The sequence below is a fragment of the Pandoraea sp. NPDC087047 genome (genome assembly GCF_044745225.1).
Classification (GTDB): domain Bacteria; phylum Pseudomonadota; class Gammaproteobacteria; order Burkholderiales; family Burkholderiaceae; genus Pandoraea.
Map to the genome: position 1 here is coordinate 57,672 of NZ_JBIUZU010000002.1, position 114,658 is coordinate 172,329.

Below are 114,658 nucleotides of genomic sequence, written 5' to 3' on the forward strand. Positions count from 1 at the left end.
CACCGCCACGCTGGAGATCGGTCTGCGCATCGCCGGCGTGCAGGGCGGCGACGAAGTCATCACCACGCCGCTGTCGTGGGTCGCAACGTCCAACGTCATTCTGGAAGTTGGCGCCACGCCCGTGTTCGTGGACGTCGATCCGGCCACGCGCAACATCGACCTCGATCTGCTCGAAAAGGCCATCACGCCGAAGACCCGCGCGATCATCCCGGTCTACCTCGCGGGGCTGCCGGTCGACATGGACCGCCTGTACGACATCGCGCGCCGTCACAAGCTGCGCGTGATCGAAGACGCCGCGCAGGCGATGGGCTCGGGCTGGGGCGGCAAGCGCATCGGCTCGTTCGGCGATCTCGTCTCGTTCAGCTTCCACCCGAACAAGAACCTGACCTCCATCGAGGGCGGCGCACTGGTCTTCAACACCGAGGACGAAGCGCGTCTGGCCGAGAAGTACCGCCTGCAAGGCGTGACCCGCACCGGCTTCGACGGCATGGACGTCGACGTGCTCGGCGGCAAGTACAACCTCACGGACGTGGCCGCCCGCGTGGGCCTGGGTCAGATGCCGCACCTGGCGGAGTTCAATCGACGCCGCACGGAACTGGCGCGTCTGTATTTCGACACGCTCGCGGGCGGCACCGCCGTCGCGCTGGGCACGGGCCTGCCGCACGCCGATTTCACAAACTCGAACTGGCATATGTTCCAGATCGAGTTGCCGCTCGCGCGTCTGACGATCGATCGTGCGGGTTTCATGGAAGAGCTCAAGGCCCGCGGCATCGGCAGCGGTGTCCACTACCCTGCCATCCACCTGTTTACAATGTATCGTGCACTGGGCTTCAAGGAAGGCCAGTTTCCGCATACGGAACGCCTTGGCCGCGCCATCCTGACGCTGCCGCTATTCCCCGCCATGACGGATGCCGACGTTGCGCGCGTCTGCGAAGCCGTGAACGCTATTTGCGCTGATCACCAAAAATGAATCGACCACAACTCTCTGTCGTCATCCCGGTTTATAACGAAGAGGCAGGCCTCGCCGCCCTCTTCACCCGGCTATACCCGGCGCTCGACAAGCTGGGCGTGACCTACGAAGTGGTGTTCGTCAACGATGGCAGCCGCGACCGCTCGGCCGCCCTGCTAGCCGAGCAGTACCGGGCACGCCCGGATGTGACGCGCGTGGTGCTGTTCAACGGCAACTACGGGCAGCACATGGCCATTCTCGCGGGCTTCGAGCATACGCGCGGCGAATGGGTCGTCACGCTCGATGCCGATTTGCAGAATCCGCCGGAAGAAATCGGCAAGCTCGTCGCGCAACTGGCCGCCGGTCACGACTACGTGGGCACGGTGCGCATGAACCGTCAGGACACGTGGTTCCGCCGCCACGCCTCGCGTGCCATGAACCGTCTGCGCGAGCGCATCACGCGTATTCGCATGACCGATCAGGGCTGCATGCTGCGCGGCTATAGCCGTCACATCGTCGATACCGTCAATCAGTGCCGCGAGATCAATACGTTCATCCCGGCGCTGGCGTTCACGTTCGCGCAAAACCCCACGGAAGTGGATGTCTTGCACGAAGAACGCTTCGCAGGTGAGTCGAAGTATTCGCTCTACAGCCTGATTCGCCTGAACTTCGACCTCGTTACCGGCTTCTCGGTCGTGCCGCTGCAATGGCTCTCGGGCGTGGGCATTACGCTGTCGGCCGCCTCCGGCTTGCTGTTCATCGTGCTGATCGCCCGCCGCTTCCTGTTCGGCTCGGAAGTTCAGGGCGTGTTCACGCTGTTCGCCGTCACGTTCTGCCTGCTCGGGGTGATCCTGTTCGGCATGGGCCTGCTCGGTGAATACATCGGCCGCATCTATCAGCAAGTGCGCCAGCGTCCGCGCTATCTGGTGCAGGCCGTGCTCGAAGCGCAGCCGTCGGGTCATACCGAGAATGCCGTCGGCGGTGCCGCCAGCGCCAGCCTGAGCACCGGCGCGACGGAACTGGGATCGCACACTTCATGAGCATCACGTCCGCCAAAGCCATCGTCTTCGCGTATCACAACGTTGGCGTTCGCTGCCTGCAAGTGCTGCTCGCACGCGGCGTCGACGTCGCCCTTGTCGTCACGCATCAGGACAATCCGAACGAGAACATCTGGTTCGGCAGCGTTGCCGGTGTGGCCGCCGAGCATGGCATTCCGGTCGTCACGCCTGACGACCCGGCCGATCCCGCACTCGCCGAGCGCATCCGCGCCGCGGCGCCGGACTTCATCTTCTCGTTCTATTACCGTCACATGATTCCAGTGGCGGTGCTGGATATCGCCCCGCGAGGCGCATTCAACATGCATGGCTCGCTGCTGCCGAAGTATCGCGGTCGCGTGCCGGTGAACTGGGCGGTTTTGCGAGGCGAAACGGAAACGGGCGCCACGCTGCACGAAATGGCCCTCAAGCCGGACGCCGGCGCGATCATCGATCAGACGTCTGTACCGATCCTGCCGGACGACACGGCAGGCGAAGTGTTCGAGAAGGTGACCGTCGCCGCCGAACAGACGCTCTGGCGCTGTCTGCCGGGCCTGATCGCAGGCACGGCGACGCGCCACACCAACGACCTCGCCGCAGGCAGCTATTTCGGCGGACGCAAGCCCGAAGACGGTCGCATAGACTGGAACCAGCCGGCACAGGACGTCTACAACCTGATTCGCGCCGTCGCACCGCCCTATCCGGGCGCATTTACCGACGTTGCACAGCGCCGCTGGGTCGTCACGCGAGCCCGTCTGTCACGCTCGCCCGCCCCTGCCGGTTTGCTCTGCGGACTGCAAGTAGTGGATAATGCGCTCCTCGGCGTTTGCGGCGACGGAAATGCCATTGTCATTCATGAACTAACGCTGGACGGCAAGTCTGTCACGCCGGAACAGTTTTCCCAGCTCAATCACTGACCGTAATATGAAAAAAGTCCTGATTCTCGGTGTCAACGGGTTCATCGGCCACCACCTGTCGAAGCGCATCCTGGAGACGACCGACTGGGAAGTTTATGGCATGGACATGCTCACCGATCGCCTCGGCGATCTGGTCAACCATGAGCGCATGCACTTCTTCGAAGGCGACATCACGATCAACAAGGAATGGGTCGAGTACCACATTCGCAAGTGTGACGTGATCCTGCCGCTGGTCGCCATCGCCACGCCGGCCACCTACGTCAAGGCCCCGCTGCGCGTGTTCGAACTCGACTTCGAAGCAAACCTGCCGATCGTGCGCTCGGCCGTGAAGTACGGCAAGCATCTGGTGTTCCCGTCGACCTCCGAGGTCTACGGCATGTGCACCGACGGCGAATTCGATCCGGAAAACTCGCCGCTGGTCTACGGCCCGATCAACAAGCCGCGCTGGATTTACGCCTGCTCGAAGCAGCTCATGGATCGCGTGATCTGGGGCTACGGCATGCAGGAAGGCCTGAACTTCTCGCTGTTCCGTCCGTTCAACTGGATCGGCGCCGGTCTCGACTCGATCCACACGCCGAAGGAAGGTTCGTCGCGCGTGGTCACGCAATTCCTCGGCCACATCGCTCGCGGTGAGAACATCAGCCTGGTCGACGGCGGTGCCCAGAAGCGCGCCTTTACCGACATCGACGACGGTATCGACGCCCTGGTGCGCATCATCGACAACAAGGACAACGTTGCCAGCGGCAAGATCTACAACATCGGCAACCCGACGAACAATTTCTCGGTGCGCGAGTTGGCTCACATGATGCTCAAGCTCGCCGCCGAATACCCCGAGTACGCCGAGACGGCCAAGAAGGTTCAGCTCGTCGAAACGTCGTCGGGCGCCTACTACGGCAATGGCTATCAGGACGTGCAGAACCGTGTGCCGAAGATCGAGAACACCATGCAGGAACTCGGCTGGGCACCGACCACGTCGATGGACGACGCGCTGCGCAAGATTTTCGAAGCGTATCGCGGCCACGTCGCCGAAGCTCGTCGTCTGGTCGAGGGCGAATAACGCCAGTGCTTCCGTCCGGCCTGCCGCAGCGACCATGCTGCGGCGCAGCCCGGACATCGCACGACACGCCCGGTGCGCCCTCGGCGCATCGGGCGTTTTTGACTCGGTAAATGGATTCGACATTCGAGGCATCGCGCGCAGTTCAGGCGATGGCTTCGGTGTATCACTCAAGGGCGGCTATGGCCAAGATTGTCCTGAAGATCGACGTCGACACCCTGCGCGGCACCCGTGAAGGCGTGCCCAACCTGCTCGCCGCACTGGCCGGGCACGACGCCCAGGCGACATTTCTGTTCAGCCTCGGGCCGGACCATACCGGCTGGGCGCTCAAGCGCGTCTTTCGTCCGGGCTTCCTGAAGAAAGTCTCGCGTACGTCGGTCGTCGAACATTACGGCTTTAAGACGCTCATGTACGGCACGCTGCTGCCCGGCCCGGACATCGGCAAGCGCGCCGCCAACGTCATGCGCACCGTGCAGAGCGCGGGTCACGAGACCGGCATCCACACCTGGGACCACACGTATTGGCAAGACAACGTGCGCACGCGCGACGGCGCATGGACCCAGCGCCAGATGTCACAAGCCTATGCACGCTTTGCGCAGATCTTCGGCGCACCGCCGCTCACGCATGGCGCCGCCGGCTGGCAGATGAACAACCACGCCTTCCGTCAGATCGATGCGTGGGGCATGAAATATGCGTCCGACGGACGCGGCACGGCGCCGCATTACCCGATCGTCGACGGCGTGCGGCTCAAGCATGTGCAGATGCCGACGACGCTGCCCACGGTCGACGAATTGCTCGGTATCGACGGTCGCGACATCAACGGTGTGGCCGAGCATCTGCTTGCCCTGACCCGCGATCCGGCGCAAGATCACGTGTTCACGCTGCATGCAGAACTCGAAGGCCAGAAGCTGGCGCCGTTGTTCCGTCAGTTGCTGGCCGGCTGGCGTCGCCAGGGCCATGATCTGGTCACGATGGGTCAGTATTACGAGACGCTCGATCTCGCCACCCTGCCGGCGCATCCGGTCGTGTGGGGCGAGATTCCGGGCCGCTCGGGCGATCTGATCCTCGAAGGCCAGGCAGCCGCCTGACCCAAAGCCGGTCGCCGGAGTTAATCACGCATCCATCCGGCATAAATCCGGCACCGATCCTGCCTCAACCCGCATTCGATACACTTCCCGAACCGGCCTCGCAAGGCCACCCAAGGAGACCATAGTGACGGTAGCCATCGACACTCCCGTGCCCGATTTCACCGCACCGGCCACCGGCGGCGATTTTTCGCTCAAGGCGCATCGCGGCAAGAAAGTAGTGATCTACTTTTACCCGAAGGACAACACGCCCGGCTGCACCACGGAAGGCATGAACTTCCGCGACAGCTACGACCAGTTCCAGGCCGCGGGCGCCCAGATCATCGGCGTGTCGCGCGACAGCCTGCGCTCGCACGAGAACTTCAAGAACAAGCTCGAACTGCCCTTCCCGCTGATCTCGGACGGCGACGAAGCCGTGTGCAAACTGTTCGGTGTCATCAAGCTGAAAAAACTGTATGGCAAAGAACATCTGGGGATCGAACGCAGCACCTTTCTGATCGACGAAAAGGGGGTTCTGCGCAAGGAATGGCGCGGGGTGCGCGTACCCGATCACGTGGCGGAAGTGTTAAGCGCCGTGCAGGCGATCTGACGCTGCCCACGGTGCCCGATGCCCGCCCGTGCGGGGCGTCGGGCATCGGCGCGAGCGCTATTCGGCCGGGTGTTGCTCAGCCGCCGATGCGACCGCCAGTGAGGACATTCGACGCTATACAAGCACGGCAAGAGACGTTATAGTCGGCCGTAATGATCAAGCGCATTGAACGAGACTATTGCAGGCGTCGCCACGGCGGCGCCTTCAGCCAAGCCGCCTCTCCGGTGCGTCCGGGCAGGCGGCTTTTTTGTTGCCGGGACCTGTTGTATTGCCGTCTGTCCCGGCCGAGTAGTGTTGTGTTTTCTTGAACGGGAAATCTATGCCATTGCCATCGGCGCCGACCAAACCGGGCACGCTGCTTGCCCCGGAACAATTCCCCACTCGCCTCAAACCTTCGCGCACGGAGGCCAAGAAACCGATTCCCTCGTCTGAACAACATGCACTGGGCGAGACGTCCGGTGCTGCGGGTGCCTCCAGCACGACCGAGTTGAAGGTCGTCCCCAAACACGCCCCGGCGACGCAGACTGCACCACAGCCGTCGCCCGCTGCACGTTCGCCTCAGTCGCCGCCGCCGGCCGACTCCACCGGCGCGACCCCGTCCCTGAAGGCCGTGAAGTCGACGGCGCCGGGCTCGGGTTCGAAACGCACACGCGGCAAGGACCCGGAACCCGCCAAGCTCTTCGTGCTCGACACGAATGTGCTCATGCACGACCCGAGCAGCCTGTTCCGCTTCGAAGAGCACGACGTCTATCTGCCGATGATGACGTTGGAAGAGCTCGACAATCACAAGAAGGGCATGTCAGAAGTGGCGCGCAACGCGCGTCAGGTGAGCCGCACGCTCGACGGACTGGTCGCGGAAAGTGGCACCAAGTCGATGGCAGAGGGCATTCCGCTCTCGCGACTCGGTAATAAAGATGCCACCGGCCGTCTGTACTTCCAGACCGACCTGCCCGAAGTCCCGCCGCTCGAAGGTCTGCCGCAAGGCAAGGCCGACAACCAGATTCTGGGCGTCGTACGCGCGCTGCAGGACAAGTTCCGCGACCGTCAGGTGGTGCTGGTGTCGAAGGACATCAACATGCGCGTCAAGGCGCATGCGCTCGGCCTGCCCGCGGAAGACTACTTCAACGACAAGGTGCTTGAGGACAGCGATCTGCTGTACTCGGGTGTGATGGCTCTGCCGCCGGACTTCTGGACCAAGCACGGCAAAGGCATGGAGAGCTGGCAGGACAACCGCACCGGCACCACGTTCTATCGCATTACCGGCCCGCTGTGCTTGAGCTTCCTCATCAACCAGTTCGTCTATCTGGAGACGAACAACGGCGAGGCGCCCTTCTACGCGCAGGTTCGGGAGATCAACGGCAAGACGGCGTTGCTGCAAACGCTGCGTGACTATGGCCATCACAAGAACAACGTGTGGGGCATTACGGCGCGCAACCGCGAGCAGAACTTCGCGCTGAATTTGCTGATGAACCCGGAGGTGGACTTCATCACGCTGCTCGGTCAGGCAGGCACCGGCAAGACGCTTCTGGCACTGGCCGCCGGTCTGGCGCAAACGCTCGACGAGAAGCGCTACAACGAGATCATCATCACGCGCGCGACCGTGCCCGTCGGTGAAGATATCGGCTTCCTGCCGGGCACCGAGGAAGAAAAGATGCAACCGTGGATGGGGGCATTCGACGACAACCTCGAAGTGCTGCAAAAGACCGACGACTCCGCCGGCGAATGGGGCCGTGCGGCCACGCAGGAACTGATCCGCTCGCGACTCAAGGTCAAGAGCATGAACTTCATGCGCGGCCGTACGTTCGTGAACAAGTTCGTCATCATCGACGAGGCGCAGAACCTCACGCCGAAGCAGATGAAGACGCTTGTGACGCGCGCAGGCCCCGGCACCAAGCTGATCTGCCTGGGTAACATCGCGCAGATCGATACGCCGTATCTGACCGAAGGCAGCTCGGGCCTTACCTACGTGGTGGATCGCTTCAAGGGCTGGGGACACAGCGGACACGTCACGCTCGCGCGCGGCGAACGTTCGCGCCTGGCGGACTACGCAGCGGAAATTCTCTGACGCCTGCGGCGCTATCCAGCGCTTCGATGCTCCACACGACGGCGCCTTCGGGCGCCGTTTTTTATTGACCTGGCATCCGGGCTGCACATCAACGGACATGCGGCTCAGACGACAATATCGCCCTGCGAGCGGCGAATTTGTGACGTCAACGCCACAAAACGTCGAGATTTCGGTACTTTTGCGATGCATTCGCGCGGTAAGCGTCGTAAACTCTGCGCATGCGAATCCAGCGCCCTCACCGCATGAATCATCCTCTGACTCGCCTGATCGCCCGAAGCACATCGTCCCCGGTAACGCCGGTGTCCGTGTCGTGGCGATGCGCTGGCGCACTGGCACTCACGCTATTGGTGGCCGCGTGCTCGTCCGGCCCGCCGGTGCGACAAGGTGGCAGTGCCAACTATGGCAATCGCGCCGTGGGCCCCGAGCGCAGCGCCGGGCAGGAGGAAATCACGCTCGAAGCGATGAGCCTCGTTGGCATTCCTTACCGCTACGGCGGCAACACCCCCGATTCCGGTTTTGATTGCAGCGGTCTGGTGCGTTACGTCGTGGCGCGCGCCGCAGGCGTCAATCTGCCGCGTACGACCGCCGATATGAGCGGCGTGGGCACTGTGCTGGAGCGCGACGACCTCGCCTCGGGCGACCTCATTTTCTTCAATACGACGGGACGCGCCCACTCGCACGTGGGTATCTATGTCGGTCAGGGGAAATTCGTGCACGCACCGAATACGGGGGGCACGGTGCGTCTGGAAAGCATCTACATCCCGTACTGGGCGAGACGCATCGACGGCGTACGACGGGTAGCGGCCAACAAGGCGCCGGCAGGCAACACGACTTACGTCAATCGGGCCGCGCCCGCGACGGTCGCCGAGGCGTCGGCCGCAACGCCCCTACCCAATGTGGCGAGTGTGCCGATGAACACTGCGCCGAATCGTCCACTGACGGCCGCCACGCCGTCACCGCTGGAAACGCCGCAGATCGCAGCGCCCAGAAGCACCGCCAACGCCACCTCGCCTCACGCACAGGACGACGATCCGATCGCACGCTTCGCCAACAGCGCGATGTAATGACTTCCGGCCAACGAGATACTGCACGCCGCCGGGCCGTAGCGCTCGGCATGGGCTTCGTTGGCTTCCAGATGGAAGACGTCGCCCTCGCGATACAGACGCTCGTCGTCGCCCACGCGGATGGCGATCTCGCCGAACAGGATCAGCGCCTTCGCCTCGAAGGGATGCGCATGCGTGTCGAGATCGCCCGCCTCCCTCGTCACTGTCACCAACGCCGTAAAGCCTTCGCGGGCCAGTTCCTGCTCGAATGCGTCGCGTTGCATACGCTCTGCGCCTTCCGTTCGGCGATGTCTTGTGAGATCAGCGCAGATGCGCAAGCAGTGTCGCCGCGCCACCGATATTGATTGCCGCCCCCATGAACATGCTCAACGGACGGCCACGCAGGGAATGAATCAATGCAGTCATCTTAGCCTCCAACGTTGCTCGATAAAACACTATGAATAAATGATAATCAATCGTAATTAACTATTAAAATTGATTGTCTCGATGAAGGCGATTTGCGCGCTTAATCACTGCTGCACTCCCCCTCGCAGGCATCACACCGCCAAAAAGCAGGCACAAAAAAAGCGGCCGAAGCCGCTTTTGAGCATTCCTGCGTTGCCGCCGGACGCACCGCCATGAGACGGCACGCCACGGCCACATGCATCACAGGAATTGTTTGCCGATCCACCAGGCGATCGCGGCGATGAACGCCGATGCCGGGATCGTCAGTACCCATGCCCACACGATGTTGCCCGCCACGCCCCAGCGCACGGCGGAGAGCTTGCGCGTAGCCCCCACGCCGACGATGGCGCCAGTGATGGTGTGCGTGGTCGAGACCGGCACGCCGAGCCACGACGCGAAGAACAGCGTGAACGCCCCGCCCGTCTCGGCGCAGAAACCGCCAACCGGCTTGAGCTTCGTGATCTTCTGGCCCATCGTGCGCACGATCCGCCAGCCACCGAACATGGTGCCCAGACCGATCGCCAGATAGCAGCCGATGATCACCCACAACGGCGGCTCGGCAGCTTCCTGCGGCCACATGCCCGCGGCGATCAGCAGCATCCAGATGATACCGATGGTCTTCTGAGCGTCGTTACCGCCGTGCCCCAGACTGTACATACCGGCCGAAACCAGTTGCAGGCGCCGGAACCAGCGGTCCACGCGTGCCGGTGGCGTGCGGAAGAACAACCACGACACGAGCAGCATGAAGAACGAACCGAGCACGAAACCGAGCAGCGGCGAGACGAAAATAAATGCCACGGTTTGCAGCAGACCGCTCGCCACGAGCGAGCCCGTGCCCGCCTTGGCCACCGCCGCACCGACCAGACCACCGATCAGTGCGTGCGACGAACTCGACGGAATACCGTAGTACCAGGTGATGATGTTCCAGGCGATCGCCCCGACGAGTGCGCCGAAGATCACATAGTGATCGACGATCTCGGGGTGAACCGTGCCCTTGCCCACCGTCGCCGCGACTTTCAGGTGAAAGACGAATAGCGCGATGACGTTGAACATGGCGGCGAAAGCCACCGCCTGATGCGGCTTGAGCACGCCCGTCGAGACCACCGTAGCGATCGAGTTGGCGGCGTCGTGAAAGCCATTCATGAAGTCGAACAGAAGCGCCAGTGCGACCAATAGTCCGACCAGCCAAAGGCTGATGTGCAGCGTTGCCATCGAAAGTCTCCGCTCAGGCGTTTTCCAGCACAATGCCTTCGATGATGTTGGCAACGTCCTCGCACTTATCGGTCACCGATTCGAGCAGCTCGGACACGGCCTTCTGCTTGATCAGCTCTTTCACATCGGATTCTTCGCGGAACAGCTTCGACAGCGATGCACGCAACAGACGGTCGGCTTCCGACTCGAGTCCGTCGATTTCTTCGCAGAGCTTCAGGATCTCTCGCGCGCGATCCATGTCGCCGAGCAGCGCCACGGTGCTTTGCACGCGCTCGCAGCACTTCACGCAGATCTCGCCAAGCGTGCGTGCCTCGCTCGGCACGCTCTTGATGTCGTACATCCACACGGCCGTCGCCACGTCTTCCATCAGATCCAGGATGTCATCCATGGTGCTGATCAGCTTATGGATCTCATCGCGGTCGAAAGGCGTAATGAACGTCTTGTGCATCAGGTCGATGGTCTCGTGCGTGATGCGATCCGCTTTCTTCTCGTTGTTCTGCACGGCAACGGTACGTGCCTCGGCATTGGGCAAATCGTTGAGCATGGCGGACAGCTCGCGGCTGCCAGCGACCATGCACGCCGCGTGCTGGTTGAACAGGTCAAAGAACTTGCCCTCGGTGGGCATGAAGCGACCGAACATTATGGGGAAACTCCGGGTATTAATAGGGGACGGGTCGACACAAAAACGTCACATTCTACCTCGTCGGAGGCGTGCGCTACCGCTCACGCCTCCGAACAGATGGAAATCGGTGCGTTAGTATTGCGGACCGGCCAGATTGTCGAACTTCGTATACGCACCGATAAACGCGAGACGCACGTGGCCAATAGGACCGTTACGCTGCTTCGCGATGATGATCTCGGCGGTGCCCTTGTCAGGCGTATCGGGGTTGTAGACTTCGTCGCGATAGATGAACAGGATAATGTCGGCATCCTGTTCGATAGCGCCCGATTCACGCAAATCCGACATGACCGGACGCTTGTTCGGGCGTTGTTCAAGACTACGGTTGAGCTGCGAGAGCGCAATCACCGGCACGTTCAACTCTTTGGCAAGCCCCTTGAGCGAACGCGAAATCTCGGAAATTTCAGTCGCACGGTTCTCACCACCGCCCGAACCGCTCATCAGTTGCAAGTAATCGATGATGATCAAGCCGAGCTTGCCGCATTGACGCGCCAGACGTCGCGCACGCGCACGCAACTCCATCGGATTGAGTGCCGGCGTTTCGTCGACGAACAGTTGCGTCTCGTTCATCTTCTGCATGGCATGCGTGAGCTTCGGCCAGTCTTCGTCGACCAGCTTGCCGGTACGCAGACGATGCTGATCGAGACGCCCCACCGAGCCCAGCATACGCATGGCCAACTGCGTGCCCGGCATTTCCATCGAGAACACGGCGACAGGCAGTCCTTCTTCCACGGCAATATGCTCGCCGATGTTCATCGAGAAGGTCGTTTTACCCATCGACGGACGCCCGGCCACGATGATCAGATCGCCGCCGTTGAAACCGGACGTCATGCGATCCAGATCGACGAAGCCCGTCGGAATGCCTGTGATGTCGCTGCCGCCTTCACGGTGGTACAGCTCATCGATACGCTCGACCACTTGCGTGAGCAGCGGTTGCAGTTCGAGGAAGCCGTTGGTGCTGCGCGAGCCTTCTTCGGCAATGGCGAAGACCTTCGCCTCCGCCTCGTCGAGCATCTGGCGCACTTCCTTGCCTTGCGGATTGAACGCATCCGACGCGATCTCGTCGGCCACGGTCACGAGCTTGCGCAGGACAGCACGGTCGCGCACGATTTCGGCGTAACGCCGAATGTTCGCCGCACTCGGCGTGTTCTGCGCCAATGCGTTCAGATACGCGAGCCCGCCCACATCCTCGGCTTTGCCCGCGGAGGTTAGCGATTCGAAAACGGTGATGACGTCTGCCGGGCGGTCGCTGGAAATCAGGCGACCGATGTGCTGATAGATCTGCCGGTGGTCGTAACGATAGAAATCGGACTCGGCCAGAAAGTCGCCAATGCGATCCCAGGCGCTGTTATCGAGCAGCAAGCCGCCAAGCACGGATTGCTCCGCCTCGATGGAGTGCGGCGGCACTTTGAGCGAATCGAGCTGGGGATCGGGAGCGTTCATGCCGGGCATTATACCGTCCCCGCGCTCTCGGTCCGAGCCGGCAAAATCCCGCTTGCGCGGCGATTTATCCGAACGTGATTTGTTCAGCAGTTTCCCTGGAGGCAGCATAAGGCGGAGCTATCGGACGGTGACTTACGTGGAGGGGGGCGCGGAACAGACAGACATAAAAAAACGGAAGCCGGTGACCCGACTTCCGTTTTTTATTCGCGTCGGGAAGCTGACGCGGAGACGACTTAGGCGTGTTCGCCCAGCACCGACACGGTGACGTCGATCACGACATCGGTGTGCAGCGCCACTTGGACCGGGAAGTCACCCACGGTCTTGAGCGGGCCGTTCGGCAGACGCACTTGCATCTTCTCGACCTTGAAACCTTGGGTGCCCAGGGCTTCGGCGATGTCGGCGTTGGTGACCGAGCCGAACAGACGGCCGTCAACGCCAGCCTTCTGCGAAATTTGCACGGTCAGGCCAGCCAGCTTTTCGCCTTCGGCTTGAGCGGACGCCAGCTTGTCGGCGGCAGCCTTTTCCAGTTCGGCGCGGCGAACTTCGAATTCGGCGATCGCGTCCTTCGTGGCACGGCGGGCCTTCTTGGTCGGGATCAGGAAGTTACGTGCGAAACCGTCCTTGACCTTCACGATGTCGCCCAGGTTACCCAGGTTGACGACCTTTTCCAGCAGAATCACTTGCATTATCTATTCTCCTTCGTCGACTGGCGATTAAGCACCGTGCAGATCGGTGTACGGCAGCAGCGCCAGGAAACGCGCGCGCTTGATAGCCGTATCGAGTTGGCGCTGGTAGTGCGCCTTGGTGCCCGTCAGGCGAGCCGGGGTGATCTTGCCGTTGTCGCCGATGAAGTCCTTCAGCGTTTCGACATCCTTGTAATCGATCTGCTCGACACCAGCGACGGTGAAGCGGCAGAACTTCTTGCGCTTGAACAGCGGGTTTTGCTGTTGGCGGCGGCGATCAAACTTCTTGTTTTTACCGTTAGGACGCGGCATGTTCAACAATCCTTTTCAAATGCTTGCAATGCTGTGATGTGAAACACCAGGGTGCGACTGTTGCGATGCTTCTTGGCCAGAAACCCAACCCACTGGGCCGGTTTCTCGAGTCCCAACGCCATGACTTTGGCACTGATGGGACCGATCGCAACTGCCGGTATCGAGAACTCGATCTGACGGGCTACGCCCGCCTCTTCGGCAGTTCCCGCATGGGCCAGTGTCACATCGATCACGGGAAGCCCGGCCGGGGTATAGCGCAGCGTGCCGATTTCGACGATGCTGGCCTCGAGCCGCAGGCGATTCACGCGGTCAATGTTTTCATTGGCACCCTGATGCGTTCCGGTGCGCTAATTACGAAGCGGCAGCTTCGGTCGCGGGCGGCGTAGCAGCCTTCTTGGCTTCTTCGCGGGCCACTTCCTTCATCATCGGCGACGGTGCGGTCTCAGCCTTCTTCGTCTTGACGACGAGGTGGCGCAGAACGGCGTCGTTGAACTTGAATGCGTGTTCCAGCTCGTCCAGGGTTTCCTGGTCGCATTCGATGTTCATGCAAACGTAGTGGGCCTTGGCCAGCTTCTCGATCATGTAGGCCAGTTGACGGCGGCCCCAGTCTTCGACGCGGTGGATCGTGCCCTTGCGGGACTCGACCGTGCCACGATAGCGCTCGATCATTGCAGGCACTTGCTCGCTCTGATCGGGGTGAACGATAAATACGATTTCATAATGACGCATATAAGCTCCTTATGGACAAAGCCGCCTGGGCGTCAGAACCAGTGCAGCAAGGTTGCAGAACCCGCGATTCTAGCGGAATTCATGTCGATCATCAACTCCCGCCCTATCGGTGCCCTGCGCGACGCCAAACACCACGCCGGGTGCCTTGCCCGCCCAGGCCGCACCGGACGGCCTCAGCCGTTTTCCAGCCAATAGTTCGGACGCGCGTAAATCTGCCGCAATTGCTCGATGAAAAGCCGCACCCGCGCAGGCTGGAAGCGCTGTTGCGGGTAGACGGCCAGGATGTCGTAATCGGGCAGCGCGTATTCGTCGAGCACGGTCTCCAGCTCCCCGGAGAGCAGTTCGCGCTGGATTTCCCACGTCGAGCGCCAGCCCAGCCCCAACCCTTCGAGCGCCCAGCGGTGCAGCAGCTCGCCGTCGTTGCAGTCCAGATTGCCCGCCACGCGAATCGTCACCAGTTTGCCCTGCCGCTTGAAGTACCACCCGCGCTGCTGACCGCCCTGCAGGTTGAACGCCAGACAATTGTGCTTTGCCAGATCCTCCAGCGTCTTGGGGCGGCCATGCCGGGCAAAGTACGCCGGGGTGCCGCACACCACGCGCCGGTTCTGGGCGAGTTTGACGGCCACGAAGTTCGGGTCGACGGAGCCGCCGATACGAATCCCCATGTCATAGCCCTCGCGCACGATATCCACCACGCGATCGGTCAGATTGAACGAAATCTGCACCTCGGGATGCAAGCGCAGGAACGCCGGGGCATGGGGCGCCACGTGCTTGCGCCCGAACGCCGCCGGTGCCGACACGATCAGGTGACCGGAGACGGCGTGCCGCCCCGCGCTGATCTCGTTCTCGGCCATCTCCCAATCGCCGAGCAACTGCTTGCAACGCTCCAGAAAAGCGCCGCCCTCCTCAGAGAGCGCGAGTCGTCGCGTGGAGCGGTACATGAGCTTGATACCGAGTCGTTTTTCGAGCGCGTCGATACGCCGCCCGAGAATCACTGGCGAGACCCCTTCCTTTAGCGCCGCGGCCGCCAGACTGCCCGCTTCGGCCACCTGCACGAAGGTTTCGATCTGTTTGTATCGGTCCATCTCGTCTCCATTCGATACTTTTTGTTCTTAAAAAAACGATCTTTTGTGATCTTATCAAACAAATCGTACCGGCTTAAAGTGACCTCCAACAACATTCACATTACCCATTGGAGGAGTCACATGGCCAAGATGACCGCCGTAGAGGCCGCCGTCCGCGTGCTGGAGAAGGAAGGCATCACTACCGCATTCGGCGTGCCGGGCGCCGCCATCAACCCGTTCTATTCGGCATTGCGCAAGGCCGGCAGCGTCGAGCACGTGCTCGCCCGCCACGTCGAAGGCGCGTCGCACATGGCCGAAGGCTATACCCGTGCGGAAGCCGGCAATATCGGCGTTTGCATCGGCACCTCGGGCCCGGCAGGCACGGATATGATTACCGGCCTGTACTCGGCATGGGCCGATTCCATCCCCATTCTGTGCATTACGGGTCAGGCCCCGCGGGCCCGTCTGTACAAGGAAGACTTCCAGGCCGTCGACATCGAGTCGATCGCCAAGCCGGTGACGAAATGGGCCGTGACGGTGCGTGAGCCCGCACTCGTGCCGCGCGTGTTCCAGCAGGCCTTCCATCTGATGCGCTCGGGCCGTCCGGGTCCGGTGCTCATCGATCTGCCGTTCGACGTGCAGGTCGCGGAGATCGACTTCGATCCGGAAACGTACGAGCCGCTGCCGGTGTACAAGCCTGCGGCCACGCGTGCGCAAATCGAGAAGGCCATTCAGATGCTGGTCGCCTCCGAGCGTCCGCTCATCGTGTCGGGCGGCGGCGTGATCAATGCCGACGCCGCCGATCTGCTGGTCGAATTCGCCGAGACGGTGAACGTGCCGGTCGTGCCCACGCTCATGGGCTGGGGCACCATCGCCGACGACCATCCGCTCATGGCGGGCATGGTCGGCCTGCAAACCTCGCACCGCTTCGGCAACGCCACGATGCTCGCCTCCGACTTCGTGATGGGGATCGGCAACCGCTGGGCGAACCGCCACACGGGTAGCGTCGAGGTCTTCACCAAGGGCCGCAAGTTCGTGCACGTCGATATCGAGCCGACGCAAATCGGCCGCGTGTTCGGCCCGGACTACGGCATCGTCTCCGACGCCAAGGCCGCCCTCAAGCTGTTCGTGGAAGTCGCCAAAGAACTGAAGGCCGCGGGCCGTCTGCCGGACCGCTCGCAATGGGTGGCCGACTGCCAGAAGCGCAAGCGCACCATGCTGCGCCGCACGGACTTCGATCAGGTGCCGATCAAGCCGCAGCGCGTGTATCAGGAAATGAACGCGTTCTTCGGCCGCGACGTGCGCTACGTCTCGACCATCGGTCTGTCGCAGATCGCCGCCGCGCAGTTCCTGCACGTGAACAAGCCGCGTCACTGGATCAACTGCGGCCAGGCAGGCCCGCTGGGCTGGACCGTGCCGGCAGCCATCGGTGCGAAGGTGGCGTCGCCCTCGTCGGACGTGGTGGCGATCTCGGGTGATTACGACTTCCAGTTCATGATCGAAGAACTGGCCGTGGCCGCGCAGTTCAAGGTGCCTTACATCCATCTGGTCGTGAACAACTCGTATCTGGGTCTGATCCGTCAGGCACAGCGCAACTTCGACATGGACTACTGCGTGCAGCTCGCGTTCGAGAACGTGAACTCGCCGGAAGTGAACGGCTACGGCGTGGATCACGTGAAGGTCGCAGAAGGCCTCGGCGTGAAGGCGATCCGCGTGTTCCAGCCGAACGACATCCAGCCCGCGTTCGCACAGGCACGCAAGCTGATGGCCGAGTTCTCCGTGCCAGTGATCGTGGAAGTGATTCTCGAGCGCGTGACCAACATCGCGATGGGCACCGAGATCAACAACGTCAATGAGTTCGAGGAAATCATCGACGTCGTGGAGGAAGACAACGCAGTGACGGCCTGAGCCTCGTAAGGCTCGCAGAGAGCTCACAGGGCTCACTCGGCCAGAACTGCCATCGGTTTGCGGGGCGTGTGCGTCCCCTGCGCTTTCGGCTAGACCCCGTCAACGCCCAAAGCATGCGCTCCGCAACCTTGCAGGCCCCTTGCATCACCCTTGCATCGAATCGTCGAAACCACCCCCTAAAAAAGAGAGAGGAGTCAGCGCAATGCCGAAATTTGCCGCCAATCTGACCATGCTGTTCAACGAGGTGCCGTTCCTCGACCGCTTCAAGGCGGCCGCCGCAGCGGGCTTTCGCGGCGTGGAGTTCCTGTTCCCGTATGCGTTTCACCGCGACCAGATCGCCGACAAGCTCAACCAATACCAGCTCGACCTCGTGCTGCACAACCTGCCCGCCGGCAACTGGGACGCGGGCGAGCGCGGCATCGCGATCTTCCCCGAGCGTGTGGCCGAGTTCCGCGACGGCGTGGGCGAAGCGATCACCTACGCCAAGGCGCTGGGCGTGAAGCAACTGAACTGCCTCGTGGGCAAGCAAGGCGCGGATCTGTCGACGCAAGCCGCCACGCAAACGCTCGTGGGCAACCTGCGTTTCGCCGCCGACGCCCTGAAGGCCGAAGGCATCCGTTTGCTGGTCGAGCCGATCAACACGTACGACATTCCGGGCTTCTTCGTGAACCGGACGAAACAGGCACTGGAGATCTTCGACGCCGTCGGCTCGGACAACCTGTTCCTGCAGTACGACATCTATCACATGCAGCGCATGGAGGGCGAGCTCGCCAAGACCATCGAGACGAATCTGGCGCGCATCGCCCACGTGCAGCTCGCGGACAATCCGGGCCGCAACGAACCCGGCACGGGCGAAATCAACTACGCGTACCTGTTCGCGTTCCTCGAGCGCATTGGCTACACCGGCTGGATCGGCTGCGAGTACAAGCCCGCGAGCACCACGACCGAGGGCCTCGGCTGGTTCAAGACAGCGGGTCTGCGCGAGGCCGCATAAGTCGCATAAGTCGCACGAGCCTGGCAAGGCTGTTTACCCCCGGTTCACCCGCACACCGCCTCCCCCGGCGCTGTGCAGACGACACGACGGCATGGCCGCACGTCACAGGCGGCACGCCGGCTGACCGGGTTTCGACGAGGAAGGGCCCCGCCGGCCGCATGCAGGGGGCATGCGGCCGGGGTACGGGGGATCACGGGCGACCACCGCCCCGCTCGTCCGACGCCCGGCGACAACACTTCAAACTTTGGCAACAAGGAGTCTCGAAATGGCACAACTCGGTTTTATTGGTCTGGGCATCATGGGCGCGCCGATGGCGAAGCATCTGCAAAACGCCGGTCACAAGCTGTTCCTGTACGAGCGCCGCACGCCCCCGCAAGACCTGATCGACGCTCAGGCCACCGTCTGCACGTCGGCCAAGGAAGTCGCCAAGCGCGCCGATATCGTGTTCGTGATGGTGCCGGACACCCCCGACGTGGGCGCTGTCCTGTTCGGTCAGGACGGTCTGGCCGAAGGCCTCTCGGCCGGCAAGATCGTTGTCGACATGAGCTCGATCTCGCCGATCGAAACCAAGGAATACGCCAAGAAGATCAAGGCCCTGGGCTGCGAATACCTCGACGCCCCGGTCTCGGGCGGCGAAGTCGGCGCGAAGGCCGCGTCGCTCTCGATCATGGTCGGTGGCTCGCAAGCCGCATTCGACGACGTGAAGCCGTTCTTCGAGCTGATGGGCAAGAACATCACGCTCGTGGGCGATAGCGGCGCCGGGCAGACGTGCAAGGTCGCCAACCAGATCGTGGTCGCGCTGACGATCGAAGCCGTGGGCGAAGCCCTGCTGTTCGCCTCCAAGGCCGGCGCCGATCCCGCCAAGGTGCGCGCGGCACTGATGGGTGGCTTCGCATCGTCGCGCATTCTGGAAGTGCACGGCGAGCGCATGGTCAAGCGCAACTTCGAGCCGGGCTTCCGTATCGCCCTGCATCAGAAGGATCTGAACCTGGCGCTCCAGACGGCGAAGACGCTTGGGGTGTCGCTGCCGAACACGGCCACGGCGCAGGAACTGTTCAACGCGTGCGCTGCCAACGGCGGCGCCGCGTGGGATCACTCGGGCATGGTGCGCGCGCTGGAAATGCTCGCCAACCATACCGTGGCGTAATCGGGTCGACCAGCAGGTTGGTCGGCAAATTGCCAAGTCAGAACGACAGGCCCTCGCCGTGACGACACGTCGCATCACGTCACGGCGACGCGGCCGCACCGCGTAGTTCGCGAGAAGACGAAGAAAACGGCTGGCAAAAGCCGTAAGCAGCGGCTAATAGCGGCAAGTCGCCGTAAATGGCGACAAGCAGGCAATAGCAGGGAGAGGTGAGAGGTACCGGAAGGTACTGGCAGCGGCGTCAGACGACACCCTGCCGAGCGTCACGGCGCGAGTCGAGCGAAAGTGCGACTGGCGCCGTATTTTTTTGCGCGGACGAACGAATCGCCGGATGGCGGATGGCGGATGGCGGCCCCGACGGCGGACGGACAGGCTAAGCGCCCTATCCCGATCCGCTGGCCACGCGATCGATCAATACTCGTCGAACAGACTCTGCATGCGCTCGTGCGGCACGCCGGCCTGCAATGCCAGCATCAGCAGCACGCGTGCTTTGTAGGGATTCAGGTTGCCGGTGCTCACGAAGCCGTACTGATCGTCGGGCGCCGCGCCGTTGTGCATCACGTGGCCACTGCCCACGCGCGACGCACGCACGACCGTCACCCCGCGTTGCACGGCCTCGGCCAGCGCCTGCTGCAACAGCGCATGCAACGAGCCGTTACCGGTGCCGGCGACCACAATACCCTGCACGCCAGCGTCCACGAGCGCGTCCACGGCGATGCGCGACACGCCCGCATAGCTCGACACCACTTCCACCGCCGGCAACTCGCCGGACAGCCCGACGAACTCGCTCTCGACCGTGTGGTATTGCAGCGGTTCGCGCTGGAACGCCACGCGCTCGTCCTGCACCCAGCCGAGCACGCCGATTTCCGGCGAATGGAAGGCGTCGACCTTGTAGGTGCTCGTCTTGACGACGTCGCGGGCGCAATGAATCTGGTTGTTGATGGCGACCATCACGCCGCGTCCGGCCGAAATCGGATCGGTCGCCACGCGCACCGCATTGAGCAGGTTGAGCGGGCCGTCGGCCGAGAGGGCCGTGGCCGGCCGCATCGCCGCTGTCAGCACGACCGGCTTGCGGCTGTTAATCGTCAGATGCAGGTAATACGCCGTTTCTTCGAGCGTATCGGTGCCGTGCGTGATGACCGCACCGGCCACATCCGGTTGCGAGAGCAAGGCGTTCACGCGCGCAGACAGTTTCTGCCACAGCGACACGCTCATGTCCTTGCTATCGATCTGCGCGACCTGTTCCGCGTGGATATGTGCCACGTTGCCCAGCGCGGGCACGGCGGCGAGCAGGTCCTGAACACCGAGCGCCCCGGCCTGATAACCGGCGGTGCGCGTGGCGTCGGCCGCGCTGCCCGCAATCGTGCCGCCCGTGGCGAGCAGCGCAATGCGCGGCAGCTCGCCGGAGGACACGGTGTAATGAGGAATCGGGTTGAATGAGGTCAATGTCATGCCAGCGATTGTATCCAATACTGCCCCGCTTCCCAATCGCTGAAAATAGGGATCCCGCCACGCGGGCGGGAGCGGGATCAGGCCGCAAATTCCAGCGCTTCGCGCAGTTGCGTCGAGATTTCCTGCTCTTTGAGTGCGGGGGCGAGCATCTCAATGAAGCGGTAAGCGTACGAGCGCAGGAACGCGCCGCGGCGCAAGCCGATCCGGGTGGTGCTCGGCTCGAACGCGTTGTCGAGCTCCAGCACCGCCAGATCCTGGTCCTTGCGCGGATCGACGGCCATCGCCGCCACGATACCCACGCCCAGCCCCAGTTCGACGTACGTCTTGATGACATCCGTATCGAGCGCGGTCAGCACGATGTCCGGCACCAGCCCCTGATCGGTGAACGCCTTGTCCACGTGCGAGCGGCCCGTGAAATCGCCGTCATAGGTGATGATCGGGTACTCGGCGATATCGGCGAGCGTCACGTTCTCACGCCCGACCAGCGGGTGATCCTTCGGCACGACCGCCACGTGATGCCACGAGTAGCACGGGAACGTAACGATATCGGGAAAACGGTCGAGCGCCTCGGTCGTGATGCCGATATCGGCCTCGCCGTCGATGACCATCTGCGCGATCTGGCGCGGACTGCCCTGACGCAGCGCCAGGTGCACCTTCGGATAAACGCTCGTGAACTGCTTGATCACCTGCGGCAGCGCATAGCGCGCCTGCGTGTGGGTGGTCGCGACCACGAGATGCCCGCTGTCCTGATCCGCGAACTGACGCGCCACGCGGCGCAGGTTCTCGGCGTCGAGCAGCATGCGCTCGATCAGTTGCAGCACTGCCTTGCCCGGCTCGGTCAGGCCCGTGAGCCGCTTGCCGCGGCGCACAAAAACGTCAACGCCGAGTTCGTCTTCCAGATCCTTGATCTGCTTGCTCACCCCCGACTGCGACGTGTACAGCGCACTCGCCGCTTCCGTCAGATTGAGGTTTTGTCGAACCGCTTCGCGCACATAGCGCAATTGCTGGAAATTCATGATGAGACTCCGCCCTGTTACTTGTCTGTCCGTGACGTCTGTTAAGTTGATTCAGCTCGCTGGCTTGTGATTGTGTGGGTTCGATGCAGCGTGTTTAGTGCGCTTCGTGGCTTCGCGGCGTCATTCCCCGATCACGCCTGCGCCGAAAACACCCGCAACTGGCGCGGTACGGCGCGCAGTGTCGTTCCCGCGTTCGCGCCGAGCGCCTTCCAGCCCGAGCGCGTGAGTTCCGCTTCCCACACCGCATCGCCGGGGGCGGCGAGTTCCACGCGCACGGTGCCGCCCAGCGGAATCGCGCGGCGCACGGCCACATCGATCCCCGGTCCGCCGTCGTTCGCGGGCACCAGCGCGAGATCGTGCGGACGCACATACGCAATCGCCCGTCCGTCCTGCGGCAGCGCGGGCAGATCGTCCCTGTGCACCGTCACGCGATACTTGCCCGCGTCGGCAATGAAATCGTGCGTCTGCAACTCGCCCGAGAGGCGGTTGGCGGCGCCGAGAAACTCGTACACGAAGGCGCTTTGCGGCGTGTCGTAGACGTCCTGCGGCGCACCGATCTGTTCGACCTTGCCGCGATTCATCAACACGATACGATCGGCCACTTCGAGCGCTTCTTCCTGATCGTGCGTGACGAAGATCGTCGTGATGTGCAATTCGTCGTGCAGACGGCGCAGCCAGCTACGCAACTCCTTGCGCACCTTGGCATCGAGCGCACCGAACGGCTCGTCGAGCAACAGCACCTTCGGCTCCACGGCCAGCGCACGCGCCAGGGCAATACGCTGACGCTGGCCACCCGAGAGTTCGGCAGGATAGTGATCGGCCAGCCAGTCCAGTTGTACCAGACCCAGCAGTTCGTGGACCTTGCTGCGAATCTGCGCGTCCGGCAAACGGTCGCGGCGCGACTTCACTCGCAGACCGAACGCCACGTTCTCGAACACCGTCATGTGACGGAACAGCGCGTAATGCTGGAACACGAAGCCGACCTCGCGCTCGCGCGTGCCGACGGCGGCGACATCCGTGCCATTGAGGACCACGCGCCCGGCATCGGCAAACTCCAGCCCCGCGACAATGCGCAGCAGCGTGGTCTTGCCACAGCCGGACGGCCCGAGCAGCGCGACCAGCTCGCCCGTGGGGAATTCGAGACTGACGTCGTCGAGTGCTGCGAAATCGCCGAAACGCTTCGAAACCTGTTGTACCTGGATGCTCATTTGTCTTGCTCCTCGAGGCGCCATCTACCGATGGCCGCCGATATCCGCTCAGGCCTGTACTGCGTCTGCACGACGCGCGGCCTTGTCCTGTGCCAGCTTGCGTTCCGCCCAGAGTTTGAGCCCAAGCGTGGCGAGTGCGAGCAACGCGAGAATCGACGCCGCCGCGAATGCCCCTACCGTGTGATAGTCGTTGTACTCAATTTCCACGTGCAGCGGCAGCGTGTTCGTCTCGCCGCGAATATGACCGGAGACGACCGACACCGCGCCGAACTCGCCCATGGCGCGCGCGTTACACAGAATCACGCCGTACAGCAGGCCCCATTTGATCTTCGGCAACGTCACGCGCGTGAATACCTGCCAGCCACTCGCCCCCAGCACGCGGGCGGCTTCCTCTTCTTCGCTGCCCTGCGCCTGCATGAGCGGAATGAGCTCGCGCGCGACGAACGGGAACGTGACGAATACCGTCGCGAGCACCAGTCCGGGCAACGCGAAAACGATCTTCAGGTTGTGTGCGTCGAGGAAATCCCACAGCGGGCCCTGACGGCCGAAGATCAGCAGGAACGTGAGCCCCGCGATCACCGGCGACACGGAAAACGGCAGGTCGATGAGCGTGGTCAGCACGCTCTTGCCCTTGAAATCGAACCGCGCGATGGCCCACGACGCCGCCACACCGAACACCAGGTTCAGCGGCACGGCAATGACGGCGATCAGCACGGTGAGGCGAACGGCCGAGAGCGCGTCGTCGTTCGTCAGGCCCTCCCAGTAAGCGGCGAAGCCCTTGCCCAGCGCGGTGACGAATACCGACGCGAGCGGCAACACCAGAAACAATGCGAAGAACAGCAGCGCCACCCCAATGAGCACGGCCTTGACGAGCGCAGGCTCGTCGGTCGGATCGGCTTTACGGGCCTGGGTCGCTTGCGGCAAGCTACGCGACAGTGCGAGGGAATCTGACATGGTCGAAACGTTCTCTTCGTTTTCCTGCGTTTTCCGGGTTGTGCGGGTTTTGCGATGTCACACGCCACTGGTGCGCCGGCCCGAATGACGGCGTTGCAGCCACCATTGCAGGATGTTGATAAGCAGCAACAGCACGAACGAGATCACCAGCATCACCACAGCGAGTGCCGCCGCGCCCGCATAGTCGAACTGTTCGAGCTTGGTGACGATCAGCAGCGAGGTGATTTCCGAGACCATCGGAATGTTGCCTGCGATGAAGATGACCGACCCGTACTCGCCGACGGCACGCGCAAAGGCCAGCGCAAAGCCGGTCAGCAACGCGGGCAGCACGGCCGGGAGAATCACGTGACGCAGTGTCTGCCAACGGGTCGCGCCCAGGCACGCAGCCGCCTCTTCCTGCTCGCGCTCGAACTCTTCGAGCACCGGTTGCAGCGTGCGCACGACGAACGGCAGCCCGATAAACGTGAGCGCCACGAAAATGCCCAGCGGCGTGAAGGCGATCTTGATGCCGAGCGGTTCGAACCAGCGTCCGATCCAGCCGTTCGGCGCGTAGATCGCGGCCAGCACAATGCCGGCAACCGACGTCGGCAAGGCGAACGGCAGGTCGATCAGCGCGTCGACGAAACGCTTGCCGGGGAACGTGTAGCGCACCAGCACCCACGCCAGAATGAAGCCGAAAAACGCGTTGAGAAGCGCCGCCGCGAGCGAGATGCCGAATGTGAGGCGGTACGACGCCAGCACGCGCGGCGAACTCACCGCGGCGACAAAGCTCGCCCAGTCGAGCGAGCTTGCCTTGATGAAGACCATCAGCAACGGCACCAGCACCACGAGGCTCAGGTACGCGACGGTGTAGCCCATCGTCAGGCCAAAGCCCGGTAAGGCACTTGGCTTGCGCCACAGAGGAAAGAGTGCGGTACTCATGCGATGGTCCCTGCCCTTACTTCTTGGTGTAGATCTGATCGAAGATGCCGCCGTCAGCGAAATGCTTGGCTTGCGTCTTCGTCCAGCCGCCCAGATCGGCGTCGACCGTGTAGAGCTTGAGCTTCGGATACTGCGACTCGTACTTCTTCGCGATTTCCGGGGAACGCGGACGATAGAAGTGCTTCGCGGCGATCTCCTGACCTTGCGGCGAGTACAGCCACTGCAGGTAAGCTTCGGCGGCCTTGCGGGTACCGTGCTTGTCGACGTTCTTGTCGACCACGGCCACCGGCGGCTCCGTCAGGATCGACGACGACGGCACGACGATATCGAACTTGTCCGGACCGAGATCCTTCACCGACAGCAGCGCTTCGTTTTCCCACGCGATCAGCACGTCGCCGATGCCGCGTTCCACGAAGGTCGTGGTGGCGCCACGCGCGCCCGAGTCGAGCACGCCAACGTTCTTATAGAGTGCCTTGACGAACTCCTGCGCCTTTTGCTCGTTGCCGCCCGGTTGCTTGAGCGCGTAGAGCCATGCGGCGAGGTAGTTCCAGCGGGCGCCGGCCGAGGTCTTCGGGTTCGGCGTCACCACGCTGATGCCCGGCTTGACGAGATCGCCCCAGTCCTTGATGCCCTTCGGATTGCCCTTGCGCACCAGCAACACGATGGTCGACGTGTACGGTGTGGCGTTGTCCGGCAGACGCTTCTGCCAATCCTTGTTCACGAGACCGGCCGCGGCCAGTTCGTCGATGTCGGCGGAAATACCGAGCGTCACGACGTCGGCGGGCGCGCCATCGAGCACCGTGCGGGCTTGCTTGCCCGAACCGCCGTGCGAGGCCTTGACCGTCACCGTGTCACCGGACACTTGTTTGTAGTGGGCTTCGAAAGCCTTGTTGTAATCGGCGTACAGCTCACGCGTCGGGTCATACGACACGTTGAGCAGCGACAGGCTTGCGGCCTGCGCCTGAATCGTCATGCCGGCGGCCAATGCCAGACCGCCCAGCGCGACTGCCAGCTTCTTAGCTTTCCATCCCCGTGCTGCTTTGCTCATGACTTGCACTCCTTGTTTGCTTCTTGTGTGTAGGAGGCCAGTCTAGGGAATCGTCTAAATAATTAAAAATAATATTTTCGCTTTTGTTTATGCCGGAATAAGGATTAGAGAATTTGTGCTGATGACGGGTGCAGCGCCCGCCACCGGGCGTCCAATCAGACGTAAGGCGTGTCCGCCACGGCAGCGGCGATCCCCGCTGCGCCTTGATCCACAAGGCTCAGGAAGCTTTTTTGCGCCACGAGGGTGTCCTGCGTCTGCCGGAACGTCCGGTGCGCGTGCAGGTAGGCCACGGTCCAGGCGGCGAGCAGCAAGCTGGCGGCGAGTTGGGCATCGACGTCCGCCGTCTCCCGATTGGCACTCTCGGCGAGCGCGCCGGCCACCAGATCCGCCAGTTCGTCCCGAATCGCCCGGGCACGGGCCTTGAGGGTCTCGCTGCCTTCGATGGTTCGCACGAATGCCTGGCTCTGCGCGGAAAACTCGACGAACGGACTGCCCTGCGCCACCAGCCGGTGCGCCAGCAGACGCAAGGCCTCAAGCGGCGACACGCCGCCGGCGCGCTGCCGGATCGCCTCGCGCAGGGCCTCGCGCCCTTCCTCGTCGCGGTCGAAGAACATGTCTTCCTTGCGTGGGAAGTGATTGAACACGGTCATACGTCCGACGTCGGCGGCGGCCGCAATCTGGTCGACCGTCACATGATCGAAACCGTGTTCGTGGAACAGCCGTGTCGCCGCATTGGAAATGCTCTGCCGCGTGGCAAGGCGTTTGCGCGACCGCAAATCGGAGGGCTTGGACATAGTTGACATATCGTTTTTGATGACTCAGCTTACATATACTCAGTACATATTAATGTGAAGTATACGACGAATGACATCAATATTGTGATTGTAGGAGCCCGTCATCCCGTGGGCCTTCCGAGCGCCGCCATTGCCGCCATTGCCGACGGGCGGCATCGCCGGTTTGCTGCACAGGCACCGAAAGTCCCGCGACGACAGGGCCATTCCGGTCATCGCAACGATGTATTCAAACTTCGAACATTGGCGCTACACTCCGCGGCGTGAAATGGCTCCGTCTCGTCTTCGTTCTGTTGTTGTGCGCCGCGCTTCCCCTGAGTGGGCTGGCGGCCAGCGGCATGGCGGGCGATTGTCCGATGCAGATGACGTCGATGTCCGGCGAGCAGACGGACATGATGGCGACTGGCGCGCCCATGACCATGGGCCACTGCGACGGCATGTCGATGCCCGCCAGCGGCAAGGTCAAGGGTGCCTTGTGCAAGGTCGCCGCGCAATGCAACCTTGGCAGCCTGTATCACCCGTCGGTCACGCCCGAAGTGGTGCGCACCCCGAGCGTCGCCCGCAAGACCGGCTTTCACTACACCGATTCCCTGCGCCTGCGCGCACCCGATGGCCTCTGGCGGCCGCCCACCTCGCTGTAACCCACTGCACCAGTTCTAGGTTCACCGCTTAAGCGTCGAGATTGAGCGACGCAATGCAGCGGCGAGTTCGTCCTTTTCAGGACGCGAATGCCTCGTGGCATTCGTACGCGTGGGGTTTCACATGCATCCGATTTTCAGCGCTCCGGGCTACCGGCGCGCCAGTGCACGCGCGTGCGTGCGCAGTATTCACTTTGCTATGCGCCGGCAGTGCCGCAGCGCAGGCACAAGACGCAGCAACACCGCCAGGGCCGACGTCCGCGTTGACCCTGGAGGCGTCGCTCCAATCGGCGATGGACCATTCCGCCGCCGTGCAAGCGGCACAAGCGTCGGTACGGGCGAGCACACAGGCCGCCGTGCGGGCCGGCCAGCTCCCCGACCCCGAACTCAAGGCCGGGATCGACAACCTGCCCGTCAACGGCGATCAGCGCTTCACCGTCGGCCAGGACTTCATGACGATGCGCCGGATCGGCATCGAGCAGGAATGGGTGTCCTCCGACAAACGCATCGCTGACCCTGTTGACCCGCCGCGGGCTTCCGAAGCCTGGAAGCCCGCGGCATGGGGGTGCCCCGGGTTTGAGACGGGCCTCACACGGACGTGGCGCGAAACATCGCGCTACCCATCGACGGCCCCATGGCGGGCACGTTCGGCGCGAACTTCATGCACGACTTGAAGTTTTCCCTTGCGTTTTTGCAAACACTGTACAAAAATACAGCCACCTGTGCTTCCATACAGTGATGCCATGATCAAACTTACCGCCCGTCAACAGCAGGTCTACGAACTGGTTCAGCAAGCGATCGAGCGCACCGGCTTTCCGCCAACGCGCGCGGAAATTGCCGCCGAGCTTGGCTTCTCTTCCGCCAACGCCGCGGAGGAGCACCTGCGGGCGCTGGCGCGCAAGGGGGTAATCGAACTGGCCCCCGGGCAATCGCGCGGCATCCGCCTCAAACGCCTGGACGAAGCCGGAGGCAACCACCAGTTCACGCTGCCGCATATGGGCCTGATGCAACTGTCGCTGCCGCTCGTCGGTCGTGTTGCGGCGGGGAGCCCCATCCTGGCGCAGGAACATATCGAACGTAACTTCCAGTGCGACCCGAACATGTTCGCACGCCAGCCCGATTACCTGCTGAAGGTGCGCGGGATGTCGATGCGCGACGCGGGCATTCTCGACGGCGATCTGCTCGCTGTACAGAAGGCTGCCGACGCACGCGAAGGCCAGATCGTCGTGGCGCGTATCGGCGACGACGTGACCGTCAAACGTTTTCACCGCGTAAAGGGGGGCGTCGAGCTGATTGCCGAGAACCCCGACTTCGAAAACATCAATGTCGACGAAGGCAGCGGTGACTTCGCGCTGGAAGGGATTGCGGTCGGTCTGATCCGCAACAACGATCTCTGACGATCACCCAGCGCGAACCCGGGGGCTGCGCCGACTAACGCAACGCCCCGCTCCCTGAAGATTTGCATTTCCGACTGCGCCGGGCTGGGTCCGGCGCCCGTGCCCTGCTGCGCCCGCGATTTGTGATGTTTTTTGCGAAACACGCAGCAAGACACGTCCCTCTGACCCGCATTGGAAGAAGGATCGCATCATGGCTCGACTCTTTGGTTTGCTGCGCACGTCTTTTGGTCAACCGCACGTGCGGGTGTCCTCACAGGCGCGTCTCTCGGCGGTGTATGGCCTGTCGGCGCTGTCCGGCCCGTTTGCCAGCGCACCCGTCATCGCTCGCTCCTATACCGTGCCCGCGCGCACGCGCGCCGTCACCCTGCCGCGTACGCTCGCTGCCGCGATGGTTTCGGCGACGCGTCGTACATGCCCGGCAGGAAAAGCGATGAAGGCTTCGCGGAATGTGCGCGAACAGCAAGCGCGTCGCGATGCCCATGAGGGACGTGAAGAACATGAGGGAAACGAGGGGCATGAGGCGCATGAAGGACACGATGTGCGCGTGTATCGCGACATGTCGCACATCGTGATGGTCGGCACGTTTGCCGATATCTGCCGCAAACTCGATCAGGCCGTCGGCGAGCAGTTCTGCCAGGCGGCGGTGTAGCGCTTCAGGCGAGGCCGCCGTCGCATAGTCCGACGTTGGCCCCCGGTCTCATCTGCCCAGATCCCGCAGCGGATGGTCGGCGCCGCACCGTTCGCCGTCAAAGAAACGTTCGACGTCGGCGGGCTTCACCGCTTCAATGTTCGGGTGCTGCCAGCGCGGCGCGTGATCCTTGTCGACGACCAGCGCCCGAATTCCTTCGACCCCTTCTGCGCCCGTGCGGCCGTCAAGATTGAAGACGCTGCGCATCATCAGCCATTCCTCGCGCAATTCGTCCGCCAACGACAGCTTGCGGGCGCGACGCACCTGTTCCAACGCCACGCACACCATCAGCGGCGAGCGCGTGGCCCGCAACAGATCTTCCGTCTCCTCCGCCCAGCCGGAGTACTCGCAACGCGCTTCGCGTTTGAGTGAGTTCAGAATCGCCGGCATATCCGCCAGACCGAAGTGCGTATCGATGACATCACGCAACGGTGCGAGCTTGCCCGGCGCCAGCCCGGCAGGTGGCAAACGCTCGCGAGCGAATGTCCGTGCCGCATCGAGCACCGCGTCGCTGCTCTGCCAGTCGCCATTGGCGAGTCGCTCGCACAACGCAGGCAACGACGCACGCGGGACGACAGCATCCGCCAGCCCGATCTCGCAGGCATCGACAGCGCCGAACACAATGCCCGTGGTACCGAGATACTCACCGAGATGTCCGGCGAGGTTGGCAAGGAAAAAGCCACCGCCGACATCCGGGAACAGACCGATGGCCGTCTCGGGCATCGCCATGCGCGTGGCTTCGGTCACGATACGCAGCGCCGCCCCTTGCGAGATTCCCATGCCGCCGCCCATTACCACACCCTCCATCAGCGCAATGTAAGGCTTCGGATACGACGCAATCGTGTAATTCAGCGCGTACTCGTCGGTGAAGAAATCCATAATGTCCGTGCGCCCGGCACCGATGGCCTCATGGAAATAGCGAATATCGCCACCCGCACACAACCCCTTCTCCCCTTCGCCTTGCAGCACGACGCCGAGCACCTGCGGATCGTCCCGCCACTTGGCGAGTGCCGCAGCCATTGCGCGAATCATCTCGTGCGAGAGGGCATTGAGCGCCTTCGGGCGAGTCAGGGTGATGAAGCCAATACGGCCGCGGATTTCGGTTCGAACAAAATCGGTCATGTCTGGCGAATGTTTCAGAAGCGTCAACGGAACGGATGCCGCAGCGTCCTTGCACGGTCATCTGACCATCCGGCAAGAACGTAACGTCATCCTCGGGGGCTATCGACATATCGATAACAAGTCAGCCACAGGCGCAGCCCCTGGCATTGGCAGAACGCAAAAAACAAAAAAGCCGGCGCAAGGCACCGGCTTTTCTTCCAACAGACGGGCATCGCGACGTGACGGACCGTGATCCGCGACGCCGCCATTCCATCGCCGGCTTTACTTCTCGTCGCGCGAGGCGCGCTTGCGCTCGTGTTCCTTCAGGAAACGCTTGCGCAGGCGAATCGTCTGCGGCGTGACTTCGACCAGTTCGTCGTCGTCGATGAATTCCACGGCGTACTCGAGGCTCATCGCGATCGGCGGCACCAGACGCACGGCTTCGTCGGTACCCGACGCCCGCACGTTCGTGAGCTGCTTGCCCTTGATCGGGTTGACCACGAGGTCGTTGTCACGGCTGTGGATACCGATGATCATGCCTTCGTACAGCGCATCGCCCGGCGACACGAACATGCGGCCGCGATCCTGCAGCTTCCACAGTGCGTAGGCCACCGCTGCGCCATCGTCTTGCGAGATCAGCACGCCATTACGACGCTCACCCAGCGAACCATCCTTGACCGGTGCGTAGGCGTCGAAAATGTGGCTGATCAGGCCGGTACCCCGAGTCATCGACAGGAAGTCGCCCTGGAAGCCGATCAGGCCACGCGCCGGAATGCGGTACTCGAGGCGCGTACGACCTTTGCCGTCCGACACCATGTTCAGCATTTCACCCTTGCGGCGGCCGATTTCTTCCATGACCGCGCCCTGGTGTTCATCTTCCAGGTCGATGGTCAGCATTTCGTACGGCTCGTGCTTCACGCCGTCGATTTCCTTGAGCACCACGCGCGGACGCGACACGGCCAGTTCATAGCCTTCGCGACGCATGTTCTCGATGAGAATCGTCAGGTGCAGTTCGCCACGGCCCGACACTTCGAAGACGGAGTCTTCTGCCGTGTCCTTTACACGCAGCGCCACGTTGTGATTCAGTTCCTTGTGCAGACGATCACGGATCTGACGGCTCGTCACGAACTTGCCTTCACGGCCCGCCAGCGGCGAGGTGTTCACGCAGAAGTTCATCGTGAGCGTCGGCTCGTCCACGGTCAGCAGCGGCAACGCTTCCGGGGTGTCGATGTCGCAAATCGTGGCGCCGATACCGACGTCTTCGATACCGTTGATCAGCACGATGTCACCGGCTTCGGCGCCTTCCGACATCACGCGCTCCAGGCCGTGGAACGTCAGCACCTGGTTGATCTTGCGCTTGAGAATTTCGCCGTCAGGCCCCGAACGCATGACCACTTGCTGGCCCGGCTTGATACGGCCGCGCGTGATACGGCCGATACCGATACGACCGACGAACGTCGAGTAGTCCAGCGAGCTGATCTGCAATTGCAGCGGCCCCTCCGGATCGGCATCGCGAACCGGAACGTGTTCGAGAATCGCGTCGAACAGCGGCTTCATCGTGCCTTCGCGCACGCTCGAATCGAGGCTCGCGAAACCGTTCAGGGCCGAAGCGTATACGACCGGGAAGTCGAGCTGCTCGTCGCTGGCACCGAGCTTGTCCATCAGGTCGAACGTCTCGTTGATCACCCAGTTCGGACGCGCGCCCGGACGGTCGATCTTGTTGACCACCACGATCGGCTTCAGGCCGAGGCCGAGCGCCTTGCGCGTCACGAAGCGCGTTTGCGGCATCGGGCCTTCAACAGCGTCGACCACCAGCAGCACGCTGTCGACCATCGACAGCACACGCTCCACTTCACCGCCGAAGTCCGCGTGTCCCGGGGTATCGACGATGTTGATGTGCGTGCCTTCGTATTTGACGGCGCAGTTTTTGGCGAGGATCGTGATGCCGCGCTCTTTTTCGATGTCGTTCGAGTCCATCACGCGTTCAGCGACTTGCTGGTTTTCGCGGAAAGTGCCCGACTGGCGCAGCAACTGGTCGACGAGCGTGGTTTTGCCGTGGTCGACGTGCGCGATGATGGCGATATTACGGAGAGCGCGGGTCATGAAAGAGGTGCTCGAAAAGCCTTTGGAGAATCCGCGATTCTAGCACTTGCGTATGTCTCGCGTCATGGTCTTTCTGCAATGCAACAACGGCGTGGGCCGCTGACTCACTCCTGTCACGAGATTCCCTCATCCCATTCGCCCGCCTCCCGATCCTCCGGTTTTGCCGTCACGCACCAATTTAGAGCTACCTGTCTAATCTTTATTGCAATATTTGCCTAGTCAACTATTGCATCGACTTGAAATTAATTAAGCACTCGCTATAATCATGACAAGTCAACTATTGCAGTAACACGAAAATGTCTGAGCTTCCTGTCACTCCGTCCAAGATTGCGCCGACATCGCAGCCGGACGCCCCGCAAGCCGATCCCCCACGTAACGGTTACGACATCGACGATTCCCTCGGGTATCTCGTGGCGCGCGTGCGTCAGTTGATCCTCGCGGAATTGACGAAAGAGACGTCGGAGTACGGCCTGACCAGCACGCAGGCGACCATGCTCTACAAGGTGGCAACGGGCAAAAGCAAGACGGCGGCCGATCTGGCCCGTGATTACTGCATCGATGCGAGCGCGGTCACGCGTCTGCTCGACCGGCTCGAAGCACACGGATTGCTCGTGCGCGAGCGCAGCACGATGGATCGCCGCACCGTCAATCTAAGCGCGACCGAAGCCGGCTATGCCATGGCCGACCGGATGCCGGCAATCTTCACGCGCGCCGCCGATCACCTCATGCGAGGTTTCAGCGCGGAGGAAGTGGGCTTTCTCAAGAGCCTGTTGCGACGGGTGATCGCCAACGGCGAGGGGGGATGACGGCGCCAGCGCCCCCGAATTGCCTCGATTTCCGTTCGGAAAAGCCTGTCGAGTCCACTATTGCAAGTCCTCGCCAGTGCCCGTTTCCCGATTATTGTCAGTACAAGACTTCACTCGTAAAGGTTTTGCGATGAAAGCGGCCTCCCAGTTCCTCCCGCGTATGCGGGCCCGCTCAGCGATTTCCGCCCTCTGCCTGGCGGCTGTGACGCTGGGCTTTGCCGGATGTGCGAATTTCGCCGGCATCCACAGCGACAAGCAGATCAGCACGCCCGATCAGTATCAGACCCAGCGCAGCCTGCCCTCGGAGGGCGGTCAGTGGCCGGGCACCGATTGGGCCCAGCGCTTCGGCGATCCGCAACTCGTCTCCCTGATCGACGAAGCCCTCGCCGGCAACCCCGATCTGGCCATGGCCGCTGCCCGTCTGAAGGCCGCCCAGGCGCAGACCGAAGGCGCCGCCGCGGCCCTGCTGCCGTCGGCCAGCTTCTCGGGCGACGTCTACCGCGAGAAATTCACCGAAAACACCATCTACCCGCCGGGCTACGGTGGCACGTGGTTCACGCAGGGCGACCTGACCGCCTCGCTGTCGTGGGAGCTCGATCTGTGGGGCAAAAATCGTTCGGCACGGGCACAGGCCACATCGGCCGAGCGCGCTGAAGAAGCCGAAGACCAGGAAGTGCGCCTCGCGCTCGCGAGTGCTGTCGCGCGTTCGTACAATCAGCTCGCGCAGCAATACGCATTGCACGACGTGCTCGATCGCATCAGCCAGCAACGCCAGAACCTCGGCAAGCTGACGGCCGACCGTGTGCGCGCCGGACTCGACACGCAGGTCGAACAAAAGCAAGCCGACAGCAACAGCGCCGACATTCAGACGCAAATCGCGCAACTCGACGGCCAGATTCTGCTCACGCGCCATCAACTCGGCGTACTGCTCGGCAAGGGTCCGGATCGCGGTCTGGAGATTGCACGACCCAAGCTCGCGCAACTGCCCACGCCCGCCCTGCCCGACAACCTGCCGCTCGCCCTGCTCGGCCGTCGCCCCGACATCGTCTCGGCGCGCTGGGGCGTGGAAGCGCAGCTCAAGGGAGTGGATGTCGCCAAAGCGCGTTTCTATCCGGACGTGAACCTGAACGCCGCGCTCGGTTTCTCCACCTTCGGACTGGGCAAGCTGTTCGATCCGAGCAGCCAGAACATTCAGGCCGGCCCGGTGATTTCGCTGCCGATCTTTGACGGTGGACGCCTTCGCGCCAACCTGAAAGGTCAATACGCCGCCTATGAAAGCGCCGTCGCGAACTACGATTCGACCCTGAACAAGGCGCTCGGCGATATCGCGGACCGCATGTCGTCGATCCGTTCGGCCGACAAGCAGATGGTGTCGCAACGCGTCGCGCAGGAAGCCGCACAACGCGCCTACGACCTCGCCATCGACCGCTACAAGGCAGGCCTCACGCCGCAACTGACCGTGCTCACCGCCGAGTCGTCGCTGCTCGCGCAGGAACAGGCGCGCGTGAATATCGACAGCGCCCGGCGCGACCAGCAGATCGGCCTGATCAAGGCGCTCGGCGGCGGTTTCGACGCCCAGAGCGCCGGTCTGGTCATCGGCCAGGAGCGCACAGCGAAGGCCGAAGGCGACACCGGCAACGGACAAACGCACTGAAGCACGGCCCAGAACACACCAGACAACGTCAAAGCACATTAAGAGATTAGTACGGAGCAAATGATGAGCGAGAACCAACAACAAGCGCCCGCCCAGCCGGCGCAGCCGACCCCGAACAACGGCAAACGCCGTCGCATGATGCTGACGCTGACCGCCGTGATCGCAATTGCGGCCATCGGCTACGGCGCCTACTACGCGCTGTATGCGCGTTATTACGAAGACACCGACGACGCCTATGTCGCCGGCAACGTCGTGCAGATCACCCCGCAAGTGGCGGGCACCGTCACCGGCGTGAAGGCCGACGATACGCAGATGGTCAAGGCTGGCCAGCCGCTCGTCACGCTCGACCAGACGGACGCGCGCGTCTCGCTGCTGCAAGCCGAAGCGAATCTGGCGCAGACCGTGCGTCAGGTGCGTACGTACTTCGTGAACAACGACGCCTATGCCGCCACCGTCGCCATGCGTGAGTCGGATCTCTCGAAGGCGCAAGCCGACGTGAAGCGCCGCGAGATGGCCATCGCCTCGGGCGCCGTGTCGCGCGAAGAACTGGCCCACGCCCAGGACGCCGTGAAGTCCGCCCAGGCCGCGCTCGAAGAGGCGCGCGCCCAGTTGGTGTCGAACAAGGCGCTCACCGACAAGACCTCGGTGACCACGCATCCGAACGTGCAGCAAGCCGCAGCGAAGGTGCGCGCCGCGTATCTCGACTACGCTCGCACGTCGATTCCGGCACCGGTCGATGGCTATGTGGCCAAGCGCTCGGTGCAAGTCGGTCAGCGCGTCGCCACGGGTGCCCCGCTCATGGCGCTGGTGCCACTCAACGAAGTCTGGGTCGACGCCAACTTCAAGGAAGTGCAGATCGCACACATGCGTGTCGGTCAGCCGGTGACGCTCACGGCCGATGTATATGGCTCGGCGGTGGAATACAAGGGCACGGTCGCGGGCTTCTCTGCAGGCACGGGCAGCGCGTTCTCGCTGCTGCCGGCGCAGAACGCCACGGGTAACTGGATCAAGGTCGTGCAACGTCTGCCGGTGCGCATCGCGCTCGACGCGAAGCAGTTGCAAGAGCATCCGCTGCGCGTCGGCCTGTCGATGCAGGTCAAGGTCAATGTGCGCAATACCGACGGCAAGGCGCTGAGTGAAGCCCCCGCCCTGCCGGTGTACTCGACCGACGTGTACGACAAGGTCGGTCATGACGCCGACGACATCGTCGCCAGGATCATCACCGAAAACGCCGGTGGCGCTGCCTCGAATGCAGCCGGTGCCAGCGACACGCGCAATCAGCCGGCGCGCGCACGCCCCCTGTAAATCGGAGGGGGGTGCCCCCCACCCCCTTTGACATCTCATGGCAAATCAAAATGCTCCTGCCCCCCTGTCGGGAGGGCAGTTGGTACTCGGCACCATCGCGTTGTCGCTCGCCACGTTCATGAACGTGCTCGACACCTCGATTGCCAACGTATCGATTCCCGCCATCTCCGGCGACCTCGGTGTCTCGTCGAGCCAGGGGACGTGGGTGATTACGTCGTTCGCCGTCGCCAACGCCATTTCGGTGCCGCTTACCGGCTGGTTGACGGAGCGCTTCGGCGCGGTACGACTATTCATCTCGTCGATCCTGCTGTTCGTGCTGGCGTCGTGGCTGTGCGGCATGGCGCCCACGCTCGAAATCCTGCTCGCCGCCCGCGTGTTGCAAGGCGCGGTGGCCGGGCCGATGATCCCGCTGTCACAGTCGCTGCTGCTCTCGAGCTATCCCCCCGCGAAGAGTTCGATGGCGCTCGCCTTATGGGGGATGACGACGCTCGTTGCCCCGGTGATGGGCCCGATTCTCGGGGGCTGGATTTCCGACAACTACCATTGGCCGTGGATCTTCTACATCAACATCCCCGTGGGCATTGGCGCGGCCTATGTCACGTGGCTGATCTACGCCAAGCGCGAAACGCCGACACAGCGCAAACCGATCGACACCGTCGGGCTGGCCTTGCTCGTGTTGTGGGTGGGATCACTGCAAGTGATGCTCGACAAGGGTAAGGAACTCGACTGGTTCAATTCGTCGACCATTGTCGTGCTCGCACTCGTGGCGCTGGTGTCCTTCTGCTTCTTCGTCATATGGGAGATTACCGAGAAGCACCCGGTGGTCGACCTGACGCTATTCAAGCGGATCAACTTCACCGGCGGCGTGATTGCGATTTCGGTAGGTTACGGGTTGTTCTTCGGCAACCTCGTGATCCTGCCGCAGTGGTTGCAGATCTATCTCGGCTACACGGCAACGGAAGCCGGTCTGGTGATGGCGCCGGTGGGGCTGTTCGCGATCATCCTGTCGCCGCTGATCGGCAAGTTCCTGCCCAAGCTCGACGCGCGCTGGGTCGTGACCGTCTCGTTCCTGCTGTTCGCGCTGGTGTTCCTGATGCGCTCGCACTTCAACACGCTGGTCGACACACGCACGCTGATGATCCCGACGTTCCTGCAAGGCGTGCCGATGTCGATGTTCTTCATCCCGCTCACGGCCATCATTCTGTCGGGCCTGCCGGCGAATCGCATTCCGGCGGCGGCGGGTTTGTCGAACTTCGTGCGGATTACGTGCGGTGCGGTGGGCACATCGATTGCGACGACCGTGTGGGACAACCGGATTTCGCTGCACCACGCGCAGTTGACGGAAAACCTGACGCCCTACGATCAGACGTTCAACAGCTCCGTGCAGTCGCTGGGCCAACTCGGCATGTCGACGCCGCAGGCCCATGGGTATATCGACCGGCTCGTCACGCAGCAATCGGCGATGCTCGGCGCGAACGACATCTTCTGGATCTCGGCAGTCCTGTTCGTGCTGATGATCGCAATGGTATGGATCACACGGCCTATCCGGGGCGGCGGTGGCGGCGACGCCGCAGCAGGCGCCCACTGAAGCCAGGTCTTCCCCCCGAGTGCCCGGCCCTGCTCTGTACTACCGGGCACTTCTTGAACCCCGCTGAAGTTAGCGGGGTTTTTTTATGGGAGGACGATGTGACGTCAACCGACGACATATCGCAACGCCGCCGTTGCGACAATGCTGATGATCACCGTGGACAGCAGCGAGCAGCGCATCGCGACGAGCAGCGTTACGGCCAACGCGATCAGATCGGCAGGCCGGTCGGCGACGAACGACGGCGCGATCACGGAGATCAGCACACAGCCGGGCAAGGTTTCCATCACCGAACGCATGCGTGGACTCAGCACGCGATCGCGCAGCAGCAGAAAGCCAACGACGCGCGTGGCATAGGTGGTCGCTGCCATGAGTGCGACCGTTGCAAGGGGCAGGAGCGTGGTGGCGTCAAGCATCGCGCGGCTCCATCACGATAGCTGCCAGCAGTCCGGCAACCGCGCCAGCGGCGACGAACCACGAGCCCGGCACGTAGAGATAGGTCAGCGCCGCCGCCACGAGACTGACGAGCCACGGCAGGCTCTTGCGCACGCCGCGCCACATGCCTCTGAGCAATACGAGGAAGACGGCGGTGAACGCCATGTCGAAGCCATACTGTTCGATATCGCCGAGCACCGGCCCCAACACGGCGCCGAGCGCGGTGAAGGCGACCCATGTGAGCCAGAGATTGATCGCCACCCCGAGGTAATACGGCAGGCTGACGCGGCTCGCCTGACGCGCCTGCGTATCGGCGAGCGCCATCGCCCAGGCTTCGTCGCACATGAGGAATAGCGACGGCAGTGCGCGACGCAACGGCACATGCCGCATGAGCGGCGCCAAAGCAGCGCCCATGAGAATGTGACGCGAATTGACGAGGCACGACATGGCCACGATCAGGGCGAGGTGCGGCGGTGAGGTCCACAGATGGACGGCCGTGAATTCCGATCCGCCGGCGAAATTCATGCCGGTCATGAGCGGCACCAGCCATGCGGGCATGCCCTTTTGCGTGGCTTGCGCGCCGAGCACCATCGCGAACGGCACGAAGCCGAGCATCACCGGCAATGAGGCGCGCATGCCGCGCGCGACTTCAAGTTTGACGTGCGACTGCGCTGACGATGCAGTCGAAGATGACATTCCAGACACAAATACTCCTGCAAAAACCAAAAACTACTGGCTTGGCAGAATAACGGACGTCAGCAAACGCGGTCTTGTATGTTCTTGCGCTTTTGGAACGGCTCAATGGATCGAGCGCCGGCAAGCGTCATGTAATCGCAGTATCATTGCGCATCCCCCCGCCCCCCGACGGTTGACCGCCGTTTGACGGGCTGAAACGCATCATCCGTCAGTAAAAAAGCCAACATCATGAACGCCCCCCAAACCCCGATCGAACGCTCCGAAGTCACTTTCCGTTTTCTGGCCGAGCCAGCCGCCGTCAATTTCGGCGGCAAAGTGCACGGGGGATCGTTGATGAAATGGATCGACGAAGTGGCCTACGCTTGCGCCGCGACGTGGTCGGGCCGCTACTGCGTGACGGTCAGCGTCGGTAACATCCGCTTCCGTCGTCCGATCCTGGTGGGCAATCTGGTGGAACTGCGCGCGCGCATTGTGACCACGGGCCGCACCAGCATGCATATCCACGTGTCGGTCCACGCCGGCGATCCCAAGTGGGGCGAACTGCGCCAGACGACCGACTGCCTGATGGTTTTCGTCGCCGTAGACGAAAGCAATCACCCGGTCGGCGTGCCCTCTTTCGAGCCGAAAACCGACGAGCAGAAGGCATTGGCCAAGTACGCCATGGATGTGAAGGCTGCGCTGGACGCCATCGTCGAGCTCAAGCCGGAGAACGTTGCAAACTGACGGGATCGTGTGGCGGACGGTCCGACCGTCCTCGTGTGCTGTTGGCGTCGGCCGTCCAGCCACTCGGATCCGGCATGTCGTTTCAAGGGAGAGCATGTCATGCCACGCGGAACCGTCAAAACCTACTACCCGGAAAAGGGGTACGGTTTCATCACGCCCCACGAGGGTGGCGAGGTGGTTTTCGTGCACGATACCGAGATTCGCGTGCCGGGCGCTTCGGTGCTTTACCCGGGCCAAATCGTCGAATACGAGACGAGACCTTCGGAAGCCTACGTCCTGGCGATCAATGTTCGCGTGGTGCCTGACTGACGTCCCCGTGGGCGTCGCGCCATGTGCTTCATGCGCTTCATGCGCGGCGTAGCACCCAAGGTGCCATGCCCCTTCGCATTTATTGCGTCTTCAACAGCCGTTGCGGGGTAAGCAATCCCTCTCCATCGAGACGTGCAACGCCCAACAACCGGGCGGCAGTGTCCGAGGTTGCTTCGGCGTAGACCTTCACTTCGATACCGTCATGCCCGGACGCGCATTCGCGCAGCGCTTGCGGGCAACGCACGTCGTCCAGACGCAATCGCTGTCCGTGGCTGAATCGCTTGGTCAGCGTGTCGTCGAGCCACACGGCCGGGAGCGTCTTGAGCAACGCATCGACCGGCGCGAGTTTCTCCACGCGTTGCGCATGATCGAGCGCATTCAGGTCTTCCAGCGTCACCGCACCGTCAAGCGTCAGCGGCCCCACGGCCGTGCGGCGCAATGCGCGCAAATGCGCGCCGCAACCCAGGGCTTCGCCAATATCCTCTGCCAGCGTGCGCACGTAAGTGCCCTTGCTGCACGTCACGCGGAAGGTGAATTCGTTTGCGTCCGGCAAATCGCACGCCGTCATCTCCAGCAAGTGGATGGTGACCGCACGCGCTTCGCGCTCGATGGTTTGCCCCGCACGGGCGTACTCGTACAGCGGCTTGCCGTCGCGCTTGAGCGCGGAGTACATCGGGGGTACCTGTGAAATCGGTCCGGTGAAGCGCGGCAGCACGGCGCGAATCGCCGCTTCGTCCACCGTCACAGGACGTGTTTGCAGCACCTCCCCTTCCGCGTCTCCCGTCGTTGTCGTCTCGCCGAGACGCACCCGAGCCTCGTAAGTCTTGTCGGCTTCGAGCAAGTCCTGCGAAAACTTCGTCGCCTCGCCGAAACACAGCGGCAACAAACCGGTGGCCAACGGATCGAGCGTGCCGGTGTGGCCCGCTTTTAACGCCTGAAGCGCACGCTTGGCCTTGATCAACGCGTCGTTGGACGACAGGCCCAGCGGCTTGTCGAGCAGCAACACGCCATCGAGCGCGAAACGGGGGAGTTTTTGGCGGGGTGCCTGCGAGCGCGGGTCCGTCATGTGCGGGGATTGCTTGAGAAATTCTTGTGGGATTCAACCCGGGCACCCATCGCAGGTGCGCAGGTATCGCCATACCGCCGGGCTCGCCTTCAGCCAGCCCGGCAGGCTGCGTCGTCAATCGACAGCTTACTTGCCGTCGTCTTCCTTGTTACCGCTGGCTTCGTCTGCGTCGCCACCTTCACCGCCTTCACCCGCTTGCGCTTCTTCCTGCGCGCGCGTGGCGTTGGCCGTGTCGATCAGACGGGACATCTCGATTGCACGTTCGATCGACTGGTCGAAGTGGAAGTGCAACGTCGGCACGGTGTGGATGTGCAACCGCTTGAACAACAGGTTGCGCAAATGACCGGCCGCCTGATTGAGCGCTTCACCCGTCGCCGCCGGATCGCCCGTCAGCGTCGTGAAAAACACTTTCGCATGCGCGTAGTCGGGCGTTACTTCCACGCTTTGCAGCGTCACCAGACCAATGCGCGGGTCTTTCACTTCGCGCTGAATCAGCTCCGACAGATCGCGCTGGATCTGATCGTTGATGCGAAGATTTCGACCGGGAACGCCACGTTTCTTTGCCATAACATACTCGCTAGTAAAGCAATGGCCCACGCCACCGGTTTCCCGGCCTGGTGGGCCATTCCACTGCCGTTGTGCAAATCGCGTTACAGCGAGCGCGCAACTTCCGTGATTTCGAACGCTTCCAGTTGGTCGCCTTCCGTGATGTCGTTGAAGTTCTTCACCGACAGACCACACTCGAAGCCTGACTTGACTTCCTTGACGTCATCCTTGAAGCGCTTGAGCGAATCCAGCTCGCCCGTGAAGATGACCACGTTGTTGCGCAACACGCGCACGTGCGACGAACGCTTGACGAAGCCGTCGAGCACCATACAGCCGGCGACCTTCCCGATCTTCGGCACGCTGAACGTCTGGCGCACGTCGACGAGACCCGTGATCACTTCCTTCTTCTCCGGCGACAGCATGCCCGACATCGCTGCCTTCACCTCATCCACTGCGTCGTAGATGATGTTGTAGTAACGAATGTCGATACCGTTCGACTCGGCCAGCTTGCGGGCCAAGGCATCGGCACGCGTGTTGAAGCCGATGATGACCGCCTTCGAAGCCGTGGCCAGGTTGACGTCGCTTTCGCTGATGCCACCGACCGCAGCGTGCACGATCTGCACACGCACTTCCGGCGTCGAGAGCTTGTTGAGCGACTGGGCCAGTGCTTCCTGCGAACCCTGAACGTCTGCCTTGATGATGAGGGGCAGCGTCTTGACTTCGCCTTCGGCCATCTGCTCGAACATGTTCTCGAGCTTCGCGGCTTGCTGCTTGGCCAGCTTCACGTCGCGGAACTTGCCCTGACGGAACAACGCGATTTCACGCGCCTTGCGTTCGTCCTGAACCACCAGCACTTCTTCACCGGCGCCCGGCACTTCCGACAGACCCTGGATTTCCACCGGGATCGACGGACCCGCTTCTTTCGCGCTCTTGCCGGTTTCATCCAGCATGGCGCGAACACGGCCGTATGCCTGACCTGCCAGCACCATGTCGCCACGTTTGAGCGTGCCCGACTGCACCAGAATCGTCGCGACCGGACCCTTACCCTTGTCCAGCTTCGCTTCGATCACGATGCCCTTGGCCGGGGCCTCTACCGGTGCCTTCAGTTCCAGCACTTCGGCTTGCAGCAGCACGTTCTCGAGCAGATCGTCGATACCCGTACCCGTCTTGGCCGACACCGGCACGAACGGCGATTCGCCACCGTATTCTTCCGGCACCACCCCTTCGGCCACGAGTTCCTGCTTCACGCGGTCCGGGTTGGCTTCCGGCTTGTCGATCTTGTTGATCGCCACCACGATCGGCACACCGGCCGACTTCGCGTGGGCAATCGCTTCCTTCGTCTGCGGCATCACACCGTCGTCCGCCGCGACCACCAGAATCACGATGTCCGTTGCCTGTGCACCGCGAGCACGCATGGCCGTAAAGGCCTCGTGACCCGGGGTGTCGAGGAACGTCACCGTGCCGCGCGGCGTTTCAACGTGATAAGCACCGATGTGCTGCGTAATGCCACCGGCTTCGCCCGACGCCACCTTGGCGCGACGGATGTAGTCCAGCAGCGAGGTCTTGCCGTGGTCGACGTGACCCATCACGGTCACCACCGGCGGACGCGGCAGCGCTTCGGCAACCGAAACTTCATTGCCCAGGTCCAGCAGGGTTTCCGGATCGTCCAGCTTTGCAGCGATCGCACGGTGGCCGAGTTCCTCCACCACGATCATCGCCGTTTCCTGATCCAGCACCTGGTTGATGGTCACCATCTGGCCCATCTTCATCATCAGTTTGATGACTTCCGCGGCCTTGACCGACATCTTGTGCGCGAGATCGGCAACGCTGATGGTTTCCGGTACGTGCACGTCACGCACGACCGGCTCGGTCGGCGCCTGGAATGCCTGACGGTCGTCCTGCGAATGACGATCGCCACGGCGGCCGCCACGGCCACCGCCACGCCAGCCATCCGAACCGCCGCTCGTGTCGCCGCGCGTCTTCATGCCACCGCGCTTGTTGCGGTTGTCCGCATCCTTCTGCCAACCGCCCGGCTTCTTGTCCTTCTTGTCGGCGGCGCCAGCCGTAGTCGCCGCAGCGGCTGCGGGCTTCTTGTCTGCCGGCTTGGCCGCAGCCCCTTCCGGCTTGGCCGGCTTGTGCAACGTACCCTTCGCAGCTTCCGGCTTCGCGGGAGCGGCCGCAGCAGGCGCCGGCTCCGGTGCCTTCAGCACGCGACGCGGCGCGTTCATCATTTCGCGAATAGCGCGTGCTTCGGCTTCCGCCGCAGCACGACGCTTGCGAATGGCTTCCTCTTCGGCGCGCGCCTTGTCAGCCGCTGCGCTTGCCTTCTCGGCGGCCACACGCGCTTCTTCGCTGGCCTTGCGGGCCTGCTCGCGCTCGGCGTCAGCCTTGGCTGCCGCTGCCTTGTCGGCTTGTGCTGCCTTCTCGGCGTTGGCCATAGCGGTCTTCTCGGCGTCAACCTCAGCGACCTTTTCGGCTTCGGCATCCGCCTTGGCTTCGGCCTTCGCCTTCTGCTCTTCAGCCGCCTTGGCAGCCGCTGCGCGCTCTGCTTCCTCGCGCGCACGGCGCTCGGCAGCTTCCTTCTCTTCGCGCTCGCGACGCTCGGCTTCTTCACGCTCCAGTTGCTCCTGGCGACGCTTGAGCTCGGCAGCTTCCGCCGCCAGACGCTCCGCCTCTCGGCGTGCGTCTTCTTCACGCAGTCGCAGGGCTTCGTCTTCGGCCGCGGCAGCCGCGTTGTCCGCGCCTTCCGCAACGTCGTCACGCTTGACGAAGGTGCGCTTCTTGCGCACTTCGACCTGGATCGTACGCGCCTTACCGGTCGCGTCGGCCTGCTTGATTTCCGAGGTCTGGCGACGCGTCAGAGTAATCTTCTTTTTGTCGCCGTCGCCAGCGCCGTGCGATCGGCGCAGGTGCTCCAGCAGACGGGCCTTGTCGGCTTCCGTCACCGAATCGTCGGCGCTGAGTTTGTCCACGCCGGCGGCTTTGAGTTGCTCCAGCAACACGCCGGCCGGCATTTTCAGTTCTTCAGCAAATTGGGCTACGTTGATGCTCGCCATTCAAACCTCTTCAAGCAAGGCCAGACGCCTTGCGGTTAACTTCAAAGTTCACTGTTCCATATGCATGCCGTGGCAGGTCATCATTGGAACCAGTGCTCTCGCGCTTTCATGATCAGGGCCTTTGCAGCTTCCTCGTCGACGCCGGTCATCTCGGCCAGTTCGTCGCCGGCCAGCTCGGCCAGATCATCACGCGTCTGAATTTCATGCTCGGCCAGCTTGGCCAGCAACTCGGGCGTCATGCCTTCGAGGCTCTTGAGATCGAGCGCAACACCCTCGACCTTCTCCTCGGTGGCAATCGCCTGCGTCAGCAGTGCATCGCGTGAACGATTGCGCAGCTCGTGCACCGTGTCTTCGTCGAATGCTTCGATTTCAAGCATTTCGTTCAACGGCACGTAGGCGATCTCTTCCAGGCTCGAGAAACCTTCCTCGATCAGGATGTCCGCCACTTCCTCATCCACATCGATACGCTGCATGAACAACGTGCGCAACACGCCACGCTCTTCGTTCTGCTTCTCGGCCGATTCGTCCGGCGTCATGATGTTGATCTGCCAGCCGGTCAACTCCGACGCGAGTCGCACGTTCTGACCGCTGCGACCGATCGCCACTGCCAGTTCGTTCTCGTCGACGACGACATCCATGCTGTGCTTCTCTTCGTCCACGACGATCGACTGCACCGCCGCCGGGGCCAGCGCGCCGATCATGAATTGCGCAGGGTCTTCGGACCACGGCACGATATCGACGTTCTCGCCACCAAGCTCGTTACGCACCGCCTGCACGCGCGTGCCGCGAATGCCCACGCAAGTGCCGATCGGGTCGATACGCTGGTCGTATGACACCACGGCGATCTTGGCGCGCACGCCCGGGTCACGGGCAGCCGACTTGATTTCCAGCAGACGCTGTTCGATTTCCGGCACTTCCATGCCGAACAGTTCGATCAGGAATTCCGGCGCCGTGCGCGAGAGTTCGATTTGCGGGCCGCGCGCCGTACGGTCCACCTTCACGATGTACGCGCGAACGCGGTCACCGATACGCAGGTTTTCCTTCGGGATGAGTTGATCGCGACGCAGCAACGCTTCGACACGGCCCGCTTCGACGATCAGGTTGCCCTTGTCGAGACGCTTGACCGTGCCGGTCATGATCTTTTCGCCGCGCTCGAGGAAATCCGACAGGATCTGCTCGCGCTCGGCATCGCGAATGCGCTGCAGAATCACTTGCTTGGCCGCTTGCGCGCCAATACGGCCGAATTCGACCGACTCCACCACTTCTTCGACGAAATTGCCGACTTCGAGGGACGGGTCGCCTTCCTTGGCTTCGAACGACAGGATCTGCCTGTCCGGCTCTTGCAGACCTGCTTCATCCGGCACTACCAGCCAACGACGGAAGCTCTCGTGCTCGCCCGACTCACGGTCGATGTGCACGCGAATGTCGGCGTCTTCGGTGTAGAGCTTCTTCGTGGCCGAAGCCAATGCCGCTTCAAGCGCGCCGAACACGACATCCTTGTCGACGTTCTTTTCGCGCGCGAGCGCATCGACCAACAGCAATACTTCGCGACTCATCGTTTGCGACTCCTAAAATCAATCTGCGGCACAAGGCGCGCACGGTCAATATCCGCGAGGGTGAATTCGAGCAGCGCCGGGCCGCCCTTGCCTTCGAACTCAAGGCTCAAGTTTTCGCCTTGCGGCGCCTGCAGAACACCGCGGAACTGCTTGCGGCCTTCAAGCGGCACACGCAATGTGAGACTCACTTCGACGCCGGCAAAACGCTCGAAGTCACGCAGCTTTCGCAGCGGACGATCCAGCCCCGGCGACGACACTTCAAGTCGGTCGTAATTGACGTTCTCGACCATCAGGACGTGCGAGAGCTGACGGCTTACCGTCTCGCAGTCATCGATCGCGATGCCTTCCGGCTTGTCGATGTACACGCGCAGCAGTCCACCGCCCGCGCGCTCAAGATCGACCAGTTCGTAGCCCAGGCCTTCGACCGTGGTCTCGATCAGTTCTGGCAATTGCAACTTTGCTCACCCTAGAAAAACTCGCGCGCATCAGCAGCGCCCGACATGTCTGCGCGCCCCGCATGGGACGTCGCACGATCCCTGCCTCGACCGTCCAGGCCGGCGTGCCTGAGTTGACACACCCACTCCCCGACGCGGCGGTATCGACCGCGCAAAACGCTCGCGGCAAAAAAAAATGGGCGAAACGCCCATTTCTTACAGCCTCATTGCGCATGAGGTGCGCGCCGCAGCAGAACGCGCGACACGCAAACCAGCTTATTCATTGATTTTATATGGTTTTGGGCCGATTTGCAACGCTTGACGCCCGAAAAGCCTGCCTGAGAGGCACGAGTGTCACATTGCCGCAATGCAAAATGAATGCGGCAATCACATGCCGCCATTCCTTCGTCCGACGGGGGAGCAAAACACCTTCCCCCCTCGTCTCAGCCGTCCCCATCGGGGACGTTCCCGCCAAATCAATGCAAGCTCAACTCAGCGCGACCGGTTGCCGCCTCGGCTGCCACGGTTGCCGTGATTACCACCACCGCCGCCGCTACCACCGCCCGTCCGGTTGCCGCCACGGCTGCGATTACCGTTGGCGTTGCCACCACCGTTACCGCCATTGCCGCCGCCATTCCCCCCATTACCGCCACGCGACTGACCACCGAAGCCGCCGCCCCCCGAAGCGTTTCCGCCACCGAAACGACGACCCTCGCCACGCGGCGAAGACGTCTGCCCCGGATAACCGCCGCTCGGGCCGACAAACGCCGTGAGCGGGTTGGCGCGCGGACGGCGCGACTGGCCCGGTTCGCGAGCGAACACGCCGAGCGCCGTCTGCATCGGATCCGGCTGGCGGCGCGGCTCCTTCGGCCCACCGGCCTTGGCGCCGCGAGCACCACCCTTGGCGCCCTTTTCGTCCGACGTCGCGCCCGGCATCTTCATGCCGACCGTCGCGAACAGCGAACGCACTTGCGCGTCATCCAGCTCTTCGTAACGGCCGCGCTTGAGACCGCGCGGCAGCGTCAACGGGCCGTAACGGGTACGGATCAGACGGCTCACCATCAGCCCCGCCGCGTCGAACATACGACGCACTTCGCGGTTACGGCCTTCGGTCAGGGCCACGTGATACCAGTGATTCGAGCCCTCGCCGCCGCCGTCCTGCAAACGCAGGAAGTTGGCTTGGCCGTCATCGAGTTCGATGCCGCGCAGCAGTTGCTGGCGCGACGATTCGCTCAGTTGCCCCACGGTGCGCACGGCGTATTCACGCTCGATGCCATAACGCGGATGCATGAATCGGTTCGCCAGATCGCCGGAGGTCGTGAGAATCAGCAGACCTTCGGTGTTGAAGTCCAGACGCCCGACGGCGAGCCACTTGGCCGTCTTCATCGGCGGCAGACGATCGAACACCGAAGCGCGGCCTTCCGGATCGGCATGGCTGACGATTTCGCCCGCCGGCTTGTGATACAGCAGGACTCGCGGCGGCTTGCTCGTGATGCGACGCTTGACGAGCTTGCCGTTGATGCGGACCTGATCGGTCGGCAGAATGCGCTGACCGATGTGCGCGGGCTCGGCGTTGACCGACACGCGACCGGCAAGAATCAGCTCTTCCATCTCGCGACGCGATCCCATGCCGGCTTCGGCCAGCACCTTGTGCAGCTTCGGCGCTTCGTCGTCCGGCGACAGCACACGGCGGTCGGCCGGGCGGCGGCCACGCTTCGCAGCGGCCTTGTCGCCCTCGGACTCTTCACCGTCGAAGCCGCCCGACGTCACGAACGCGAACAGATCGCTGTCGTCGCCCGGATGGTTTGCATTCCCCTTGCCAGCGGCAGGCCCCTTGCGGCCCCGGCCCTGCGCTTTCCCTGCTGCGCCGCCTTGACCACCAGCACCAGCACCGGCACCGCCGCCTTGCGCTGCGCGTTGCCCACGGCCGCCTTGCGAGGTGCCATTGGCACCGCCGCCGCCCTGCGTGGCTTGCGACGTCTGCGATGCAGCGTCGCGCTTGCCGCTACGCGGTTTGCGCGTATTGGTGCGCGCACGCCCCTGGGCGGCCGACGGCGCACCTTCGGCCGCTGCCTGCGCTTGCGGAGCATCGGTGGACTGGGTGCCCGGCGCGGCGTCCGACCCGGCAAGCTCGCCGTTGTCATCGCCTTCGCGCTTGGCTTGCTGAGCCGCACGACGGCGGGCGATCAGACTGCGCGGACCACGGCGCAAACCGCGGCGCGACGCCTTTTCATCGCCGCCCTCGGCTTCCGGCGTACGTGCTTCGGCGCCGGCATCGCGTGCGTGCAGGTCCTGGGATTCTTCGTTTTGTTTCAACACAACCTCATTGGAAAACGGGATCATGACGGGCAGGCGTAAGTCGCTGCCCTGATCCGTGTTCGCACCATGAATGCGCGGCAAATGCGCCGCGACTTCGTTCTTATCGCTAACGGCCCTGCTGCTGCGCGCGACGCTATGCGCCGACGCCTCAGGTACCCGTGACGAGATTCTTGTCGTCCCCGTCGTTCTCGTCGTCATCCATCACACCGGGCATGGGCTGCCCGGCGGCGGCTTCGTTCGCTGCCGAGTCGACAGCGTGCGGGGAAACCTCCTGCGCTAACGACGCTGCGGGATCTGCCGCCTGCGTCGCGCCTTCTTCGGTCCCGATGTCCTGCGCATCTTGCGGCAAACCCTCGCCGGTCGATACCGCAGACTCCGACACTTCGGAAAATTCCTTGTGCTGCGCGTCGCCGTCTTGCGCGACGCCGCTCGCAATGCCATCGCTCGGCGCTTCGGCATCGAGCGACGCGTCGTGTCGCGCGTTGTCTTGCGCGTTCTCTCCGTTCTCCCGCTTATCGTCGCCAGCCTTGTCAGAGGCTTCAGACGCTTCGCCGTGCGACGCAACGTCTTGCTCACTGACGTGCTCAGCGGCCGCGAGTTCCGCGACGTCCGAGGTAATTTCGGCAGACGGAGCCGCCGCAACTTCGGTCATGGCCTCTGCGCCGACCTCCGGCAATGCCTGCGCCTGCCCTTCGCCTTCGGCCATGACAGCCTCCAGCAGGGTATCTTCCAGCAGCGCCTCGTCGGCAGCTGCCTGCTCACGCTGCGCCTGCGGCACGCCTTGCGCGAGCGGAAGATCGTCAGCCCGCACCTGCGCCAGACGCGCTAGCGCTTCGGCATCCGCGACCGGTGCATCGTCCGATGCAGCCTCTTCGGCTTCTTCGCCCTCGGCACGCTCGCCGAATTCGATATTCTGCTGCGCAAGCAAATCGATCTGCGCCTGTGCGGCCGGATCTTCGAGCGGCGGCAGCGCATCGAGCGCACGCAGGCCGAGATCGTCGAGGAAGTCCTTGGTCGTGGCGTACAGACCGGGGCGTCCCGGCACGTCACGATGACCAATCACCTCAATCCAGCCACGATCTTCGAGCTGTTTGATGATCTGTGTGTTCACCGTCACGCCGCGAATCTCTTCGATATCGCCACGCGTGACCGGTTGACGGTATGCAATGATCGCCAGCGTCTCCATCACGGCGCGCGAGTACTTCGGCGGCTTCTCCGGATTGAGGCGATCAAGGTATTCACGCATGCGCGGACGGCTCTGGAAACGCCAGCCGGTGGCCAATGCCACCAATTCCACACCTCGGCCATCCCATTGCACGCGGATTTCCTCGAGCAGCGCACGCACCGTGTCACCAGACACGGCGTCATTGAAGAGCTTGCGCAGATCGCCGACCTTGAGCGGCTCCTGCGCGCAAATCAACGCGGTCTCGAGGACGAGTTTCGCCTCTTGGGTATTCATGTGCGACTAAGCGGACCGGGGGCTTGGCGACCCGGTATCAGGAATAAATGGATGCTTGGAACACGAGAAACGGTCGTAACCGCTTCGCATAAGCGCGCGCCCTTTTGTGTTCGGTCGTAGTGACGGCGGCGCGACCTGAATGCTTCGAAACGACCTGCCGGGAAAACGCCCAGGCCGATAGTGCGGCGAGACGGACGTCCGGTATGTGCGCAATTATTACTGAAACACCGACGCCCGTAAAGCGTCGTCGAAACTCGCCGCGAAACAGCGCGTCGTATCGCCCGCCAAAACGATGGGTCGACGCCTCATGGTAAACTCTCAAAATAACTTCAGGGGCCTTCATGACCACCGAGATCGGTCGCATTCCCGGCAACCCCATTCCCGTTGCCCAGCCTCGTTGTTCCACCTGCTCGCTGGGGCAGTTCTGCCTGCCCGTCGGCATCCCTGAGCCGGAGCTGGAACGACTTGACGCACTCGTGAGCGAGCGCCGTCGCCTCAAAAAGGGCGAAGTGCTCTATCGCGCCAACGATGATCTGGGCGCCGTCTACGGCATTCGCTTCGGTTCGCTCAAAAGCTGCGTCACGGCCCCGGACGGCCGCGAGCAGGTCGTCGGCTTCCACCTTCAAGGCGAACTCATCGGCCTGGACGCCGTGGCCGACAGCCTTCACCCGAGCACCGCCGTGGCGCTCGAAGACAGCGAACTGTGCATCGCACGCTTCGGCGAATTGGAGACGCTCTCGCGTCAGGTGCCGTCGCTGCAACGTCAGTTGCACCGCCTGATGAGTCAGGAAATTCGCAACGAGCACCAGCAACTGCTCGCCCTTGGCACCATGCGCGCCGAGGAGCGCCTGGCTGTCTTCCTGCTGAATCTCTCCGAGCGTCTTGCCGCCCGTGGCTACGCCGCCAACGAATTCGTGTTGCGCATGAGCCGCGAGGAAATCGGCAGCTTCCTGGGGATCAAGCTGGAGACGGTCAGCCGCCTGTTCTCGCGCTTCGCGCAGAACGGCATGATCGAAATCCGTCAACGCCACGTCAAGATCATCGACGGCGTGGCCCTGCGCGAGCTCGCGGGCGTTCATCACTGCTGAGCCCAGCTTCCGGGGGCGCTAGAGCGCCCCCGCTCATGCGCCCCCTTGCTGGCTCTCACTTCCCCGCTTCCCCGTTATTCCTGCTTTCGTCGGCGTTCTTAGCCGATCCGGCCGACCGGAACCTCCCGCGCCAGCCGTCTCGAAGCCGCACTTCCCCGTTACCGCTAAGCTACCGGCCTCGCCCGGCCGACGCCTTGCGCCAGATCAAGAGTCGCGCGACGCCGCCGGGCCGCCGGGCCGCCGGTGTTCGACAAGCCCGGGCAAACCCTCCATAATCGGCGCGTTCGCCGCCCGGCCCCCTGCCGCCCGGCGTTTCACCCCGACGGAGGCCGCCGTTATGCCCGCTGCCATTTTTCTTAGCCCGGAAGACGCCGAGCACGCTTTCTACGAAGCGCTGCGCGCCGGTGACCCGGATACGTTGATGGATGTCTGGTCGGAAGACGAGGAAGTCGTCTGCATTCACCCGTCGGGGCCGCGGCACGTCGGCCCGGCGGCCATTCGGGCCAGTTGGCGGCAAATTCTCGCCAAAGGCGGGCTGCACGTGACGGTGAGCCACCTGCAAGTGGCGCGCAACCCGTTGTGCGCCGTCCACAACGTGCTCGAACAGGTTCAGGTCGAGACACACCCGGAAGCGCGCTACGCCTTCGTGCTCGCCACCAACATCTATCTGAAGCAAGCCGACGGCTGGCGGCTCGTGCTGCATCACGCCAGCCCGGCCATCGGCCACGAAGACACCGGCTCGCCATTGGCACGCACGCACCGGCTGCACTGACGGCAGCCCCTCAGCCCGCTCGCCACTCAATCCGATGTGCCGCCCGGCGCAGGCCAAAGCGCCTCCCAATACGGCACCGGACCGAAACGCGCTTGCAGGAATTCAATGAACGCGTGTGTTTTCGGCGGCACAAACACCCGGCTCGGGTAGACGGCCCAGATCGCGACCTCCTCTGCCAGCGGATACGCCGGCAACACCGGCACCAGTTCGCCACGCTGCAAGTGCGCGGCAATATCCCATGTCGACTTGAGCGCAATGCCGAGGCCCGCCAGCGCGGCATCACGCAGCACCTCCCCGTTATCCGACACCAGACGCCCGCCTACGCGCACACTGAGCGGGCCACCCGGCGTCACGAACCGCCAGTCGCGCTGCTCCCCGAAAATCAGGCAGTCATGCTTGGCAAGATCGCCAGGATGCTTCGGCGCACCGTTCGCCGCGAGATAAGCCGGAGACGCGCACAACGTCCGCCGACTGGCCGCCAGTTTGCGAGCAACGAGTGTCGAATCCCGCAACGCACCCACGCGAATGGCAAGATCGCCCCCCTCTTCGAGCAGATCGACAACGCGATCCGTCAGTCGGAAATCCAGCGAAATCCCGGGGTAGCGTGCGAGGAAGTCGGGCAACGCGGGCGAGATATGCTGACGCGCGAACGAAGACGAGCACGACACCCGCAAACACCCTTGCGGCGCCGCCAGCCCCTGCCCGACGCTCGCCAACGCCTGAGCCTCTGCCGCGAGCAACGCCTGCGCCTGCGCCAGAAACACCTCACCTTCCTGCGTGAGCGCCACACGCCGCGTCGTTCGGTGCAACAGCCGTGCGCCGAGCGCGCCTTCGAGTTGCGCGAGACGCGTACTGGCTGTCGCCGGCGACAGCCCGCGCTCGCGCCCCGCCGCCGACACATTTCCCAGCGCCGCCACACGAACGAACAACGCTACGGTATCGAGGTCCAATGCCATTTAACGGATTTTCCAAAAAATCTTTTCCACATTATCCGAATTATCAAAGCAATCGACTAGCCGTAGTCTTTCGCCATCGCATCAAATTCAAGTGCGTCGCCAAAGCGCCACAGCGCAGGCGGTGCGTTACCCCTTCAGGAGAAAGCAGATGAAAGCTGTCGGATTGACCCGTTATTTGCCGATCGACGACCCGAAGTCGCTCGAAGACATCGATATCCCGACCCCCACGCCGACCGGCCGCGACGTGCTGGTCAAGGTCGAAGCCATTTCCGTGAACCCGGTCGACACCAAGGTTCGCGCCCCGAAAGACAAGGTCGAAGCCACACCGCGCGTGCTCGGCTGGGATGCCGCGGGCACGGTTGCCGCCGTCGGCGCTGACGTCACCCTCTTCAAGGTCGGCGACCCGGTGTACTACGCGGGCAGCATCACGCGCCCCGGCGCGAACAGCGAATTCCATCTGGTAGACGAACGGATCGCCGGCCATATGCCCGCATCGCTCGATTTCACGAGCGCCGCGGCCCTGCCACTGACCACGATCACCGCGTGGGAAGCGCTGTTCGACCGGCTCGGCATCGCCCCCGACGGCAGCGACGCAGGCAAATCGATTCTGATCGTGGGCGGCGCGGGCGGCGTAGGCTCCATCGCGATTCAGCTTGCGCGGCGTCTGGCCGGACTCATGATTGTGGCGACGGCCTCGCGCACGGCGTCGAGCGACTGGTGCCGTCAGCTCGGCGCGCAGCACGTGATCGACCACTATCAGGACATCCCCGCGCAATTGCAGGCCATCGACGTGCCGCAGGTGGATTTCGTGCTGTGCCTGAACGATACCGACAAGCACTTCCCGGCCATGGCACAAGCGGTCGCGCCGCAAGGCAAGATCTGCACGATCGTGGAGAACGCGAAGCCGCTCGAAATCGGGCTGCTCAAGAGCAAGAGCGCCACGTTCGTCTGGGAATTCATGTTCACGCGCGCGATGTACGAGACACCGGACATGATTGCGCAGCATAAGCTGCTGACCGAGGTCGCGCGACGGGTCGATGCCGGCACGCTGCGCACGACCGTTGGCGAAGTGATCGGCCCGATCAACGCGGCGAACCTGCGCCGTGCGCACGCCCAGCTCGAAGGCGGACGCACCATCGGCAAGCTCGTGCTCGCCGGTTTCTGAGCGGCGCGCGACATCGCCTTCGTCACCACTCAGCAAAAACAAACGGCGCTTGCCCCCTGAAGGGCAAGCGCCGTTTCATCATTTACCGCCGCCGGAAATCAGTTCGCCGACGCCGCCTGCGACACCGCGAGCGCCTCAGCGGGATGAATGATCTCGCCGCCCAGCGCGGCGACCCCCGCCGTCAACCGCTCGAACGCCGCGCCGACCAATGCCGGATCGCCCTTCACGCCGAGATCGATATGACGGCGCGCATAAATCGCGCCACGCTCCGCGTCGCCCACACTCGGCAGGCTGAAAACCTTCACACCGTCGTATTCGGCTTCGATGGCCTCCATGAGCGGCGTCAGCGTCGATTCGGCCAGCCCGAACACCAGCACCGAGCGCTCGGTGTGACGGGTCTGATGATGCAGGCCGGCGTAATAGGTATCGAGCGCCCACGCCATCATCGGCCATGCCATCACGGGAAAGCCCGGCATGAAATGGTGCTGATCGACGGAGAATCCCGGAATCTTGTTGTACGGATTGGGCAGCACTCGCGCGCCGACCGGAAACTCGCCCATCTTCAGACGGTGACGGTTGTCCGCCTGCGTCATGTCGGCGCGGCCATCCGGGCTGGTATCGGCAATGCGCTCCATGATGAGCGCCTCGGCTTCCGGCGCGAGCACCAGGGGCACGTTCAGCGCCGCCGCCGCGCACTGGCGCGTGTGATCGTCCGGCGTGGCGCCGATGCCGCCGGTCACGAAAACGATGTCGTCGCTGGCAAACGTGCGGCGCAACGTGGCTGTGATGCGTTGCGGATCGTCGCCCACGTACTCGGCCCAGCCGAGTTGCATGCCGCGCTGCGCGAGCAGTTCGATGAACTTGGGCAGATGCTTGTCCTGACGACGTCCCGAGAGGATTTCGTCGCCGATGATGATGATGCCGACCGCCATGATGCTTCCTTGTCTTGTCGTCAGTGCTTGGGGGGAAAGCGCAGCGCCGCCCTCTGGCGGCGCGCCGTGTGACGATTGTGCCACTTTCACGGCGAACCGTTGGGCGAGCCTCCGCCCGAAGGACCGGGCAATCCGGGGGGCTGCGGCGGCGCCAGCGCAGGCGGCAGATCCTCGCTCTCCGACGACGGGACGCTCGCCACCGGCAGCACCGTCGCGGCGAGCACCGGTTCGCGGTGCGCCTCTTCCGCGCGCATGCGCGAGAGCGCCCGCAGGCAATAGTGGGCGAACCACAGCGCCGAGAACACGAAGATCACCACGTACAGCCAGATCGCCAGCAGCGCAATGACCGGGAACAACACGATCATGATGACGGACGAGACCCACAGCAGCGTCGGCAGCGAGCCGAGCAACCCTGTCGCCACACCGATGATGAGCAACGGCAGCCGCCGCTCGCGCACCAGCCGACGCCGCTCTTCCGGACTCGCGTGATAGGCGAGCGCGTCGTAGCTCATCACGCGGTACGTCAGCCAGCCCCACAGCAGCGGCGGCACGATCGCGAAGAACGGCGGCACGAGCCACAGCGGCAACGTGACGAGCGCGGCGATCAGGAAGACGAACGTCGCGCCGAGCGATTGCCCGAGACTGCCCCAGAACGAGCCGCCCTGACGCGCTTCGAGATGAATGAAATGCCGTCGCGAGAGGTGACGCAGCACCGCCGGCATCGACCATCCGGCAATGAGCAGCAGCGCCGAGACCACGATCAGCGGCACGAGCAGCGCCACGAGAATGAAGGGCGCCAGCGCCATGCGCACGCTGTCCACGCCGAAATAGCCGAAGAAGCGGTAAATCCACTGCGTGAATTCCCACTGTTCGAGCCAGACGCGAAGGAAATCGGTGAACGGTTCCCATCCGAACCAGATCACGGCGCCCCAGAGAAGACCGGAGACGATGAAGGGCATTGCGGTGAGCCACAGCATGCGCGGATGCAGCAGGCTCACGAGCGCGCGGCCAAGCGCGCGAAGAATATCGTTCATGCAGGTGCGGTACGAACCGGGCCGGGTGTCGTCGGGACACCCGGCCGGCCAAGCCATTGGAGTAAGGCCTTGATGTTACAGCACCGGCGCGCGGTCGTAGAAATAGATCCCGTGCGGGGAGCGCCCGACCGGAATGGTGTTGATGAGCTTGCGCGACGCAAGATCGATGATGCCGACCTTGCGCGCCCAGCGGAACGTCACCCACAGCGTCTTCTTGTCGGCCGAGAGTTCCATGTCGTCCGGGCCCGGCAGCAGGCCGGTGATGTTGCCGACATTGGTGAGCGAATCCTGATCGATGATGCTGATCGTGCTCGACACGCGGTTCGAGATCAGCACATGCTTGCCGTCGGCGAGCGAGCGGAAGTTGTGAGCGCCCTTGCCCGTCGGGATCGTCTTGATGACCTTCTGATTACGCCAGTCGACCACCGCTGCGTAGTCGGCCCCGGTCATGCCCACGAGCAGATACTTGTCGCCGGGTGTGAGCCACACGCCCGCGGGGCTGTCGCCCACCTTCATCTTCCAGATGACCTTCTGCGTGGCCAGATCGATGGCCGCGACCTCGTTCGACTCCTGCAGCGAGATGAACACGAGCTTGCTGTCCTGCGTGAAGACCAGGTGGCTCGGCATCTTCTTGATCGGAATACGTTGCGCCACGCTCAGGTTCTTGCCGTCGAAGCGATACACGTCCACACGATCCAGACGCAGCGCATTGGCCACGAACCATTTCTTGTCCGGCGAGAAGCCGATCTGATACGGATCTTCGATGTTCTCGATCTTGCGCTGGATCTGCCCGGTCTTCGGATCGAGGAAGACCAGGTTGTTGCCCACCGAGTTGGCGACGATGAGCGACTGATTGTCGGGCGTGGCCATGAGGTGATGCGGTTCTTTGCCGACCGGGAACGTCTGGATGACCTTCTGCGTAGCCTTGTCGATCAGGCTGACGCTCGCATCGGCCGAGTTGAGCACGACCACGACGTTCTCGGGCACGGGCGCCGCGGCTCGGGCCGGGCCAGCCAGCGCGGCAAGACCGAAGGAGGCCGCCAGACTGGCAGCGATCAGAAGTTTGCGCATTACGGAATCTCTCGGGAGAAAAATGTGCAGATAACGACGACGAAAACGGTAGCCAAGCGTGCGGAAAATTCTGCAAAAAACGGGCAGATGCGACGCTTCGGAAAAGACTCGCTATTGTAGGCCGGGAACGCCCCGCAAACGCACGTCCAGCGTACCTTTTTTGATCTGTCGAAACACAATTCCAACACTTCATGACATAGCGCAAACGCGCCCGTCGATTGCATGCAAATTGGCGTTCCGGGGGTGTCCCTGGACGCCATTGCCAGCCAGCGAGTGCGCTGCGCGAGACGTGCCGTTTCAGGCACGCCTCTGCCACATCAGCGTTGCAACGCCTCCCAAACCTTGTGCAGACGCTTGACCGAGACCGGCATGGGCGTGCGCAACTCCTGCGCGAAGAGCGAGACGCGCAACTCTTCGAGCAGCCAGCGAAACTCGTCGAGCCGCGCGTCGCCGTGATCGCGGCGTTGCGAGGTCGCGCGTTGCCAGTTTTGCAGCAACGGCCCGAGTTCGCTCATGGCCCGTGCGTCGCGCGTCGGATCGGCCTTGAGCTTGTCGATACGCCCGGCCATCGCCTTGAGATAGCGCGGGAAATGCGCCAACTGTGCGTATGGCGTGTCGATCAGGAAACGCTTGCCGATGAGCCGTTGCAACTGGGCCGTCAGATCCGCATGCGCCTGTGCAAACGGCTTGGCCTGCGCCAGTTTCTTCTGCAACGTTGCGTACTCGGCGAGAATCTGCCCGGCGAGCCGCGCGATCTCCTGCGCGAGCAACGTCAGACGTCCCCGCCCTTCGTCCTTACGCGCGACGAACGACGCGTTATCGCTCGGCCACGGCAACTGCAAACACGCCCGCTCCAGCGCCAGATCGACGATCTGGTCGCGCAATTCCTCCTGCGTGCCCAGGCTCATGTACTGCATTGCCATCTGTTGCAGGCCGGGGATGTTCTTCTCCAGATACTTCACCTGCTCGCGCAACTGGATCGCAAAGAGGCGGCGCAGCCCCGCGCGATGCTGGCGTTGCGCTTCGTCCGGATCGTCGAACACTTCCAGGTCGCAATGATCGCCGCGGTCGACCAGCGCCGGATAACCGAACAACGTCTGGCCGCCACGACGAATCTCGAGCATCTCCGGCAATTCGCCGAAGCTCCACGTCGTGAGATTGTCGTAACGGCCTGGCTCGACAGCCGCTGCCGACGGGGCCGCTTGCGCAGCCGCCTTGCCGCTGCCCTTGCCAGCCACTTTGCCGCCGACCTTGTCGCCCTCCTGCCCGGCGTGCGGCGCCCCGCCCGACGTGCCACGCGACGGCGCGACGGGCGCATTCCCCGTGGGTGTCGCACCGCTCTGCGCGGCGAGTTGCTGGAACGTGCGCTGCGCCTGCTGGCCCAGTTCGGCGCGCAGTTGCGCGAGATTGCGTCCCATGCCGAGCTGACGCCCGTGCTCGTCGATCACCTTGAAGTTCATCGACAGATGCGCGGGCAGCACTTCGAGCTTGAAGTCGCTCGATTTGAGCATGACGCCGGTCTGCTCGCGGGCATCGGCCATGAGGGCATCGAGCAATGCGCCCTGCCCGAACGTCGCGCGATCGAGGAAACCCGCCGCGTACTCCGGCAACGGCACGAAGTGACGCCGCAATTTCTGCGGCAGCGACTTCATCAGCAAATGGGCTTTTTCCTTGAGCATGCCCGGCACCAGCCATTCGCAGCGACGGGCGTCGACCTGGTTGAGCGCGTAGAGCGGCACCGCGAGCGTCACGCCGTCGCGCGGCGAGCCGGGCTCGAAGTGGTAGGTCAGCGCCATCTCAACGCCCGCAATCGCCGTTTTCTTCGGGAACAGATCGGTCGTCACCCCCGCCGCCTCGTGACGCATCAGATCGTCGCGCACGAGATAGAGCAGCTTGGGCGTGCCCTTCGACGTCTCGCGATACCAATGCTCGAAGCTCGCGCCGTCGGACATGTCGGCGGGCACGTGGGCGTCGTAGTACGCGTAGATCAGTTCGTCGTCGACGAGCACGTCCTGACGGCGCGACTTGTGTTCGAGCTGTTCGATGTCGGCGATCAGCTTGCGGTTGTGGGCGTAAAACGGAAGCTTCGTCTCCCATTCGCCTTCCACGAGTGCGCTGCGCAGGAAGATTTCGCGTGCACGACGCGGATCGCGCGGGCCGAAATTCATGCGTCGGCGCGCGTAGATCGTCAGCCCGTAGAGCGTGCCTCGTTCATAAGCGATGACCTGGGCGGCTTTCTTCTCCCAATGCGCGTCGGAGAGCGACGTCTTCACCAGGTGCCTGCCCACGCGCTCGATCCATTCCGGCTCGATTCGCGCGAGGCACCGCGCGTAAAGACGGCTCGTCTCGACAAGCTCCCCCGCCATCACCCAGCGCCCGGCCTTCTTCACGAGCGACGAACCCGGCCAGATATGGAACTTGATGCCGTGCGCGCCGAGGAAATGCGGGTCGTCGTCGGCCTTGCAGCCGATGTTGCCCAGCAGCCCTGCGAGCAACGCCAGATGCACTTGCTCGTAGGTCGCTTCCGATTCGTTGATGCGCCAGCCCTGCTCGCGCACGACGGTGAGCAATTGGCTATGGACGTCGCGCCATTCGCGCAAACGCAATTGCGACAGGAAGTTTTCGCGGCAGGCTTGTGCCAGCAGACGGTTGGACTTCTTGTGCGCGATGGCCTCGTCGAACCACTTCCATATCTTGAGCCACGAGAGAAATTCGGACTTTTCGTCGGCGAATTTCTTGTGGGCGTTGTCGGCGGCGTCCTGCGCCTCGATGGGCCGGTCGCGCGGGTCCTGCACGGCCAGTCCGGCCGCGATGATGAGCACTTCGCGCAGCGACTGCTGGTCGCGGGCGGCCAGAATCATGCGACCCACGCGCGGATCGAGCGGCAGACGCGCCAGTTCGCGCCCGAGCGGCGTCAACTGGTTGGCATCGTCAACGGCGCCCAGTTCGTTCAGCAACTGATACCCGTCGGCAATCGCCCGGCCGGGCGGCGGTTCGATGAACGGGAATTCCTCGACCTTCGCGAGTCGCAGCGACTGCATGCGCAGAATGACGGCCGCGAGCGACGACCGAAGGATTTCCGGATCGGTGAAGCGCGCGCGCGACTGAAAGTCCGTCTCGTCATAGAGACGAATACAAATGCCGTCGGCCACACGACCGCAGCGCCCTGCCCGCTGGTTGGCGGCAGCCTGCGAGATCGATTCGATCTGCAACTGCTCGACCTTGTTGCGGTACGAATAGCGTTTGACGCGCGCGGTGCCCGCGTCGACCACGTAGCGAATGCCCGGGACGGTGAGCGAGGTTTCCGCGACGTTGGTCGCCAGCACGATGCGACGCGCGTTGGACGGCTTGAACACGCGCTCCTGATCGGTGGCGGACAGTCGCGCGAACAGCGGCAGGATCTCGGTGTGCGGCGGATGGTGTTTGCGCAGCGACTCGGCCGCTTCGCGAATTTCGCGCTCGCCAGGCAGGAAAACGAGCACGTCGCCCGATCCCTCCCGGCAGAGTTCGTCGACGGCATCGACGATGCCGTCCATCAGATCCCGCTCGCGATCGCGTGCGCTGGCGCGGCTGCCCTCTCTGCCCTCTCTGCCCTCTCTGCCATCACGACCGTCACGGCCTTCTGCGTTGGCGATGCGCGCGTCGTCCTGAATCGGCCGGTAGCGCACTTCCACGGGATACAGGCGACCGCTCACCTCGATGACCGGCGCGGGACGCAGGTCGTCGCCTTCGCCCGTGCCGAAATGGCGGGCGAAGCGATCGGCATCGATGGTGGCCGAGGTGATGATGACCTTCAGGTCGGGGCGGCGCGGCAGCAGTTGCTTGAGGTAGCCGAGCAGGAAGTCGATGTTCAGACTGCGCTCGTGCGCCTCGTCGATGATGAGGGTGTCGTACGCGCGCAACAACGGATCGGTCTGCGTCTCGGCGAGCAGAATGCCGTCCGTCATCAATTTGACGCTCGCGCCGTTGGACAGCGTGTCGTTGAAGCGCACCTTGAAACCGACGATTTCGCCCAGCGGGGTGTTCAGTTCGTCGGCAATCCGGCGTGCGGTGGCCGAGGCGGCGATCCGGCGCGGCTGGGTGTGACCGATGAGGCCGGTGCCACCGGCGCCGAGACCGCGCCCGAGCACCAGACAGATCTTGGGCAGTTGGGTGGTCTTCCCGGAGCCGGTCTCGCCGCTCACGATCACGACCTGATGCCCGGCGATGGCGCGCGCGATTTCTTCGCGACGGCCGGACACCGGCAGCGCTTCGGGGAAGGTGATCTCGGGCACACGGTTGGCCGCGGCCTGGCGGGCGGCGAGGCGTTCGGCGTCGCGCGCAGCTCGCTCGGCCGGGGACGAGCGGCGTGCAGCACCGTCGTTCGGGCCGCCGGCGCGTGCGGCGTTTTGTCCCGCCGCTTGCGCGGGTGTGCCCGCATTGCCCGCATTGCCCGCGTTGCCCGCACGGCCAGCATCATCTGGCGTATTCGGCTTGCCCGGCTTCCCGGCCTTCCCTGCATTCGCGGGTCTGGACGACGGTTGCCTCGGCGGCTGGGAAGGCCGCGGCGGCGGCTGCGGCTTGCCTGTCTTGGGCGGATGCTGGGGGTTAGGAGTTTGTGCGCTGCCCGTGGTTGGGGCGTGCGTCTGCCCCGGCGCCGTCACTTTCGGCTTCGGGGGCTTCAATTGTCGATTTCGTTCATCACTTGCCATGGGCGCGCATTATATAATCTGCGCATGTTTGCGCACGTACACCCATGCTGACCGAACCCGACCCCGCTATACAAGACGAAGAGACCGCCCACCAAGCCCAGTTCGTAGACTGGTTGCGTTCGGTCGCCCCTTATATCCATGCATTCCGCGACAAGACCTTTGTGGTCGCCTTCGGTGGCGAACTGGTCGCGGCAGGCGGGCTCGACTCCCTGATTCAGGACGTCGCGCTGCTGTGCGCCATGGGCATGCACATCGTGCTGGTGCACGGCTCGCGACCGCAGGTCGAGGAGCAGATGCGTCTGCGACATATCGAGTCGCACTTTGCCCAGCAGTTGCGCATTACAGACGCCGCCGCGCTCGAAGCCGTGAAGGAAGCGGCCGGCGAATTGCGTCTGGATATCGAAGCGTCGATCAGCCAGGGGCTGCCGAACACGCCGATGGGCAACGCACGCATCAGTGTGGTGTCGGGCAACTTTGTCACCGGACGTCCGGTGGGTATCGTCGACGGCGTGGATTTCCAGCACACGGGCGTGGTCCGCAAGGTGGACGCGGAGTCGATCCGTCTGTCGCTAGCGAACGGCAAGATCGTGCTGCTCTCGCCGCTCGGCTTCTCCCCGACCGGCCAGTCGTTCAATCTGACGATGGAGGATGTGGCGTCGTCGGCGGCGATCGCACTGCGCGCAGACAAGCTGATCTTCATCACGGAGACGGCGGGCGTTCTCAACGAATACAACGAGTTGCAGCGCGAACTGACGCTGGAAGACGCGCAGCGCATGCAGTCGCAAGGCACGATCGATCGCGATTCGGCGTTTTATCTGAAGTACGCCACGCGTGCCTGCCGGGCCGGCGTGGGCCGCGCACACATCGTCCCGTTCTCGCTCGACGGCAGCATGCTGCTCGAACTGTTCTCGCACGATGGCGTGGGCACGATGATCTCGTACGAGAATCTGGAAAGCCTGCGCGAAGCCACGATCGACGACGTCGGCGGCATCCTGCAGCTCATCGAACCGCTGGAGTCGGACGGCACACTGGTGCGTCGCGGACGCCACCAACTCGAGCGCGATATCGATCACTTCTCGGTCATCGAGCACGATGGACGCCTGTTCGGTTGCGCCGCGCTCTACACGTATCCGAGCGAGCGCATCGGCGAGATGGCCTGCCTGACGGTCGATCCGGAAGCGCAAGGCTCGGGCGACGGCGAACGCCTGCTCAAGCACATCGAGCAACGCGCCCGCGCTCGCGGTCTGGAACGCCTGTTCGTGCTCACAACCCGCACGGAGCACTGGTTCCTCAAGCGCGGCTTCGTCAAGGCAGGTGTCGACGATCTGCCCGCCGACCGCCGCCGGCTCTATAACTGGCAACGCCGCTCGCTGGTGCTCATCAAGAAGCTTTAATTCACGACGGGCAGGTCCGGCGTGGCAAGGAAGGCATCGCTTGCGTTTCTTCCCTTGCATCTCTCGCCCCTTGCCCCAATATCCGGACATCGGCCGCCGCTTCGCTGGTTCTCTCGCTGAGACCTGACCGACATACTCGACACTCGGCTCTGGACGCAAGCGCGGCTTCCATTCACGCTACACACAACGATTACGAAGGAGTTCCCCCCATGGCTCGCATGGTCCAATGCATCAAGCTCGGCACAGAAGCCGAAGGTCTCGATTTCCCCCCGATGCCCGGTGAACTCGGCAAACGCCTCTGGGAAAACGTATCAAAAGAAGCCTGGGCCGGCTGGCTCAAGCAACAAACGATGCTTATCAACGAGAACCGCCTGAATATGGCCGATCCCCGCGCCCGACAATATCTCGTCAAACAAACGGAAAAGTACTTCTTCGGCGACGGCGCCGATGTGGCCCAAGGCTATGTGCCGCCGCCTTCGGAATAAGTGCGGCTTCCGATTTTTCCTATACCTAAATCTACCCCCCCTCCGGACGGATCGGCGCCCCATTCCGGCGCTCAGACATAAACCCAACTCGCTCCAGAACGGGGCCCCGATCCGTCCCCGCATACGCCCGCTGTTCCCCGGTCCATACCCCTCATTGCAAAAAGGGCACACGTTTTTCTTTCGTGTGCCCTTTCTTCTTTCTTCTTTCTCTCTTTATCTCGCTGCCGGGCCGCCCTCGGCCACCACTCCCTTCGAACGCGCGCCACAGTGATGGCAGAAGTGCGCAAACGCATTCTTGCGCGTCGTGCACGACCCGCAATGGTCGAACAGACATATCCCGCAATGCACGCAGTAGTCCCGTTCTGCATCATCCAACTTTACCGGCCGCTCGCACCCCGGACACACCGATTTCGCCAATCTCGCCTGCGCCAGATCGTATGACAACGTCTTCCGGCGCTCTTCATCCGGCAACTGCTCTTCCGCTTTTTGACGCGCCAGATACCGCTGCAACGAAACGATGGCATAGCGGCCAATCAATATCGTCAACACAATGCCAACGAGGTAGCGAACGTAGCCGCCGTAATCCGGCAAGTACGGCACCAGCTCGACGAAGAACGCAAACAGCGCGAAGAAGATGAAGCCCCACACGAATGGCCACCACGTGCTCTTGCGCTGACGCACGAAGAGCCATCCGCCAATCGCCAGCAACGGCAGCGTCAACGCCAATCGAATGCCGAAGACTTTCAGTTCCTGTGACCGCTGCACGGCCGCAAGCTGCTCGCCCGCCGCCGTGTTCAGCGCAAAGCGCGCGGCTTGTGCCGACTGAGCGGCCCGCTGAGCATCCAACTGGGTGGCCTCCAGGCCGTCGACCTGGGTCTGCGCATCCCGCTCGGCCGCTTTGAGGGTGTCAAGCGCCCGGGTACGGGACACAAGCTCTGCATCCTGGCTGGCCTGCGCCGTCGCGGTTCGCGTGGCCACCCAGTCGTTGAAGGACTCACGGGCGTTGCGATAGGCAGTGCTGCGCGCCTTGAGCTGCAGGCGCGCAGTCTCTAACCGGCTCTCGATATCTTCCTGCCGGGTCTGCGCCTGTTTGATGGCGGCGTCGGCACGCTCGGCCTGCACACGGTCGACGAAGGCGTCGAGTGTCGGCGCCGGCGCGACACCCGGCAGTTGGTCGACGACGAGACCCCCCAGACCAATGAGGAACGCCGCAAACAATACGGCGATCAGCCACAGGCCTCGGCGGAACCAGGTTTCGGGAAGACGACGCGATCCAGCCATCCGGTCCTCCCGGGATCAGTCTTTGTAATTGATGGTGCGCACACCCTGGGGCGTGCCCATCAAGGTGATATCCGCACCGCGCTGGGCGAAGAGGCCCACGGTCACGACGCCGGGGATCTGGTTGACCTGGGTTTCGAACGCAACCGGGTCGAGAATCTGCAAACCATGCACGTCGAGAATGGCGCAACCGTTGTCGGTCATGTAGGGACTGCCGTCGGCGCGCACGCGGGCCTGCGGCTTGCCGCCGAGTGCGGTGAGCGCACGGGCAACGCTGGCCTGCGCCATCGGAATGACTTCAACAGGCAGCGGGAATATGCCGAGCACCGCGACTTCTTTGGAAGCGTCAACGACGCAGACGAATTCTTTGGCCACGGCGGCGACGATTTTCTCGCGCGTGAGTGCACCGCCCCCCCCTTTGACCATGTGGCCGAGCGCGTTGATTTCGTCGGCACCGTCAACGTAGACGGGCAGGCTGTCGATCTGGTTGAGATCGAACACTTCGATGCCATGCTTGCGCAGACGCTCGGTGCTGGCTTCGGAGCTGGAGACGGCGCCACGGTAGCGGCCTTTGAGGGCCGCGAGCGCGTCGATGAAGCAGTTGGCGGTCGATCCCGTGCCCACGCCGATCACGCTGCCCTCGGGCACGTGCTGGTTCACATAGTCGGCGGCTGCCTGGCCGACCAGGCGCTTGAGTTCGTCTTGGGTCATGGGGATTTCCGGCAAAGTTTGGTAAAGTCGGAAGTTTACCGGAGTCGGGCGCGGCGCGCCGTTTTTCGTCACCCTGCATCCCGTACTTCGTACCGGCTTGTCCGGCACCACGCCGGATTTCATGTCTCGCAGTGCATTTCTCGCAAGGGCGCTCTCATGAACCTGCTCGATCAACTCAAGCGTCACACCATCGTCGTGGCCGACACCGGCGATTTTCAGGAGATGGATGCCTACAAGCCGCAAGACGCCACGACCAATCCCTCACTGATTCTCGGTGCCGTCCAGAAGGACGCGTATCGCCCGATTCTCACGCGCCTGGTCGACGAACACAGCGCGGAATCGACGCACGAAATCATGGACCGTCTGCTGATCGCCTTCGGCCGTGAAATTCTCGATATCGTGCCGGGCCGCGTGTCGACGGAAGTCGATGCGCGTCTGTCGTTCGACACGGCGGGCACGGTGGCACGGGCTCGCAAGCTCATCGCGATGTACGAAGCCGAAGGCATCGAGCGCGATCGGGTGCTGATCAAGATCGCGTCGACGTGGGAAGGCATTCGCGCCGCCGAAATCCTGGAGCGCGACAAGATTCGCTGCAATATGACGCTACTGTTCTCGCTGGTGCAGGCAGCCGCTTGCGCCGAGGCCGGTGCGCGACTGATTTCGCCGTTCGTCGGCCGGATCTACGACTGGTTCAAGAAGTCGGCCGGGGCGAATTGGGACGAAGCGGCCAATGCCGGGGAAAACGATCCGGGCGTGCGCTCGGTGGCCGCAATCTATCGCTATTACAAGCACTTCGGCCACGACACGGAAGTCATGGGCGCGAGCTTCCGCTCGACGGGACAGATTCTGGCGCTGGCGGGCTGCGACCTGCTGACGATCAGCCCCGCCCTGCTGGAACAACTGCGCACGACGGAAGGCGAAGTCCTCCCTCAACTGGATGCGAAGGAGGCGCGCTCGGCCAACATCGATCGCGTGAAGACGGACGAGCCCTCGTTCCGTTTCGCCCTCAATGACGACGCCATGGCGACGGAAAAACTGGCCGAAGGCATCCGCGCGTTTGCCGCCGACGCCGTCAAGCTCGAAGGGCTGATCGAACGGGCCCGGTGATGCCGGCGATCCAGATAATCGCGGTGCTCCCCGCGATTACCGACTGATTTACCGGCTGATCGAGAGATTGCCCGCCGGAGTCTGGAATCAGACTTCGGCGGTTCGTCACCGGCAGTTGATGATGCTTACTTGCCAGCGCCCTTAGCCGCGACGCTGCGCTGACGCACGGCTTCGTACAGGCACACGGCGCTCGCCACGGAGACGTTCAGACTTTCGCAGCCGCCGGCCATCGGAATGCTCATGCGTTCGTCGCAGGTCTCGGCCACGAGACGGCGCATGCCTTCGCCCTCGGCGCCCATGACGATGGCCATCGGGCCAGTGAGCTTGGTGCCGTAGATATCGGCGGGCGCGTCGTCGGACGTGCCGACCACCCAGATGCCGCGCTCCTGGAGCTTGCGTAGCGTGCGCACGAGGTTCGTCACCATGATGTACGGCACGGTTTCGGCCGCACCGCTGGCGACCTTGGCGACGGTCGCGTTCAGACCGACGGCACGGTCCTTCGGCGCGATCACGGCGTGGGCCCCTGCCCCGTCTGCAACACGCAAGCAGGCACCGAGGTTATGCGGATCGGTCACGCCATCGAGCACGAGCAACAGCGGATCCCCGGAGATGCCGTCGAGCAGTTCGTCGAGGTTGAGCGCCAGCGACACTTCCTGCGCCTGTGCTACGACGCCCTGATGACGCGACGAACCGGCCATCCCATCGAGACGTTTGCCATCAGCCTGAATGACCTTGATCTTGAACGACTCCACCACCTTCAGGAAATCTGTCATGCGACGGTCGCGACGGGTCGGGTCGTAATAGATCTCTTCGATGCTGCTCGCATCGTGACGCAGACGGGCGGTCACGGCATGAAAGCCGAACAGCAATTTCAATTTACTCATTTCACATCCTCAAAATAGCGTGTGCCGGTGCGGCCGGTGGGTTCAGTGACTCACAACAGTCGCCGCACAAAGCACGACGGCGGCGGAGCCCGCATGGGCCACCGCCGCCGCAATCCATCGCGGGTACCGGATGCCGGTCATGCCGGCACAAGGCGCCCATCTTACTGCAAACCGCTCACTGCGCCGCCGTCCGATGTGAATTCCCATCGCCACCGCAGCGCCATGCCCGAATCAACGACGCGGCTTCTTGGCCTGACCGCCCGGGCCTCCCTGACGTTTCGCAGGCGCCTTGCCGCCGCCACCACCACCACCACCACCACCACCACCGCTACGCTTGGCGGGCGGGGTTGCGCCCCGCTCGTCGCGCGCCGCTTTCACCTTGGCGGACTTCGGCTTCGCGGGGCGCTTGCCCGCCGGCGCAGGTTGCACACCGTTGAGCAGCGCACCGCCCTTGGGCAACTGGCGGATACTCGGGCTGGCGTTCGCCGAACCGGCCACACCGGGCGTCCCCGCCGCGGGCGACGGGACCGGCGCGCCACCACGCTCACTGCGCCCCGAGGTCTTGGCCAGCGAACGCACGTTCGGTTCGCGCACGAGGCGGAAGTCGATCTTGCGGGCGTCCAGATCCACGCGGCTCACTTGCACGCGAACGCGGTCGGTGAGTCGATAGCGGATGCCGGTGCGCTCGCCGCGCAGTTCGTGGCGAACTTCGTCGAACTGGAAATAATCGCTGCCCAGTTCCGTGACGTGAACGAGGCCTTCGATGAAGAGATCGTCGAGCTGCACGAAGATGCCGAACGACGTGACCGCGCTGACCGTGCCGCCGTACTCCTCGCCGAGCTTGTCGCGCATGAAGTAGCACTTGAGCCAGGCCTCCACGTCGCGCGAGGCTTCGTCCGCGCGGCGTTCGTTGGCGGAGCAATGCAGGCCGAGTTCGTCCCAGATCGCGTCGCGCTTCTTCGCGGCCGGCGTCTTCCTGCCCTTCGCGGCGTCGTCGTCCTTCTGGAGCTTGCGTGCGTGCGGCGACAAGCCCGTCGTCAGCTCCACACCTTCCGGGATTTCCGGCTCGTACTTCCTGCCCGCGAGAACCGCCTTGATCGCGCGGTGCGTGAGCAAGTCCGGATAGCGCCGGATCGGGCTAGTGAAGTGCGTATAGGCCGGATATGCGAGGCCGAAGTGACCGATGTTGTCCGGGCTGTAGACGGCTTGCTGCATCGAGCGCAGCAGCATCGTCTGGAGCATGGGCGCGTCGGGCCGGGACTCGATTTGCGTCATCAACTCCGAGTAATCGGACGTGGCCGGTTCATCACCGCCGCCGAGCGAGAGCCCGAGGGTTTTGAGGAACGTGCGCAGCACCTGGAGACGCTCGCCCGACGGTCCCGCGTGAATGCGATACAGCCCGGGTTGCTTGTGACGCTTGAGGAAATCGGCAGCGCACACGTTGGCCGTGAGCATGCATTCCTCGATGAGACGGTGGGCGTCGTTGCGCGTGCGCGGCAGGATCTGCTCGATCTTGCCTTGCGCGTTGCAGACGATATACGTCTCCGTCGAATCGAATTCGATGGCGCCGCGCGACTTGCGCGCCTTGGCGAGCACCTTGTACAGATCGTAAAGATTCTGCAAGTGCGGCAGCAGTGCGGCGCGCCGTTGGGCTTCGGCGCCCTTCGTGTTGCCGAGCACGGCGGCGACTTCCGTGTAGGTCAGTCGTGCCGCAGAGTGAATGACGGCCTGATAGAACTGATAAGCCTTCACGTCGCCGTTCGGGGCGATCAGAGCGTCGCAAACGAGGACACAGCGATCGACATCCGGATTGAGCGAGCACAGCCCGTTCGAGAGCTTCTCCGGGAGCATCGGAATGACGCGTCGCGGGAAGTAGACGGACGTGCTGCGCGTGAGGGCGTCCGCGTCGAGCGGGCCACCGGCGGCAACATAGTGCGAGACGTCGGCGATGGCGACGATCAGGCGAAAGCCGTTGCTGCGGCCGACCTTGGCGGGTTCGCAATAGACCGCGTCGTCGAAGTCGCGTGCGTCTTCCCCGTCGATGGTGACGAGCGGGACATCGCGCAGGTCGATGCGATGGCGCAGATCGGGGGCGCGGACTTCGTCGGGGAGTGCGCCGGCGGCGGCGAGGGCTTCGGCGGAGAACTGGTGGGGCACGCCGTACTTGCGCACGGCGATTTCGATCTCCATGCCGGGGTCGTCGATATCGCCGAGGACTTCCGAGACGCGTCCGATGGGCTGGCTATAGCGGCTGGGGTAATCCGTGAGTTCGACGGAGACGACCTGCCCGACCTTCGCCTTGCCTTGCGCGCGGGGCGGGATGAGGATGTCGTGCCCGATGCGTTTGTCTTCGGGGGCGACGACCATCACGCCGTTTTCGTTGAGAAGGCGTCCGATGACGTGCGTATTCGCGCGACTGACGACCTCGACGATGTGCCCTTCGGGGCGACCGCGGCGGTCATAGCCGGCGATGCGCAGCAGGACACGATCGTTGTGCATGACCTTCTTCATCTCCTCGCTGGGGAGGAAGAGGTCATCGCCGTCCTCGTCGCGCACGGCGAAGCCGTAGCCATCGCGGTGGCCGATGACGCGGCCGGCGATGAAATTCGACGGATGGGTCAGTTGATAGTAACCGCGCCGGTCGAGGCGGATTTGGTCATCGCGCTCCATGGCGGCGAGGCGCTTGAAGAAGCCTTCGCGTTCCTGCTTCTTGATGGCGAGGGCTTCGGCGATATCGTTGGCGGACAGCGCGGAGTCGGCGGTGCGCAGGACACCGAGGATTTCTTCGCGGCTCGGGATCGGATAGGGATATTTGCTCAAAGGTCGGTAGCGTTACTGTGCCGGTTGAGTCCGGCCGAGTGGCGCACCATGCGCCCGACGGTCCGTGGAGAAGTATGACGCGCGAGGCGCGGGGGTCATACAGTCAGCGACAATCATACGGCAAACCTCACGAAAACTGCCACCTGCGCGGAATTTGAGCATGGTGACGCGCCTCCGTAAGAGGAAACAAATTTTTTTACGCATAACTGTTGACACTCACGCGGCACATCCGCATAATCTCACTTCTTCGCAGCGAGCAAGCAGTAAGCGAGCTGACGGGGCCCAGATGGCGGAATTGGTAGACGCACTAGTTTCAGGTACTAGCGGGTAACACCGTGGAGGTTCGAGTCCTCTTCTGGGCACCAAAAAAATACAAAAAAAGCCGATGATCGAAAGATCGTCGGTTTTTTTTATGCCTGCCCAGCAAGCCATGTGCCAGTGCACATTGCGTGGGGACTCGAAAGGCATCGCTTGCAAGCGATGCCGGGGTCGCGGAACGTGACCGAGTCCTCTCGCCGCCTTCGGCGCCGTATGCGAATTCAACGCTCACGCCCCTCCCCCAAACACGCCAAAAGCACTTCCCTGAGCCAAATCCCGAGAGGATTTCCTGTTGAACGGCGATGCCAGGCGACGGCTGCGGTAAACCCCTCGGGTTTGCCGCCGAAATCAATTTCGGGAAGCTGACAGGCGGTGGCAATCGCTGAAGGCACGAAAGCGAGCGCATCATTGAAGTCGAGAAATGGTCTGAGTGACGTATAGCAAGCCAGCGTCCCAACAGGCGGATGCAGAACATCATGCGCGGCGAGGAACCGGGACACCGCGTCCCCCGAGTGACTAACGCCTTCAGCAAAATCGACGCGAGCGAACTTCCCGACATCTCCCACTCGTCGAAGCTGCGCGGGAATCGTCGAGCGCTCCCCGACGACACAACAATAGTGCTCGTCAACCAGTGAAGCCCGCATTAGCGAAGCATCCAGAAACGTCGAAAACCCGATAGCGATTTCCGCGTCGCCCCGCGCCAGTTGCTCGGCATGATTCGACCGGTCGAAATCCATCACCTTGAGCCTGACGCGCGGCGCGACCTCGCGAATTCTCGCGACAAACTTCGGTAGCATCGAAAGCTGCGCGTATTCATTGGCGATGATACCGACGCACCGATCGAGCGCCGCGGGATCAAATACTTCCGCCTGAAACACCCCGTCCATCTCGGCAAGAATCCGCTCGAATTTCCGGGCGACGTCCAGCGCAAAATCCGTGGGTTCAAGTCCGCTGCTGTGGCGCAGGAAAATCTCGTGAGGCAATGCGTCTCTGAGGCGCTTGAGATATCCGCTGATCGCCTGTTGCGACATGCCGGATTCGAAAGCCACTCTTGACGCACTCTTTTCACGCACCAGCAGCAGAAAAATGCGCATGTGTTTTACATCGATACCTTCCACAACGACTCCTTGTAACCGATACAACCGGTGCTTGATTTACACATGCATGCTGCAATTCTTAAGATGACACCTCACATTCGGAACCCATACGAGGTATGCAAATGAAGACAGTCATCGTGATTGGCGCAAATGGAAAAATCGGGCAAGCGGCAATGAAAGGACTTGGCAAACACCGGGTGATCACGGCGAGCCGTTCGGGCAACGGCTGCGATCATCAGGTCGATATCACCGACAAGGCATCGCTTCATGCGCTATTCGCAAAAGTTGGCAAATTCGACGCCGTCGTCAGCGCCGCCGGCCATTGCGAATATGCGTCATTCGAGTCCATGACCGACGACCAATGGCAGGCCACCATCCAGAGCAAACTTGTCGGCCAGATGAACATCGTAAAAGTGGGCCTCGATTACATCGAAGATGGCGGGTCTTTCACGTTGATTTCCGGGATTCTCGACATCAAACCCATGCCACAGGGCATTGCGGACGCGACGACAAGCGGCGCCATCGACACGTTCGTGAAATGTGTTGCGTTCGAATTGCCGCGCGGCATCCGGATCAACGCAGTGAACCCCACGGTGATTGAAGAAGCGTGGGAGGTTTATGGCGAGATGATGCCGGGCTATCAACCGGTCCCAGGCGCGTTGGTCGGCAAGGCGTTCGAGCGTTGCGTCGACAGCTTCATCACGGGACAGGTCATTGTCGTGGACGCCTGATCGACCGTCCATCGAGTGACAAAAAATGGGGGCGATTCCCACAGAATCGCCTCCACTCCTGAGAACTGCGTTACGGCTTGGCACGCAACGCAGCGCCCTCACCCGCTACCGCCGCAAGCCGTCGATCACGCGGCAATCAAGCCGCCAAATCCCGCAGCCGCGGCGCCATGAACTCGGGGCCAACCGGCGACGTCACGTGCTTCGACAGAATCGCGTCGATGTCGGCGAGATCCTGCGCCGAGAGTTTCCAGCCGAAGGCGTCGTGAACCCCATTGAGCTGATCCGGACGGCGAGCGCCCCAGAGCGCGATCGTCGGGCCCTGATCGAGCACCCAGCGAATTGCGAGCGCCAGCACCGATTTACCGTAACGCGACTGCGCGAGGTCTTTCAGCTCAGCAACGGCTGCAAGATATTGCGCGAAGCGCGGCGCCTGAAACTTCGGATCGAATTTGCGCAGATCATCGCCATCGAACGTCGTCCCGGCATCCATCCGCCCGGAGAGCAGCCCACGGCAAAGCGCGCCATACGCCAGCACGACGAGCCCTTCGCGCGTGGCATACGGGAGTACATCCGCTTCGATCGCGCGCTCGAAAATGTTATACGGGGGCTGCACTGCGGCGAGCGGTGCGGCACGGCGAAACACATCCATTTGCGCGGGCGAAAAATTACTGACGCCAATCGCGCGAATCTTCCCCGCTTCACGCAATTTCTCCAGCGCGGCGGCCGTTTCATCGAACGGAACAAGCGTATCCGGCCAATGGATCTGATAAAGATCGATGTAGTCCGTGCGCAGGCGGCGCAGCGAATCTTCGACCTCTTTTTGAATGCGTGCGGGCGTCGAATTACGGCGAATGCCGCTATCACCCCACTCCAGGGCGGCCTTGGTCGCAATCACCGCTTTATCGCGCACCCCTTCGAGCGCGCGCCCCACCACCTCTTCCGAGTGACCGAAACCGTAGACCGGTGCGGTGTCGATCAGGTTGATGCCGCGCTCGACAGCGCTGCGGATCGTGGCGATGGATTGCGCGTCGTCTGCCCCGCCCCACATGGCCCCACCGATGGCCCAAGTGCCGAGACCGACACGACTCACGGGCGTATCGATACTGAGAATGTGTAGCGTTTCCGTCACGTCGCTCATGGCGCCTCTCCAGAATCAAAAGGAAATCGGTAAAATTTACCTCATAAAAAATTGAATATTGTTCAACGTACGCTTAATTCGTTGGGCTTGTCGGGTGTTTTTTGGTTTTTGTTGCTTGATACTTGTTGGGAAATACATGCCTGCCTTCACTCGCGGCGAGCTTGCCGATTTGAACGTTTTTGTCACCATCTGCCGCCGGCAGAGTTTCCGTGAGGCCGCCACAGAGCTGGGCGTGACGACCTCTGCGTTGAGTCACGCGATGCGTAACCTCGAAGCGCGTCTGGGCGTGAAACTGCTCAACCGCACGAGCCGTTCCGTGTCGCCGACGGCGGCGGGATCGGCTCTGGCGAAGGAATTGGAACAGGGCCTTGAGCAGATTGCATCTGCGATTGGCGCGCTGGATCGTTACCGTGCGTCGCCGGCTGGCCGTTTGCGCCTGAACGTGCCGCGCGACGCCGCGCGTTTGTTGCTCGACCCTATCCTGCCGCGCTTCGTCGCCTCCTATCCCGATATCGAACTGGACGTCACGGTTGACGACCGGATGCTGGACATCGTGGCGGAGGGTTTCGATGCGGGGATGCGCTATGGCGACACCGTGCCGGGCGACATGATTGCCACGCCGTTGACGCCTGCGCTGCGGTGGATCGTGGTGGGTTCGCCGGCGTACTTTGCCCGACATGGCCGACCGAAGGCGCCGCAAGATCTGATGTCGCACAATTGCATCCGGATGCGTCTGGGCGACAACACCTTGTACAAGTGGGAATTGGGTAACGGATCGACAGCGGTCGAGCTGGACGTGCCGGGTGCGTTGAGCATCAACGAGAGCGACGGCGTGATTGCGGCGGCGGTCGGTGGCCTGGGGTTGGGATACGTATTGGAGCGCAACGTGTCGCAGGAATTGGCGAATGGCACGTTGGAGGCAGTGTTGGGTGACTGGGCGGTGGATGGCCCGCCGTTGTCGATGTATTACCCGAGCCGACGTCAGACATTGCCGGGGCTGCGTCACTTGATCGATATGATTCGAACCGAGCATATGGGACGAGCGGCGTGAGGTCGCTTTGAATGTCGATGTGAGGGGTGGAGAAGAGGCGTGAGGGGGACGGAAAGATTTTTGAATTTTTTTGCACCCCAGTGTTGACAGCATGTAACACCCTCGGCATAATCTCACTTCTTCGCAGCGAGCAAGCAGTAAGCGAGCTGACGAGGCCCAGATGGCGGAATTGGTAGACGCACTAGTTTCAGGTACTAGCGGGTAACACCGTGGAGGTTCGAGTCCTCTTCTGGGCACCAAAAAATACAAAAAAAGCCGATGATCGAAAGATCATCGGCTTTTTCATGCCTGTCCGAAAAGCCATGTGCCAGCGCACATTGCGTGGGGACTCGAAAGGCATCGCTTGCAAGCGATGCCGGGGTCGCGGAACGTGACCGAGCGCCCTCAAGTCCCTCAAGTAATAAGCATCCAACGAAAAAATAGTTGCCCAGTCGTATGTCGGTGGGGAGGATGGTCGTTTTGCCGGGGATTGGCATACAAGGCGGGCGGCCATGTTTCACGACACGCGGGATCACACAGCGGACGCACAGGCGTCGGTAACACCGGAGCATCCGGCCCATCCAGACCGGGTGGCGGATTGGTTGTTGGCAGGGCTGGAGTTGAAGAGCACGTTATTCCACGTGGGGGAATATTGCGGCGTGTATCAGGCGTCGACGGCCGGGCATCAGCGTGCGAGCTTCCATGTGGTTCTGGACGGTGCGAGCTATCTGCACATCGGCGCGAATGCAGGCCAACCGGCGCGAACGATTTCGCTGAGCACAGGCGACGCCGTCTTCCTGCTTTCGGACATCCCGCACGCGCTCACCCCGAGCGCCACGCCGCCTGCGGACCTGAGCACTCGCGCCGGCACCATGACGCCATTGCCGCCGCAGCCGCGCATTCCTCCCACTGGCACCCCGTCCGTCGCCCTGGCCTGCGGTTTCTTCGAATTCCGAACCGACCTCGACGCGTTGGTGCTGGGCATGTTGCCGAATCCGATCATTGCGCGTCGAGCCAGTGGCCGGCTGGAAGGCATGACACAGGTGTTCACACTGATTCAGGCGGAAGCGCGCCGTCCGGGCGACACGCCGTCGCCGCTGCTCGCCCGCCTCACCGACCTCCTCTTCTACTACGCGTTGCGCGAGGCCGTGCACGCCGAGGACATTGCACCGGGCATGTGGCGACTGATGCGTCGCGACGCGTTCGGCAGACTGGCGGCCGCGATCATCGAGTCGCCAGGCGAGCGTTGGACGACCGATACCATGGCGGAATTCGTCCACATGTCGCGGGCCCGTTTCTGCAAACAATTCGCGGAGATCGGCGGTCAACCGCCAGCGCAGTTCGTCACGCTCGTGCGGATGAAAACCGCCGCCGCGTTGCTGCGTGCAGGCGCTTCCTTGCCGGACGCCGCAGAACAAGTCGGCTACCAGTCCGAATCGGCTTTTGCGCAGGCCTTCAAACGCGTGACTGGCATCCAGCCCGGCGCGTGGCGCCGTCAGGCGAGCCATACCGTCTCGCCGCCCGCCGCGACGGCCTCAGCAACGGTCTCCACGGCACCCGCAGCCTATCCGCTGCACTAAGCCGCACACTCTCTGCCGCCCGCTCGACCTACGCCGAGTGTGGAACGTCGCGCGCGCAAACGCGTCCCACGACGCGCACGTCTTCGGACACATCCGATGCGCACTGAGACAAATCCGCAGAATTTCCAGACACGCGCGCATTGAGCATCGGGCCGGGCTTGCGCACAATGGATGCTCGACTGTGAGGAGCCTGATATGAGCCGACTGCCACTGCATACCCTTGAGACCGCCCCGGAGGCGAGCCGTCCGTTCCTGGAGAAATCGCTTGCCGCGAACGGCTTCCTGCCGAACTTGGTGGCCTCGCTTGCGAACGCACCGACGGCGCTCGAGACCTATCTGAGCGTGGGCGCCATCAACGGCCGTGCCAGCCTGACGCTCGCCGAGCGCGAAGTCGTGCAGATCACGGCCGCCGGCATTCATGGCTGCGGCTTCTGCGTGGCCGGCCATACGGCAGTCGCGCTGAAGAAGGCGCAACTGCCGGAAGCCCTCGTCAACGAAATCCGCGATCAACGCCAACTCTCGGATGCCAAGCTCGATGCCGTCGCCGTATTCACGCGCGCCGTGATCGCCACGCGCGGGGCCGTGTCCGATGCCGAATTCGCCACTTTCAAGGCTGCGGGCTTCGACGATGCCGCGGCCCTCGAAGTGGTGCTTGGCGTGTCGCTCGCCACGCTGTGCAACTTTGCGAACAACCTCTCGCAAAACGAGTTGAATCCGCAACTGGCGGCGTACCGCTGGGAACCGAAGGAACAAGCGGCATGAGCAGCGAAGCCAGCCTGCGCGGACTCGCCGCACGCGCCCCGGCGCTCGCGGCCTGGCTCGACGCCCACGCCGAAACGCTCGATACGGATGCCACACTGAGTGGCGACGTCGTGCCGCAACTGGCCAACGCCGGACTGCTGCGCATTGGTGTGCCGGTGGCGTTGGGCGGGGCTGGCGGTTCGATTGTCGACGCGATCGATAGCGTCGCCGAGGTTGCCGAGCACTCTTTCGCCGCAGCCTTCGTGCTGTGGGGCCAGCGCACCTTCATCGAGTATTTGCTGCAAAGCCCGAATCGGGGCCTGCGCGAGCGTCTGTTGCCGGCCCTGCTGTGCGGCGAACTCGCCGGCGCGACCGGGTTGTCGAACGCCATGAAGTACCTCTCCGCCATTGAGCCGCTGCAAATCCGGGCGACGGACGTGGCGGGGGCGCCGGGAACCTGGCGCGTGAACGGCGGATTGCCGTGGATCACGAATCTGCGCAAGCAGGGATTCGTTGCGGCGGCTGCGGTCGACCACGAAGCCGGTGGCCCGCCGTCGATTTTCGCCATCGCCCATAACGCGCCGGGCGTGACGCGCAGCGACGATCTGGATCTGATCGGCTTGCGCGGCACCCACACGGCGGCCCTGCAAATGGCCGACACGCCGCTGAGCGACGACGACCGCATTACCGACAACGCACCGGCATGGCTCGTGCGCGTGCGCCCTGCATTTCTCGGGCTGCAATGCGGCATGTCGCTTGGGCTCGCGCAACGCAGTCTCGCGGGCACGAACGACAGCGGACCGGGCGCGCGTGCGGCAGTCGCCGACGAGGTTGCCGCACTGTCAGAGCAACTTGATACACTCTCGGCGCGTCTGAAAGCGGGCGTCGCCCAGGGCGATTTCGTCGAGACGCCTGCGCATTTGTTTGAACTGCGCATTGCGCTGGCCGCACTCGTTCACGACGCCGCCACGCTGGAAGTGCAAACTGGCGGCGGACGCGGCTATCTGCGCGGACTTTCGGGCGTGGCACGGCGCCAGCGCGAGGCAGCGTTCGTGCCGATCGTTACCCCGAGCCTTGTGCAATTGAAGAACCAGCTTGCCGCACAACGCGCACAGCAACTCAAGACCGGAACGGCTTCATGACACAACCCACGGCGACGCAGCGCGCGCATTCCGACCCGTTCATCGCCGAGACGCGCGAGCATACCTCGCGCGCATTGCCACTGGCATCTCCCTTTCTGACGCTGCGCAACATCGGCTTGTCTTACGGCGAACGCGCCATCTTGCGAGGCGTCGACCTGTCGGTGGCGCCAGGAGAACTCGTCTCCGTGCTCGGCCCCAGCGGCTCGGGCAAATCGACGCTGCTGCGCATTGCCGCCGGCCTACTCACGCCGAGCGACGGCGCCGTCGAAGTCGATGGCGCACCGCTCGCGGGCCCGCGGCCCGATGTCGCTCTCGCGTTCCAGGATCCGTGTCTGCTGCCGTGGCTCTCCGTAGAACGTAACGTGGCCTTCGGCCTGACGTTTGCGCGACAACCGGTGCTATCGCGTGACACGCGACGCGCACGCATCGATGCGGCCCTGACCGAAGTCGGCCTCGCGCATGCGCATCACTTGCACCCGCGCCAGCTCTCGGGTGGCATGGCGCAGCGCGTAGCGCTCGCCCGATGCCTTGCACGCCAGCCGCGTGCGTTGCTCCTCGACGAGCCGTTCGGCGCGCTCGACGAAGTCACACGGGCCGACATGCAGCGCCTGCTCGTCACTGTCGTGCAAGACACAGGGGCCGCGACGGTCCTCGTCACACACGACATCGACGAAGCCCTGCTCGTCTCCGACCGGATTGTGCTGCTCGGCAATCAGGGCCGCACGCTGGCGCAATGGCAGATCGACGTGCCCTCGCCGCGCGAAGCGCAAGTGCAGGCGCTCGGCGCGCTGCGTATCGAAATCCTGCAAGCGTTGCAGATCGCGATGTCTCGCGACGCGACACCCCCTCACACAACACGCTAGGTCAACACGACCCAACCTTCGGGGATTCTCAGACCATGTGCCAAATTTCCCGCCGCGAATGGCTCAAACTCGCTTCGATGATGACGGTTGCCGGCGCGGCACCGCTGCTGGCTTCGGCCGCTGCGCGCGCCGCCGCCGAGCCGGACGCGCCACTGCGCATCGGCTATCTGCCCATTACCGACGCCACGCCGTTGCTCGTCGCACATAACAACGGCTACTTCGAACAAGCGGGCATCAAGGCGGAAAAGCCCACGTTGCTGCGTAGCTGGGCGCAATTGATCGAGGCCTTCCTCTCGGGACAGGTCAACGTCGTCCATCTGCTCTCGCCGATGACGGTATGGGCACGCTACGGCAGTCAGGCACAGGCCAAGGTCGTGGCCTGGAATCACGTCAACGGCAGCGCCATTACCGTGACCAACGACATCAACAAGGTCAGCGATCTCGGCGGCAAGACGGTCGCCGTGCCCTTCTGGTATTCGATTCACAACGTCGTATTGCAAGGCTTGCTGTCTGCCAACGGCCTCACGCCGGTGCTCAAGAAGAGTGGCGCGCCCGCCGCCAACGAAGTCAATCTGATCGTAATGGCGCCCTCGGACATGCCGCCGGCACTCGCCGCCAAGCAGATTGCCGGTTACATCGTGGCCGAGCCGTTCAACGCCGCTGCCGAGAATCTCAAGGTCGGCAAGGTGCTGCGCTTCACTGGCGACGTGTGGAAGAACCACGCGTGCTGCGTCGTCACCATGCACGAGCGCGATCTGAGTGCGCGTCCGGAATGGTCGCAAAAAGTGGTGGACGCCATCGTCAAGGCACAGGCATGGACGCGGGCACATCCGGAAGACGCAGCTCGCCTGCTGTCGAAGGAAGGCGAAAACCGCTACACACCGCATCCGTTCCAGGTGCTGCAACGCGTGCTGGCACCGGCGCCGTCCGAACAGGGCCGCTATCTCGCCGACAAGGCGATTTTGCATGCGGATTGGCACGAGAAGCGCATCGACTTCCAGCCGTACCCGTATCCGAGCTACACCGAGGCGCTGGTGCGTCACATGCAGAAGACGCAGGTCGAAGGCAACGCGCAGTTCCTCGCGAAGCTTGACCCGGCATTCGTGGCCCGCGACCTCGTGGACGATCGCTTCGTCAAGAAGAGCATCGCCGCGGTCGGCGGCATGAAGGCTTTCGGTCTGCCGGAGGGTTTCACGCGTCAGGAGGTAATCGTTGTCTGATCTTGCCTCCGAGCGCGCGAGTCACCCCGTCGCCGATAACGTGAGCGCTGCGCTCCGCCCTGCGGGCGCGGGGAGCGTGCGCGCTGCTCGCCACGCATGGCTCGGGCTGGCGGGACTCGCTGGCGTTGTTGCGATCTGGTGGCTGGGCATTGCCCTTTTCACCACGCCGGACTCACTCGCGTCGCAATTCTCGCCCGCCGCTGCGTTACGCGCGCTGCCCGATCTGGTGCGCGACGAGCAGCTTGGATTGCATATCCTGGCCAGCTTGCGACGCATCGCCGTTGGGCTTGCCGGGGCCGTTGTGATCGGGGTGCCGCTCGGCTTTCTGATCGGACGTGTTCGCTGGCTCGATAAGGCACTCACGCCGTCGATGCAGTTCTTGCGTATGGTGTCGCCGCTGTCGTGGATGCCAATCGCCGTGATGTCGCTCGGCGTCGGCGATCCAGCGGTGTATTTCCTGCTCGCTTTTGCCGCGCTGTGGCCGCTGGTCATGAGCACGGCGGCAGGCGTCACGCATATCGACCGTCGCTGGGTGCAGTTGGGCGAGAGTCTGGCGGCGACGCGCTGGGAAATGCTCTGGCACGTCTATGTTCCGGGCATTGCTGCGCACGTGCTCACGGGCGTGCGGTTGGCCATCGGCATTCTCTGGATCGTGCTGGTGCCGGCGGAAATGCTGGGCGTCAATGCGGGTCTGGGCTATCTGATTCTCGACACCCGCGACCGTCTGGCGTACTCGGAATTGACGGCCGTCATTCTCGTGATCGGCGTGCTGGGCTTCGCGCTCGATTGGGCTGCACGCTTCATCTACCGCCGCTTCAGCGGGGCGATGCAGGACGAGTGATCGGCAAGCAAGTGCGGGGGCGAGCCGCTCGCCGTCTCCGGATCACAGCACGGCTGGCATCGCGCAGGGCACCGATGCCAACCCGCCGCGCTTAAGCAAATCCCCATATCTCCAACAGGCGTCTGCGCCGACAGGCCGCTACAATGGCGGCCTGAATCCAGATACCTTCCAGATACCTGACGGAGAACGCATCATCGAGCTAGATCGTTTACTGCAATCGCAAGGCTTCGGCAGTCGCAAGATGTGCCGCAAGCTCATTCAATCCGGTGCTTTTGCCATCGACGGCGTCGTGCACGACAATCCGCGCGAATCGGTGGACCCGAAGGGTCTGCAATTCACGCTCGACGGCGAACTGTGGGATTACCGTGAGCGCGTCTATGTGCTGCTCAACAAGCCCGAGGGCTTCGAGTGCTCCACGAGCCCGACGCATCATGAGGGCGTCCACTCGCTGCTGCCGCTGCCCCTGGCCGTGCGCGGCGTTCAACCTGCCGGACGCCTCGATCAGGACACGACCGGCATGTTGCTGCTCTCGGACGACGGTCCTTTCCTGCACGCCATGATGTCGCCGCGTCGTCACGTGCCCAAGCGCTACATCGCAACGACGAAGCATCCCGTGACCGAGGAAATGTTGCAGGCGTTGCGCGACGGCGTGCTGCTACGCGACGAAACCGAACCGCTCGCGGCAACGGACGTCATGAGCCCGGCCTCTCACGAAATCGCGCTCACGATCTCGCAAGGCAAATACCATCAGGTCAAACGGATGGTCGCCGCCGCAGGCAATCGGGTGGAGGGGCTGGTCAGAACCGCCATCGGCGGCCTGCCGATGGGCAATCTCGCGCTCGGAGAGTGGCGCTATCTGTCGCCGGACGAACTGCTGTCACTGCCGTACGAAGTTCCCCCGTCCGGCAAGTGAGCGTCAGCTCTGCCTGCCTTCGAGCAGGAATTGCGCGCCCTTGTCCTGACCGAGCGTCTTGACGAGGTACGGCAGCGTGGTCTTGAGCGTGTCCTGGAGCATGTACGGCGGGTTCACGATGAACATGCCGCTGCCGTGCAAGCCCATGCCACCCGGCACCGGATTGCACACGGTCAGCGAGCAGTGAACCCAGTTCTTGATCGGCTGATCGTTGATCGTGAGACGCTTCATACGTTCCGGCAATTGCGACGCCTCACGGCGCTGCACAAGCGGATACCACACGGCGTACATCCCCGTCGGGAAACGGTCGAGACCTTCCTGCACCGTCTGGGTCGTACGCGTGTAATCGCGCTTGTCCTCGTACGACGGATCGATGAGTGTGAACGCGCGCCGCGTCGCCGGCGGCAGAATCGTCTTCAAACCGGCGAAACCGTCGGCACCGAAGATCATCGTGCGGCGCGCCACTGCCCGGCCCTGCGCTTCAAAGTTCTCGCGCAGCACGTCCTGCTCGGTCGGGTGTGCCTCGAACAAGCGCAGCCGGTCCCGGTCGCCCAGCAATTGCAGGGCAAAGTACGGCGAGCCGGGGTAGTAGCTCAGCTTGCCGTCCGGATTGAACTCGCGCACCAGCGTAACGTAGTCCGCCAGCGCCGCCGGCAGATCGTCGCGCGTCCACAGACGGCCGATGCCGGTTTCGTACTCGCCCGTCTTGTCGGCCCATTTGCCATCGAGCGCGTAACCGCCTGCGCCGGCATGCGTGTCGATGTACCAGAACGCCGTGTCTTTCTGGCGCATGTAATCGATGCATTCAACGGCGATGAAGTGTTTCAGCACGTCGGCGTGGTTGCCGGCGTGAAAGGCGTGGCGGTAGCTGAACATTAGGCAGATCCTGATTCGTCAGGCGCGATTGTAGCCGACGATGCCCCCACCCGGCGTTTCCGGGCCGATGCGATGCCGTTTTTTGCTTCGTTCGACGCCAGCGTTTTCACCGCTTTGTGGCGCGGACACGCGACCAGATGGTCATTCACCATCCCCGCCGCCTGCATGAACGAATAGCAGATGGTCGAGCCCACGAACGTGAAACCGGCCTTTTTCAGCGCGCGGCTCATGGCGTCCGAGACAGCGGAAGTCGCCGGCACCTCGGCAAGCGACGTCCAGCGATTCTGCAACGGCTCGCCGCCGACGAACTGCCAGACGAAATCGCTGAAGCGCGTGCCTGCCGCCTCCATCGCCAGATAGGCCCGCGCGCCCTTGATCACCCCATTGACCTTGAGACGATTGCGTACGATGCCGGCATCTGCCATCAACCGGACTTCATCCTCCGGCCCGTATTTCGCGATGCGCACCGGGTCGAAGTTGTCGAAGGCCTTGCGGTAGTTCTCTCGCTTCTTGAGGATCGTGGACCACGACAACCCTGCCTGCGCGCCTTCGAGCATCAGCAATTCGAACAATTCGCGCGAATCGCGCAGCGGCACGCCCCACTCCTGGTCGTGATATTGACGATATTGTTCGAAGCCTTCACTCCACGGACAGCGTTCCATTGACCCCTCGATGGTTAAGCCCGCGCATCGATGCGACGGACGTTCTCGGACGAATGGGGCAAGTGTGCCAGCAATTGCCATAGAAGCGAACCCAAGCGCACGATTCCCGGCCACATTGGGCCGCAAGGCAATGCCGATACAGAATTTTCCGGGGTCACAGCAAGAGAAAGCCCAGCGAATCCGGCCACGGCGCGCCGTCTGAGGGAAAGGTCACGGGTGTCTCGAAGGGCCATGAACGCCACGAAGCCTCCCGCACGAACGACAGCCATCGCCCTGCGCGCCGCCGCCCCTCACCCATCAGCCCTCACCTCCCCCCTCGCGCCCTCGTCGAACGCGAGCCGACGTCAGACCATCAGTTGCCCGCCGTTGACCTCGATGATCTGCCCCGTCACATAGCTGGCCAGCTTTTCCGATGCGAGATACAGGAACGCCCCCGAGCACTCGTCCGGCTCGCCCAGACGCCCCATCGGAATGCTCTGACGGAACGCGTCGATCTGCGCCTGCGTGCTGAATTGCTCGTGGAACGGCGTCATGATCACGCCCGGCGACACGGCGTTCACGCGAATGCGATCCGGCATCAGCTCCTTGGCCATGCCGCGCGTGAGCGTGCTCACGAACCCCTTGGCCGCCGCGTAGATCAGCGCGCCGGGGCCGCCGCCATGACGCGCAGCAATCGACGTCACGTTGACGATGGCTCCCCCGCCCTGCTTGCGCATCGCGGGCACGACCGCGCGCGAGAACGCCACAACCGAGCGCGCGTTGACGTTGAGCACGGCATCGAAATAGGCGTCGGTCACTTCGGCAAACGGCGTACGTTTGACCAGGCTGCCCGCGTTATTGATCAGCACGTCGATACGACCGAAGCCATCGAGCACATGTGCCACGGCGGCATCGATCGCGCCCGTGTCCTGCACGTCGGCGGCCACCGTGATCGCCTTCACGCCGTGGGCGCGCACCGCTTCGGCCACGGCCTCCGCCTTGTCGGCCGAACGGTTGTAGTGCACTGCCACGTTCGCGCCCTGTGCGGCGAATGCCGTCGCTGCCGCAGCGCCAATGCCGGTGCTCGCGCCCGTAATCAGGACGAATTTGCCTTTCAGGTCTTCCATGATGAATCGCTCCCAGGGGTGTCGTTGAGTGTCGTTGACGAATGCGCGGAGGCACGAATGCAATGCGGCGACGCCCAGCGCCGCCGCCCCACATCCATCAACGTACAGGAGGAATATGAAATGAATCCGGTACGCCTCTCAATCGAGCAGACTCGCGTCGTACGCCCGAACTTCCTGCGTCTGCTCGCCCAGTCCGTCGATGCCCAGTCGCATGACGTCGCCCGGCTTCAGGAACACCGGCGGCTTCTGGCCGAGGCCAACGCCCGGCGGCGTGCCCGTCGTCACTAGATCGCCCGGCTTGAGCGTGGTGAACTGGCTCAGGTAATGCACCAGATACGCCACGCTGAAGATCATCGTCGACGTGCTACCCGTCTGACGGCGCACGCCGTTCAGATCGAGCCAAAGCCCAAGCTGTTGCGGGTCGCGGATCTCGTCGGTCGTGACCAGCCACGGGCCGACCGGTCCGAACGTATCGAAGCCTTTGCCCTTGTCCCACGTGCCGCCGCGCTCGATCTGGTACTCGCGCTCCGACACATCGTTCACGACGCAATACCCCGCCACGTAGTCGAGCGCGCGCTCCAGCGGCACGTAACGTGCCGTCGTGCCGATCACGAAGCCCAGTTCGACCTCCCAATCGCCTTTGACGGAATCTTTCGGCAGCACCACCGGGTCGTTCGGTCCGTTCAGACAGTTGTCCCACTTGGTGAAGAGCACCGGCTCGGACGGCACGGCCAGCCCCGACTCCGCCGCGTGATCGCTGTAGTTCAGGCCGACGGCCAGAAACTTGCCCAATCCCGAGAACGGCACACCGAGACGCCCCGGCGACGCCACCACAGGCAACGCCGTCACGTCGAGTGCCCGCAATGCCGCCAGTCCTTGCGGGCTCAGCGTCTCGGGGGTGATGTCGGCGAGCACGTTGGAGAGGTCGCGCACGTTGCCCTGGGCGTCGAGCAGGCCCGGCTTTTCCTGGCCCTTCGGGCCGTAACGAAGCAGTTTCAAAGCAATTCTCCTCGCGAAATCAATTGGACCAGCCGCCGTCGATCACATGGATCGCGCCGGTGGTGAATGCGGATTCGTTCGAACCCAGGTAGACGGCAAGTGCCGCAATCTCGTCAGGCGTGCCCACACGCCCCATCGGCTGACGTGCCACGAACTGCTCGCGCACCGCCGCCAGACTCGTGCCCGCCACGTCGGCCTGCGTCGCGATACGCTGACGCAGCGACGGCGATTCGACCGTCCCCGGACAGATCGCGTTGCAGCGAATGCCGCGCGCCACGAAATCGGCAGCGACCGACTTCGTCAGACCGATCACGGCCGCCTTGCTCGTGCCGTAGACGCAGCGATTCGCCACGCCCTTCACGCTCGACGCCGCCGACGACATGTTGATGATCGCCCCACCCCCGGCGTCCAGCATGGCTGGCAGGAAGGCGCGTGTGGTGCGGTACATGCTCTTCACGTTCAGGTCGAACGAGAAGTCCCACGCCGCTTCGTCGCACTCGAGAATCGAGCCGTGATGCACGAAGCCCGCGCAATTGAACAGCACGTCGATGGCGCCGAGCTCAAGCGCGAGTGCTGTTACGGCCGCCCCCTTCGTGACATCGAGCGCGCGCCGCGTCAGATTCGGGTGATCGCTCAGTTGCGCGAGCGCGTCCGCATTCAGATCGGTCGCAATCACGCGCGCGCCTTCGCGCAAGTAGGCTTCGACGCAGGCGCGTCCGATGCCTTGTGCCGCAGCAGTAATGACAGCGGTTTTGCCCGCCAGCCGGCCAGTCATGCGTGTCTCCTCGTGAGTCTTGGGGATGCGTTGGGGGTACGTTGGGGGTACGTTGGGGGTACGTCGGAAAAACTTGAGATGCCGCAACAAGGGGATCGCTCAGGCGTCGGCGATATCGGTTATCCCGGCGACATCCTCCGAAATGCCGGCCGACGCGGCATACGCATCGCGCACGCGGCACAAGTGCCGTCGCATGGCCTGCGCCGCCCGCTCGGAATCACGTGCTTCGAGCGCGTCGAGAATTTCACGGTGGTCCTGCAAGCTGCGTTCGAGCACGCCGTCCACGCGGGACGTCACGCGCCGGCTCTTCTTGCCGAGCAGATACAGGCTGTTCGCGATGCTTTGCAGAAACGGGTTTTCGCAGGCGTCGATGATCGTCTCGTGAAACGCCATATCCGCCGCCGAAAACGTTTCCGGATTGCCCAGCAGTGCCTGTTCGTCGTCGACGAGCGCATGCAGACGCGCGATGTCCGCGTCGCTGATATGGGCCGCCGCGAGCGCCGCGACGCCCGGCTCGATGACCAGACGCGCGTCGAACAGCGACTCCAGCGTGCCGGCATTGAGCTCGATGACCATTTCGAGCGGTTCGAGCAGCTCACGCATTTCGAGCGAGCCAACGAACGTCCCCTCGCCCTGACGGATACGCAACAGACCCAGCAGCGCCAGCCCTCGGATCGCCTCACGCACGGCCGGACGGCCGACGCCGAGCATGGTGGCGAGGTCGCGCTCGGGCGGAAGCTGCTGACCGGGCTTGAGCAGCCCGGTGCGGATCATCGTAAGCAAGCGCTGTGCGACTTGCTCCGAGACGGAAACCTGCACGATGGGATCGAAGGACATAAGGGTGTGGCGACAAGTGAACAGGTTCGCGGCTCGAAACCTGTCGTTCAGTGGTAAGACCAATGAACGGAACATTACGCCCGTCACCCATCGGCTGTCAACACATAAAGCCGTCGATCTTGCGCGTCATCTTCCGACCCATCGCGCACTCGCCCTTCCCTCCATGGAATTTCTTGACGGATTCGCACTCCGAGTCAAAAGTAAAATCGCGCTAGATCGTTTGTCCATGCGCTTTTCGGTGGACATCCACGGCGCGATCCATCTCGCGGCAAGTCAACGCCTTTCTGTTGTCGGGGTGACGCTTTTCTGCGACCATGCTTGGTCGTCCCGAGGTTCTCATCGGGGCAATGTTCCCGCCGTCGCTTGATCTGCCGTACCTCGAGCCGCACCCGTTCCCCGAAATTCTGGAGTCTCCGACGATGTCCTCCTCAAAGACCGCCAAGCTAGGCCACTGGACGATGTATATGCCCATCGTGGCCCTCATCGCACTCGGTGTTGCCGGTTTCCTGCCCAATGCCGCTGCGCTCACGCTTTGCGCCGCTGCGCTGGCCGGCGCCGTATTCTCCGCCGTGCACCACGCCGAAACCGTCGCCCACAAGGTCGGCGAGCCATTCGGTACGCTAGTGCTCGCCGTCGCCGTGACCATCATCGAAGTGGCGCTGATCGTCTCGGTCATGCTCTCCGGCGGCCCTGACAAGGCAGGTCTGGCGCGCGACACCGTGTTCGCCGCCATCATGATCGTCTCGACGGGGATTGTCGGCCTGTGCCTGCTCTTCGGCGGGGTGCGTCACCACACGCAAGGCTTTCATGTCGAAGGTGCGAGTGCGGCGCTCGCCGTGCTGTGCGCACTGTCGGTGCTAACGCTGGTGCTGCCGAACTACACGAGTTCGGTACTCGGACCGGGACTCACGGCGTCGCAGTTGGCCTTCGAAGGCATGATTTCGCTCGTGCTTTATATGGTGTTCGTATTCGTGCAGACGGTGAGCCATCGCGATTACTTCCTCGCGAAAGCGCCGAGTGAAGAAGTGCACGTACCGCCGCCTTCGCGCCGTACGGCCGTGCTGAGTCTCGGATTGCTGGTGGTGGCGCTGCTGGCCGTGGTGGGACTGGCGAAAAAGCTTTCGCCCGCCGTCGAGCATGCGGTCGCGGTGGCCGGCGCTCCGAAGGCGGTCGTGGGTATCGTGATTGCAGCGCTGGTGCTGCTACCGGAAGGCCTGGCGGCCTTGCGCGCGGCGCGCGCGAACAAGCTTCAGACGAGCCTGAATCTCGCGCTCGGCTCGGCGCTGGCGAGTATCGGACTGACGATCCCGACGGTGGCAGCCGTCTCGCTGCTGCTCGATCAACAGATCGAACTCGGTCTGGGTCCGAAGGAGACGGTGTTGCTCGCGGTCACGCTCCTGGTTGGCGTAATCACGCTGGGCACGGGACGCACCACGGTGCTGCAAGGCGCCGTCCACCTGGTGCTGTTTGCCACGTTCCTGTTCCTGGCCATCGTGCCCTGAGCTTGGCCTTGGGCCCGTTCCCGAATTGTGCGCTGGACCGAGGATGGACGAGCTAAGGCATGGGCGAATGAGCGGGATGCGCTCAGGCCTTGGACTTATCCTGCCCGGCGGCGTCGGTGGTCGCTGCGGACTCACCCGCGCCGGCCTCTTCCACGGGTGCGCCGAGCAACGCGCCCAGCAACTTGCTGCCAGCCGCGCCGCGCTTGCCTTGCGCGCCAACCTGCTTGCCCGTGGGCGGGCCACGACGCACGCCGGCGTCGATCTTCAGGCCGCGGCGTTTCTGAATTTCAAATTTAGTCTGTGTCATGGTGCTATCCGTGATGGGCTTGCCCGTCGGGCACGTCCGGTGAATTCAGGGGTTCAGGGATCGATCCCGAGCTCGCCTTCTGCGGCCAGCATCTTTGCCAGCGCGTGAGCGGCTTCGAGGGCATCGCTCGCCCAGCGGTACGCCTCGGGCGTCGTATGGGTGAGGGGCGGGTCGAGCGTTTCGATGACATCGTCCACGTCGCGCCATCCGGTAAAGTGCACCACGCCGTGGAACTGCCCGTGCGGCGCGGGCGACGTCTCCGCCCAGTAGTAAAAGTGCTCCGCCTCCAGGCAGCCTTCGAAACCCATAGCGATCTATCGAGATCCCGTGAAAAGGCGGCATCGTAGCACGACGCATGACGAGCGGCATACCGTCGCGACGCAGTAGAATACGGCGGCATAGCAACCCACGACTCTTATTACCGACATCACGATGTTCACCGGAATTGTTCAAGGCACGGCCACGCTGTCGTCCATCGAAGATCGCGACGGCATGCGCACACTCGAGCTCGCGTTTCCCGAGGGCTTCTGTGAAGACCTCACCCTCGGCGCCAGCGTCTCTGTCGACGGCTGCTGCCTGACGGTCACGCAACTGCTCTCGCCCACCGCGGCGTCGTTCGACGTCATCCTCCAGAGCCTGAACGTAACGACGCTCGGCAGCTTCGGCGCGGGCGCTCAGGTCAACGTGGAGCGCGCCGCCAAAGACGGCGCGGAAATTGGCGGCCATCCGCTGTCGGGCCACATCGACTTCTCGACCGAAATCCTGAGCGTGCGTACCTCGGATACGAACCGGGTACTGCGCATCGCCATTCCCGAAGCGTTCCGCAAGTATGTCTTCGCGAAGGGCTACATCGCCATCAACGGCGCGAGCCTCACGGTCTCGGAAGTCAACCGGCAGGAAGGCTGGTTCGAGGTGTGGCTGATTCCCGAAACGCGTCGCATGACGACGTTCGAAGACAAACCCGCCGGCGCGCGCGTGAATATCGAGATCGAGCGCAGCACGCAGGTCGTGGTCGACACCGTCCGCGAAGCGGTACAGGAAAGCCTCGGCCGTCTGCAACCGGTGCTCGAAGCGCTGCTCAAGGAAAAGGGCCTCACGCTCGACGACTTCGTTTCCGTGCCGCAATTGCCGGCCGGCGACGCACAAGACAAACCGGCCAAGTCAGTCGACAAGGCCTGAGCCCGACGCTCAATTTCGAAGGACATTCATGCAACTTGCCACCTGGAACGTCAACTCGCTCAAGGTTCGTCTCGGTCACGTGCAGGATTGGCTGCGCAGCAATCCGGTCGACGTCCTCTGTCTTCAGGAACTGAAGCTGACCGATGAGAACTTTCCGATCACCGAAATCGCTGCACTCGGCTACACGTCGCACTTTATCGGCCAGAAGACGTATAACGGCGTCGCGTTGCTGGTCAATCACGCGAAGGTCGGCGAAGCCACGGACCTGGTGAAGAACCTGCCGAACTTCCCCGACGAGCAGCAACGCCTCATCACCGCCACGATTGGCGGCGTGCGCGTGGTTTGCGGCTACTTCCCGAACGGGCAGTCGCCGGAGTCCGACAAATTCGTCTACAAGCTGAACTGGCTCGACGCCCTGACCCACTGGCTGTCGGACGAGATGGCGCGTCACCCGCAACTCGCGGTGCTCGGCGACTACAACATCGCCCCCGAAGACCGCGACGTGCACGATCCGGCCAAATGGGCGGGCGGCAATCTCGTGTCGCCGCAGGAGCGTCAGGCGTTTGCGCGTCTGCAAGGACTCGGTCTGCGCGACACGTTCCGGATGTTCGATCAACCCGAAAAGACGTTCAGCTGGTGGGACTATCGGATGGGCGCGTTCCGACGCAATGCCGGGCTGCGTATCGATCACATTCTGGTGTCGTCGGCGCTTGCCGAGCGCTGCACCGCGTGCGACATCGACCGCGTGCCGCGCACGTGGGAACAGCCCTCGGATCACACGCCGGTCGTCGCTACGTTCAAGGACTGAGGACTGAGGACTGAAGCATCGTCCCGCGCCGCGCGCATCGATCTCGCGGCTATGAAAAACGGCACCCTCGGGTGCCGTTTTGCTTTGCGGGATGCGCCCGCATCACTGCTGCACCGCTGTCGCGTCACTGACCCGCGCGCGGATCCGTCAGACGGGACTCGTACACGAAGCATCGGATCGCCGCCTTGTTGCGGGTGTCCATCTGCATAAACTCGAGACCGTAGGCCCAGGTGCCATCCGCACGCGGCCCCTCGACGCCACGCACTGCCGCCATGCCGAGAATCGGCACGATGTCCGCGCCGATCGGCACACGGACTTGCAACGCGACGTGATGGCAGCCCTCAGGTAGCGGCGCCTTCGCGATGATACCCGCCCCGTCGGCACTGATATCGCGCACGAGGACGAGCCACTCGGGTGTGTCCTGCGGATCGGCCAGCAAGCGTCGGAACGAAGCACGCGACGTCTCGTCGATCGGCGACAGCCGTGCCACCAGCCGCGTATCGACGCGAGGCGTGCGGCGCACCGGCGTCTCCCGAACCTGCGAGGGACGCGACAGCACCACGTAGTCGAACGGTCCCTGGTGCACGCTGTGCACGTCGCAGGTGAATTCGTAGAGATTGTCGCCCGGGAAGGTCCAGAGGGCGAGTCTGTCGCCCCCGACCAACGGCATGCGCGTCTCGCTCGACGACGGTGGTGTGATGATCAGCATGCCGTTCGGCGCCCGCCCGATCAGCCGGGCGCGCACACGCGTGGTCTCGGCGTCCGGCGGCACGCGCACCTGCACCCACGCCCCGATGGGGAGCGGCACAGGCAAGCCGTGCAGATACACCGTCGAAGCGGCTGTCCCGAGCGGGGACGCGGAATTTGCCGCTTCCGTGCGGCCTGCCGCCTCGCCCGTCGTCGCGCCGTCGGGAAGCGGCCGATGCGGCGCGAACATCGTGAAAAGCCAGTCGAGATCGGCCTCTGACGGCAGACGCTCGCCCGCCGCCAGCAACGGTGTGCCGTCAGCATCGAACAAAGGCCAGGAAAGTGGAACGTGTGCGTCAAGCTCGCGACGGTTGACCGCCACGAACCCCGGATAGCCTGACGCAATACAAGTCGAGTGCATGATGCCTGGGAGGGTACGAAACCCCTGAGAGCCTGGAAACATGGCCTTGGCCTTCCTCGCATTCCCGAACGTAGGGCCACGTCTTTGGCGACCCTCTTCGCACAGGCATCCGCGACCAAAACCCCACAAATGTCGCCAATTTACGTAAATACCACGCGCCCGGCCGACCAGAAACGCCGCCCTCACGGGCGGCGCATTGCGCGTACGTATTTTTACCACGAAAGTCCGTCGATTCTGCGTGCGGAATATCAGGTAAAACCAGCCTCAATCCCGAGCCACGCCGAAGCGCCACTCCGTCGCGGGCAGCGACCCGGCCGCCACCGCCTCGCGAACTGCTGCCGTGTCCAGCGGCAAACGAATGGCCCAGAACCACGGGAGCGTCTGACGACATGCCTGCGCCACGCCCGGCAGGTCCAATACCTCCGGGCATGTCAGCCACGCGATCAGCCGCTGCGCCAATAAATTGGGTGAGCCCGCCTCGTCAAACAAACATGCCCGCAATGCCACCGCCTGCGGCAGCAGACGCCAAGCGGCGTCTCCGTTCATCGTTTCGTTGAGGGCTGCCAGCGCGTACTGGCGGCAAACCTGGCGCGCCTGTCCATCGGGCAGAGCGTTTAGGACTACGGAAGACGGCAGCGAGCGCCATTCCGGTTGCATGGCCAACCAGCTCAAACCCGCTGCCACCGAAACCAATCGAACGCGACGAGACATCGAAACGCTTGGCGGCGCCTCGCCGTCCGGCACCATGAGCGGGAATTCACGGAACACGTCTTCGATATCCGCGTGTCCCGTCGCCCGCAATTTCACATGCCTGGACGAATGCGATGCGAACACGAGCGCATCGAACCGGTCGGACGGACTCAAGCCCTCCGGCGCCGCCCGCCGGCCGCCCTCACTGGACGGCACGGGGGATGGCTGCCACGGCCTGCGGCATGCGGCACTCGCCGCTTCCGTACCCGCGTCACCAAACCATCGACCAACCAGCCGGACAAACGCATCAAGCGAGCGCTCGACCGGCCAGAGTCCGGCAAGACATCCGAACTCGCGCAGCAATCCCTGGAGTTGCCGCATGGTGCCGGGCAGGAAGTCGTCGGGCGAAGTCCTGTCTCTCACCACCACCCGCGTGCCCGCCCATGCCAGACCGGGCAACGGATCACGGGCGAAGACCGCGTCGCCGTCCTTTGGCTGAGACGCCGTGGCTGAACCGAAAACGCTGGCGAGCAAATGTTTCGGCAGACGTGCCGCTACCTCGCCGTCTGCGCGCATCAGTACGATGTAAGACGCATCAAGCGCGTTGATGCCATCCGCAGACAGCGCGACGTGCACCTGCGGCGGCATGGCCTCAAACCACGCCGAGCGCAGAGCGTTCACACGCGCATGCCCGACCCCGCCCCCTTCGTCCGCCCAATAGAGCGTTTGGCACATCGCCCCGGCGTACCGCCACACTGCATTCGGGGAAGCCGCCGCGCAGTGTCCGTGCAACAAGGTCATCAGCGACGCCGTGGCCCATTGCGCCTCACCACGCGAGAGCCGCACGTCAGTCAGCTCGCTCAGTTTGCGCGCCAGCCATTGGGTGCGCAGTTCGGCAAACCCCTCCTGCTCGCCAACACCCCCCGTCTCATTCGGCGCCACCAACAGACGGCCAAACCACTCGCTGCGCCGCACATGTTCCGGCAGCCGCTGCATCGACAATGCCGCCTCTTGCCCGAGATAAACGGCGCCCGACTTGCGACTCAACGCGACAAGCAATTGCATGAAGACACGTGCGCGCATCGCGGGCTGATCGACGGGAAGCGTCATCAGCGATTGCGCCACCTGATCGAGTTCGACGGGGCTCAATTGCCGCAGCCACGCGTCGTCGAGTCGAATCTGTGTGTCTTGCCACTGCGATCCTCCCAGATCGCAATCACGCCCAAAACGCACGCGCTTGAGACTCGCCCCGCAAAACCGCGCGTGACGCAGATCGCATGCCTCGAAGAGCGCACCATTGAGTTTTGCGCCACGCGCGTCCCACCCCACGAGTTCGCAGTGACGGAATTCGGCCCCTCGCAAATCGGCCCCCGGCGCGTGCCCGTGGTTCATCACGACCGACGTCCACTTTGAATGCTTCGCCTTGACGTCGACGAGCAGCAGCCCCCGCGCGCTGCCATTGATAACGCATGCGCCATGCAATCGTGCGCGGTTGAACGACGCGTCATCGAGACACACTTTCGTGAACGTCATACCCTGGCACAACGCCTCGCTCAGATCGCCTCCCCTCACCACGGTATGCAACCACGCTGCACCGCGCAGGTTGGCCCTCACCATCCGGACTTCGCTCACGTCCGCTGCGCGAAAACAGGTCTCACGCAAATCTGTCCGCTCGAAATCGGCATGGATCTGCGTAGACAACGCGAATCCCGCGCCCCGCAGGTTGGCGCCGACCCACGCCGTGCCGTTGAATTGACCGCCGCAGAACTGGGCGCCCGGCGCATTCACCCCACGAAGATCGGCGTTGGGCAACGACAAGTCGGGCAGGACAGCCTCTCGCAAATTCGTGACCGTCAATGCCGCGCCGAGCATCGCAGCCGGCCATTCACGCATCGGCAAATGCGCGAACGCCGGTACATCGAGCGATGTATCATCGGCCGGCGACAGCCAATGCCACTGCGCGGCGGCAGAAGGCTGATCGCCATGCGCCGCGCACCACTTCATCATGTCGCGTGCGACATCCGAGGCGCTCGCCCCGTCGAGCAAATGCAGGAAACGCGTGTTCCACGCCCGCTTCATGGACGCCTTATCGAAAGGCAGCTCACCGCGAGCAGCGTTCGCTCTCACGCACAATCGCTCGACGCTGGCATAGCGATCCGCCCCGGCCTCCTGCGCGAGCACGTGGGCCACCCATGCGCTCTGATGCAGGATGGCGCGACGCTCCCCGGCATCCGCACGCAAAATCGCGTGGCGTAGCGCCTCAGGCGGGGCCACGCTGCGCGCCGCCAGGTCGTATGGCGACAGGGCGCGCTCACGACCGGCAACGTCCTCGATACTGTTTTCCGGACGTGTGAATGCCGAGCCTACCGAGGCTTGCCCACTACCGCCTGAAACCTTGGCTTGATCCAGCATGATGCGTCGCTCCTAGGCACGCACTTGAGCGCGTGCACAAAGCGACAATGTTGCCGAAGGAATTCGGGGCTGCGCGCTAAGGAATTTCCGATTTAGTCGCGCGCCCCGCGGGGAGACTCGTCGCCTCAGGCGAGGCAGAGCTGGAGGGCATCGCGCCAGTCGGGCGCGCGCACGCCGAAAGTGCGGGCGAGTTTGTCGTTGTCGAGGATCGAATACGCCGGACGTTTGGCCGGCAGCGGATACGCAGAAGTAGGAATTGCCACAACGTTCGGACGCCTCTCCGGTGCGCTCAGATCGAGAATCGCCTCGGTGAAACCGTGCCACGTTGTCTGACCTGCGGCCGTCAGATGGTAGAGACCGCCGCGCTCGCGCCAGAAATCGGCGTCGATGCCGGTCTCGCAGAGCCCTTGCACCAACACCTGCGACGTCAGTTCTGCAATCGTGCGACACCACGTCGGCGCGCCATGCTGATCGGCGACGATACGCAATTCGTCGCGCTCGCGGGCCAGTCGTTGCACGGTCAGCAGGAAGTTTGCGCCGCGCGTGCCATACACCCAGCTCGTACGCAGCACCAGATGATTCGCGCCGCTCGCCGCGATGGCGGCTTCACCGGCCAGCTTGGTGCGGCCGTACGCGTTCCGAGGATTGGTCGGTTCGTCTTCGCGATAAGGCGTCGATGACGTGCCGTCGAAAACGTAGTCGGTCGAGTAATGGACGACGAGCGCGCCGAGGCGCTTGGCCGCTTCGGCCATGATGCCCGGCACCACGGCATTGACCTGATACGCGGCCGCCTCATCCGTCTCGGCGCGATCGACCGCCGTATAGGCCGCCGGATTGATGATCAGATCGGGAGCGAAGTCGCGCAAGGTACGCACAACGCTGTCCGTGTCGAGCAGGTCCATCTCATTGCGTCCGGGGGCGTGCACGTCGCCCATGCCTTGCAGGCAACGTGCCAGCTCCCAGCCCACCTGTCCGGTAGCGCCCGTCAACAGGATGCGTCTTGCCATGGTACGGCTCCCTTGTCGCGAAATGACGAAACAGAGGAGCCTACCCCGTTTCGCATCAGGTTTCCAGCCCGAGCTCCTGGATCTTGCGCGTGATGGTATTGCGACCGATGCCCAGACGGCTCGCCGCTTCGACCTTTCGGCCGCGGGTAAAGTCGAGGGCTTCGTTGATCAGCGCGGTCTCGAAACGGCGCGTCAACTGGTCCATCACATCGGGCGACGCCGAGCGCAGCAACCGCGCTACTTCGCGGCGCAAGATCGACTCCCAGCCCTCGGCACCCGCCACTTCGCCGTTCGCACCGCTCACGCCCTGCGCGGACGCAGCCCCCCCCGTACCGCCGACGGAGGCCGAAGGCACAGCGCCGACACTGCCATACCCCGGGCTCCCGCCCGCCGGCATCGGCGCCGCCGCGGCAGCGCCTGAAATACCCGAAGGACCCGTAGCGTTCGCGTAAGCAGACACGTTAGCCGAGCCGCCCACCGTCGACGCCGACATCTGGAACTCCGGCGGCAAGTCCTTGATTTCCACCGTCTGCGCAGGCGCCATCACCGTCAGCCAATTGCTGAGGTTCTCCAACTGACGCACGTTGCCCGGGAACGGGAACCGCGTCAGATGCGCCAGCGCCGCTTCGCTGATGCGCTTGGTCTCGACCCCCAGCTCGCGCGCACTCTTTTGCAGGAAGTGACGCACCAGCAGCGGAATGTCTTCGCTACGCTCGCGCAACGACGGCAGACGCAGTCGAATCACATTCAGTCGGTGATAGAGATCCTCACGGAACAGCCCCTGACGCACGCGATCTTCCAGATTCTGGTGCGTTGCCGCGATCACGCGAACGTTCGCCTTGATCGGGCTATGGCCGCCCACGCGGTAGTAATTGCCGTCCGAGAGCACGCGCAACAGACGCGTTTGCAAATCGAGCGGCATATCGCCGATTTCGTCGAGAAACAGCGTGCCGCTCTCGGCTTGTTCGAAGCGTCCGCGACGGGTGGCTTGCGCGCCCGTGAACGCACCGCGCTCATGGCCGAACAACTCGGACTCCAGCAGATCTTTCGGAATTGCCGCAGTGTTCAGCGCAATGAACGGACCCGACGCGCGCGGCGAGTGGCGATGCAATGCCCGCGCGACGAGTTCTTTACCCGAGCCCGATTCACCGGTAATAAGCACCGTGGCACTCGAATGCGACAGCCGGCCGATGGCACGGAACACGTCCTGCATCGCACTCGCCTGCCCAAGAATCTCGGGTTCTTCGGTAATGCGCTCGTCGTCCGTCGCCTCGCGCAGGCTTTCTTCGACGGCGCGCAGAATCAGTTCGACCGCGCGGTCCACGTCGAACGGCTTGGCGAGGTATTCGAACGCACCGCCCTGAAAGGCGGCCACCGCGCTATCGAGATCCGAAAACGCGGTCATGATGATGACCGGCAGTCCGGGATGCCGTTGCTTGACCGTTTGCAGCAGTTCGAGCCCCGAGCCGCCCGCCATGCGGATGTCGGAGACCAGCACCTGCGGCGAGTCGTGTTCGAGCGCAGCACTGGCTTCGCGCGGGCCGGTAAAGCTGCGTACCGGCAAGTTGGCTCGCGAGAGTGCCTTTTCCAGCACCCATCGAATCGATTGGTCGTCGTCTACTATCCAGATCGGCTTCATTGTTCACCGTGTAACGTCTATGCCCGGCCGCAGGTGTTACGGCCGACGGCGTGAGGGCCGCATCAGCCCAGGGGCAGCAGGATTCGGAAATCCGTCCGTCCGGGCCGGCTTTCGCATTCGATCAGACCGTCGTGACGCTGTACGAACGATTGCGCCAACGTGAGTCCCAGACCGCTTCCCCCTTCGCGCCCGGAGACGAGCGGATAGAAGATGCGATCACGAATGTCGGCAGGAATGCCTGGCCCGTTGTCGATCACATGCAATTCCAATGCCAGCTTGTGCAATCGCTTGGCAATCGTGATCTTCCGCGCCACCCGTGTGCGCAAGACAATGCGTGCATCGCCGCGCGCGATCTGCTCGCGCAGCGCTTCGGCACCGTTGCGCACGATGTTGAGTAGCGCCTGAATGAGTTGCTCTTTGTCGCCCCGGAAGTCAGGCAGGCTCACGTCGTAGTCGCGCTCGATCGATAACCCCTGTGGAAACTCGGCCAGCACCACCGAACGCACACGCTCGCACACTTCGTGGATGTTCACGTCGGTGGCGATGTACGGGTGACGGTGCGGCTCCAGCAGGCGGTCGACCAGTGTCTGAAGCCTGTCGGACTCCTTGATGATGACCTGCGTGTACTCCCGCAACTCGCGTTGATCGAGCTCGAACTCCAGCAACTGCGCCGCGCCGCGAATCCCGCCCAGCGGGTTCTTGATTTCGTGCGCCAGATTGCGAATGAGCTGTTTGTTCATCAACGCCTGATCGATGATCCGCTCTTCGCGCTCGTTCTTGAGCTTCTGCTCGTTCTCGATGAGCTCGACGATCACGAAATCGGGCACCGCCTCCGGAGCGACCACGATGGCGTGGGTGTGCAGCGGCTCCTGCGCGGTGCGCTCGAGCACCAGATCGAGGCGCGTCGACTGAAAGTGGTTAGCGATGAGTTCCGCCATCGTCGACGCCAGCACCTCGCCGTTCGTGAAGACGTCGTTCCACGTCATCTGCGAGAGCGAGCGACGCGAGAGCGCGAGCAGCGCCTCGGCCGCGGGGTTGGCGAATACGACACGCAGCGAGTGCTTCTCGAGCACCAGCAGCACGGTCGGCAATGCTTCCAGACCAGGCAGAATGCCGGTCGCCGCGAGCTTCGTCTCCCAGGGATCGACGGCCCCGGGCAACGCAGACGGGTATCCGCCGGCAGCCCCGGCAGCATCGGTCGTCAAATCGGTGGCAGGGATGCCTTCGGCGGCCTGAGCCGCCTGCGGCACCCGCTTCGTCTGCCCTTTCTCACCAGCGCGGACACTTTTCATCAAGGATCGGGGTGATAGGTTCATGGCGAGCCACGCAAAGAATGAGAGGAATGCTCAGCGGATAAAAAAGGGGGGACGGCCGCGGCCATCCCCCCGTGCTTGTCGAGCATGACGGTCGGCCGCTGGCGTTCCGTCATGCCGGCGCATTCCCTGCGCAGCGATTCGATTACAGCGAGTAGTACATTTCGAACTCGAGCGGGTGCGTGGTCATTGCCACGCGACGCGCTTCGTCCGTCTTCAGTGCGATGTACGAATCGAGCATGCCGTCCGTGAACACGCCACCACGGGTCAGGAACTCGCGGTCTTCGTTCAGGTACTCCAGCGCCTGTTCGAGGCTCGAGCACACGGTCGGGATCTTTGCATCCTCTTCCGGCGGCAGGTCGTACAGGTTCTTGTCGGCAGCTTCGCCCGGGTGGATCTTGTTCTGCACGCCATCCAGACCGGCCATCAGCATGGCCGAGAAGGCCAGGTACGGGTTGGCCATCGGGTCCGGGAAGCGCGCTTCGATGCGACGGCCCTTCGGGTTGGCAACGTACGGAATACGGATCGAGGCCGAACGGTTACGGGCCGAGTAGGCCAGCTTCACCGGGGCTTCGAAGTGCGGCACGAGGCGCTTGTACGAGTTCGTCGACGGGTTCGTGATCGCGTTCAGGGCACGGGCGTGCTTGATGATGCCGCCGATGTAGTACAGCGCGAATTCCGACAGGCCACCGTAGCCGTTACCGGCGAACAGGTTCTGACCGTCCTTCCAGACCGACTGGTGAATGTGCATGCCCGAGCCGTTGTCGCCAACGATCGGCTTCGGCATGAACGTTGCCGTCTTGCCGTAGCTGTGTGCCACGTTGTGCACGACGTACTTCAGGATCTGCGTCCAGTCGGCGCGCTCGACCAGCGTCGAGAACTTCGTGCCGATTTCGTTCTGGCCCTGGCCCGCCACTTCGTGGTGGTGCACTTCGACCGGCACGCCCAGTTGCTCGAGCAACAGACACATTTCCGAGCGCATGTCCTGGAACGTGTCGACCGGTGCGACCGGGAAGTAGCCGCCCTTCGTGCCCGGACGGTGGCCGGTGTTGCCGCCTTCGAAGTCCTTCGACGACGACCACGGCGCTTCTTCCGAATTGATCTTCACGAACGTGCCCGACATGTCCGTATTCCACTGGACCGAGTCGAAAATGAAGAATTCCGGCTCCGGACCGAAGAAGGCGGTGTCGCCCAGGCCCGTGCTCTTCAGATAGGCTTCAGCGCGCTTGGCGATGGAGCGCGGATCGCGGTCGTAGCCCTTGCCATCGGCCGGCTCGATCACGTCGCAGGTCAGCACCAGCGTGCTTTCTTCGTAGAACGGGTCGATGTAGGCGGTGTCGGCGTCCGGCACCAGCAGCATGTCCGAGGCTTCGATGCCCTTCCAGCCAGCGATCGACGAACCGTCGAAAGCGTGACCGCTCTCGAACTTGTCGGCGTCGAAATGCGACACGGGCACCGAGACGTGCTGCTCTTTGCCGCGCGTGTCCGTAAAGCGGAAGTCGACGAACTTGACGTCTTCTTCCTTAACCAGGTTCATCACATCTGCCACAGATTTGCTCATGCTATCTCCCGAAAGATTCAATCTGGCGCTGCTGGCGCTTATCGCCCGCGTCGCCGCACCCTCTTAACGAACTCCGTGTTCGGATTCGCCAGTAATAAGCAGGAAGCGTGCCAACGCATCACTTACCCGCTGTACCTTTTACCCTCGCCCACTGATTTCTAAGGAAATAATCGATTCTGGTGCGTCCAGTACCGAATTCCCTCTTGCGGGCTTCGATTCGCCATTTCGGTGCGCGATGCACCAAAATATCGCCAAATTGGTGCATCGATAGATTATGCACCTTTTTGGTGCAATCACGCCCTCACCATGATCCGAAGTTGTGCGCCAGCCTGCACCGTCATCATGCGTCGTTGGATTTGCGTGCCCGAAAATCCGGACAACGCCTACGCCGCGAATCGCCACGTATTGTCGCGCCGCGTCACTTTGAGCGCCTCTTGCGTGAAGTGCACGCTAGAATGAAGGACAACCATCGACTAACGAGATCACAGCAATATGACAAGCGCCAAAGCCATTCTCGATCAAGCCAAGCAACGTCGCGCCGCCGGCCAACTCGCCTACGCAGGCGCCGTGACCCCGGAGGAAGCGCTGGCGCTCCTCACTGCCGATACCAATGTTCGCCTGATCGACGTGCGCACGCGCGCCGAACTCGACTGGGTGGGTCGTCCGCAGGTGCCGGACGGTCAGTACGCCAACGTCGAATGGGTGCGCTATCCGGGTGGCGTGCCCAATGACCACTTTCTCGAACAGTTGACCTCCCAGACACCGGACAAGAATACGCCGCTGTTGTTCCTGTGCCGCAGCGCCGCCCGTTCGAAGGCCGCTGCGAAAGTCGCCTATGAAGCCGGTTTCACGCAATCGTTCGATATTCTCGAAGGCTTCGAAGGCGACAAGGACAGCGCCGGTCACCGCAAGCACGTGAGCGGCTGGTGCTTCCGCGGTCTTCCGTGGCTGGGTGCCTGAGCGCGCCGGTCAGCCGCATAAAAAACGCAGCTAACAAGCACAAGTCACGCACAAATCACGCCGCTTTTTCAGACGACGCTGATCGTCATCGACTCATCGACGCCAGGAGATGCCGAGATGGACTGGACACATTTGCTGACCTTCGCCCTCGCCCTGTTCGTGGGCGCCGGCACCCCGGGGCCGGGCATCGCCGCCATTGTGGCCCGAGTGCTGGGACGCGGCACGCAAGGCGCGATCGCCTTTACTGCGGGCGTGGCAATCGGCGACGTCGTCTGGCTCACGCTGGCCGTACTCGGCGTGGCCGCCCTGGCGCATACGTTCTCTGGCGTGTTCCTCGCCATCAAGTATGCCGGCGCAGCCTACCTGCTCTATCTCGCATGGAAGATGTGGCACGCACCGGCCATTGCCCCGGCAGAACCGATGGCGGCCGCACCACGTGAGAAGTCGTGGCGTCTGTTTCTCGGCGGCCTGTCGGTGACGATGGGCAACCCGAAAGTCGTCGTGTTCTACTTCGCGCTGCTGCCCAACCTGCTCGATCTGCAACGGGTCACGGCGCTCGGTTATATCGAGGTCGTGGCCGTCACGCTGACGGTACTGGCGATTGTGTTCGGCAGCTATATCGCGCTGGCCTCCCGTGCTCGCCGTCTGCTCAGCTCCGCGCGCGCCGTGAAGCGCCTGAATCGCGCTACCGGCACCGTCATGGCCGGCGCCGCTGTCGCGATCGCCACACGCTGAACGTCGCAGCGCCGCCCGCACTCGTTTGACGGACGCGACATCGAACGCCACCTTCGGGTGGCGTTTTTTCATCCCGCCGCCAGTCACCTCACCCCATCTCGCCAAATGAGAATGCGCCACGCATTGTTGCAGTCCACGTAAGTATCTATTGGCTTAATTGCCGTTTTTCTGCGATAGCCAGACGCTTAGACTGGCTTGAACGGTCGCGCCCGACACGTACCGCGTCACACCGCAAAGCATGCCGGTTTGCCCATCGGTAAGCACGTACGGCGCGCCCGAGCAACACAGAAGAACAGGAGTTATCGCCATGAATCGCAAGCACATCGCATCCGCATTGATCTCGGCCATGATGGCCACCGCAGCAGGTTCCGTTTTCGCACAATCGCCCCTCTCCAGCGACGCCTATCCCGACGGCTCGCCCTTCGGCTGGGTACCGCAGACGTCGCAAGTCACGCGCGAGCAGGTCCGTCAGGAACTGATCGACGCCCGCGCTCAAGGCTTGATTCCGCAGAACGATTACGACTATCCGGCGCTGGCCACGTTCAAGCAGGCCAACACGCCCCGCAAGACCCGCGCGCAGGTCTACGAAGAGCTTGTACGTGCGCGTCAGAACGGCGATATGACGCACTCGAATCCGTGATCGCGTAAGCACCAGTACCGTCCCTCGTTGTGTTGCCTCCCTCCGGCAGCACGACACGACGCACGCAGGCTGGACGGCATCTCCGGTCTGTGTTGCGTCACCTCCTTGCCTCCTATGGTCCCCGCCGACAGGCGCGCCCAGGCCTGACCGGGCAAACCGTGATGCACCCCAGACCAGTTCCCTTCCCCGCTGGTCGAGCAGGCACCCACGGTTTCCCACGGGCGCATCTCCTGTCGCCATGCGTTCCCCGTTATCGCATGGGACTTTCGCCCGCTCCCCGCCCAGGGAGCGGGCTTTTTTCGTGCCGGGTTTCGTGGACAGCGCAGGCTGCGTGCTACCATGCAGCCGTTTCAATTTGCATAGACAGGATCATCCGGTGAGTGACATCCAACTAGATATCGAGTGGACCGAGCGCGCAGCGAAGAAGGCCGAACGGCTCGTTCCCAAGGACACCCCGCTGGGGTTGCCGCCGCTCGAATGCCTGCCGCAGGAAGGTGACGTGATGTTCCTCGGCAAGGGCGACAAGAAGCAACCGTTCGTCGTGGTGGAGCGTCAGTACCATCATGAAGGCGACGACGCATGGACGATCATTCTGATTCTCGATCTTCCGGAATAACGACGACGTTCGTATGCGGTGTCCGACGACACAATGAAGCGGCAACGAAGACCATTCGATCCGCAGATTCGGACAGATCGCAAGGCAGTCAGGTGGGAAAGCACGGCGCGGCCACTGGGGAAATCCCGGTTGTCGCGCCGCTTTGCTTGGTGGGGGCCGTTTTCTATACTTGAAGCGCGTCTTGCATCGTGTGATAGCGACAGGGAGATCGATCATGATCATGCCCCACCTCTCCAACGCCCAGCTCGTGAGCATGTTTGCGATCGCGGTATTCGGTGCGATCGTCGTCGGTGCAATGCCCTGCAAGGGCGCGGTTCGAATGTGCTGGCGCTCGCTGCTCGTTGTCGTCGGCGCGGTGCTCGCCGTGATCGCATTCGAGCTGGTTCCATTGCTCGCCTGAGACCTTTTTGCGGATTTTCATCATTAAGGGTTGACCCCATGCGGAAGAGCCGATATTATCTCGGTCTCGTTGGGGCGTTAGCTCAGTTGGTAGAGCAGCGGACTCTTAATCCGTAGGTCGAGTGTTCGAGTCACTCACGCCCCACCAAACGAATCTTGAAAAAGGCTGCGATGCCGTGCAGCCTTTTTTATTCCCGGTAGCATCGGGGCGTTAGCTCAGTTGGTAGAGCAGCGGACTCTTAATCCGTAGGTCGAGTGTTCGAGTCACTCACGCCCCACCAAGCATCACGAGAAGGCTGCGCGCTTGCAGCCTTTTTTGTTCCCGGTAGCACCGGGGCGTTAGCTCAGTTGGTAGAGCAGCGGACTCTTAATCCGTAGGTCGAGTGTTCGAGTCACTCACGCCCCACCAGATGCATCGCAAGGGCCGCACATTGTGCGGCCCTTGTTGTTTGCGGCGCGAGTTCGGGTTCCGCTTGTGCGATCCCCTCTTGGCGCGCGTCATCCCTCTCCTGCCTGTCGTCCTATTCCTACAGTCAATTCAGTCGCAACCGATAGTGCGCGAAATACTGGCACGCTAAGCTGAATGTACGTCGCTGCGCTGCGCGCGGCCGGCAATGACTTCAGGAGACGCATCATGAAAACGGCAAAGTCGATTCTCGTCGTCATCACAGCGCTGGCAATGGGTTCGTCCATCCTCGGGTGTACCCTCGGCGGCGCAGCAGCAGGCGGTGTCATCGGTCACGAAGCCACCGGTGGCAGCACCGCAGGGACCGTCGGTGGCGCTGTCGTAGGTGGCGTTATCGGTCACGAACTCGGCAAGTAATCGCTACAACGCTTCCCGGTTGATCACGGAGGAAGCGGTGCGTGACGGGGGTAGGGCCGCGCAGTATCACGTAATGCCGGGTACTGCCGCGTGATGTCGGATAGTGTCGAATAGTGCCGGATGGTGCCGGGTACTGCCAAATCATGACAGCCACTCTCGGCATCGCCCTGGCAAGCCGTCTCGCCAGACCGGAGGGGTGCCGCGTCACTGTCTGCGACGTTACGCGAAGTCCCATCAGGCCCGACCGATCTGCGGATCTGCGCACACGCGCTCGACGCCGTCATCGCCCCACGATGTACAACGGACTGTTGGCGGCGTAACCGTACATGATCAGAACGTCACCCACCAGCGTCTCCCCCGCCGCTCTCGCCTGCGCCACGCTCGCGTAACGCTTCGCTTGCGCCGTGCAACTCGCGTAATGACGTCCACCGCCCTTTAGCGTGCCGTCGAGCCGGCCGATAAACGCCGCCTGCCTCACGCTCCACACGAAGTGGCCTTCGCACTTCGCCAACTCCGGCGGACGCTTGACCGCCGGATCCTGCGTCTGCGAGGCCGCACCCGCCTTGTGCAAACGCCACTGACGCCGAATCGCCGCATCCGACCAACGCCCCATCCCGATGTCTTTCCCTCTGTTCTTTGCCATCACTCCTCCTGGAATTTGCCTGCGGCAGTGCGCTCGCGGGTAACGCCGATAATGGTGAACAATAATGAGGGGAATGGGGATGGGGAGTGTCCGATATGCGATGCCACACCTTACGATAACGCTTCACGAGATCCGAAACTCGTCGCGCGTCATGCAAAGGACACCAAATAGCGCTCAGTGCGCTTCGTATAGCCGCAATGTGCGTTATTTCCAGTCATACATAGCGCGGCATACACACCACAATGCTGCGACGCACGCTGTACGGATGTGCCTCATTGTCTACACTGAAAGTCTTATTGACGCAGACTGACCGCCCCGTTCGTCGAGACGGCATACGCACGGCACAGACATGGCGACCGTCACCTTCGCCCCCGCAATCCAGCGCCACGTGGCTGTCGACGAGCAACACGTCGACGGCACGAATGTGCACGACGTGCTCACGCAATGCATGGCTCTCACGCCCGGCTTGCGCGGCTATCTCTTCAACGATCAGGGACGTTTGCGCCCGCACGTCGCCGTGTTCGTCGACGGGCACCTCATTCGCGACCGTCGTACGCTGCGCGATACGCTAAGCGGCACCAGTCGCGTCTACGTTGCACAGGCGCTCTCGGGCGGCTGAATACCGATAGCCATCGACAGACGCAAAAGCCGCGACGGACACAATAGCCATCGATGGCATACAACCGCCACCGCCTACCGAATCAACATCCGCGCCACGCGAGCATCGAACAAGGCAGGACAGGCAGCACAACGCTCGCGCCAGCCAAGGAGAAACACCATGGAACATGCAACCGGCGCAACGCTACTGGTCGCGACTCGTAAAGGACTGTTCACGTGGCAGCGCGATCCGCATGATGCACGTAACGCCCATGACACACGTGAATCACGCGATGCACAGGACAACGCCGTCTGGCGGCTGACGTCGGGCACGCCGGATTTTGCGGGCGAGCCGGTGAGCATGGTGTTGCACGATGCCCGCGACGGCACCGACTACGCCGCGCTCAATCTCGGGCATTTCGGCGTGAAGCTATGGCGTCGCGCGCGTGAGGCGAGCACGTGGACCGAACTCCCTCCCCCGGCCTTCACGCCGCAAGCCGCGCAGTCCGAAGCATCGCAGGCCGACGCGCAAGCCCCCTCGGTCGACCTCCTCTGGTCGCTGGAGACCGCCGGCCCCGACGCTCCCGGCGTGCTCTGGGCGGGCACGATACCCGGCGGCCTGTTCCGCTCGGGCGACCACGGCGCGAGCTGGCAACTGGTGCAAAGCCTGTGGGATCGTCCCGAGCGCGCCGAATGGATGGGCGGCGGCTACGATCACGCAGGCATTCATTCGATCTGCATCGATCCGCACGACAGCCGGCAGGTGATGGTCGCCGTGTCGACCGGTGGCGTCTGGCGCACGCGCGACGACGGCGACACATGGGCACTGGCCGCCCTGGGTATGGAAGCCGACTACATGCCTCCCGAGCGCCGACTCGATCCGAACGCACAGGACGTTCACCGTCTCGTGCAGTGTCGCAACGCCCCCAACGCCCTGTGGGCGCAACATCACAACGGCATCTTCCGCACGCTCGACTACGGCGCGTCGTGGCGACGCATTCAGGCGGCACCATCGAGCTTCGGCTTCGCGGTCGCCGTCGATCCGCACGATCCCGACATCGCCTGGTTCGTCCCCGCACAGCGCGACGCCTGCCGCATCCCCGTCGACGCACGCCTCGTCGTCACACGCACGCGCGACGGCGGGGAGTCCTTCACCGCGCTCTCGCACGGCCTGCCGGAGATGCCGTCCTACGATCTCGTCTATCGTCACGGACTGGATATCGACGCCACCGGCCGCACCCTGGCGATGGGCTCGACCACGGGCGCGCTATGGATCACCGAGAACGCCGGCGAGCAATGGCAATGCCTGTCGGCACACCTCCCGCCGATCTATGCCGTGCGCTTCGTTTGATCGATCTGCGTCGCCCGATCGGGCCGATTTGTCGGATTTTTTGAGGCTGCCTGTCAGCATTCGCAACGTGGCTCATCTCGTCGTTTACCTCGTTTTGTCGTAAGACACCTTCAGTTCGCATATTTCTTGTCGTATACGAATGCAGACGGACTGACTTCATCGAATCCCCCGTCACTCGTCGCCGGACATGTCACACGTGTCGATCCCGGCGCGTGAGCCTGCGGCGTGTCGTGCCTCATCCATGGCATCGACGCGCCCCACGGCAGACCGGCGACCACTCCTCGCAACGCCGACAGCCACACGCCATCCGTGTTGTTCTGGCATCAAATCCCTAAAAGGAGTCACTCCCTATGCGAATCGCCGACCTGAAGATCCGAACTCGACTGGCCATCGGCTTCGGCACATTGCTGATCCTGCTATTGAGCATGCTGATCATTGCACTGGTGCGCTTCATCGCCATCGAACAGGCCAACGAAGAGCTGCTCACCCGGGCATGGGCCAAGGCCGACGCAGCACACAGCATCGACGCCATGGTGCGCGGCAACGGCCGCCGCCTGCTCGAAGTTGCCATCACACCGGACACCACCCAGCGTCAGGCCGTCAACGAACGCATCGACGTCAATCTCGCGCGCATCGTCACGGCACAAACCGTGCTCGACAAGTACGTGACGTCGGGACGCGGCAAGGAGCTGATCACGAGCATTCAGGCTCACAACGAGACCTTCAAGAAAGCGCGCAATACCATCGTCGCCGAATTGAATGCCGACCAGCGCGGCGTGGCGCTCGCCATCGTGCAACAGGAGGCCATGCCCGCGCTGGACGCCATGCAGACCGAAGCCGCCGAACTCGTCACGCTTCAACAACAGATCGTGGACGAAACGGGCTCGGCCACCGCGGCCGACATCGTCTTCGCCAAATGGCTGCTGCTGGCGCTGGGCGCGCTCGCCGCCGTGGTCGGCGTAGGTGCCGCCTGGTCGGTCACGCGCAGCATCACGCGTCCGATCGCGCGCGCGGTCGAAGTCGCCGAACGCGTGGCCCAAGGCGATCTCACGAGCCGTATCGACGTGACGAGTCTCGACGAAACAGGCCAACTGATGGCCGCCCTCAAACACATGAATGAAAGCCTCGATCAGATCGTGCGACGCGTGCGCAGCGGCACCGCCGCCATCGCATCGGCTTCGGGCGAACTGCTCGCGGGCAACACCGATCTGTCGTCGCGCACCGAAGAGCAGGCCGCGTCGCTCGAAGAAACCGCGTCGTCGATGGAGCAGTTGACGGCCACCGTCAAACAGAACGCCGACAACGCGCGTCAGGCCAGCCAACTGGCATCGAACGCCTCGGAAATCGCAGGCGAAGGCGGCCGCGTGGTCGAGCGCGCAGTGACCTCGATGCAGGAAATCGCCGAGAGCTCGACGAAGATTAACGACATCATCGGCGTGATCGACGGCATTGCTTTCCAGACGAACATCCTCGCGTTGAACGCCGCCGTGGAGGCCGCGCGTGCGGGCGAACAGGGGCGCGGTTTCGCCGTCGTCGCCGGCGAAGTGCGCACGCTCGCGCAACGCAGCGCCGCTGCTGCCAAGGAGATCAAGGGACTCATCGAGACCTCCGTGGGCAAGGTGTCGGACGGCTCGTCGCAAGTGCGCGACGCCGGTCGCACGATGACGGAAATCGTGCAGGCCGTGCAACGCGTGACCGACATCATGGGTGAGATCTCCGCCGCGTCGAGCGAACAGTCGGGCGGCATCGAACAGGTCAATACCGCCGTCATGCAGATGGACCAGGTCACACAGCAAAATGCGGCACTCGTCGAGCAGGCAACGGCCGCTGCCGGGTCGCTCGAAGACCAGGCGCGCAATCTGCGTGAGGCTGTGGCCATCTTCCGACTGCCCGGGGGCGATGTCGTGACAGGCAGTCATGACGAGAGCGCCGATGTTGCCGCCAACGGTCCGCGCGGTGCGGTGCTCGCGTTCGCACGTCAACGTCAGGTGGCGTAGCAAGTAACGCACATCACGTAGCACTGCCTCGCCAAATTGCGTATCACACCCAACGCCCCGGCCCCCTCGCCGGGGCGTTGCTTTTTGGCGCAAGGCCTGTGCGACGGGGGGGCGCAGCCCGTCGAAAAGCCTCATGGCTGCTGGCGTTGCGGGCGATGTCACCGTCAGCGCGGCATCGCAACATTGGAGTATGATGGCTGCTGCTATGCTTTTTCCTCACCGTCTGAAAAGAGGTGTACTGTGGCCCGAAAGACCCCCATCGAGCGCTACCGAAACATCGGCATCAGTGCTCACATCGACGCTGGCAAGACAACGACAACCGAGCGGATCCTGTTCTACACGGGCGTCAATCACAAGCTGGGCGAAGTCCACGAAGGCGCTGCCACGATGGACTGGATGGAGCAGGAACAAGAGCGCGGCATCACGATCACGTCTGCCGCGACGACCTGCTTCTGGCGCGGCATGGCCGGCAACCTCCCCGAACATCGCATCAACATCATCGACACGCCGGGACACGTCGACTTCACCATTGAAGTCGAGCGTTCGATGCGCGTGCTCGACGGTGCGTGCATGGTCTACGACTCGGTCGGCGGCGTGCAGCCGCAGTCGGAGACGGTCTGGCGTCAAGCCAACAAGTACAAGGTGCCGCGCATTGCGTTCGTCAACAAGATGGACCGCGTGGGCGCCGACTTCTTCCGCGTGTACAAGCAGATTCACGAGCGTCTGCGCGGCAACGCCGTGCCGATCCAGATCCCCATCGGCGCCGAGGATCACTTCCTTGGCGTGGTCGATCTCGTGAAGATGAAAGGCATCGTCTGGGACGAAGAATCGAAGGGTGTGAAGTTCGAATACATCGACATTCCCGACAATCTCAAGGACACGGCGCAGGAGTGGCACGAGAAGATGATCGAGGCCGCCGCCGAAGCCGACGAAACGTTGCTCGAGAAGTACCTCGGTGGCGACGCGCTCACGGAAGACGAAATCAAGGCCGGGCTGCGCAAGCGCACGGTCGCGGGCGAGATCGTGCCCATGCTGTGCGGCACTGCCTTCAAGAACAAGGGCGTGCAAGCCATGCTCGACGCCGTGATCGATTACCTGCCCTCGCCGGTCGACGTGCCCGCCATTGCCGGTCACGACGAAGACGACAAGGAAATCGAGCGCCATCCGTCGGACGACGAGCCGTTCTCCGCCCTCGCCTTCAAGATCATGACAGACCCGTTCGTCGGCCAGTTGATCTTCTTCCGCGTGTACTCCGGGGTGATCGAGTCCGGCAGCACGGTGTTCAACCCGCTCAAGGACAAGAAGGAGCGACTGGGCCGCATCTTGCAGATGCATGCGAACACGCGTCAGGAGCTCAAGGAAGTGCGCGCGGGCGATATCGCGGCGGCCGTGGGCCTGAAGGAAGCCACGACCGGCGACACGCTGTGCGATCCGAACCACGTCATCATTCTGGAGAAGATGGAGTTTCCGGAGCCGGTAATCTCGCAGGCGGTCGAGCCCAAGACCAAGGGCGATCAGGAAAAGATGGGCCTCGCGCTCAATCGCCTGGCGCAGGAAGATCCGTCGTTCCGCGTGCAGACCGACGAGGAATCGGGCCAGACGATCATCTCCGGCATGGGCGAGTTGCACCTCGAAATTCTGGTCGATCGCATGCGCCGTGAGTTCGGCGTGGAGGCGACCGTCGGCAAGCCGCAGGTCGCGTATCGCGAAACCGTACGCAAGAAAGTCGAGGACGTGCAGGGCAAATTCGTCAAGCAATCGGGCGGACGCGGCCAGTATGGCGACGTGGTCATCACGCTCGAACCGGACAAGGAAAAGCCGTACGAATTCGTCGATGCCATCAAGGGCGGTGTGGTGCCGCGCGAGTACATTCCGGCGGTCGACAAAGGCATTCGCGAGACGCTCAACAACGGCGTGGTAGCGGGCTATCCGGTCGTCAACGTGAAGGTCACGTTGACGTTCGGCTCGTACCACGACGTGGACTCGAACGAAAACGCGTTCCGCATGGCCGGCTCGATGGCCTTCAAGGAAGCCATGCGCAAAGCCGATCCGGTGCTGCTCGAACCGATGATGGCAGTGGAAGTCGAGACCCCCGAGGAGTTCATGGGCAACGTGATGGGCGACCTCTCCGGGCGTCGCGGCATCATGCAGGGCATGGACGACATCATAGGCGGTGGCAAGATCGTTCGCGCGGAAGTGCCGCTCTCGGAGATGTTCGGCTACTCCACGTCGCTGCGCTCGCTCACGCAGGGTCGCGCCACATACACGATGGAGTTCAAGCATTACGCCGAAGCCCCGAAGAACGTGGCCGACGCCATCGTGACGAAGAAATCATGAAATAACGCGCCGGGCGTCGGTTGCGGTGAGGTGAAATATGCCCGCACTGGCGTCGCTGGCGCGATTGGTGTGATTTGCGCGATTCGCGCTATCTGCGTTATTGGTCAGCAACGCCCGCCACTGGCACGCTCGCGTCTTCGGATGCGGAACGTCCCACTAGCGGGCGTTGTACTTTTTGCGTACTGTCTACGGACTTATTGCGTACCGCTTCGTACGGACTACGCACTTTTTGCCCCTCGCTCCCCCCGCGACATCATGATGAGAAACGTCCTGAGCATTCAGTCCCACGTCGTGTTCGGCCATGCCGGCAACAGCGCCGCCGAGTTTCCGATGCGACGTCTGGGCGTCAACGTCTGGCCGATCAACACGGTGCAATTCTCGAATCACACGCAGTACGGCAAATGGACAGGGCAAGCGCTGCCGAGCGAGGAAATCCTGCGACTGGTCGACGGCATTGCCGATATCGGTGAGCTGGTCAATTGCGATGCCGTACTCTCCGGCTATCTCGGCGCACCGGAACAGGCGGGCTTCGTGCGCGCGGCGGTGCAGCGCGTCAAGCACGCCAATCCCGCTGCGATCTATCTGTGCGATCCCGTGATGGGGCATCCGGAGAAGGGATGTCAGGTCAAGCCGGGCATCGAGCAGTATCTCGTCGAGCACATGCCCGAGATCGCGGACATCATGACGCCGAACCATCTCGAACTGGAAAAACTCTCGCAGCACCCGATCGATACGTTCGACGACGCCCTCGCCGCCTGCCATGCCCTGCTCGCTCGCGGGCCGAAGATGGTGCTCGTCAAGCATCTGGAGTACGCCGGCAAGCCTGCGGATCGTTTCGACATGCTTGTGGTAACGGGCAGCGAGGCATGGCACGGCTCGCGTCCGCTGTATGCGTTCGCGCGTCAGCCGGTCGGGGTGGGCGACCTGACGTCAGGCGTGTTCCTCGCGCGCCTGCTTCAGGGCGATACGGTGCGTGCGGCGTTCGAACATACGCTCGCAGCGGTTGACGCGGTGTTGTCGACCACGCATCTTATCGGTCGCTACGAACTGGAAATCGTTCGCGCGCAAGACGAAATCGTCACGCCGCCGCGCCATTACGAAGCGCGGGCGGTGTGACGTCGGGGTGATCTCGCCAATGGGATGGGGGATGCGGGGATGACCCGCGAATCAGTACGCGATGCGTGGGTCATGCGCGGGCGACAAGCGGGCGATCAATACGCAATCAGTACGCGCGAAGATGCTCGGCGTGATGTGACAGATGGTCTGCCATGAAGGTCTGGATGAAGTAGTAGCCGTGGTCATAGCCGTTGTGACGCCGCAGATTCAACGGCTGCCCCGCCTCACGGCATGCACGCTCGAAGATGTCCGGATGCAGTTGCGCTTCGAGGAACTGATCGTTCAGACCCTGATCGATCAGGATCCCGCCCGGGAACACCGCCTGCCCGGCCTTTGCGATCAGCGCGCTCGCATCGTACTGACGCCACGTCTCGCGATCCGTCCCCAGATAGCCGGTGAACGCCTTCTCGCCCCACGGGCAATGCATCGGCGCAGCAATCGGCGCAAAGGCCGACACGGAACGGAATTTGTCAGGATTACGCAGCGCGAGCGTGAGCGCGCCATGACCGCCCATCGAGTGGCCGAAGATGCCGATCCGCTCGGCGTCGATCGGCAGCGATTGCGTCACGAGCCCGTATAGCTCGTCGACGATATAGCGGTACATGCGATAGTGCGTCGCCCACGGCGCCTGCGTTGCATCGAGATAGAAGCCCGCGCCAACGCCGAAGTCCCACGCGTCGGCCTCGCCGGGCACACCCGCTCCCCGCGGGCTGGTGTCGGGCGCAATCAGCGCCACCCCGTGTTCTGCGGCAAGCCACTGAGCGCCGCCCTTGATCATGAACGTTTCTTCCGTACACGTGAGCCCCGCAAGATAGAACAGCGCGGGCACGGCGCGGCCGTCGCGTGCCTGCGGCGGCACGAATACCGAAAAACGCATCGGCAAGCCGATCACGGACGACGTGTGACGATAGAAACGCTGCGCGCCGCCGAAACAGCGGTGTTCGGAAATGAGTTCGAGCATGACGGAATCCGGGAACGTTCGGGGAAGTCGGCAAGGGGGCCGCGCCGTGGCATGACGTGGAATAA

102 protein-coding genes, 5 tRNA genes and 2 pseudogenes (1 of these 109 running past the window's edge) are annotated in these 114,658 nt (G+C 63.1%); 55 read left to right on the forward strand and 54 right to left on the reverse strand.

The features are described from left to right. The 8 genes from ACIPHM_RS02890 to ACIPHM_RS02925 form a co-directional block, all read left to right on the forward strand. On the forward strand, positions 1-970 hold the 3' portion of the coding sequence (locus tag ACIPHM_RS02890; RefSeq protein WP_400325294.1) for a DegT/DnrJ/EryC1/StrS family aminotransferase. 182 nt of this gene lie to the left of the window's left edge; the window shows 970 of its 1,152 coding nt (coding positions 183-1,152); its start codon lies off the left edge, out of view; it ends in the stop codon at positions 968-970. Continuing rightward, on the forward strand, positions 967-1,989 hold the full coding sequence (locus tag ACIPHM_RS02895) for a glycosyltransferase (RefSeq protein ID WP_400324413.1): 1,023 nt from the start codon (positions 967-969) through the stop codon (positions 1,987-1,989). The genes ACIPHM_RS02890 and ACIPHM_RS02895 overlap by 4 nt, the downstream gene beginning before the upstream one ends. Further along, entirely contained in the window at positions 1,986-2,900 is a 915-nt protein-coding gene (locus tag ACIPHM_RS02900) for a formyltransferase (RefSeq protein WP_400324415.1), read from the forward strand. The genes ACIPHM_RS02895 and ACIPHM_RS02900 overlap by 4 nt, the downstream gene beginning before the upstream one ends. 7 nt (positions 2,901-2,907) lie before the next feature. After that, on the forward strand, positions 2,908-3,957 hold the full coding sequence (locus ACIPHM_RS02905; protein WP_400324417.1) for a bifunctional UDP-4-keto-pentose/UDP-xylose synthase: 1,050 nt from the start codon (positions 2,908-2,910) through the stop codon (positions 3,955-3,957). A gap of 179 nt (positions 3,958-4,136) precedes the next feature. After that, the gene (locus ACIPHM_RS02910; RefSeq protein ID WP_400324419.1) at positions 4,137-5,042 is read left to right on the forward strand and encodes a polysaccharide deacetylase family protein; all 906 of its coding nucleotides are present in this window, start codon (positions 4,137-4,139) and stop codon (positions 5,040-5,042) included. A gap of 124 nt (positions 5,043-5,166) precedes the next feature. After that, entirely contained in the window at positions 5,167-5,628 is a 462-nt protein-coding gene (locus ACIPHM_RS02915) for a peroxiredoxin (RefSeq protein ID WP_400324421.1), read from the forward strand. 319 nt (positions 5,629-5,947) lie between these two features. After that, positions 5,948-7,693, forward strand: a complete 1,746-nt coding sequence (locus tag ACIPHM_RS02920) for a PhoH family protein (protein ID WP_400324423.1) — start codon at positions 5,948-5,950, stop codon at positions 7,691-7,693. Between the two features lie 242 nt (positions 7,694-7,935). Beyond that, entirely contained in the window at positions 7,936-8,757 is an 822-nt protein-coding gene (locus ACIPHM_RS02925; RefSeq protein ID WP_400324425.1) for an NlpC/P60 family protein, read from the forward strand. Between the two features lie 3 nt (positions 8,758-8,760). Here ACIPHM_RS02925 and ACIPHM_RS02930 read toward each other — a convergent pair. From ACIPHM_RS02930 to ACIPHM_RS02970, 9 genes and pseudogenes are all read right to left on the reverse strand, one after another. Then, positions 8,761-9,020: pseudogene (locus ACIPHM_RS02930) on the reverse strand (cupin); the annotation flags it as partial. A 382-nt stretch (positions 9,021-9,402) separates the two neighbouring features. Next, positions 9,403-10,413, reverse strand: coding sequence for an anion permease (locus ACIPHM_RS02935; protein ID WP_400324427.1), 1,011 nt, complete (start codon positions 10,411-10,413; stop codon positions 9,403-9,405). A 13-nt stretch (positions 10,414-10,426) separates the two neighbouring features. Continuing rightward, positions 10,427-11,053, reverse strand: a complete 627-nt coding sequence (locus ACIPHM_RS02940; RefSeq protein ID WP_400324429.1) for a DUF47 domain-containing protein — start codon at positions 11,051-11,053, stop codon at positions 10,427-10,429. Between the two features lie 114 nt (positions 11,054-11,167). Then, positions 11,168-12,535, reverse strand: a complete 1,368-nt coding sequence (locus ACIPHM_RS02945) for a replicative DNA helicase (protein ID WP_400324431.1) — start codon at positions 12,533-12,535, stop codon at positions 11,168-11,170. Between the two features lie 233 nt (positions 12,536-12,768). Next, entirely contained in the window at positions 12,769-13,221 is a 453-nt protein-coding gene (gene rplI / locus ACIPHM_RS02950; protein ID WP_400324432.1) for a 50S ribosomal protein L9, read from the reverse strand. A gap of 27 nt (positions 13,222-13,248) precedes the next feature. Then, positions 13,249-13,530, reverse strand: a complete 282-nt coding sequence (gene rpsR / locus ACIPHM_RS02955) for a 30S ribosomal protein S18 (protein WP_010803800.1) — start codon at positions 13,528-13,530, stop codon at positions 13,249-13,251. A gap of 2 nt (positions 13,531-13,532) precedes the next feature. Further along, a complete protein-coding gene (priB, locus tag ACIPHM_RS02960; RefSeq protein ID WP_400324436.1) occupies positions 13,533-13,835 on the reverse strand; it encodes a primosomal replication protein N in 303 nt (100 codons plus the stop codon). 46 nt (positions 13,836-13,881) lie between these two features. After that, positions 13,882-14,259 (reverse strand): 30S ribosomal protein S6, encoded by a 378-nt coding sequence (gene rpsF / locus ACIPHM_RS02965; protein ID WP_400324438.1) that lies wholly within the window; start codon positions 14,257-14,259, stop codon positions 13,882-13,884. A gap of 173 nt (positions 14,260-14,432) precedes the next feature. Continuing rightward, on the reverse strand, positions 14,433-15,344 hold the full coding sequence (locus ACIPHM_RS02970) for a LysR substrate-binding domain-containing protein (protein WP_400324440.1): 912 nt from the start codon (positions 15,342-15,344) through the stop codon (positions 14,433-14,435). A 120-nt stretch (positions 15,345-15,464) separates the two neighbouring features. Here ACIPHM_RS02970 and gcl point away from each other — a divergent pair, with 120 nt between their 5' ends. The 3 genes from gcl (at position 15,465) to glxR (ending at position 19,372) form a co-directional block, all read left to right on the forward strand. Continuing rightward, the gene (gene gcl / locus ACIPHM_RS02975) at positions 15,465-17,231 is read left to right on the forward strand and encodes a glyoxylate carboligase (protein ID WP_400324442.1); all 1,767 of its coding nucleotides are present in this window, start codon (positions 15,465-15,467) and stop codon (positions 17,229-17,231) included. 202 nt (positions 17,232-17,433) lie between these two features. After that, positions 17,434-18,225, forward strand: a complete 792-nt coding sequence (gene hyi / locus ACIPHM_RS02980) for a hydroxypyruvate isomerase (RefSeq protein WP_400324443.1) — start codon at positions 17,434-17,436, stop codon at positions 18,223-18,225. 169 nt (positions 18,226-18,394) lie between these two features. After that, positions 18,395-19,372 carry a 2-hydroxy-3-oxopropionate reductase gene (gene glxR, locus ACIPHM_RS02985; RefSeq protein WP_400324445.1) on the forward strand — a complete coding sequence of 326 codons (978 nt, stop codon included), beginning with the start codon at positions 18,395-18,397 and terminating at the stop codon, positions 19,370-19,372. 408 nt (positions 19,373-19,780) lie between these two features. Here the strand turns inward: glxR and ACIPHM_RS02990 are convergent, their stop codons facing one another. From ACIPHM_RS02990 to ACIPHM_RS03020, 7 genes are all read right to left on the reverse strand, one after another. Further along, positions 19,781-20,821 carry an asparaginase gene (locus ACIPHM_RS02990; protein WP_400324447.1) on the reverse strand — a complete coding sequence of 347 codons (1,041 nt, stop codon included), beginning with the start codon at positions 20,819-20,821 and terminating at the stop codon, positions 19,781-19,783. A gap of 77 nt (positions 20,822-20,898) precedes the next feature. Further along, positions 20,899-21,837, reverse strand: coding sequence for a CysB family HTH-type transcriptional regulator (locus ACIPHM_RS02995; protein ID WP_069344915.1), 939 nt, complete (start codon positions 21,835-21,837; stop codon positions 20,899-20,901). 131 nt (positions 21,838-21,968) lie between these two features. Next, positions 21,969-23,045, reverse strand: coding sequence for a sulfate/molybdate ABC transporter ATP-binding protein (locus ACIPHM_RS03000; protein WP_400324449.1), 1,077 nt, complete (start codon positions 23,043-23,045; stop codon positions 21,969-21,971). Positions 23,046-23,093: 48 nt separating this feature from the next. Continuing rightward, complete coding sequence (gene cysW / locus ACIPHM_RS03005) at positions 23,094-23,999, reverse strand: sulfate ABC transporter permease subunit CysW (protein ID WP_400324451.1); 906 nt, start codon at positions 23,997-23,999, stop codon at positions 23,094-23,096. Positions 24,000-24,056: 57 nt separating this feature from the next. Beyond that, complete coding sequence (cysT, locus tag ACIPHM_RS03010; RefSeq protein WP_400324453.1) at positions 24,057-24,920, reverse strand: sulfate ABC transporter permease subunit CysT; 864 nt, start codon at positions 24,918-24,920, stop codon at positions 24,057-24,059. Between the two features lie 16 nt (positions 24,921-24,936). Next, positions 24,937-25,968, reverse strand: coding sequence for a sulfate ABC transporter substrate-binding protein (locus tag ACIPHM_RS03015; RefSeq protein WP_400324455.1), 1,032 nt, complete (start codon positions 25,966-25,968; stop codon positions 24,937-24,939). Positions 25,969-26,123: 155 nt separating this feature from the next. Continuing rightward, on the reverse strand, positions 26,124-26,762 hold the full coding sequence (locus tag ACIPHM_RS03020) for a TetR/AcrR family transcriptional regulator (protein ID WP_400324456.1): 639 nt from the start codon (positions 26,760-26,762) through the stop codon (positions 26,124-26,126). Between the two features lie 260 nt (positions 26,763-27,022). On the opposite strand from ACIPHM_RS03020, the gene ACIPHM_RS03025 reads away from it, so the two are divergent. The 4 genes and pseudogenes from ACIPHM_RS03025 to ACIPHM_RS03040 all read left to right on the forward strand — a co-directional run bounded on the left by ACIPHM_RS03025 (position 27,023) and on the right by ACIPHM_RS03040 (position 29,443). Beyond that, positions 27,023-27,400 (forward strand): hypothetical protein, encoded by a 378-nt coding sequence (locus ACIPHM_RS03025; RefSeq protein WP_400324462.1) that lies wholly within the window; start codon positions 27,023-27,025, stop codon positions 27,398-27,400. A gap of 161 nt (positions 27,401-27,561) precedes the next feature. Continuing rightward, positions 27,562-27,903: pseudogene (locus tag ACIPHM_RS03030) on the forward strand (TolC family protein); the annotation flags it as partial. A gap of 237 nt (positions 27,904-28,140) precedes the next feature. Further along, positions 28,141-28,794, forward strand: coding sequence for a transcriptional repressor LexA (lexA, locus tag ACIPHM_RS03035; protein WP_400325296.1), 654 nt, complete (start codon positions 28,141-28,143; stop codon positions 28,792-28,794). A gap of 190 nt (positions 28,795-28,984) precedes the next feature. After that, complete coding sequence (locus ACIPHM_RS03040) at positions 28,985-29,443, forward strand: hypothetical protein (protein ID WP_400324464.1); 459 nt, start codon at positions 28,985-28,987, stop codon at positions 29,441-29,443. 48 nt (positions 29,444-29,491) lie between these two features. On the opposite strand, the gene ACIPHM_RS03045 is transcribed toward ACIPHM_RS03040, so the two are convergent. After that, positions 29,492-30,604, reverse strand: a complete 1,113-nt coding sequence (locus ACIPHM_RS03045) for an enoyl-CoA hydratase/isomerase family protein (protein WP_400324466.1) — start codon at positions 30,602-30,604, stop codon at positions 29,492-29,494. Positions 30,605-30,865: 261 nt separating this feature from the next. After that, entirely contained in the window at positions 30,866-32,686 is a 1,821-nt protein-coding gene (gene typA, locus ACIPHM_RS03050; RefSeq protein ID WP_400324468.1) for a translational GTPase TypA, read from the reverse strand. 296 nt (positions 32,687-32,982) lie between these two features. On the opposite strand from typA, the gene ACIPHM_RS03055 reads away from it, so the two are divergent. From ACIPHM_RS03055 to ACIPHM_RS03070, 4 genes are all read left to right on the forward strand, one after another. Further along, positions 32,983-33,492, forward strand: coding sequence for a MarR family winged helix-turn-helix transcriptional regulator (locus ACIPHM_RS03055; protein WP_400324470.1), 510 nt, complete (start codon positions 32,983-32,985; stop codon positions 33,490-33,492). Positions 33,493-33,622: 130 nt separating this feature from the next. After that, positions 33,623-35,146, forward strand: a complete 1,524-nt coding sequence (locus ACIPHM_RS03060; RefSeq protein ID WP_400324472.1) for an efflux transporter outer membrane subunit — start codon at positions 33,623-33,625, stop codon at positions 35,144-35,146. Positions 35,147-35,209: 63 nt separating this feature from the next. Then, on the forward strand, positions 35,210-36,451 hold the full coding sequence (locus tag ACIPHM_RS03065) for an HlyD family efflux transporter periplasmic adaptor subunit (RefSeq protein ID WP_400324474.1): 1,242 nt from the start codon (positions 35,210-35,212) through the stop codon (positions 36,449-36,451). Between the two features lie 37 nt (positions 36,452-36,488). Next, positions 36,489-38,039 (forward strand): DHA2 family efflux MFS transporter permease subunit, encoded by a 1,551-nt coding sequence (locus ACIPHM_RS03070; protein ID WP_400324476.1) that lies wholly within the window; start codon positions 36,489-36,491, stop codon positions 38,037-38,039. A 104-nt stretch (positions 38,040-38,143) separates the two neighbouring features. Here the strand turns inward: ACIPHM_RS03070 and ACIPHM_RS03075 are convergent, their stop codons facing one another. Beyond that, complete coding sequence (locus ACIPHM_RS03075; protein WP_400324478.1) at positions 38,144-38,452, reverse strand: AzlD family protein; 309 nt, start codon at positions 38,450-38,452, stop codon at positions 38,144-38,146. Beyond that, positions 38,445-39,167 (reverse strand): AzlC family ABC transporter permease, encoded by a 723-nt coding sequence (locus tag ACIPHM_RS03080; protein ID WP_400324480.1) that lies wholly within the window; start codon positions 39,165-39,167, stop codon positions 38,445-38,447. Before ACIPHM_RS03080 ends, ACIPHM_RS03075 begins: the two co-directional genes overlap by 8 nt. Before the next feature lie 228 nt (positions 39,168-39,395). Here ACIPHM_RS03080 and ACIPHM_RS03085 point away from each other — a divergent pair, with 228 nt between their 5' ends. Beyond that, positions 39,396-39,890, forward strand: coding sequence for an acyl-CoA thioesterase (locus ACIPHM_RS03085; protein ID WP_400324481.1), 495 nt, complete (start codon positions 39,396-39,398; stop codon positions 39,888-39,890). A gap of 99 nt (positions 39,891-39,989) precedes the next feature. Continuing rightward, positions 39,990-40,199: a cold-shock protein gene (locus ACIPHM_RS03090; protein WP_400324483.1), complete on the forward strand. Its 210-nt coding sequence runs from the start codon at positions 39,990-39,992 to the stop codon at positions 40,197-40,199. A gap of 79 nt (positions 40,200-40,278) precedes the next feature. Here ACIPHM_RS03090 and truB read toward each other — a convergent pair whose 3' ends face one another. The 7 genes from truB to scpB form a co-directional block, all read right to left on the reverse strand. Next, the gene (truB, locus tag ACIPHM_RS03095; RefSeq protein ID WP_400324485.1) at positions 40,279-41,265 is read right to left on the reverse strand and encodes a tRNA pseudouridine(55) synthase TruB; all 987 of its coding nucleotides are present in this window, start codon (positions 41,263-41,265) and stop codon (positions 40,279-40,281) included. Positions 41,266-41,391: 126 nt separating this feature from the next. Beyond that, positions 41,392-41,832: a 30S ribosome-binding factor RbfA gene (gene rbfA, locus ACIPHM_RS03100; protein ID WP_400324487.1), complete on the reverse strand. Its 441-nt coding sequence runs from the start codon at positions 41,830-41,832 to the stop codon at positions 41,392-41,394. Between the two features lie 83 nt (positions 41,833-41,915). Next, on the reverse strand, positions 41,916-44,867 hold the full coding sequence (gene infB / locus ACIPHM_RS03105; protein WP_400324489.1) for a translation initiation factor IF-2: 2,952 nt from the start codon (positions 44,865-44,867) through the stop codon (positions 41,916-41,918). 80 nt (positions 44,868-44,947) lie between these two features. After that, on the reverse strand, positions 44,948-46,423 hold the full coding sequence (gene nusA, locus ACIPHM_RS03110) for a transcription termination factor NusA (RefSeq protein WP_400324491.1): 1,476 nt from the start codon (positions 46,421-46,423) through the stop codon (positions 44,948-44,950). Next, positions 46,420-46,878: a ribosome maturation factor RimP gene (gene rimP / locus ACIPHM_RS03115; RefSeq protein ID WP_400324493.1), complete on the reverse strand. Its 459-nt coding sequence runs from the start codon at positions 46,876-46,878 to the stop codon at positions 46,420-46,422. Before rimP ends, nusA begins: the two co-directional genes overlap by 4 nt. 471 nt (positions 46,879-47,349) lie before the next feature. Next, positions 47,350-49,173, reverse strand: a complete 1,824-nt coding sequence (locus tag ACIPHM_RS03120) for a pseudouridine synthase (protein ID WP_400324494.1) — start codon at positions 49,171-49,173, stop codon at positions 47,350-47,352. Between the two features lie 151 nt (positions 49,174-49,324). Next, positions 49,325-50,635, reverse strand: coding sequence for an SMC-Scp complex subunit ScpB (scpB, locus tag ACIPHM_RS03125; RefSeq protein ID WP_400324496.1), 1,311 nt, complete (start codon positions 50,633-50,635; stop codon positions 49,325-49,327). 341 nt (positions 50,636-50,976) lie between these two features. Between scpB and fnr the strand changes: the two genes are divergently transcribed. Together fnr and ACIPHM_RS03135 are read left to right on the forward strand one after the other, a co-directional pair. Continuing rightward, positions 50,977-51,723 carry a fumarate/nitrate reduction transcriptional regulator Fnr gene (fnr, locus tag ACIPHM_RS03130; RefSeq protein WP_400324497.1) on the forward strand — a complete coding sequence of 249 codons (747 nt, stop codon included), beginning with the start codon at positions 50,977-50,979 and terminating at the stop codon, positions 51,721-51,723. Between the two features lie 337 nt (positions 51,724-52,060). Then, a complete protein-coding gene (locus ACIPHM_RS03135) occupies positions 52,061-52,495 on the forward strand; it encodes a YybH family protein (protein WP_400324499.1) in 435 nt (144 codons plus the stop codon). A 26-nt stretch (positions 52,496-52,521) separates the two neighbouring features. Here the strand turns inward: ACIPHM_RS03135 and ACIPHM_RS03140 are convergent, their stop codons facing one another. Next, complete coding sequence (locus ACIPHM_RS03140; RefSeq protein WP_400324501.1) at positions 52,522-53,451, reverse strand: LysR family transcriptional regulator; 930 nt, start codon at positions 53,449-53,451, stop codon at positions 52,522-52,524. A 148-nt stretch (positions 53,452-53,599) separates the two neighbouring features. On the opposite strand from ACIPHM_RS03140, the gene ACIPHM_RS03145 reads away from it, so the two are divergent. Further along, positions 53,600-54,616, forward strand: a complete 1,017-nt coding sequence (locus ACIPHM_RS03145; RefSeq protein WP_400324503.1) for a zinc-binding alcohol dehydrogenase family protein — start codon at positions 53,600-53,602, stop codon at positions 54,614-54,616. Between the two features lie 98 nt (positions 54,617-54,714). Here the strand turns inward: ACIPHM_RS03145 and ACIPHM_RS03150 are convergent, their stop codons facing one another. The 4 genes from ACIPHM_RS03150 to hrpA all read right to left on the reverse strand — a co-directional run bounded on the left by ACIPHM_RS03150 (position 54,715) and on the right by hrpA (position 62,317). Further along, positions 54,715-55,548, reverse strand: a complete 834-nt coding sequence (locus ACIPHM_RS03150; protein ID WP_400324504.1) for a competence/damage-inducible protein A — start codon at positions 55,546-55,548, stop codon at positions 54,715-54,717. An 86-nt stretch (positions 55,549-55,634) separates the two neighbouring features. Further along, a complete protein-coding gene (locus ACIPHM_RS03155) occupies positions 55,635-56,582 on the reverse strand; it encodes an EI24 domain-containing protein (RefSeq protein ID WP_400324506.1) in 948 nt (315 codons plus the stop codon). 75 nt (positions 56,583-56,657) lie between these two features. Then, positions 56,658-57,653: a beta-propeller fold lactonase family protein gene (locus ACIPHM_RS03160; RefSeq protein ID WP_400324508.1), complete on the reverse strand. Its 996-nt coding sequence runs from the start codon at positions 57,651-57,653 to the stop codon at positions 56,658-56,660. A gap of 317 nt (positions 57,654-57,970) precedes the next feature. Further along, a complete protein-coding gene (gene hrpA / locus ACIPHM_RS03165; RefSeq protein WP_400324510.1) occupies positions 57,971-62,317 on the reverse strand; it encodes an ATP-dependent RNA helicase HrpA in 4,347 nt (1,448 codons plus the stop codon). A 71-nt stretch (positions 62,318-62,388) separates the two neighbouring features. Between hrpA and argA the strand changes: the two genes are divergently transcribed. Then, on the forward strand, positions 62,389-63,738 hold the full coding sequence (argA, locus tag ACIPHM_RS03170) for an amino-acid N-acetyltransferase (RefSeq protein ID WP_400324512.1): 1,350 nt from the start codon (positions 62,389-62,391) through the stop codon (positions 63,736-63,738). A gap of 209 nt (positions 63,739-63,947) precedes the next feature. Then, a complete protein-coding gene (locus tag ACIPHM_RS03175; RefSeq protein WP_400324514.1) occupies positions 63,948-64,223 on the forward strand; it encodes an oxidative damage protection protein in 276 nt (91 codons plus the stop codon). Between the two features lie 213 nt (positions 64,224-64,436). Here ACIPHM_RS03175 and ACIPHM_RS03180 read toward each other — a convergent pair whose 3' ends face one another. Continuing rightward, positions 64,437-65,504: a serine endopeptidase gene (locus ACIPHM_RS03180; RefSeq protein WP_400324515.1), complete on the reverse strand. Its 1,068-nt coding sequence runs from the start codon at positions 65,502-65,504 to the stop codon at positions 64,437-64,439. A gap of 15 nt (positions 65,505-65,519) precedes the next feature. After that, positions 65,520-66,212 carry a ribose-5-phosphate isomerase RpiA gene (gene rpiA, locus ACIPHM_RS03185; RefSeq protein WP_400324517.1) on the reverse strand — a complete coding sequence of 231 codons (693 nt, stop codon included), beginning with the start codon at positions 66,210-66,212 and terminating at the stop codon, positions 65,520-65,522. Between the two features lie 156 nt (positions 66,213-66,368). Here rpiA and tal point away from each other — a divergent pair, with 156 nt between their 5' ends. Continuing rightward, the gene (gene tal / locus ACIPHM_RS03190) at positions 66,369-67,319 is read left to right on the forward strand and encodes a transaldolase (protein WP_400324519.1); all 951 of its coding nucleotides are present in this window, start codon (positions 66,369-66,371) and stop codon (positions 67,317-67,319) included. Positions 67,320-67,444: 125 nt separating this feature from the next. On the opposite strand, the gene rlmB is transcribed toward tal, so the two are convergent. Both rlmB and rnr read right to left on the reverse strand, forming a co-directional pair. Then, positions 67,445-68,203, reverse strand: a complete 759-nt coding sequence (gene rlmB / locus ACIPHM_RS03195; protein ID WP_400324521.1) for a 23S rRNA (guanosine(2251)-2'-O)-methyltransferase RlmB — start codon at positions 68,201-68,203, stop codon at positions 67,445-67,447. A gap of 231 nt (positions 68,204-68,434) precedes the next feature. Further along, positions 68,435-71,023 carry a ribonuclease R gene (gene rnr, locus ACIPHM_RS03200; protein WP_400324523.1) on the reverse strand — a complete coding sequence of 863 codons (2,589 nt, stop codon included), beginning with the start codon at positions 71,021-71,023 and terminating at the stop codon, positions 68,435-68,437. A 280-nt stretch (positions 71,024-71,303) separates the two neighbouring features. Between rnr and ACIPHM_RS03205 the strand changes: the two genes are divergently transcribed. Beyond that, a tRNA-Leu gene (locus tag ACIPHM_RS03205) sits at positions 71,304-71,388 on the forward strand. A gap of 174 nt (positions 71,389-71,562) precedes the next feature. Here ACIPHM_RS03205 and ACIPHM_RS03210 read toward each other — a convergent pair. Next, entirely contained in the window at positions 71,563-72,459 is an 897-nt protein-coding gene (locus ACIPHM_RS03210; protein ID WP_400324525.1) for a LysR family transcriptional regulator, read from the reverse strand. 101 nt (positions 72,460-72,560) lie between these two features. Here ACIPHM_RS03210 and ACIPHM_RS03215 point away from each other — a divergent pair, with 101 nt between their 5' ends. Further along, positions 72,561-73,169: a short chain dehydrogenase gene (locus ACIPHM_RS03215; protein WP_400324527.1), complete on the forward strand. Its 609-nt coding sequence runs from the start codon at positions 72,561-72,563 to the stop codon at positions 73,167-73,169. A 136-nt stretch (positions 73,170-73,305) separates the two neighbouring features. Here the strand turns inward: ACIPHM_RS03215 and ACIPHM_RS03220 are convergent, their stop codons facing one another. After that, positions 73,306-74,307, reverse strand: a complete 1,002-nt coding sequence (locus tag ACIPHM_RS03220) for an aldo/keto reductase (protein WP_400324529.1) — start codon at positions 74,305-74,307, stop codon at positions 73,306-73,308. A 136-nt stretch (positions 74,308-74,443) separates the two neighbouring features. Here ACIPHM_RS03220 and ACIPHM_RS03225 point away from each other — a divergent pair, with 136 nt between their 5' ends. From ACIPHM_RS03225 to ACIPHM_RS03265, 9 genes are all read left to right on the forward strand, one after another. Then, positions 74,444-75,358, forward strand: coding sequence for a LysR family transcriptional regulator (locus tag ACIPHM_RS03225; RefSeq protein ID WP_400325298.1), 915 nt, complete (start codon positions 74,444-74,446; stop codon positions 75,356-75,358). Between the two features lie 154 nt (positions 75,359-75,512). Beyond that, a tRNA-Leu gene (locus ACIPHM_RS03230) sits at positions 75,513-75,597 on the forward strand. Between the two features lie 252 nt (positions 75,598-75,849). Continuing rightward, positions 75,850-76,917, forward strand: coding sequence for an AraC family transcriptional regulator (locus ACIPHM_RS03235; protein ID WP_400324531.1), 1,068 nt, complete (start codon positions 75,850-75,852; stop codon positions 76,915-76,917). A gap of 195 nt (positions 76,918-77,112) precedes the next feature. Further along, positions 77,113-77,679: a carboxymuconolactone decarboxylase family protein gene (locus ACIPHM_RS03240; RefSeq protein WP_400324533.1), complete on the forward strand. Its 567-nt coding sequence runs from the start codon at positions 77,113-77,115 to the stop codon at positions 77,677-77,679. Further along, a complete protein-coding gene (locus ACIPHM_RS03245; RefSeq protein WP_400324535.1) occupies positions 77,676-78,800 on the forward strand; it encodes an acyl-CoA dehydrogenase family protein in 1,125 nt (374 codons plus the stop codon). Before ACIPHM_RS03240 ends, ACIPHM_RS03245 begins: the two co-directional genes overlap by 4 nt. 80 nt (positions 78,801-78,880) lie before the next feature. Then, complete coding sequence (locus ACIPHM_RS03250; RefSeq protein ID WP_400325300.1) at positions 78,881-79,663, forward strand: ABC transporter ATP-binding protein; 783 nt, start codon at positions 78,881-78,883, stop codon at positions 79,661-79,663. 35 nt (positions 79,664-79,698) lie between these two features. Continuing rightward, positions 79,699-80,883 carry an ABC transporter substrate-binding protein gene (locus ACIPHM_RS03255; protein WP_400324537.1) on the forward strand — a complete coding sequence of 395 codons (1,185 nt, stop codon included), beginning with the start codon at positions 79,699-79,701 and terminating at the stop codon, positions 80,881-80,883. 40 nt (positions 80,884-80,923) lie between these two features. Then, positions 80,924-81,724: an ABC transporter permease gene (locus tag ACIPHM_RS03260; RefSeq protein WP_400325302.1), complete on the forward strand. Its 801-nt coding sequence runs from the start codon at positions 80,924-80,926 to the stop codon at positions 81,722-81,724. Between the two features lie 193 nt (positions 81,725-81,917). Further along, on the forward strand, positions 81,918-82,637 hold the full coding sequence (locus ACIPHM_RS03265) for a pseudouridine synthase (RefSeq protein WP_400325304.1): 720 nt from the start codon (positions 81,918-81,920) through the stop codon (positions 82,635-82,637). Between the two features lie 3 nt (positions 82,638-82,640). On the opposite strand, the gene ACIPHM_RS03270 is transcribed toward ACIPHM_RS03265, so the two are convergent. From ACIPHM_RS03270 to ACIPHM_RS03295, 6 genes are all read right to left on the reverse strand, one after another. Then, positions 82,641-83,513 (reverse strand): 23S rRNA (adenine(2030)-N(6))-methyltransferase RlmJ, encoded by an 873-nt coding sequence (locus ACIPHM_RS03270; RefSeq protein ID WP_400324539.1) that lies wholly within the window; start codon positions 83,511-83,513, stop codon positions 82,641-82,643. Beyond that, the gene (locus ACIPHM_RS03275; protein ID WP_400325306.1) at positions 83,513-84,175 is read right to left on the reverse strand and encodes a DNA-3-methyladenine glycosylase I; all 663 of its coding nucleotides are present in this window, start codon (positions 84,173-84,175) and stop codon (positions 83,513-83,515) included. The genes ACIPHM_RS03270 and ACIPHM_RS03275 overlap by 1 nt, the downstream gene beginning before the upstream one ends. A 344-nt stretch (positions 84,176-84,519) precedes the next feature. Beyond that, complete coding sequence (locus tag ACIPHM_RS03280; RefSeq protein ID WP_400324541.1) at positions 84,520-85,281, reverse strand: SDR family NAD(P)-dependent oxidoreductase; 762 nt, start codon at positions 85,279-85,281, stop codon at positions 84,520-84,522. 138 nt (positions 85,282-85,419) lie between these two features. Then, positions 85,420-86,280, reverse strand: coding sequence for a fumarylacetoacetate hydrolase family protein (locus ACIPHM_RS03285; RefSeq protein WP_400324543.1), 861 nt, complete (start codon positions 86,278-86,280; stop codon positions 85,420-85,422). Between the two features lie 19 nt (positions 86,281-86,299). Beyond that, positions 86,300-87,055, reverse strand: coding sequence for an SDR family oxidoreductase (locus tag ACIPHM_RS03290; RefSeq protein WP_400324545.1), 756 nt, complete (start codon positions 87,053-87,055; stop codon positions 86,300-86,302). Positions 87,056-87,154: 99 nt separating this feature from the next. Next, positions 87,155-87,892 (reverse strand): FadR/GntR family transcriptional regulator, encoded by a 738-nt coding sequence (locus ACIPHM_RS03295; protein ID WP_400324547.1) that lies wholly within the window; start codon positions 87,890-87,892, stop codon positions 87,155-87,157. Between the two features lie 419 nt (positions 87,893-88,311). On the opposite strand from ACIPHM_RS03295, the gene ACIPHM_RS03300 reads away from it, so the two are divergent. Further along, a complete protein-coding gene (locus ACIPHM_RS03300; RefSeq protein ID WP_400324549.1) occupies positions 88,312-89,394 on the forward strand; it encodes a calcium:proton antiporter in 1,083 nt (360 codons plus the stop codon). An 82-nt stretch (positions 89,395-89,476) separates the two neighbouring features. Here the strand turns inward: ACIPHM_RS03300 and ACIPHM_RS03305 are convergent, their stop codons facing one another. Beyond that, entirely contained in the window at positions 89,477-89,701 is a 225-nt protein-coding gene (locus ACIPHM_RS03305; protein ID WP_400324551.1) for a hypothetical protein, read from the reverse strand. 53 nt (positions 89,702-89,754) lie between these two features. After that, positions 89,755-90,009 (reverse strand): hypothetical protein, encoded by a 255-nt coding sequence (locus ACIPHM_RS03310; RefSeq protein ID WP_400324553.1) that lies wholly within the window; start codon positions 90,007-90,009, stop codon positions 89,755-89,757. A gap of 124 nt (positions 90,010-90,133) precedes the next feature. Here ACIPHM_RS03310 and ACIPHM_RS03315 point away from each other — a divergent pair, with 124 nt between their 5' ends. Both ACIPHM_RS03315 and xth read left to right on the forward strand, forming a co-directional pair. Further along, complete coding sequence (locus ACIPHM_RS03315; RefSeq protein WP_400324555.1) at positions 90,134-90,880, forward strand: riboflavin synthase subunit alpha; 747 nt, start codon at positions 90,134-90,136, stop codon at positions 90,878-90,880. Between the two features lie 28 nt (positions 90,881-90,908). Then, complete coding sequence (gene xth, locus ACIPHM_RS03320; RefSeq protein WP_400324557.1) at positions 90,909-91,688, forward strand: exodeoxyribonuclease III; 780 nt, start codon at positions 90,909-90,911, stop codon at positions 91,686-91,688. 124 nt (positions 91,689-91,812) lie between these two features. On the opposite strand, the gene ACIPHM_RS03325 is transcribed toward xth, so the two are convergent. From ACIPHM_RS03325 to glnA, 6 genes are all read right to left on the reverse strand, one after another. Next, positions 91,813-92,796, reverse strand: a complete 984-nt coding sequence (locus tag ACIPHM_RS03325) for a flagellar brake protein (protein WP_400324558.1) — start codon at positions 92,794-92,796, stop codon at positions 91,813-91,815. Between the two features lie 264 nt (positions 92,797-93,060). Continuing rightward, entirely contained in the window at positions 93,061-95,898 is a 2,838-nt protein-coding gene (locus ACIPHM_RS03330; RefSeq protein WP_400324560.1) for a pentapeptide repeat-containing protein, read from the reverse strand. 125 nt (positions 95,899-96,023) lie between these two features. Further along, positions 96,024-96,905, reverse strand: coding sequence for a dTDP-4-dehydrorhamnose reductase (gene rfbD, locus ACIPHM_RS03335; protein WP_400324561.1), 882 nt, complete (start codon positions 96,903-96,905; stop codon positions 96,024-96,026). Between the two features lie 55 nt (positions 96,906-96,960). Then, positions 96,961-98,544 carry a nitrogen regulation protein NR(I) gene (ntrC, locus tag ACIPHM_RS03340; protein WP_400324562.1) on the reverse strand — a complete coding sequence of 528 codons (1,584 nt, stop codon included), beginning with the start codon at positions 98,542-98,544 and terminating at the stop codon, positions 96,961-96,963. Between the two features lie 62 nt (positions 98,545-98,606). Beyond that, a complete protein-coding gene (gene glnL, locus ACIPHM_RS03345) occupies positions 98,607-99,836 on the reverse strand; it encodes a nitrogen regulation protein NR(II) (RefSeq protein WP_400324564.1) in 1,230 nt (409 codons plus the stop codon). 166 nt (positions 99,837-100,002) lie between these two features. Beyond that, positions 100,003-101,418, reverse strand: coding sequence for a type I glutamate--ammonia ligase (gene glnA / locus ACIPHM_RS03350; protein WP_400324565.1), 1,416 nt, complete (start codon positions 101,416-101,418; stop codon positions 100,003-100,005). A 492-nt stretch (positions 101,419-101,910) separates the two neighbouring features. On the opposite strand from glnA, the gene ACIPHM_RS03355 reads away from it, so the two are divergent. From ACIPHM_RS03355 to ACIPHM_RS03395, 9 genes are all read left to right on the forward strand, one after another. Beyond that, a complete protein-coding gene (locus ACIPHM_RS03355; protein ID WP_400324566.1) occupies positions 101,911-102,378 on the forward strand; it encodes a rhodanese-like domain-containing protein in 468 nt (155 codons plus the stop codon). A 117-nt stretch (positions 102,379-102,495) separates the two neighbouring features. Then, positions 102,496-103,113, forward strand: coding sequence for a LysE family translocator (locus ACIPHM_RS03360; RefSeq protein WP_400324568.1), 618 nt, complete (start codon positions 102,496-102,498; stop codon positions 103,111-103,113). A gap of 307 nt (positions 103,114-103,420) precedes the next feature. Continuing rightward, positions 103,421-103,753 carry a DUF4148 domain-containing protein gene (locus ACIPHM_RS03365; RefSeq protein ID WP_400324569.1) on the forward strand — a complete coding sequence of 111 codons (333 nt, stop codon included), beginning with the start codon at positions 103,421-103,423 and terminating at the stop codon, positions 103,751-103,753. Positions 103,754-104,129: 376 nt separating this feature from the next. Then, positions 104,130-104,369, forward strand: coding sequence for a hypothetical protein (locus ACIPHM_RS03370; RefSeq protein WP_044455448.1), 240 nt, complete (start codon positions 104,130-104,132; stop codon positions 104,367-104,369). A gap of 214 nt (positions 104,370-104,583) precedes the next feature. Continuing rightward, positions 104,584-104,769, forward strand: a complete 186-nt coding sequence (locus ACIPHM_RS03375) for a hypothetical protein (protein WP_400324570.1) — start codon at positions 104,584-104,586, stop codon at positions 104,767-104,769. Between the two features lie 71 nt (positions 104,770-104,840). Further along, positions 104,841-104,916 (forward strand) — tRNA-Lys (locus tag ACIPHM_RS03380). Between the two features lie 57 nt (positions 104,917-104,973). Beyond that, a tRNA-Lys gene (locus ACIPHM_RS03385) sits at positions 104,974-105,049 on the forward strand. 52 nt (positions 105,050-105,101) lie between these two features. Then, a tRNA-Lys gene (locus ACIPHM_RS03390) sits at positions 105,102-105,177 on the forward strand. A gap of 225 nt (positions 105,178-105,402) precedes the next feature. Continuing rightward, positions 105,403-105,591, forward strand: a complete 189-nt coding sequence (locus ACIPHM_RS03395) for a glycine zipper 2TM domain-containing protein (RefSeq protein WP_400324572.1) — start codon at positions 105,403-105,405, stop codon at positions 105,589-105,591. A 280-nt stretch (positions 105,592-105,871) separates the two neighbouring features. On the opposite strand, the gene ACIPHM_RS03400 is transcribed toward ACIPHM_RS03395, so the two are convergent. Further along, the gene (locus ACIPHM_RS03400; RefSeq protein ID WP_400324574.1) at positions 105,872-106,234 is read right to left on the reverse strand and encodes a hypothetical protein; all 363 of its coding nucleotides are present in this window, start codon (positions 106,232-106,234) and stop codon (positions 105,872-105,874) included. A gap of 349 nt (positions 106,235-106,583) precedes the next feature. Here ACIPHM_RS03400 and ACIPHM_RS03405 point away from each other — a divergent pair, with 349 nt between their 5' ends. The 5 genes from ACIPHM_RS03405 to pdxY all read left to right on the forward strand — a co-directional run bounded on the left by ACIPHM_RS03405 (position 106,584) and on the right by pdxY (position 113,632). Beyond that, positions 106,584-106,853, forward strand: coding sequence for a MoaD/ThiS family protein (locus ACIPHM_RS03405; protein ID WP_400324576.1), 270 nt, complete (start codon positions 106,584-106,586; stop codon positions 106,851-106,853). Between the two features lie 159 nt (positions 106,854-107,012). Continuing rightward, on the forward strand, positions 107,013-108,182 hold the full coding sequence (locus ACIPHM_RS03410) for an exo-alpha-sialidase (protein ID WP_400324578.1): 1,170 nt from the start codon (positions 107,013-107,015) through the stop codon (positions 108,180-108,182). A gap of 350 nt (positions 108,183-108,532) precedes the next feature. Continuing rightward, entirely contained in the window at positions 108,533-110,179 is a 1,647-nt protein-coding gene (locus tag ACIPHM_RS03415) for a methyl-accepting chemotaxis protein (RefSeq protein ID WP_400324580.1), read from the forward strand. A 240-nt stretch (positions 110,180-110,419) separates the two neighbouring features. After that, positions 110,420-112,516: an elongation factor G gene (gene fusA, locus ACIPHM_RS03420; protein ID WP_400324582.1), complete on the forward strand. Its 2,097-nt coding sequence runs from the start codon at positions 110,420-110,422 to the stop codon at positions 112,514-112,516. A 258-nt stretch (positions 112,517-112,774) separates the two neighbouring features. Beyond that, positions 112,775-113,632: a pyridoxal kinase PdxY gene (pdxY, locus tag ACIPHM_RS03425; protein WP_400325307.1), complete on the forward strand. Its 858-nt coding sequence runs from the start codon at positions 112,775-112,777 to the stop codon at positions 113,630-113,632. A gap of 106 nt (positions 113,633-113,738) precedes the next feature. On the opposite strand, the gene fghA is transcribed toward pdxY, so the two are convergent. After that, on the reverse strand, positions 113,739-114,593 hold the full coding sequence (gene fghA, locus ACIPHM_RS03430; RefSeq protein ID WP_400324584.1) for an S-formylglutathione hydrolase: 855 nt from the start codon (positions 114,591-114,593) through the stop codon (positions 113,739-113,741). Positions 114,594-114,658 lie beyond the last annotated feature (65 nt).

What these genes read in the sequence shown, in the direction of transcription:
- ACIPHM_RS02895 (WP_400324413.1), top strand. Translation starts at nt 967, where the DNA reads ATGAATCGACCACAACTCTCTGTCGTCATCCCGGTTTATAACGAAGAG.
- ACIPHM_RS02900 (WP_400324415.1), top strand. Translation starts at nt 1,986, where the DNA reads ATGAGCATCACGTCCGCCAAAGCCATCGTCTTCGCGTATCACAACGTT.
- ACIPHM_RS02905 (WP_400324417.1), top strand. Translation starts at nt 2,908, where the DNA reads ATGAAAAAAGTCCTGATTCTCGGTGTCAACGGGTTCATCGGCCACCAC.
- ACIPHM_RS02910 (WP_400324419.1), top strand. Translation starts at nt 4,137, where the DNA reads ATGGCCAAGATTGTCCTGAAGATCGACGTCGACACCCTGCGCGGCACC.
- ACIPHM_RS02920 (WP_400324423.1), top strand. Translation starts at nt 5,948, where the DNA reads ATGCCATTGCCATCGGCGCCGACCAAACCGGGCACGCTGCTTGCCCCG.
- ACIPHM_RS02925 (WP_400324425.1), top strand. Translation starts at nt 7,936, where the DNA reads ATGAATCATCCTCTGACTCGCCTGATCGCCCGAAGCACATCGTCCCCG.
- ACIPHM_RS02935 (WP_400324427.1), bottom strand. Translation starts at nt 10,413, where the DNA reads ATGGCAACGCTGCACATCAGCCTTTGGCTGGTCGGACTATTGGTCGCA.
- ACIPHM_RS02940 (WP_400324429.1), bottom strand. Translation starts at nt 11,053, where the DNA reads ATGTTCGGTCGCTTCATGCCCACCGAGGGCAAGTTCTTTGACCTGTTC.
- ACIPHM_RS02945 (WP_400324431.1), bottom strand. Translation starts at nt 12,535, where the DNA reads ATGAACGCTCCCGATCCCCAGCTCGATTCGCTCAAAGTGCCGCCGCAC.
- rplI (WP_400324432.1), bottom strand. Translation starts at nt 13,221, where the DNA reads ATGCAAGTGATTCTGCTGGAAAAGGTCGTCAACCTGGGTAACCTGGGC.
- rpsR (WP_010803800.1), bottom strand. Translation starts at nt 13,530, where the DNA reads ATGCCGCGTCCTAACGGTAAAAACAAGAAGTTTGATCGCCGCCGCCAA.
- rpsF (WP_400324438.1), bottom strand. Translation starts at nt 14,259, where the DNA reads ATGCGTCATTATGAAATCGTATTTATCGTTCACCCCGATCAGAGCGAG.
- ACIPHM_RS02970 (WP_400324440.1), bottom strand. Translation starts at nt 15,344, where the DNA reads ATGGACCGATACAAACAGATCGAAACCTTCGTGCAGGTGGCCGAAGCG.
- gcl (WP_400324442.1), top strand. Translation starts at nt 15,465, where the DNA reads ATGGCCAAGATGACCGCCGTAGAGGCCGCCGTCCGCGTGCTGGAGAAG.
- hyi (WP_400324443.1), top strand. Translation starts at nt 17,434, where the DNA reads ATGCCGAAATTTGCCGCCAATCTGACCATGCTGTTCAACGAGGTGCCG.
- glxR (WP_400324445.1), top strand. Translation starts at nt 18,395, where the DNA reads ATGCGGCCGGGGTACGGGGGATCACGGGCGACCACCGCCCCGCTCGTC.
- ACIPHM_RS02990 (WP_400324447.1), bottom strand. Translation starts at nt 20,821, where the DNA reads ATGACATTGACCTCATTCAACCCGATTCCTCATTACACCGTGTCCTCC.
- ACIPHM_RS02995 (WP_069344915.1), bottom strand. Translation starts at nt 21,837, where the DNA reads ATGAATTTCCAGCAATTGCGCTATGTGCGCGAAGCGGTTCGACAAAAC.
- ACIPHM_RS03000 (WP_400324449.1), bottom strand. Translation starts at nt 23,045, where the DNA reads ATGAGCATCCAGGTACAACAGGTTTCGAAGCGTTTCGGCGATTTCGCA.
- cysW (WP_400324451.1), bottom strand. Translation starts at nt 23,999, where the DNA reads ATGTCAGATTCCCTCGCACTGTCGCGTAGCTTGCCGCAAGCGACCCAG.
- cysT (WP_400324453.1), bottom strand. Translation starts at nt 24,920, where the DNA reads ATGAGTACCGCACTCTTTCCTCTGTGGCGCAAGCCAAGTGCCTTACCG.
- ACIPHM_RS03015 (WP_400324455.1), bottom strand. Translation starts at nt 25,968, where the DNA reads ATGAGCAAAGCAGCACGGGGATGGAAAGCTAAGAAGCTGGCAGTCGCG.
- ACIPHM_RS03020 (WP_400324456.1), bottom strand. Translation starts at nt 26,762, where the DNA reads ATGTCCAAGCCCTCCGATTTGCGGTCGCGCAAACGCCTTGCCACGCGG.
- lexA (WP_400325296.1), top strand. Translation starts at nt 28,141, where the DNA reads ATGATCAAACTTACCGCCCGTCAACAGCAGGTCTACGAACTGGTTCAG.
- ACIPHM_RS03040 (WP_400324464.1), top strand. Translation starts at nt 28,985, where the DNA reads ATGGCTCGACTCTTTGGTTTGCTGCGCACGTCTTTTGGTCAACCGCAC.
- ACIPHM_RS03045 (WP_400324466.1), bottom strand. Translation starts at nt 30,604, where the DNA reads ATGACCGATTTTGTTCGAACCGAAATCCGCGGCCGTATTGGCTTCATC.
- typA (WP_400324468.1), bottom strand. Translation starts at nt 32,686, where the DNA reads ATGACCCGCGCTCTCCGTAATATCGCCATCATCGCGCACGTCGACCAC.
- ACIPHM_RS03055 (WP_400324470.1), top strand. Translation starts at nt 32,983, where the DNA reads ATGTCTGAGCTTCCTGTCACTCCGTCCAAGATTGCGCCGACATCGCAG.
- ACIPHM_RS03060 (WP_400324472.1), top strand. Translation starts at nt 33,623, where the DNA reads ATGAAAGCGGCCTCCCAGTTCCTCCCGCGTATGCGGGCCCGCTCAGCG.
- ACIPHM_RS03065 (WP_400324474.1), top strand. Translation starts at nt 35,210, where the DNA reads ATGAGCGAGAACCAACAACAAGCGCCCGCCCAGCCGGCGCAGCCGACC.
- ACIPHM_RS03070 (WP_400324476.1), top strand. Translation starts at nt 36,489, where the DNA reads ATGGCAAATCAAAATGCTCCTGCCCCCCTGTCGGGAGGGCAGTTGGTA.
- ACIPHM_RS03075 (WP_400324478.1), bottom strand. Translation starts at nt 38,452, where the DNA reads ATGCTTGACGCCACCACGCTCCTGCCCCTTGCAACGGTCGCACTCATG.
- ACIPHM_RS03080 (WP_400324480.1), bottom strand. Translation starts at nt 39,167, where the DNA reads ATGTCATCTTCGACTGCATCGTCAGCGCAGTCGCACGTCAAACTTGAA.
- ACIPHM_RS03085 (WP_400324481.1), top strand. Translation starts at nt 39,396, where the DNA reads ATGAACGCCCCCCAAACCCCGATCGAACGCTCCGAAGTCACTTTCCGT.
- ACIPHM_RS03090 (WP_400324483.1), top strand. Translation starts at nt 39,990, where the DNA reads ATGCCACGCGGAACCGTCAAAACCTACTACCCGGAAAAGGGGTACGGT.
- truB (WP_400324485.1), bottom strand. Translation starts at nt 41,265, where the DNA reads ATGACGGACCCGCGCTCGCAGGCACCCCGCCAAAAACTCCCCCGTTTC.
- rbfA (WP_400324487.1), bottom strand. Translation starts at nt 41,832, where the DNA reads ATGGCAAAGAAACGTGGCGTTCCCGGTCGAAATCTTCGCATCAACGAT.
- infB (WP_400324489.1), bottom strand. Translation starts at nt 44,867, where the DNA reads ATGGCGAGCATCAACGTAGCCCAATTTGCTGAAGAACTGAAAATGCCG.
- nusA (WP_400324491.1), bottom strand. Translation starts at nt 46,423, where the DNA reads ATGAGTCGCGAAGTATTGCTGTTGGTCGATGCGCTCGCGCGCGAAAAG.
- scpB (WP_400324496.1), bottom strand. Translation starts at nt 50,635, where the DNA reads ATGAATACCCAAGAGGCGAAACTCGTCCTCGAGACCGCGTTGATTTGC.
- fnr (WP_400324497.1), top strand. Translation starts at nt 50,977, where the DNA reads ATGACCACCGAGATCGGTCGCATTCCCGGCAACCCCATTCCCGTTGCC.
- ACIPHM_RS03135 (WP_400324499.1), top strand. Translation starts at nt 52,061, where the DNA reads ATGCCCGCTGCCATTTTTCTTAGCCCGGAAGACGCCGAGCACGCTTTC.
- ACIPHM_RS03140 (WP_400324501.1), bottom strand. Translation starts at nt 53,451, where the DNA reads ATGGCATTGGACCTCGATACCGTAGCGTTGTTCGTTCGTGTGGCGGCG.
- ACIPHM_RS03145 (WP_400324503.1), top strand. Translation starts at nt 53,600, where the DNA reads ATGAAAGCTGTCGGATTGACCCGTTATTTGCCGATCGACGACCCGAAG.
- ACIPHM_RS03150 (WP_400324504.1), bottom strand. Translation starts at nt 55,548, where the DNA reads ATGGCGGTCGGCATCATCATCATCGGCGACGAAATCCTCTCGGGACGT.
- ACIPHM_RS03155 (WP_400324506.1), bottom strand. Translation starts at nt 56,582, where the DNA reads ATGAACGATATTCTTCGCGCGCTTGGCCGCGCGCTCGTGAGCCTGCTG.
- ACIPHM_RS03160 (WP_400324508.1), bottom strand. Translation starts at nt 57,653, where the DNA reads ATGCGCAAACTTCTGATCGCTGCCAGTCTGGCGGCCTCCTTCGGTCTT.
- argA (WP_400324512.1), top strand. Translation starts at nt 62,389, where the DNA reads ATGCTGACCGAACCCGACCCCGCTATACAAGACGAAGAGACCGCCCAC.
- ACIPHM_RS03175 (WP_400324514.1), top strand. Translation starts at nt 63,948, where the DNA reads ATGGCTCGCATGGTCCAATGCATCAAGCTCGGCACAGAAGCCGAAGGT.
- ACIPHM_RS03180 (WP_400324515.1), bottom strand. Translation starts at nt 65,504, where the DNA reads ATGGCTGGATCGCGTCGTCTTCCCGAAACCTGGTTCCGCCGAGGCCTG.
- rpiA (WP_400324517.1), bottom strand. Translation starts at nt 66,212, where the DNA reads ATGACCCAAGACGAACTCAAGCGCCTGGTCGGCCAGGCAGCCGCCGAC.
- tal (WP_400324519.1), top strand. Translation starts at nt 66,369, where the DNA reads ATGAACCTGCTCGATCAACTCAAGCGTCACACCATCGTCGTGGCCGAC.
- rlmB (WP_400324521.1), bottom strand. Translation starts at nt 68,203, where the DNA reads ATGAGTAAATTGAAATTGCTGTTCGGCTTTCATGCCGTGACCGCCCGT.
- ACIPHM_RS03215 (WP_400324527.1), top strand. Translation starts at nt 72,561, where the DNA reads ATGAAGACAGTCATCGTGATTGGCGCAAATGGAAAAATCGGGCAAGCG.
- ACIPHM_RS03220 (WP_400324529.1), bottom strand. Translation starts at nt 74,307, where the DNA reads ATGAGCGACGTGACGGAAACGCTACACATTCTCAGTATCGATACGCCC.
- ACIPHM_RS03225 (WP_400325298.1), top strand. Translation starts at nt 74,444, where the DNA reads ATGCCTGCCTTCACTCGCGGCGAGCTTGCCGATTTGAACGTTTTTGTC.
- ACIPHM_RS03235 (WP_400324531.1), top strand. Translation starts at nt 75,850, where the DNA reads ATGTTTCACGACACGCGGGATCACACAGCGGACGCACAGGCGTCGGTA.
- ACIPHM_RS03240 (WP_400324533.1), top strand. Translation starts at nt 77,113, where the DNA reads ATGAGCCGACTGCCACTGCATACCCTTGAGACCGCCCCGGAGGCGAGC.
- ACIPHM_RS03245 (WP_400324535.1), top strand. Translation starts at nt 77,676, where the DNA reads ATGAGCAGCGAAGCCAGCCTGCGCGGACTCGCCGCACGCGCCCCGGCG.
- ACIPHM_RS03255 (WP_400324537.1), top strand. Translation starts at nt 79,699, where the DNA reads ATGTGCCAAATTTCCCGCCGCGAATGGCTCAAACTCGCTTCGATGATG.
- ACIPHM_RS03270 (WP_400324539.1), bottom strand. Translation starts at nt 83,513, where the DNA reads ATGTTCAGCTACCGCCACGCCTTTCACGCCGGCAACCACGCCGACGTG.
- ACIPHM_RS03275 (WP_400325306.1), bottom strand. Translation starts at nt 84,175, where the DNA reads ATGGAACGCTGTCCGTGGAGTGAAGGCTTCGAACAATATCGTCAATAT.
- ACIPHM_RS03280 (WP_400324541.1), bottom strand. Translation starts at nt 85,281, where the DNA reads ATGGAAGACCTGAAAGGCAAATTCGTCCTGATTACGGGCGCGAGCACC.
- ACIPHM_RS03290 (WP_400324545.1), bottom strand. Translation starts at nt 87,055, where the DNA reads ATGACTGGCCGGCTGGCGGGCAAAACCGCTGTCATTACTGCTGCGGCA.
- ACIPHM_RS03295 (WP_400324547.1), bottom strand. Translation starts at nt 87,892, where the DNA reads ATGTCCTTCGATCCCATCGTGCAGGTTTCCGTCTCGGAGCAAGTCGCA.
- ACIPHM_RS03300 (WP_400324549.1), top strand. Translation starts at nt 88,312, where the DNA reads ATGTCCTCCTCAAAGACCGCCAAGCTAGGCCACTGGACGATGTATATG.
- ACIPHM_RS03305 (WP_400324551.1), bottom strand. Translation starts at nt 89,701, where the DNA reads ATGACACAGACTAAATTTGAAATTCAGAAACGCCGCGGCCTGAAGATC.
- ACIPHM_RS03310 (WP_400324553.1), bottom strand. Translation starts at nt 90,009, where the DNA reads ATGGGTTTCGAAGGCTGCCTGGAGGCGGAGCACTTTTACTACTGGGCG.
- ACIPHM_RS03315 (WP_400324555.1), top strand. Translation starts at nt 90,134, where the DNA reads ATGTTCACCGGAATTGTTCAAGGCACGGCCACGCTGTCGTCCATCGAA.
- xth (WP_400324557.1), top strand. Translation starts at nt 90,909, where the DNA reads ATGCAACTTGCCACCTGGAACGTCAACTCGCTCAAGGTTCGTCTCGGT.
- ACIPHM_RS03325 (WP_400324558.1), bottom strand. Translation starts at nt 92,796, where the DNA reads ATGCACTCGACTTGTATTGCGTCAGGCTATCCGGGGTTCGTGGCGGTC.
- ACIPHM_RS03330 (WP_400324560.1), bottom strand. Translation starts at nt 95,898, where the DNA reads ATGCTGGATCAAGCCAAGGTTTCAGGCGGTAGTGGGCAAGCCTCGGTA.
- rfbD (WP_400324561.1), bottom strand. Translation starts at nt 96,905, where the DNA reads ATGGCAAGACGCATCCTGTTGACGGGCGCTACCGGACAGGTGGGCTGG.
- ntrC (WP_400324562.1), bottom strand. Translation starts at nt 98,544, where the DNA reads ATGAAGCCGATCTGGATAGTAGACGACGACCAATCGATTCGATGGGTG.
- glnL (WP_400324564.1), bottom strand. Translation starts at nt 99,836, where the DNA reads ATGAAAAGTGTCCGCGCTGGTGAGAAAGGGCAGACGAAGCGGGTGCCG.
- glnA (WP_400324565.1), bottom strand. Translation starts at nt 101,418, where the DNA reads ATGAGCAAATCTGTGGCAGATGTGATGAACCTGGTTAAGGAAGAAGAC.
- ACIPHM_RS03355 (WP_400324566.1), top strand. Translation starts at nt 101,911, where the DNA reads ATGACAAGCGCCAAAGCCATTCTCGATCAAGCCAAGCAACGTCGCGCC.
- ACIPHM_RS03360 (WP_400324568.1), top strand. Translation starts at nt 102,496, where the DNA reads ATGGACTGGACACATTTGCTGACCTTCGCCCTCGCCCTGTTCGTGGGC.
- ACIPHM_RS03365 (WP_400324569.1), top strand. Translation starts at nt 103,421, where the DNA reads ATGAATCGCAAGCACATCGCATCCGCATTGATCTCGGCCATGATGGCC.
- ACIPHM_RS03375 (WP_400324570.1), top strand. Translation starts at nt 104,584, where the DNA reads ATGATCATGCCCCACCTCTCCAACGCCCAGCTCGTGAGCATGTTTGCG.
- ACIPHM_RS03395 (WP_400324572.1), top strand. Translation starts at nt 105,403, where the DNA reads ATGAAAACGGCAAAGTCGATTCTCGTCGTCATCACAGCGCTGGCAATG.
- ACIPHM_RS03400 (WP_400324574.1), bottom strand. Translation starts at nt 106,234, where the DNA reads ATGGCAAAGAACAGAGGGAAAGACATCGGGATGGGGCGTTGGTCGGAT.
- ACIPHM_RS03405 (WP_400324576.1), top strand. Translation starts at nt 106,584, where the DNA reads ATGGCGACCGTCACCTTCGCCCCCGCAATCCAGCGCCACGTGGCTGTC.
- ACIPHM_RS03410 (WP_400324578.1), top strand. Translation starts at nt 107,013, where the DNA reads ATGGAACATGCAACCGGCGCAACGCTACTGGTCGCGACTCGTAAAGGA.
- ACIPHM_RS03415 (WP_400324580.1), top strand. Translation starts at nt 108,533, where the DNA reads ATGCGAATCGCCGACCTGAAGATCCGAACTCGACTGGCCATCGGCTTC.
- pdxY (WP_400325307.1), top strand. Translation starts at nt 112,775, where the DNA reads ATGAGAAACGTCCTGAGCATTCAGTCCCACGTCGTGTTCGGCCATGCC.
- fghA (WP_400324584.1), bottom strand. Translation starts at nt 114,593, where the DNA reads ATGCTCGAACTCATTTCCGAACACCGCTGTTTCGGCGGCGCGCAGCGT.